This is a genomic window from Anaerococcus sp. HMSC075B03 (genome assembly GCF_001815585.1).
GTDB classification, from domain to species: domain Bacteria; phylum Bacillota; class Clostridia; order Tissierellales; family Peptoniphilaceae; genus Anaerococcus; species Anaerococcus vaginalis.
On record NZ_KV821172.1, the window covers coordinates 1 to 104,454 of the forward strand.

A 104,454-nucleotide genomic window follows, 5' to 3' on the forward strand; every position below is an offset into this window, starting at 1 on the left:
ATGACTTAAAGAATAATTTCCATTTATAGATTTCGTTCCTTCAGGAAATACTAGAGTATTTGTCTTCTCTTTCTTTTCTAAGCCTTTATCACTAAAGGCAATTATATTTCCCTCAGAGGAATACATAAAATCATCTTCCGTCCACTCTACCTTATAATCTGTACTTGCATATACAGGACTTACAGCCAATATATTCACTAAACTTACAAGTAGCATCATCACAGCTAAAATTCCACTGGTTATTTTTTTCATAAATTTTCCTCACTTTCATTTGTATCTTTTCTTTTAAGTTCTTGTCTTTCTCTATTTTCTTCTTCCTTATTTTTTCTAACAATAAATAAAAATTCATCAAGAGATATTTTTCGACTTCGAAATTCCTTGATGACCTCTAAATTTTCTATTTCTTCTTGTTCCTCTACTAATAACTGAAGTTCTATTTCAATTTCTTCTTTTTTCTTTCTTAAATTCTTCTGTTTTTCTATGTTTCTGATTAATTTTTTATTCATAGATTTTTACTCCTTCCCCTTATTTTGGTCTACCAAAGGAATAAAAGTGATTTTTCCAATACCTTGAGTTTATACTGGCATATTGGATAGGATCTCCTGCATGGAGCATCATTCCATTTCCGGCATATATCCCTACGTGAGAAATTGGCGTACCCGAATTATATGTGCCTTTAAAGAAAATAATATCCCCAGGTTTTGCCTCGCTTGGAGATATTGGATTACAATAGTTTTTATAAATAAGCCAAGCTGTAGTTCTTGGCATTCTCTTTACACCAGACTTTGTAAATGACCAACATACAAAACCTGAACAGTCAAAGTTAGATGGTCCACTTGCTCCAAACACATATCTTTTGCCTATATGTTTTTCTGCTTCATTAAATAAGGCTTTGGCAGTAGCTGAATCAAAAGCAAGACCGGGATTTCCAAAGTTTGGATTGTCTATAATCTCTCCCAAGTTCCCATAGCTTGATCCAAAATATCCACTCATATTTCCCTGACTATCAAGTAATGCTAAATAATGAGCCATATTTGTTTCATAGTTTGCAAATTCTTCTCTTGCTATTTCATCAATACTTTTCTTTTTTATAGTTAATGTTAGAATTCTATAGGTATATGGATTTCCTTCACTGTCATATTTTGTAATAGACTTTGAAGTATATTTTTTCTCATACATTTGATTAAATAGTTTTTTTAATTCCTTTTGTATCTCTTCAGCTGACTTAATCTCTCCATATCTTGCTGTTAAATAGCTAAAAAGCTCGTGTAGATCATGACCAACAGAATCTCCTTTTATATGATATTCATCATAATTTGGATAATTTTCTTTAATACTATCTATTTCATCTTGTAATGCATATTCATAACTTGTAAATTCATTATTAATATCCATTAAAACTTCTTCTTTTGATAGATAGCTTGTAGCTATAACATTACTTGTTAATCCTGAAGTAAGACTGCCAACATTGCTAATTCCTTGAAATAGCATAAAAAAAAGTCCTAAAATACAAAGGGCCATTAAAATTTGCTTATATCCTTTGTTTTTTAAAACTTCCAATGTTTTCTTTCCAATATTAGCGAAAGATTTCTTTATTCTATTTACTAAACCTTCCCCGTGTTTCTTCCTAAAATCTCTCTGAAACTTCTTTTTCATAAAAAATCGATTCAATTTATTAGAGTTTTGATAAGCTTTAGTCTTCTTCAATTCTTCAAAATTTCTTTGAAAGAGGAGTTTACTTTCTTTCTTATAAATTTTTCCTTCTAAAGATTTTATTTTTCTTTGAGTTTTTAAAGGTTTTTTTCTTCTAAAATGGCTAATTTCTCTACCTACAACTTCGGTAGTTCTACTAAGCTTATAAGCAGCGTTAACACCTGCATTATCATCTTTCCCACTATATAGATAGTTTGCCGTCATAGCACTCGCAAAAGTAATAGGTTTTTCTAAACCCGCTTTTTTTGACTTTTTCTTATACTTAATTAACTCTTTTTCTTTTTTATTCTTTTTCTCATATAGTTTTGATATTTTATCTTCCTTTTTATAAAACTTATCTTTTTCACTTTTGTTATCTTTTTTAGAATGGAATTTAGTTTTATTTTTTGTATCTACCTTATTTTCTTCAGATACATTTTTAGAATCCTGTACTTCTTTTTTTGTCCTGGTGTATTCTTTCTTTGGATCAAAGTTGCTTTTCTTTATAGTATTATCAAAAGCGTCTTTTATTTGTCTTTTCTTTCCCTTGTTTTTATTAGAAATTCCACTATGATTTAAATCAAGTTCATCTACTTCAAGATTCTCATTTTTTATTACGTTTTTTTCCTGTTTGAAGATTTCTTTTTTCGTGCCTATTTTTTCTTGATTCTTTTTATTTATATTATATTTATCTTTATTTTTTTCAGATTCACTTTTAAATCCTTCAGATAGGCTATCCTGTCTAAATTTCCCACTAGAAACCCTACCTATTAGCATATTTTTTTCTTCTAAATTTCTAACTTTGCCTTTGAAATATTTGCTATTTTGTTTTTTATTAGTATTCAGATCTTGAATTATTTTTTTATCTTCTTCATTTGCCTTATATGATAAGTCTTTTCTTCTAAACTTCCCATTTAAAGATTTTAATTCTGCTTTTTCCCGTTTGTCCTTAAACTGACTTTGAGATTGATAAAGTTTTTTTAAGGTGTTTTTTTGAAAGCTTTCTTTCCCTTTCTCACCAAGAATAAAATAACCATCCCAATTTTTTCTTTGCACATTAGAAGATGGTAAATACTTATAGTCATCCCTTGTATCCCTATAGGATACATTGCTATCACTAAAGTTAATGTCATAGCGATCTATGACACCATCATTATCTGAGTCCTGTGATAATGGATCATATGTTGAACTTATCTCTCTATTAAAATTCTTATCTTCTTTTCTAAATCTCCTTATTTTTTCCTCTGGCACATCATTAAAACTTTCACTCTCAACGTTTTTCTTCCATTTTAAATTACTATTCCCATTGCAATTTTTTTGAGGAGAAATGCTACTTTTTATATTAGAGTTAGTTGAAATTACTCCATCATTAAAATCTTCTTTAAAATTACTTAGCCTATATTCTCTTTCTTGCCCGTGATATTCACCATATCTACTTTCCTCATTTTCTTCCATTTTTCTATGCTGCCGTTGCGAATATTCCGGCTGATATTCATTATGATAGGAGGCTTCTGCAAATTTTTCCTCATGGATTTTTCTTTGTCTTCTTTCTCTATTTGGCTTTTCTTTTTCTTTGAATAAATCCTGACTATTTTCTTGCAAATGATCTGAGTAATATTTAGAGTTTTCAACATTATTGTCTATGTTGTTCCTGCTTTTTACTTTATTAATTTCTTTTTTTGAAAAATCTGATGTTCTCTCTGTACTACTGAATTTTTCATTGCTTTCTTCTTTCTTTTCTGATATAAGTTTGGTCTTTGGTACATCTCTTGGGTTTACTTTCCCTTTCTTTTTCATATATACCTCCTATTTCATATTTTTCTCTATCCTTTCTTTCGCTATTTGACAGTAGTCTTTGTTTATGTCAATTCCAATATATTCTCTGTCCATCCTAATAGCTACCATTCCAACAGTTCCTGAACCCATAAAAGGATCAAGAATTAAGCCTTTTTTAGGACATCCTGCTTTTATACAAAGTTCTACCAGTTTTGGTGGAAATACCGCATAGTGTTTTCCTTTAAACGCACTGGTGTTAATAGTCCAAATATCTCTATTGTTTCTAAACTTAGGGACATTATCTCCTATATATTCTCCATACTCTCTTGCTTTATTTATGCTCTGTCTTTTAGCTCCTGTGCCTTCTTGTAAATACTTGTTATTATTTCCCCTTGCCCTCATATATCTTTTTTTGCTTATTTCTTTTATTGGTTCTTTCATAGCGTCAAAGTTATAGAAATACTTTCTTGCTTTTGATAGTAGGAAGATATGTTCATAAGACCTTGATGGTCTATCCCTACAAGACTCAGGCATGGCATTTTCCTTATGCCAAATAATATCGCTTCTTAAATACCAACCATCCTCTCTTAATTTTAAAGCTAGTTGCCAAGGTATCCCCATTAAGTCTTTTGCCTTGTAGCCACTGAGTTTTTCTGTAATAGACTCTTTTTGACCACTTCTTCCTTCTATGTTTTTAGGATCTTTATATTCTTTTTTGCTTCTTGTACCTGCATAAGAATCTCCAATAACTACCCAAAGTGTTCCTTCTTTTTTTAATACTCTTTTTACTTCTCTAAAGACTTTAATTAATTTATTTAAATATTCCTCCGGACTTTCTTCTCTTCCAATTTGTCCTTCTGCTTTATAATCTCTAAGTCCATAATATGGAGGAGATGTAATACAGCAATCAAATATTTTATCTGGAAATTCCTTTAGAGCAGAAATTGCATCTAAATTAATAATATAGTTAGTTTTTAACTTCTCTCTGTCTATCAATTTCTATCCCTTCCTTTAATTCTTCTGGTTTAGTTGTCATTAACTTATACAATTTTGTATCTTTAGGAAATCTATCTACAAAAGGTACTATTGTGTTTCCATAGAATAGTAATCCCTCTCCCTCATTGGAATTTGTTACGTAGGATAACTGATAAAGAGATATATTTAACTTGTTAGCTAAAATTTCCCTATCACCACTAGCTTGATTAAGCATTAAGATAAAATCTGTATTATCAAATATATTTTCTATTTCGGGACTGGCTAAAAGGTCCTTTACATTTTGTGTTAATCCTGTTGGAATCCCGCCCCATTTTCTAAATCTCTTCCAAATTTCTATGGAATATGAGGCTGTTTGTTCTTCTCTTAAAAGCAAATGGAATTCGTCACAGTAATATCTGGTTTCCTTCTTATTTCTATTAATAGTTACTCTATTCCACACTTGATCTTGAACAATTAACATACCTATTTTTCTAAGTTGCTTTCCTAATTCCTTAATGTCATAACAAAGAATTCTATTTCCTGTATCTACATTAGTCCTATGGTTAAATACATTGAGGCTGCCTTTGACATAAATTTCCATTTCTACCGCTAATTTTTTCCCTACATTTTCTTCTTGTTTTAAAAGTAAATTATATAAATCTTCTAAAATTGGCATATTTTCAGAAATTGGATTGTCGAAGTAATCCTTATATAATATTGGAAGACATCTATCAATTACTGAAGTTTCTTCTGCACTTAACCCTTCCTTTCCTACTACAAGTTCAAACAGTGAAAGAATAAAGTCAGACTTTAAAGATAAGGGATTGTCTTCATCGGCATAGTCTACATTTATATCCAACGGGTTTATATAATCCTTACTTGTTGGCGATATTTTTATAACTTCTCCACCTAGTGCCTTAGTTAAATTTCCATACTCCCCTTCCGGATCACAGATAATGATGTCATCTTGTGTGATTAAAAAAGCATTGGTAATTTCTCTTTTAGCTGAAAAAGATTTACCACTACCCGGTGTTCCAAGTATTAAACCGTTTGGATTCTTTAAAAGCTTTCTATCTGTCATAATGATATTACGACTTAAAGCATTTAATCCGTAATATAAGCTCTCTCCTTCTAAGCACAACTCTTCTGTTGTAAAAGGAATAAAGACTGCTGTAGAGCTGGTTGTAAGTCCTCTTTTTATTTCTATTTCATTTTTTCCAAGTGGCAGGGAAGAAATTAGTCCTTGTTCCTGTCTATAGTTAAGATTTTTCAATACACAATTATGCCTACCTGCTATTGAATTTAGTTGAAAGATTATATTACTCAATTTCTTTCTACTTTTTTCCATATTTGTAAACAAAATAGTTATGACAAACATTCTCTCATTATGATTTTGAAGTTCTACTAATAGTTTCTTAGCATCATTACCGTAGGTAATTAAATCGCTTGGAAGAATATCAATGTCATATCCTGATCTTATAGCCTTCTTATTTTCTTCAATTTTCATTTTATCCAAGTCTGTTATTTTTCTTTTAATCATCTTTATAGCTTCTGTTTGATCAATGGAATTTATATGAAATGTTACAATCATATTTTCTTCAACTCCTAAAAATTCTGATAATAATCTATCTGATAATTCAGGTGCTAGAATTTGTAGAAAGTTTACTTCTCCAAAGTATTCTCCAATTTTAAATTGATTGTTAGATGAAAAGTTAAATGATGCTGGTACTATATAATCCTTAGTAGATAGTCCACTATATTTTAGGTCTTCAAATGAAAAAACAAAATTCTTATTTGGATTTAAGATATCGTGAATAACCTTTAACCTTTCATATCCACTTAATACATAAGCTTTTACTCCCATCTGCTTAAAGTTATTTAATATATCCATTTCCATTCTTTCAAGTCTTGTAGTTGCCTCTTTTAAATCTTGTGCTTGTAAGCTAAAGGTGATATACATATATTTAGTAAGTCCATTATTTCCTTTTTGACTCTGATTTTTTAGCATTTCCCTGTACTCTTTTCGTATTTCATTATATGAATCGTTTCTATCCGGAACATTGATGTTTTTTTCTACTTCTTCATTTTTTCCTATGCGATTAATATATGAAAGTTCTATATCAACACTTGGATCAAAATAGTTTAAAAAACTTGAAAATTCATTAAATATACTTTCCTTATCTTCTTCTGTTGAAAGCTGGTAGTTAATATCTAAAAAACGTATCATTTTATTAAATTTGTTCTTCTCAACTTGGCAAATCCCATTTCTCAACATTCTTAAATAAGGGATTGTTTCCTGAACACTCTTTTTCTTCTTCCCACCAAAAAAGGAAAGCTTCTTTTTGGGCTTTCCTTTTTCTTTAGAAATATTTGCTTTTTTCATCTTTTTTTGACTTATACTAATGCTTTTTAAATCTTCTTTTTGTTTTTTTAAATTTCTTTTTTCTTGATTTAATTTTTTCTGTTGTTTTTTCTGTATTTGATTCATTTACTCCTTTCCTTTCTTTGTTTCTTTATATCATAAATACATTCTGTCTTGTATATCCTTATACTTGTCTGTCTTTTCTTATCTATAATATACTTTAAATATTTTTCAAAATAGATCCCGTCCTTTTCATAAAGAGTTGCAAATATTATAGGAAAAGACACACCTATCATGATTAACATAGATAGGTCATTAGGCAGCACTTTTTTTACCATTAAATATACTGGAAAGCCTATTAGACCTGCAATTGTAAAGCCAATTAATTGTCTTTTTGTTAGATTTAGAGCTACCTTTGTTTTTACTTTTGTTAAGTCCTTTGGGACATTTACATAAGCCATTATTCTAAACCCTCTAAGTAAAAGCCATATATATCTTCTCTGTTCAGATCTTCTAATGATTTTCCCATATTCACTGCTATTTCTAATACTTTTTCATTCGTTTCTTCTCTATTATCTAAAACTTCCGATGTTTTTCTTATAATCATTCTATTTTGTATTTCTCTTGTAATATATCCCCCTATTAAAAGTATTGGGAGTCCTATTGTTCCAAGTGTTTTTAAATTAATTTTTTTGTCCTTTTTTCTTCTAATTTTCATCATCTTCTCCTTTTTTATTAATGAGCATTTAAAATTGATTTTGCAATACTTCCTGATTTCATCATAGTTATCCCAAGTATTAATGTGTATCCTAGTAATTCAAAAATACTTTTGTGTATGTCTGATATATTTAAAGTCTTAACAAGTACGGCATAAATTCCTACGCATATAAGTAGGAATAAACCTTGCAAGCCAAGTGCGAAGAGCCCTCTTATATAGTTTGTTCCAATACTTCCCCATTCTTTATTGCCCATTGTGGCAAAAGGTATGGCGCAAACTGAAGTATAAATATATATTTCTATCATCCTGCCGTATAGAATAACTGTAATTAGTATTGATATCCCTTGAATTATCATCTTTACAATTGATGTCTCTAGTACTATAGTCATTAATTTTCCTATTGACTCTCCTTTTAGGCTATCTACCATATTAGCTATATCACCTGGAGAAACTTTTGCACTAGCATTTGCCACACCTGCTGCCTTTCCTATTAAATTCTGTGCCACATCAAATACTGCCATAGAAAAGTCAAAAGCATGAGATACAAGCCATACTGCTATCCACATTTTTATCATATATTTAAAAAAATCAAAGGTATCTGTGTCATGCATATTATTTTTGTTCATTACCATTTGAATTAATTCAATACATAGTACAGCCGTTATGATAAGACCTGCTATGGGAAGTATAACATTTTCTGAAATAGACTTTATGAAGTGGAAAACCTCCGAGTTCCATCCACTCGGAGTCTTTCCTACCTCATTTGCTATCGTTGATACTTTATCATTTATATCAAGGAGCATTCCGCTTAAATTTTCCTTGATCATATCAATAAGTATCTCCGAAAAAAACTCTTTGATCTTATCTACTATATTAAACATTTTATTTTAACACGTTTGCTAATAGCGGTATTAGTTTTAAACCTATGAGTACAATTCCCCCTCCAGCCATAAGCTGCTTAATACCTTGAGATTTAGCACCAGGGTTGTCATTCCCATAACCTTCCATCAGGTTGATAACACCCCATGCTCCAAGCCCTGCACCAATTGCTGTAACTAATATTTTTAATACATTTACTGCTTGTGTAAAAAATTCCATTTATATTTCCTCCTCTTTTTCTTCTTTTTTAATTTTATTTATGTGCTTTACGATAAAATTTTTAAATGTCTTGTCTTCTTTTTTTGTTTCCTTAAAATATCCAAAAATATGGATGTATTCTCCACTTTTAAATTCCTTCACACTTTTTGCCTTTTCCCCGTAGAGATTACAGTAGATATATTCTTTTTTAACCTTTCCTTCTTCTTTGTTCTTTCTAACTATTGTGAAGTTAGCTACCTCTTTTTCTCCTTCCTTTGTATCTATTTCAGTTGTTTTTATTTCTCCTACTAGATTTCCATTAATATTTAGCATTTCTCTCTCCATTTGTTCTATCTCCTTTATTCCATAAAAAAAGCGATAGTTTTTTCTATCGCTTCTACTTCTTATTGATTAATATTCATTTTTCTCTGTATCTTATTTTTTCGGCTCATCTCGTATATATTTCATTCTTCCTCCTTTGGGCATAAAAAAACACCGAAATGTTTTTTTCGGTGTAGATTTCTCTATTTAATTTTATGGTTTTAGTAATTCTTTCCAGTTTTCTATAAAGCCAACATGTCTTAATTCAATATTTTCATATCTTGCTATTAGTGCTGTTAGATCATGATAAAATTTTTTGTAATTTTCTTCTTCAGAAACTATTTTAAGATTAACTAATGTAGCAAATATTGTATTGTTTGAAATATTATTTTTTAAATATTCTTTATATAGCTTTGGTGATTTTGTAAGCTTTGCTCCATATAGCCTGCCATAATGGGCACATATATTTCTTATATAGGCAAAATTTTCTATCCAAGATTCAAAGTAATGGTAGTCTGTATGAAAGACTTTTGCAATTTTACTTTTATCTTCATTTTTCATATTCTTATACATTTTAGATAAAGTTCCAAAACTTGCTACTTCTATCACTGCATAGAGTGGAATTTCTCCACCTTCATAATTGTCTTTAAAGTTTTTTATAAATGGTGAGCGTCTATTTCTTTTAACTTCCCTTGCTAATTCTTCTAGTACCCTTTCTTGTTCCTTTTGTTTCTCAAAATTATTCATATCTTTATATGAAAAGTTCCCATATCTTAAAGAAAAATAGTTTGTGATAACTGCTCTTAAAGAAACTTCAATATGCTCTATTGTTTCAAATATAAGCTGTCTAAGTTCTCTATCAAATTTATATAAACTTACAATATCTTCAAAACTTATTCCTGATATATATCTTCCATCTTTTTTTAATGTGATACTATAAGCTTTAATCAGCCTGTAATAGGATATTCTTCCAAGAATTTTCTTAGCATAAGTTTTATCTTCTACTAAAAGTCCTAAGTCTATTAAGTTTTTTACTTGATTTTCTATACTAATCGGTTCTTGATGAATTTTTTTCATTTTTTCTCCTAAAATCAAATGACCCGACTTGGTCCGCATTGTTAAGAGGCGTGTCGGGTACTGTTGACATTATTATATGCTATAAAATATTTTTTGTCAAGTAATTTCTTTTAATCTTTCCTAAATATCTATCTTACTTCTAATTTTAAATTTATTCATCTAATATTTCAACTACCATACTCTCTTTTAACTTAACCTCATCTTTTCTCTGCAGGTATTTCTCTATGTCAAATATATTTCTCTTATCATAATCTTCAAGGAACTTATAATTCTTATGTTTGGTTATGTCAAATTTATCTGAAAGAAATGGTCTAACTCCTCTTAATTGGTAGATACATTTCCCACCATCCATTACAGTTATTTCATCTTGACTCATTAATTCTTTTCCAGTTTTTTGATAGTTTAAACCAAAACTCTTTTGATTTGATCTTGTTTCTGATGTGTTATATAGGTCTATGGTTTCTTTGCCTAGGCTTTCAGATAATTCTTTTAATGTTGTTCTTTCTTTGCCTCCTAAAAATAACGTCGAATCACAATTGCCAACTATGGTATCTGCATTATCTTTATAGATACTTTTTAGTTGTGATTGTGCTTGTAATATTATACAAGCTGATATTTCTCTACTTCTAATAGTTGCTATCAGCTTTTCAAATTTAGGAATTAAGCCGATATTTGCGAATTCATCAAGTAGGCATCTCACATGAACAGGAAGTCTTCCGCCATATTCATCATCTGCTTTATCACATAATAGATTAAATAATTGTGAGTACATTATTGATACTACAAAGTTAAATGTATCATCTGTATCCGATATTATTACGAATAAAGCTGTTTTCTTTTCTCCAAGTGTATCAAGCTCCAGTTCATCTTCTTTCATTAAGTCCCTAAGTTCCTGAATATCAAATGGAGCAAGCCTTGCTCCACAGGATATAAGGATTGATTTGGCAGTTTTTCCTGCTGCTAGTTTGTATTTCTTATATTGTTTTACTGCAAAATGATTTGGCTTTTCTTTTTCTAATGCTTCAAACATATAGTCTACTGCATTTTTAAAATTTTCATCTTCTTCTCTTACCTCACTTGCATCTATCATAGCAAGTAAAGTTGTAAAGTTCTGTTCTTCTTTAGGAGCTTCATACCAGATATATCCTATAAGTGCTGTGTAATAGAGTTTTTCAGCTTTCACCCAAAAATCCTCAGTTGATTTTTCTCCTTCTCCCTTAGTATTTGCAATTATTGTTTGTACTAATTTCAAAATATCTTTTTCACTTTTCAAGTATGCAAAGGGATTATATCTCATGGATTTTTTAAAGTTTATTGTGTTTAGTATTTTTATCTCATATCCATTTCTTTCCAACATTTTCCCACATTCCAAGACTAATGTTCCTTTTGGATCGGTTACTACATATGAAGAGTGCATTTGCATGAGATTTGGCTTTACAAAAAACCTTGTTTTACCACTACCAGAACCTCCAATTACCAATACATTTTTATTTCTCGCATATTTTGGATTTTTAGGTCTATTGTTCATGGTAAGTCTTTCAGTTTGAGTTAATAGCACATTGTTTTCAAACTTCTTGTCAATGTATGGCTCAATATCTTTTTCATTTCCCCATCTTGCCGATCCATATTCTCTGCCCTCTCTAAACTTTTTTGCTTTTTTCTTTTTCTGTATAAGGATTAACTTAATAACTACTGATAGAATTAGACCGGGTATCAGATTTTTTATTTTTAATGATGGAATATATTTTAAAGTATCTATTTGACTAAAAGCTACTAGAATTCTATCTATTATATCTCCTCCTACATAAGAGTTGACATGGCTTGCAAAGATATTTCCTATATAAAAAAATAAGAGGTAAGGAAGATTTTCTAATACAAATTTCTTCTTATCTCTTATCTTAAAAACATTTTTTATATCTTTTATTATTTCATTTAGTATTTTCGAATTAATCACTTCCTCTCCATAAAAAAGAGTAGATTTCTCTACCCATTAGTATCTTATTTATCTTTTTTATATATTATTACTGGAACTTGTTTTATTTTTTTACCTATCTTTTTTCTTTCCAAGACAAAAATCATATTCTCATTTCTTTTAAAATATCCTAAATCTCTATGATAGCTTATACCACACTTGCAATGTAATAGACCTATAAACTGTTGCTTCATCTTTGAGTTACATATGGGACATATTCTTTTATTTGTCATTTTAAACCACCATTATACTTATATTTTACTTTCAAAGGTATTTTTTAGTTTTTTCCCTAATGCTTCTGTTCTCATTTTTTATCTATAGATAAGAGAAATTCTTCTACTGGATGATTCCATCTTCTTTTTCATAGTATTCAACAATAAAGCTATTCATGCCTTCTCATCATATATATTATATATCTAAGTGCTTTTATTATAAACTTTGTTCCTGATGCTTATGTTTAACCTTATCTCTGTCAATAGTATCTTTGACTTTATCCTTGAAGTTATTAAGCCTTTCTATTACAGATTTTCTTTTTCTTGACTTATCTTTAGTAAATTTCTGGACTGTCTTTTTAAAAGCTTGTTCCATCACTTTTATATCTTTTGCTTGAAAAAAGATAATGTTGTTTCCATTTTCTAAATCTTTCTTTATGGAAAATTTCACCCCATATCTTTTTAATTCTTTTTTCAATGCTTTTAAGTCTATGTCATTTAATTCTAAGGTTTCTACTTTACCTTTTTTTACAAGATCTTTTACTTTTACTTTTTTAAATTTTTCTAAGGGTCTTGACTGTTCTGTCTGCGCTTTATGTTTATTTATTTCTAATATTTTCTTCATCAAATTTATAACTTGCTTGGCTGTAACTATCCCCGCTTTTTTTACTATGGCTATTGTTCTGCTATTTATATCATCATTTTGCATTCACTCACCTACTTTCATTCTTTTTTTAATATTTCATAGGCTAATTTTGATTTCTCCTTCATTTTTTCTATTCTTCTATTTTCTCCTGTAAATATAATGGGACTGCATATTTCAAGTATCCTTGAGTAAATTCTTTTATCTTTTATAGTTTCAGGATTAGTTAAAGCTGATATATTTAAGTTTGTTGTTATAATTAGAGGTTTCCCACTTCTATATCTACTATCTATTATGTTAAAGATATGCTCAGCTGCAAAATCTGTATCTCTTTCCATTCCAAAATCATCAATAATTAATAGTTTCTTATGATTTAGGTTATCTATATACTTACTCTTATCAATCTCAAAGTTAGTCATATCATTTAAAATTACTGAAAAATTTGTCATTTTGACTGATATTTCTTTTTCTAGTAAAGCATTTGCTATAGCACTTGCAAGATATGTTTTTCCACATCCCACATTCCCTATGAGAATTAATCCTATATTATTTTCATATATTTCATCAAATTTTTCCACATAATTTTTTGCTACTTTTTCATGCTCACTATCTTTGTCCATATTTTTAAAATTCCAATTTAATAAGATAGGATCAGAAAAACACTCTTTTTTTAAGTGTTCAATTTTTAAAAGCCTTTTATTTTCTTTTCTTTTTTCTTCCTCTAATTTTTGTCTTTCTTTTTTACATTGACATAAAATACCAACTTTTTTTATTTCTCCAAAGAAGTCTATTTCTTTTTCAATTGGTGTTTTACATTTTGCACAATATTTTAATCCTGTTTCTTGATCTATATAACTCCTATTTTCTTCATCTTTTGATGGACTATTTGTTTCTGCATTTTTTATTTTCTGTTCTAGGATTTCTTTTATTAATTCCATATGCTCCTCTCCTATCAAGTATTTAAAATTTCTCTCCATATATCCTCATCGTTACTATAGTCATAGTTTTCTCTTTTCTGATCTTCTCTCTTTATGACTTCTATGTTTCTAATATTTTCATCTGCATTGTATAAGAGAGTCAGTAGATAAGCATTAATGTTTCTAATATCCTTTGGAGCATTTTCTCTTAGGTATTTCAAAACATAGTCTATGTGTTTATAGTTAAGACTTAGAAATTTTTCTTTAAAATTTTCATTGGATATATGCCTCCCTCCTATTTTAATGTTTGTAAAGCTAGTTAAGGCTTTTACAAGTACATTTATCATTACATCTACTTGCTTCTTTTCTTCTATTCTTACTTTTTCAAAGATTTCATAAGATATATTCTTTTTTATAGTTTCTTTTAATTCTTCCTCCTCCAAAGTTTTTTTTGATTTTTCTCCTAGCTTTTCTAAGGGGGATATGGGGGTGGTATTATTAAAATCAGTATTATTAGTTTCAGTATTATTAATATTAGTATTATTAGAGTCCTCTTTTGAAACTTCTTGAGGTTTGTTTTCTAAACTTCCTGAAGTTTGTTTTTTAAACTTCTTGAGGTTTGCTTTTGAAACTTCTGTAGTTTTATTATTTTCTGTGTAAATAAAGTTCTTTACATAAAGTAAATTTGGCTTTCCAAGTCCTAACCTCTTTTTTTCTAATAATCCTATTTCTTCAATTTCTTTCATTACTTTGACCGACTTATTTCTCCCCCAGTTTAATACTTCCATAATTTCTTCTATGGTATAGATGATGTATACCTTGTTTTCTTCATCTAACCATTTATTCTTAATTGACAAGCTCATTCTATCGAGTAGAATTCCATAAAGAATTTTTGCTTCTACGGATAGTTTTTTAAAATTTAAGTCAGTAAACAAAGTTTTGGGAATCCTAAAAAATGAATATTGTTCTGCTTCATTGCCATAATAGTATTCAAATTTAACTATTTCTTTCATCATAACCCCCTTTCTTTTCATATAAAAAGAGATAGCTTTGATTTTGCTATCTCTTTTTCATCGTTTTAATCTATTTATTTTTATATTTAAATTACTTTTATTCTTTCATTCACCCCTTCTATCACTTCTATAATAAAATATCCTAGCACTGGCAAACCATAAGGACTAAAAAGATATGCTAGTATAATTGCCTCTATAGCGAGTGCTTTTTCTCCATGATAAACAGATCCCAAAAATCCCATAATAGCAATAAATGAAATCAGTTTGAAAAATATTGTGCTAAGTCCTAATACAAACGTTAAAAATAGAGTGATGATACTTAACGCTATACTAATAGGAAACAATATGATTTTGAAAAAAACTCTAAATATTATCATATTCTCTTCAATCCTTATTACTTATGTTTTCTTTTCTTTTTTGTTAATTTAATAAAAAAGATGACAGATTTAATCCTAAATCACCTTGTTTAAAAGTTTTGTGGAAGCCTTTAAACTTTGATTTTAATGGATTTATTGTATCTGTCATCATTATATCACTGTCCCCAGAGCCATTTTCTCCTTGAATAGTCAAAAAATCGCCTTTATTCAAATCAAAACTAACTTTATTTAAAACTTCATCCTTGCCATAAGAAAAGACTACATCTTTAACTTCTATATCTTTCATTTATTTTAAACTACTTTCCATTATTTCAAAATTTTCTCTTATCAATTCTTGATAAGTTTTTTCATTTTTTAAATCATCATCACTTGCATATTCTATAGTATTTATAGCTTTTGCGTCAAGAGATAATTCATCTGCCAAAGTCTTTACATTTTTATCAGACTCGCCTTTTTCATAAAAAATTGCAGTAATTTTTTCTTTTTTTACATAATCAATCGCATTTTTCATAGTTTTTGCATCAGTTTCACTTGTTGAAGTTATTGATGTAAGCGGAACTTGAATTAAACCATAATCACGAGCAAGATAAGAAAATGCCTCGTGGTCTACTAAGAATTTTTTATTTTCTTTATTTTCTAATTTTTTTTCATATTCTTTATCAATTTCTTCAAGCTCTTTTTTTATTTTTTCAAAATTTTTCTCATAATAATCTTTATTTTCTGGATCAATTTCTGAAAGTTTTTCTGCTATATTTTTTGCTTGAATTATCCCATTTTTTGGAGATAACCAAACGTGAGGATCGTATGTTCCATGATGATGGTGGTGTTCTTCTTCATCTTCATGTTCGTGCTCATCTTTTTCGATATCTTCATCTTCTTTATTATCTTCGTGATTATCTACATCCTCTTTTTCATCTTCATCTAAAGATTCGTGATAATGGGGAGCGTCACAACAAGATTTAGGTCTATCTTCACGTTTTTTATCATGTTCTTTTTCATCTTCATGCGTATTTTCTATCAAATTAATTCCTTTAGAAGTATCAACAATTTCAACTTTTGAAGATTCTGATATTTTTTCTTGCCAAGATTCAAGCCCTGCTCCATTTAAAAATAATACTTTTGCTTTTGACAAATCTGCCATATCTTTTGCAGATGGTTCAAAATCATGAACTTCTGTATTTAAATTTGTAAAAGATTTTACATTAAATTTATCTCCTGCAATTTGTTTTGTTAAATTATAAATTGGATAAAAAGAAGCATAAATTGTTTCTTTATCTTTATTTTCACTTTGACTTGTTTGATTTGAATTATTTGAATTTATATTTGATTTTTCATTATTTTTTGCACATCCTGTAACAAAAATTCCGAAAACCAAAATTATTGCTAAAATTTTCTTTTTCATTTTTCCTCCTTTTATTGCAAATCATTTGCAAAGAATATTATATAGCTGTTTCATTTTTTGTCAATATGGTAATATATTTATAGAGGTGAGATTGTGAAAGCAGAAGATTTACTAAAGCAAAATAAGATTCGTGTTACTGAAAAAAGAAAAATAATTTTAGAAAAGATAATTGAAAATGATGATCCAATTTCTGCAGAAGAAATTTTAGAAAAATTAAAAGAAGAAAATATCAATATGGATCTTTCAACAATTTATAGAAATTTAAATACATTGGAAGAGATAAATCTCCTTTTAAAAAATACAAATACAGATGGCATTTCTTATTTTCAATTAAATTCTAATAATCACAAACATTTTATAAGGTGTATTTCTTGTAATAAAAAATTTATAATAGAAAATTGCCCAATCCATGAAATTGAAGAAGAGATAGAAAAAGATACTGGCTTTGTAATCAAAGGACACAGTTTTGAATTTACAGGAATTTGCCCACAGTGTCAAAAAAATTAAATAAATAAAAAAGTTGATAAAGAAAATTCTTTACCAACTTTTTTTATTTTAAACTCTTTTATTAAATTTTTCTTTATTAAATGCATTTACAGAATTTGCAACTATAATTGTTCCAGATGCATCTCCTGTTGTGTTTATTGCTGTTCTTGCCATATCCAAAATTCTATCTATTCCCATTATCATAGCAATTCCTTCTACTGGAAGTCCAACTGATGACAAGACCATTGATAAAGTAACAAGTCCTACTGATGGAATTCCTGCTGTACCGACTGATGCAATCGTCGCTGTTAATATTACAGTTAAATAATCATTCAACGTTAAATCAATTCCATAAGCATTTGCAATAAATACTACAGCTACTCCTTGCATTATTGCAGTTCCATCCATATTTATTGTCGCTCCCAAAGGAATTGTAAATGAAGAAATTTTTTTATCAACTCCAATATCTTCTAGAGTTTGAATATTTAATGGAACTGTTGCATTTGATGATGCGGTTGAAAATGCAAAAGTCATAACTGGAAAATATTTTTTTAGAAAAGCAAATGGATTTACTCTTACAAAAATCGTCAAAAGCAGCATATAAACTATCAGAAGTTGGAAAGCAAGTCCCAAAATTACAGAAATCATATATGAAAGCATAGACAAAATTACATCGTAACCAAGATTTGAAAATGTTCTTGCTATTAAGAAAAATACTCCTATTGGTGCAAGTTTCATTACAGCCATTGTCATACTCATCATCAAATCATTCATTTCTGTAATTATATTTCCTAAAGTTTCTAACCTATCTTCCATAGATGCAATTAAGAGTCCAACTATAACTGCAAAAATAATTATTTGTAGCATATCGCCTTTTGCCAAAGCTTCAATAGGATTTGTTGGAATCATATTTAAAAGCGTATCTTTCATTGAAGCTTTTTCTCCAGCATCCATATTAAATTCATTTGAACCCAATTTCATATCCATTCCTTTTCCAGGATTTATAATTGACGCCAAAGAAAGAGCAATAATTATTGCAAGGGATGTTGTTAAAAGATAAAATAATACAATTCTTATTCCAACTTTTCCAAGAGTTTTCGTATCTCCCATATTTCTGCAGCCATCAGCGATTGAAAAAAATACCAATGGCACAACTAGCATTTGCATAGCTCTTATAAACATTTGACCTAATAAATAAAAAATTCCATCAATTATAATGTCATCTTTAATATGACCTTTTGGAACAAAATAATGCATTACAATTCCAAGAATCATTCCACAAATTAGGGCAATAAAAATTTTAGAAGTTAAGCCTAATTTTTTATTAGATTTAGCTTTCATAACCATACTCCCTTCTCAGGTAATCTTTTAAGGCATCTTCCCATGTTGAAAAAGTATTTTTGTCCAAAAGATTTAAAAAATAATTATCTATTCCCCTAAAGGCTGGTTCGAAATCGATTCTATCAGAATCTCTAACTTCTTCTACCTTTGCATCAATTTTTGTTACATCAATAATTTTTTGAGCAAAAGCTCTAAAGGAACAAGTCCCCTCACATGAAGCATGATAAATTCCATAAGCATTAGTTCCCATTATTGAAATCAAAAATTTTGAAAGCTCATAGGCTGATGTTGGCGAACCATATCTTGATTTTGGCACTTTAACAATACCATTTTTTGCTTGTTCAATAATTGATTCAACCAAATTATTTTCTTTTGAATAAAGTCTTGAAACCCTAACTATAAAATATCTATCAGCAAAATTTTTTACAAATTCTTCCCCCAAAAATTTACTTTTTCCATAAACTGTATTTGGATTTGCCTTATCAATTTCTTTGTATGGATGAATTGTTTGTCCATCAAAAACATCTGCTGTAGATAACTGAACAAGTTTTGCTCTAACCCTATTTGACGCAATGGCAATATTTTTTGCTCCCAAAGCATTTAACAAATATGCTTTGTCAGGATCATTTTCGCATTTTAATCTATTGGTAATGCCCGAACAATTGATAATTATTTTTGGTCTATTTCTATCTACAAACAAATTTACTTCTTCTTGTTTTGTAATATCAACTTCATCTTTGTCAGTTGCAATTATTTCAGCTTCCAAAGGATCTAAATATCTTACAAGAGTCGAGCCAAGTCTTCCATGAGCTCCTGTAATCCAAATTGTATTAATTCTCATAAATTTTCCTTTCTATATTTTTTTAAAAAAACAATTATATGTTTTATTATAACATATTGCAAATTATTTTTCATTTTTGTTTGTTCTTTATCTTGTACATAAATTAATAAATAAATTAAGCAAATAAAAAAAGCTAGTTAAACTAGCTTTGACTGTTGACAAAGTATACAAATCCTCATGCTAAGAATATCATACGGAAAAAATTGATTTGATTTCAAATTTAAAAATTCGTCAAAAATCGCATTGTTTGAGCGTTAGCGAGTTTGTGATTTTAGAATTTTGAAATTTAGAAATCAACAATTTTTGGAGTCAGATATTCGTGCTTGAGGGTTTGTCTACGCTCTTAGCTAGTTAAACTAGCTAATTTAATCCAATATCTTTTCTATAATATTTATTTTCGTATTTTATTTTTTCGCAATCATCGTAGGCAATTTTTCTTGCAAGTTCTAAAGTTTTTGCTTTTGCGTTTATTGTAAGAACTCGTCCACCATTTGATAAAATTTTTCCATTTTCTAATTTTGTTCCATTGTGAAAAATAATTGAATTTTTTACATCTTCAAGTCCACTTATTTCTTTATTTTTTTCATATTTTAATGGATAACCATCTGAAACAAGAATTAATGATAGGGAATAATCATCTGACCATTTTATATCTTCTTTTTTTAGGCTCTTGTCAAGAGTTTTTTCTATAATTTCTACAAGGTCTGATTCAAGTCTTGGCATTAGGGTTTCTGTTTCTGGATCTCCAAATCTTACGTTAAATTCTAATATTTTTGGTTTATCTTTATCAATCATAAATCCAATAAACAAAATTCCATTGTAAGAAAGTTTTGAATCATCAAGTCCTTTTTCAATTTGCTTTAAAATTATTTCTATATTTTCCCCTGTTTTGTGTGAAAATTTACTTGGAGAATATGTTCCAACTCCTCCAGTATTTGGACCCTTGTTTCCATCATAAATTTGCTTGTGATCTTTGCAAGTTTCTAATGGAAATAATTTATTGTTTGACACCAAACACAAAAGTGAAGCTTCTTCGCCTTTCAAAAATTCTTCGATTACAACAGTTTTTCCCTCATCACCAAATATTTTTTTATTAAAAATATCATCAAGACTTTCTATAGCTTTTTTTTCATCTTCGCAAATTATAACGCCTTTTCCAAGACAAAGTCCATCAGCTTTTATAACTAAAGGATAGGAAAAATCTTTTAGGGAATTTTTGGCAAGATCAAAATTTTCAAAAGATTTATATTTTGCTGTTGGTATCTTATATTTTTCTAGGAAATTTTTGGTAAATTTTTTTGATTTTTCAAATTTTGCACATTCTTTGTTTGGTCCAAAAATTTTAAGATTATTTTTTTCAAATTCATCTACAATTCCCATACACAAAGGATCTTCTGGCCCTACAATTGTAAGATCAATTTTTTCTTTTTTAGAAAAATCAACCAAGGACTTTATATCTGTTGGTTCGATATTTATATTTTTGCAAAAAGAATTAGTTCCCGCATTTCCTTTTGCCATAAATATTTGGTCTACTTTTTTTGATTGTGAAATTTTCCAAGCAAGTGCGTGTTCTCTTCCACCATTTCCAATTATTAAAACTTTCATCAAAAACTCCTATTTTTTTACGAAAACCTTATTATTTTTTATGTAAAATAAATCATCACAAAAATCTTTCACTGATTTTATCAAAATTTCGTGTTCTTTTTCCAAAACATTTTTTGCTATATCATCGATTGTATCTTCTTGGTCAATTTTTACAATTTCTTGATAAATTATTGGCCCATCATCTGCATCTTTTGTAACAAAATGAGTGGTTGCTCCAGTAAATTTCACTCCTTTTTCATAGACTTTTTCATGAACCTTTCTTCCATAAAATCCCATCCCACAAAATGATGGTATAAGGGATGGATGGATATTAATAATTCTTGACTCAAACTTGTCAATTATTTTTTGAGGTAAAATTTTAAGGTAGCCTGCAAGAACAACAAGATCGATTTTTTCTTTTATTAAAGTATCAAGCAAAATATCATTATCTTTGCAAACCAATGTTTTAATTGAGGCATTTTTTGCTCTTGTAAGCCCGTAAGCATTTTCTTTATTTGAAATTACTATAGATATTTTCCCATTAATAATTTTATTTTGACACGAATCAATTATAGCTTGAAGATTTGTTCCTGATCCTGAGATCAAAACTGCAATTTTTTTAGAATTTGAGGTCGATTTTTTCATCATTTTCTATAACCTCTCCAAGGTCTAAAAGCTCATCTTCATCAATTATTTCTTTAACTTTTTCAATATCTTTTTTATCAACTGCAAAAACAAGTCCTACGCCCATGTTGAAGGTTTCGTACATATCTTTTTTGTCAAGCTCTCCCCATTTTTCTAATAGTGAAAATATTTTTGGAAGAGGAATATTTCTCACATCAATTTTTGCACAAAGTCCATCTGGAATCATTCTTGGAATATTTTCATAAAATCCACCACCAGTAATATGGCTTAGGCCATTTATTTCAATTTTTTCAAGAAGGGCTAAAATTTCTTTCACATAAATTTTGGTTGGTTTTAATAATTCTTCTCCAAGACTTGTATCAAGTCCTTCAATTTTTTCATCCAAAGATAATTTTTCTTTTTCTAAAACAATTTTTCTTACAAGAGAATATCCATTTGAATGAATTCCTGAAGATTTTAAACCAAAAATATGATCGCCTTTTTTAATTTTTTCTCCAGTAATTATTTTTTCTTTATCAACTATTCCAACACAAAAACCTGCAAGGTCATAGTCATTTTCCTTATAAAGACCTGGCATTTCTGCAGTTTCTCCGCCAATCAAAGAAGAATTAGCTTGAAGGCAGCCGTCAGCTACTCCTTTTACAATTTTTTCCATTTTTTCTGGAACAAGTTTGCCACATGCTATATAATCTAGAAAAAATAATGGCTTTGCTCCTTGGCAAAGAATATCATTTACGCACATTGCCACGCAATCAATTCCAATTGTATCGTGCTTGTCCATCATTTGTGCAAGCATAACTTTAGTTCCAACTCCATCTGTCCCTGAAACCAAAACCGGATTTTTTATATTTAAATTTTCCAAACTAAATAGACCAGAAAATCCTCCAAGTTTGCTCAAAACATTTTCTGATTGAGTTTTTTCTACTAAATTTTTTATAAGTTCGACTTCTTTTTGACCGTTAGCTACATCAACTCCAGCGTCTTTATAATTTATTGGCATTTTATATCCTTTCTAAAGGGTTATATCCATTAAAACAATTTTCGTAATATGTTTTATTTCCACAAGCTTGTCTTAATCCTTCTAGGGAAATAAATCCCAAAGAATCTGCTCCTATAATTTTTCTAACTTCTTCTACACTTCTGTTGTTACTAATTAAATGATCTTTGTCTGGTACATCAAAGGTAAAAGTTTCTTCTTTTATTACTTGAGGAGATGCAATCCTAATATGGACTTCCTTTGCTCCCGACTCTCTCAATATTTCTATTACTCTTTTTATAGTATTTCCTCTTACAATTGAATCATCCACAAGAACAACTCTTTTTCCTTCAATAAGATGTTTTATTGGATTTAATTTAATTCTTATTCCTTTTTTTCTCATTGAATTTGTTGGAAGAATAAATGTTCTATTTATATATCTATTTCTTACGATTGCTCTTTCGTATTTTATATTAGATGCACGCGAAAATCCAACAGCTGAAATTAATCCACTATCAGGACTTCCAACAACAATATCTGCATCTACAGGGTGTTCTTTGTAAAGAATTTCTCCCATTTTAATTCTTGCATCATAGACGCTAACACCATTTATTGAAGAGTCAGGTCTTGCAGTATAAACAAAATCAAAAATGCAAGGAGAATTAGAAAGCTCTTTTGCAAAATAGGATTCTTCTCCATTATCATCAACTATATAAATTTCTCCTGGTTTTAATTCGTGACAAAGTTGTCCATCAATTGATTCAATCACACAAGATTCGCTTGCAACTATATAAGAATCTTCTTTTTTACCAACGCAAAGATTTTTAATTCCATAAGGATCTCTAATCGCAATCATCCTATTTCCATTTACGAGAATAATAGAATATGCTCCCTTTAAATTGTTTATAAATTGTATAATTTCATCTATATTATTCGAATTTAATTTATTTACAACATCTTCAGGACTTGTTTCATCAAGAAATTTTCCATCAATTGCAATCAAATTTTTAAAATTTGAATTTTCAGGATAAAATAACCATGGCATTGGCATAAGAGATTTATCATCTTCAGCAAACCTATATTTTACATAACCAAGACCAACATTTCCTGCAAGAGTTGAAATATTATCTAGGCTAATATTGTTGGCAATTTCTCCCTTACCTTTAATTTCTGATAATTTTTCATGAGCAAGAAGTGATATTCCCATTGACTCTTGGCCTCTATGTTGGATTGCATAGAGGCCAGAGTATAATTCGGGAAAAACATTTTTATATTTCTTTTTTGAAAATATTCCTACAATTCCACTCATTTATTTGCCTTATATTCATATTCAGAATTATCTATAGTTTCTTTCATTTTTATTCTCATATCCTTTAATTTTTCTCTTAAAGAATCATATTTTATTGCAAGAATTTCTGTAGCCAAAATTGCAGCATTTTCTCCTCCTCCGATTGCAACAGTTGCAACAGGAACGCCACTTGGCATCTCAACTGTAGAAAGTAAAGCTTCAAGTCCACCAAGATGAGATGATTTTGCAGGAATTCCAATTACAGGTCTTATTGTCAAAGCTGCAATTACTCCAGATAAATGAGCAGCCTTTCCAGCAATTCCAATATAAACTTCACTTTCATCTTCGCTTTCTTTTACATATTTTTCTAAACTTTTTAAAGCTCTGTGAGCAGAAATTACTTTGACTTCATAATCAATTCCAAATTCAATTAATTTTGAAACAACCTTATCAGCAATTGGACTATCAGACAAAGATCCCATAATTATAGAAACTTTCATATAAACTCCTTATTAAAGTCCCAAATATTTTGACAATTCCATAGGTTCAATATAAGTTCCATCTTTGTAAGCTCTCATATTTCCACCAGAAACTTCATCAATCAAAACAACTTCTCCGCTTGAAGCAAGTCTTCCCCATTCAAATTTTATATCATACAAATCAAGTCCATATTCAGCCAAAATATCTTTTACAAGTCTTGCAACTTTTTTATTTTCTTCAATTATTTTTTTGTATTCATCATGAGATAAAATATTTAATTCAACCAATCCATCTTCAGTTATAAGTGGATCTTCGCGATCATCATCTTTTAAAGTAATTTCAGAATAAGCATCAAGATCTTGTCCTTCACTTGCATAAAGACCATATCTTCTCATAAAAGATCCAACAGCTTTAAATCTTGTAATAACTTCTAAACCTTTTCCAAAAACTGTACATTTTTCAATTTCCATAAGATTTTTATCAAGGTCCGCTCCAAGATAATGAGTTTTTACACCAGCCTCATTTATTTTTTCAAAGAAAAATTTAGAAACTTTTAGACACTCTTGACCAGCGCCTTCTTTTTCTCCAGCAACTTGATTTCCACCAGTATCAAATACTCCATCAGTACCAGTCATAGTATCCTTAAATAAACAAAAATATTTTCCATCATTTTCAACCAAATTTTTTGTCTTACCTTCGTAGATTGTATGCATTTTTTTCTCCTTAAAAATTTTTACAAAAAATAAGCCCAGAAGGACAGGCTACGAAACCTATCCTCCTGGGCTTTTGTCCCTCTGGTGTAATACTAAAAAATATCCGTACCGCTCGGTCTTGAAAAAAACAGATCCCTAGGTACACTTTCGCCCATTTCAATGAGCCTATTCTTCGTTCAAATTCATAATACCAAGGTAAATTTTAATTGTCAAGAAAGTTTTTTGATAAATTTTAATATTTTTCATTTACGACTTGTAATTCATTATATTTATAATAAGATAATATTAATTATGAATAAAGGAGCAAAAATGTCAAAAATAAAAAATATTATTATAGCAATTCTTTTAGCCGTTTGTTTATTGTTTTCATTCAATTATTTTTCTTCAAAAAATGAAAATAAAATAGACAACAAATTAATAGAAAATAGAATAGAAAATGCAAAAGAGCTAACAAGTTTAAAATATTCCTACACAAATATGGGACAATTTGAAAATTCAAATAAATTTTATGGCTACGATATACCATTTACCCAAAAGAAATTTATAGTTTCTTATGATGGAATGATTTCTTGTGGAGTAGATCTTGAAAAAATGGATGTAAGAGTTTCAGGAAAAACTATAAACATAAAATTACCAAAATCAAAAATTTTATCGCACGAAATTTATGAAGATTCCCTAAAAATTTTCGACCAAAAAACTTCAATTTTTAATCCAATTAAAGTTGAAGACTACAATGACTTTGCCAAAAATCAAAAAAAATCAGTAGAAAAAAGAGCAATAGACAAAGGAATCTTGATAGAAGCCAACAAAAAATGTGAAAAAGCAATAAAAGATATAATCAACATAGACAATAGTCTTGAAGATTATACAATAAATATACAATTTAAATAAGGGTTCGCCCTTATTTTTTTGTGCTATAATATACTTATGAAAGGTGGTAATATGAAAATATATTTAGGTTGTGATTTATTTACAGAAGGACAAAGATGGCAAGCACTAGAAATTCAAAAGGCACTTGAAAATGAATTTTCAGATATAGAAATTTATAATCCCGCACAAAATTTAGAAATAAATGATAAAGATGCAGGCTTTACATCAAATTACGATATACTATTAGCAGACTACGAAAGACTTAAAAATGCAGATATATTAGTAGGATTGATGGACACACAAGATTTAGGCCTTGCAGCAGAGATGGGAATAGCATTTGAAAAAGGTCTTCAAATTTTTCAACTCTACACAGATATAAGACTTGGAGGAAATGACAAAGAAGATAAATTTCCACCAATGAAAAAAGACATATTTCAAAATGATTTTTTATATATAAACAAACTTGTAACAGGACTTTCTTACGTAGATAAAAATGGAAATAAATTCAAAAAACCAAGAATTTATAAGAAAAAAGAAGAATTGATTGAAGATTTAATTACTTATATAAAAGAAAATAAATAAAAAATAGGCTGAAGTAAATTTACTTCAGTCTATTTTTTGGCACGCCAAAGAGGAATTGAACCCCTATCTTAAGCTTCGGACACTTTTGTTTTACCATTAAACTATTGGCGCATGATAGTGATATTGGAAAACTGTATCCTATTTAAAAATCTCAAATCCATAAAGGTATTTCCTAGTCCTGAATCTATATAAATTTGTGAATTTTTATATTTAAATAATCCTTTATCAAATTTTGGAAAATATCCTTCCCCAGGTGCTAGCAAAGCTCCCAAAAATGGAAATCTAACTTGTCCTCCGTGGGTATGACCTGAAAAAATTATATCCATAGTATCGTCTAAATTATCTCTTATGTTTTTAGAAAAATGACTTAATATTATATTTAAATTTTCATCTTTTGTTTGGTAATTTTTTAATGAAAAATTATTATAGCTTACTCCATAAATATAAATATTTTCGTCCCTAATTTTTAAATATTCTCCCTCATTTTTTAAATATTTTATACCAAGTCTTTTGATTTTTTCTATAAATTCATCAAGCATAGGGCCTGCTTCTTCGTGATTTCCTGTTATATAATAGGTTTTTATTTCTAATTTTGAAAGCTTCTCTAGAAAGTCTATTGCCCTATTAAATTTCTTTTCTTCTCCGTAATCGTTTATATCTCCTGTCAAAATTATAAAATCCGGATTAAATTCTAGGATTTTTTCCTTAAAATATTCCATATTTTTTAATTTATTCGAATGAAAATCACTAATTTGTGTTATTTTTATTTTATTTTTTATTTTTTTGCTGTATATATCTTGCTTTACTTCTTTTGCCCACTTGCATTGATAGTAAATGTATGAGAAAAGAAGTAAAATTAGGCAAAATATTATAAAAATCATTATTTTATTCATCTAATTTTTCTATTCTTTCTAGAAAAACTTCTGCAGACATATCTGAGGCTAACAAGTATCCTCTTCTTGGGGAGAATGATTTTTGTGATAAGGCTGGGCCGTCTACTGAAACTGATCTTTTAAATTGACTTGTAATTAGTCTTTTATAAAATGATTTGAGCCATTTTTTTATGGTTTTTTTGTCATAGTCGTCTTTGAAGGCAACTTTTGCTTTTTCATATATTTCTTCTACTGATGAATTTTCCAAAAATTCAAATGTGAAAAAGTCTATTAATTCATAAGGGCCTATTATATCTTCAGTTTTTTGGCTGATTTTTTCTTCATTTTCATTTTTTAGCTCTGGAGAAATTGGAGTTTTTAATATATCGTCCAAAACTTCTTTTAATTTTTGATTTTTTGTATTTTCTACAAGATAGGAAACAATGTATCTTAATTCTGTCTTTGTCAAAGAGGCATTAACTGCATAGGATGACATGTGATCGCCGTTGTAGGTTGCAAAGCCTTGGGAAATTTCTGACTTATCTCCAGTTCCTATTACTAGAGCATTTTCCATATTTCCTATATCAAATAAAATTTGGGTTCTTTCTCTTGCTTGAGCATTTTCGTAGGCTATATCTTGAGTTTTTCCGTCATGACCAATATCTTTTAGATGAATATTTACTGCATCTTTTATTACAATTTCATTTAATTTTATTTCAAAAGCTTCTGCTAGCTTAAAAGCATTTGATTTTGTTCTTTTGCTTGTTCCAAAGGCTGGCATTGTGTATAAAAGAATTTTTTCTTTTGGCAAATTCATCTTTTCGAATGCTTTTACTATAAATAAAAGTGCCATGGTTGAATCAAGTCCACCACTTAGTCCCAAGATAACTTTTTTGCAAGAAATTGCCTCCATTCTTTGAATTAAAGCTCTTGTTACTATATCAAAAGCATCTTCTACATAGATTTTTTTATCATCAAGCAAATAAGGAAATTTATCCCAATATGAAAGACTTGGCTTATTTTTAAAATCAAAAAATTCTTCTATAGTATTTTGACTTATATCAAAATATGAACATAAATCAACAAATTCATCTCTCTTACTTTCTTTAATTTTTCCATTTTCTCCAATAATATTTAAGCCTTCATAAACAAAATCGGTTGAACTTTCTCCAAGTCCTGTGCTTGAATATAGGTAAATTGTATCTTTTGACAAAAATTTAATTTTATCTTCTATATCTTTTTTTGATCCTATATATCTAGTTTTTGCTGATGGATTTAAAATTATATCTATATTATTTTTTGACTTAGAAATTAATGAATCGGGAATATCTTTCTCCTCATTTTCTCCTACGCTTACGGCTATTTTTATATCGTTAATTTCTATATATGATTTATTATATAGATGAACATATTCATCTTTTATCTTAATAAACTCATCTTCTTCTGGAGTGTCAAAAACATATTTTTCGTGGTCTTTAAAATTATCTTTAAAAAATCCTCCAATAATATCGCCTTCTTTTAATAAAAATACCATATCAATTATTTTTCTTCCCTCTTTTACAGGAAGTCCAACAGAAAACAAAGTATCAATATTTTTTGAAAAATTTTTCAAATCAAATAAAGCATCAAGGCATTCTTCCAAAATATCATCATTCGCAAATCCATCATACAAACTTGCTCCAGTAAGACAAAGTTCTGGCAAAAGCAAAATATTTACCAAATCATCATTTGCTTTTTTTATCGTTTCTTTTATCTTTTTCTTGTTGTAAGATATATTTCCAATTTTAATTTTAAAATTTTCTGCTCTTAATTTTAAATTTTTTTTCATATAAACCTCAAATCTTTTTAAACTATAAAATTATTATATAAGATTTACAAAAAAACTGCCACAGTTTCCTGTGACAGTTTTAAATTTAATTTTTATTTTTGATCTTTAGCTTTTTGAACTTCTTCTCTTCTTTTCTTCATTGATTCAAAAATTCCGTCAACTAAAGCATCCATATCTGGTTCTTTTGCAGATTTTAATGATGAAACTATATTTACTTGTTCAGGTAGAACGTCTATTAATTTCATTTCATTATCTAAAAATTCTTCCATTTTATCTGCAGCTGTTGGAGCCCAAGTACCATTGTCCATTAATGATACTGCTCTATTTTGTACGTTAAGTGCTGCCATATCATGGATGAAGTCTTTCATTTTTGGATATATTCCAAGGTTGTATGTTACTGATGCAAGAACGATATTTGAATATTTAAATGCGTCTGCAATTAGGTAAGATACATCTGTGCTTGAAACATCTCTTAGGGAAATATTTGTCATTCCTCTTTCAGCAAGTTTTGATGCTAGAGCTTGAGCTGCATATTCTGTATTTCCATACATTGATGCATAAGCAATTAAAACTCCTTCTTCTTCTGGTTCATAGCTTGACCATTTGTCATATTTATCTAAAATATAGCCAAAGTCTTTTCTCCAAACAAGTCCGTGAAGTGGGCAGATATATTTAATATCAAGTCCTGCTGCTTTTTTAAGAACTGCTTGTACGAATGTACCATATTTACCAACTATATTTGTGAAATATCTTCTTCCTTCATCTAGCCAATCTCTATCCCAATTTACTTCATCGGCAAAAAGTCTTCCGTCATTAGATTTAAATGAACCAAAAGCATCTGCTGAGAATAAAACTTTATCTGTTAAATCATAAGTCATTAAAACTTCTGGCCAGTGAACCATTGGAGCTTCTACGAATGTAAATTCGTGTTTACCAAATGAGATTGAATCTCCTTCTTTTACTTCAATGTATCTATCATCTACGTGATAACCAAATTGTCTCATAAATAATATAGCTTTTTCACTTGCTATAATTTTTACGTTTGGATAGTAATGTAGCATTAATTCGATTGCAGAACAGTGGTCTGGTTCCATGTGTTGAATTAACATATAATCAAGATCACGATCTCCAAGAACTCTAGATACGTTTAGTATATATTCTCTTGTAATAGACCAGTCAACTGAATCTATTAAAACTGTTTTTTCATCCATTAAAAGGTATGAGTTGTATGAAACTCCGTCTATAGGAAAAATATTTTCAAATAGAGCAAGTCTTCTGTCATCTCCACCTACATAAAATAAGTCGTCTGTAACTTTTCTAACTGTATACATATATTCCTCCTACTACTTTCTGTCTTCTGGTACATCCATTTTAATGAATTGATCTTTTGCTTCGCCTGATACTGGTGATACCCAAGAATCTGGCAATTTATCGAATGGTGTTCCTGGTTCAATTCCATTTTCTGGATCTCCAAGTTCAGGATTGTATTCATATCCAGAACCTAAATCTACATAAATTGGATTTGTAGGAGCCATTTTTCTTGGTTTAGATCTTTTTATTTTCTTCATTGGTGGTGCTGGTTTCTTAGCTTCTCCATTATCTAATTCTTTGATTAAAAGTGGAAGAATTACCATAGCATCTCCAACTATACCATAATCACAGTTATTAAATATTGCAGCATTTTTAGAATTGTTAATTGCAACTATTGTTGATGCGTCTTTGATTCCTTTTAAGTGTTGTCCTGCTCCAGATACACCTACACCTATATATAAGTTTCCTTTAAATGTTTGACCACTCATACCAACGTATCTATTGATGTCTACATATTTAAGTGTTTCTGCAACTGGTCTTGATGATGAAATAGATGCTCCTGCTTGGTAAGCTAAATCTTCAATCAATTTCATATTTTTCTTTTCACCTATACCACGACCTGCTACAACTATTCTTTCAGAATCTGCAATTGGTGTGTAAGGATCAATTCCTACAGTAAAATCATATCCGTCTTTCTTAAGTGCTGCTACAAGATTTTTAACTGCTTCTTTAGGATCTCCTTCATAGATTTCTCCCTTTCTAACTCCTGCAATAGGGCCAGATTTTTTATTTGATCCAACAGCTTTAACCTTTGGAGCTCTACCTACTGTATTTGCTCCAACAACAACTCTCATAATTTCATTTGTACCTTCATAGATTTGTGTAATCTTAGAATCTCTGTAGAATCTTTCTACATCGATACCTTTAATAAATCCAGATCCACCGTACAATTGTAATGCTTCTGAAGTTATTTTTTCAGCAAGATCAGATGCAAATTGTTTTGCCATAGCTGCATCTGCTGAATATCTTTCGTGATTTTCTTTTAATTCTGCAGCAGAATAAATCATAAGTCTTGCAGCTTTTAAGTTTGTTGCCATGTCAGCAAGCTTAAATGTATTTGCTTGAAGATGAGCAATTGGCATACCAAATTGTTCTCTTTCTTTAGCATAAGCAAGAGCTGATTCATAAGCACCTTGTCCAATACCTAAAGCTTGAGATGCAATACCAATTCTACCACCGTCAAGAGTTGCCATAGCAATCTTAAATCCTTGACCTTCTTTTCCTAAAAGATTTTCTTTAGGAACTTTTACATTATCAAAATGTAATTCAGCAGTACATGAAGATCTAATACCTAATTTGTCATAGTGATCAGAACATGTAAATCCTTCCATTCCTTTTTCAACTATGAATGCTGAAATACCATGAGTTCCAATTCCTGGAGTTGTTACTGCAAATACTACGTATGTATCTGCTTTTGGTGCGTTAGTAATAAAGATTTTTTTACCATTTAAAATATATCTTTTTCCATCCAAATCTAATTCAGCTGTTGTTTCTGTTCCACCTGCATCAGATCCAGCATTTTCTTCTGTAAGACCAAATGCACCAATTTTTTCACCTTTAGCTAATGGTGTTAAATATTTTTTCTTTTGTTCTTCTGTACCAAAAGCGTAGATAGGCCATGAACCCAAAGATGTATGTGCAGAACAAATAACTCCAACACCACCATCAACTCTTGATAATTCTTCAACTGTGATCGCATAGCTCATTACGTCTAAACCTTGACCACCGTATTTCTTAGGATAAGGAATTCCTAAAAATCCTAATTCTCCCATTTCCTTTACAATTTCGTCAGGAAATTCGTTGTTTTGATCAAGCTCAAAAGCAATTGGTTTTACTTTTTCTTCAGCAAATTCTCTGACTTTTTTACGTAAAGCTTCATGCTCATCTGTTGTTTTAAAAAGCATATATTCCTCCTAAAAAATATAATATCCATTTTTGTTTTACAATATAATTCTATACTGAAAATGTTTTTTTGTCAACACAATTTATTTTTATAAAGATTAAAAATAATGATAAAATTAAATTGCAATATATGAATATGTAAAACATCTACACTTATTATATATCCTAAAATTCTTTATTTAATCAAATTTTTTAAAATTTTTCCAAATATTTTTTTGTAATAAAAATATATATTTAAAAACTTTGCTTATGAAAAAGTTTTCTAGATAAAATATTAAAATTTAAATAACGACAGCTTTGTTTTTTATTTAATTTTATACTTATTAAGGTATAATAGATTTTAAGAAAAATAAAACTTTGGAGGTTATATGCAATTTATAAAAAAAGTTTATGAAAATATTTATTGGGTGGGCGCCAATGATAGGGATTTAAAAAGATTTGAAAATATGTTTACCCTTCCAAACGGCGTAACTTACAATTCATATATTATAAAAGATGAAAAAAATGTTTTGATGGACGGCTCTGATTCTTCTGTAATAAGAACTTATCTTGATAATGTTGAAAAAGCTCTTGACGGAGAAGATTTAGATTATATTATCGTTCAACACATGGAACCTGATCATTGTGGATCAATTGATTTTATTTTGGACAAATATCCAAATTGTAAATTTGTAGGAAATCAAAAAACAATAAAATTTTTCCATCAATTTTATCCAAACGATAAATACAACGAAGATAGATTTTTAGAAATTAAAGATGGCGATGAATTAAATATTGGTAAAAGAAATTTGAAATTTGTTTTTGCTCCAATGGTTCACTGGCCAGAAGTTTTTATGACTTATGAAACAACAGAAGGTTTATTCTTCTCAGCTGATGCTTTTGGTTCATTTGGAGTTTTACAAGGACATATTTCAGCTAAACACTACATTAAAAAAGATTCTTGGCTTGATGAAAATAGAAGATATTATATAAATATAGTTGGAAAACAAGGAAAAATGGTTACAAATCTTCTTAAAAAAGTATCTGATTTTGAAATTAATGGAATTTTACCACTTCACGGACCAATTTATGATGACAAAAAATCTATAGAATTTATTTTAGATAAATATGATAAGTGGGCAAATTTTAAACCAGAAGTTAAGGGTGTAAATATAGTATTTTCTTCAATGTATGGAAACACAGAATTAGCAGCTGATATTTTAGCTTCAAAACTTGATGAACTTGGAGTTGAAAATATAAAATTATATGATGTTTCTGACAATGATTTTTCATATATTATTGCTGATAGCCACAAATATTCAAACCAAGTTTTTGTAGCAATGAATTATAATGCAGGTTTATACCATAAGATGGATGCTCTTTTAAGAGAATTAGTTGGAACAGGCTACCAAAACAGACACATCTCATTCATTCACAATTATTCATGGGGTGGAAAATCTCTTGAACAAGCAAAAGAAATTCTTGAAAAAGGAAAACACGAATACGTTGGAGAAGATTTCATAATAAATTCTTCAATGAAAGATGACCAAGAAAAAACTCTTGAAAATTTAGCTAAGGCTATTAAGGAAGATTTAGATAAGTAAAAAATATTAAAAAGATGCGAAAATTCGCATCTTTTTTTGTACAAAAAAAAGAGCATATTTATATGCTCTTAATTTTTTCAATCTTTTGGTTTATCTTCTTCTGGTATGTTTTTGTTGTCGTATGGGGATTTGTAGATTGATTCTTTGGCAAATTGTTTTACTGCTTTGCCTGTTTTTAATTCTGAAATTAAGGTTCCAGGGCCTCCTACGCATCCTCCTACGCATGCCATTCCTTCTAATAATAGTCCGTCTTTTCTTCCTAGTTTTGCCATTTGGGCAAGTTTTACGCAGTCGGCAAGTCCTTCTGCTTTTTCTACATTAACTTCTAAATCAGGATTTATTTCTGCAATTCTTCTTTTTACAGCTTCAGCTACTCCTCCGCTTACTGCATAATTTCTTCCTGTTTCTGATGCATCTTGCCAATCTTCTTCAATTTTTATTTCTGCAGGGTCTATATCTTTTGCCAAGAACATTCCCATTAGCTCTTCATAAGTTATTACATAATCAATTGTTTCTGCAACTTCTGGTCTTCTTGCTTCGAGTTTTTTGGAAATACATGGCCCAATAAATGCCACTTGTGCTTTTTCGTCCATTTTTTTGATGTGTTTTCCTGAATAAATCATTGGTGTTGATGATTCTGAAATTTTGTCATTTATTTCTGGGAATTTTTTCTTTACCATTAATTTCCAAGAATAACAGCATGATGTTCCCATAAATGGAATTTTTTCTGGCACGCTTTCTACGTATTCGTGAGCTTCATTTAATGTTGTAAGATCTGCTCCAAGTCCTACTTCTATTACATCTCTAAAACCTAATTTTCTGATTGCTTCTTTTATTTGAACAGGAGATGCCATTTGACCAAATTGTCTTACAAATGATGGAGCAACAATTGCGTAAACGTGTTTGTCTGTATTTAATGCTTTTGCCAATTGGTAAATTTCTGTTTTATCTGAAATTGCTCCAAATGGACATGATGTTATACATCTTCCACAAGCTACACATTTGTCATCGTCAATTTCTGCTCTTCCTAATTTATCGCTTTTTATTGCCTTAACTCCACAAGATTCTGCACATGGTCTTTTTGTATGAGCAATAGCATTGTATGGACAAGCTTCTACGCATTTTCCACATTTTATACATTTGTCTTGGTCGATTATTGAACCTTTTGATGTATAGGTAATAGCATTTTTTGGACAAACATTTACGCATGGATGAGCAATACATGCTCTACAAGTATTTGTAACTTCAACCCTATTTTCAGGACATGCTTCGCAAGCTATTTTTATTACTGAAACAAGTGGTGGTTCATATTTTTTTATATCAAAATCTTCGTCATCCAAACCATCAGTAATAGCTCCAGTATTATCGGCTGTTCTTGCGTGAAGACCAACTCCCATTCTTAGTCTTTCGCCCATTACTGCTCTTTCTCTAAAAATATTTTCCCTATAAGATGCTTCTTCTCCTGGAAGTATATCAAATACTTCTGTAGCTATGTCATATATTGGCCTATTTTCAAAAGCAATTTTTGCAATGTGTTCAAAGGCCATTCTTCTAATATTTAATATGTTTATGTATGTTTCTTTCATTATTTATTCTTTCCTTAAATATTTTATTTAAAATTTTCTTCAAAAGCCTTATCTAATATGTACTCCATGATAACTTGTGTTTTTGCATTTGTAAAAATTTTTCCGTCAACAATAACAACCGGGGAATTTTTTTTATTTTTTTTGCAAACATCATTGCAAGTTACCATTTCTATTTCAAGTTCGATTTCTTGTACATCTAAATCGCCCTTATATATTCTGTCGTTAAATTCTTCTACAAAATCTGATAACCTGTTATAAATTATGTCAGATCCTAGCATAGTACATCTTGCGCCTGCACAAACTTGTATTTTCATATCTACTCCTTAAAATTTTAATAATTACTCATAATAATTATATCAAATAAAATTAAAAAATAAAATTACAAAGCTGGAATTGAAATTATAAATTTACTTCCATATCCATATTTGCTTTCTACTTTTATATCGTAATTTAAGTAATCACAAATATGTTTTACGATTGATAAGCCAAGTCCTGTTGATTTTAATGTTCTTGTTCTTTGTTTGTCAGCTACATAAAATCTTTCAAAAATTCTTGGCAAATCTTCTTTTTTTATGCCAATTCCCCTATCTTCAATTATTAAATTTATATTTTTTTTATTTTTTTCACATTTTATTGTAATTTGTCCGTTTGTTTTGTTGTACTTTATTGCATTTTCATAAATATTTGTAACTAAGTCTGTAAAAAGTGATTCGTGAGTTTTTATATTTATATCACAAACTTTGTTTTCGACTTTGATATTTTTCATTTCAGAAATTCTTTTAAATCTATTTATACTTTGATCTACAACATTTTTTATATTTATTATGGTTTTTCCTTCTTGTAAATTTTCTTCATCAAGTTTTGAAAGTTTTAATATATCGTCAATAATATTTAAAAGTCTATTTCCTTCTTCATTTATAATTTGTCCAAATTTTTTTATATCGTCATCTTTTGCAAGGCCTGTGGCTATTAGCTCTGCATAACCATTTATACTTGTTAGAGGAGATTTTAACTCATGACTTACATTTGAGCTAAATTCTCTTCGCATTGCTTCTGCTTTTTTGTTTTTTGAATTGTCAATTACAATTACAATATAAGAAACAATATCTTCATCTATTACAGGATCCAAAAATATTTTTACTGAAATTTCATCAAGATCCAAATCTAAATTTTTTCCTTTTTTTAGAAGTCTTGTTTGTCTTAGGGCAAGTTTAAAGTCTTCATTGTCAATTAAATTATCTAGTTTGTTTTCTCTGTTGATATTTAATAAATTTTTTGCAGCATCGTTAATTATTACAATATTTCCAGCTTTATCGAAATATATAAAGCCTTCTTCCATATTTGATGTTATTTTTTCAATATTGGCTATTCTTGTTTTTAATTTTAAATTTTCATCTTCAATTTTTCCTTTTTCATTTATTAATTTATCCAAATATTTTTTTGGATTGTCTTTTAAATCTTCAAAATCTTTTTTATCATTTATTTCTTCTTTGAATTGATTTATAAGTTTTTCGTATAGGGAATTTGTGAAAAATTTATTTATTATTAAGGCAAAAATTATTGCAAATATTAACATATAAATTCTTTTAAAAAGATACAAAAGAAAAGAAGTATTATAAAATTCTATGGCAAATATTTTGTCATGAGATTTTTTCGCAAAAATTTTTCTTTCATAGCCTAGGTAATTTTTTTTGGATTTTTTTACTATATCAATATCTTCAAACTCATAATTTTTTATTATATTTTTATCTATCCCAGTATTATAGATGACTTTTTCTTTTTCATCTTTTACTAGCAAATCGTATTTGTAGGATTTTTTAAAATTTTTAACTTTATTTCCGTCAATTTCTCCAAAAGCAAAAAAGCTCAAAGAATTTTCTACAAATTCATCTTGAGCTTTTGTTTGTCTTTGGTATGAAAATAAAGAGAAAATTATAAAAATAACAATAATTAGTGAACTTGTTATAATATTAATATTTTTCTCAATTATTTTTTTCATATTTCTCCAAGTTTATATCCTAAATTTCTTACAGTTTTTATGTGAAGTCCTGCAGATTTTAATTTATTTCTAAGACTTGCTATGTGAACGTCAACTGTTCTTGTTTCGCCCTCATAATCATAGCCCCAAATTTTTAGTAGAAAATCTTCTCTTGTTATAACATTACCAATATTTGATAAAAATAACAAGAGCATTTCAAATTCCTTGTAGGTTAAGTCGATTTTTTCTCCATCAATTTTTGCTGTTCTTTTTTTGATATTTACTCTTATGTTTTTATAAGATAAATGCTCGCTATCTTTCTTTTCGCTTCTTCTTAAAACAGCCTTAATTCTTGAAATTAATTCTAAAATAGAAAATGGTTTGGTAATATAATCATCAGCTCCGCTTTCAAGTCCTAAAACTTTATCATATTCATCATTTTTTGCTGTAAGCATTATTATAGGAATATCTGAAAATTCTCTAACTTCTTTCAAAATTTCTATTCCGTCTTTTTCTGGCAACATTATATCCAAAATTAACAAATCTACATTTTCATTTTTCAAAGATTCTACAACATTCAGACCGTCTTCAAAGCCTCTAACTTGATAATTTTTTTCTTTTAAAGCATATAAAACTAAATTTCTTATTGCCTTGTCATCTTCTACAACATAAATCATAATCTCGTTGAATAATCAGCTATTTTTGCTAGCCTATCTCCTACTCTTTCAAAATATTTATAGAAAAGTACTTTTTCAGACAATTCCATAGGTGTTATTTGGTCTGTTTTTGTAAGTTTTACAAGGTAATGAATGCAATCTTCAAATAATTTATTATTAATTTGGTCATCTTCTATTGTTCTTAGGGCAAGCTCATTATCATTGTCTTCGAAACTTTGAATGCTATTAATATTCATATCTTTTTGATTTTTTATAAATTCTTTTACAAATTCTCTTTCTTCATCTCTTAATGGAAATTCCAAAATAATTGCAGCGGCTTGTGCCAAATGATTTGAAATTCTTTTATAGGTTGATGCAAGTTTAATAGACATTTGTAAAAATCTCAAATCTCTTGCAACTGGTTGTTGCAAAGCCAAAAGATCATAGCAAAATCTTTCTATATCTGCGCCATATTGTCTAATATCATGATCAAGGTCAATTATTTCTTCAAGATTATTTTTTTGATTATTTTCAACATATAAAATAAACCTATCGTATGACACTTCGATTAGCTCCGAAACATTTTTTTCCATTTCCCTAATATTATTTAAATCTTCAATATATCTTGTTCTCATATCAACCGAACCTTCCTGTTATATAATCTTCAGTTCTTTTATCTTTTGGATCATTAAATATTTTTTTTGTTTGATCCATTTCAATAACTTCTCCAGTCAAGAAAAATGCCGTTCTATCAGAAATTCTTGCTGCTTGTTGCATATTATGAGTAACTATTACTATAGTATATTTACCCCTTAAATCTTCTAATAATTCTTCAATTGATGCAGTAGAAATTGGATCAAGGGCACTTGTTGGCTCGTCCATCAAAATTATTTCTGGATTTACAGAAAGAGCTCTTGCTATGCAAATTCTTTGTTGTTGTCCACCAGAAAATGATAGAGCATTTCTGTCTAATTTATCTTTTACTTCATCCCATACGCTTGCAGCTTTCAAAGATTTTTCTACTATTGCATCAAGTTCATCTTTATCTTTAATTCCATCAATTTTTGGACCGTAAGTTATATTATCATAAACAGATTTTGAAAAGGGATTGGGTGTTTGAAAAACCATGCCTACATTTCTTCTTAAACTAACAACATCAACATTTTTTTTATTAATATCTTTGCCGTCAATTTCTATTAGCCCTTTTATTTTACAATCATCAACTAAATCGTTCATCCTATTAAAACATTTTAAAGTTGTAGATTTACCACAACCACTTGGTCCAATAAAGGCTGTGATTTCATTTTCTTTTATTTCCATATTAATTTTTTTTAAGGCTTGGAAATCTCCATAAAATAAATCTAAATCTTTTACATTGATTATTGTTTTTTTATTTTCCAAATTATTTTCTTCGTTTTTTCCAAAAAAAGTTTTTATCCTATTCTTATCTTCTGATAAAAACTTATTTAAATTATAATCCTTTGTTTTTTCCATTATTATCTCCTTATTTTACTATTGCTTTTGAAATTTTTGCTGATACAAAATTGAGTAAAATCACAAAAACCAAAAGCAAAACAGCTGTTGCATAAGCTTCTTTTACATGAAAACCTTCAGTCGACAAAACATACATGTGAACTGCCATAGTTCTTGCAGAATCAAAAATTGATGAAGGTGTTTTTGCTACAGTTCCCATTGTATAAATTAGGGCAGCTGATTCTCCTACTATTCTTCCTGTTGATAAAAATATTCCTCCCAAAATTCCATTTATTGCTTCTGGAATTATTATTTTAAAAATTGTTTGAATTTTTGTAGCACCAAGAGCAAGTGATGCGTGAGCTTGGAGAGGATTTACATTTAAAATCGCCTCTTCTGTTGTTCTAATTATAGTTGGAAGAATCATAATTGAAACTGTCAAGCAACCAGCGATTAAGGAATATCCCAAATGAAGGGCATCAACAAAAAATAAATATCCAAACAAACCATAAACGATTGATGGGATTGATGAAAGAATTTCTGTAGCAAATCTTACAGATTTAATTATAAATTTATTTTTTGCATATTGGGACAAATAAATTGCAGTAAAAATTCCTATTGGCAAAGTTACAAGTAGGGTTATCAAAATTGATAAAAATGTTGTAACAAGAGCTGGAATTATAGAAACATTTTGGGATGAATATTTAAATTCAAAAAGTGACGGCGAAATATTTGGAATTCCATTTAATAAAATATATGCAATAACAATTCCACCTGCAGCAAATCCCAAAAGTGATAAGACATAAATTATTATTTTAAAAGATTTTTTCATCTTCTACCTCTACATTCTTGATTGATCTTTATTTCTTATAAAATTAAATATTATATTTATCAAAAGAATAAATACAAATAAAACCATGCCTGTGGCAATGAGGGACTCTCTGTGAAGACCAGATGCATAGCCCATTTCCAAAACTATATTTGTTGTAAGAGTTCTTACTCCATCAAAAAGACTATCAGGCATTCTTGGTTGGTTTCCAATTACCAAATACACTGCCATGGTTTCTCCAATTGACCTACCAATAGCAAGAATTATTGAAGAATAAATTCCGCTTTTTGCATAAGGCACCATGACTTTTCTAATTGTTTCTTCCTTTGTAGCTCCAAGTGCAAGAGAGCCTGTATAAAAAACTTCTGGAACTTGCTCTAAGAAATTTTTCGAAATATTTACCATGGTTGGAAGGATCATAATTGCTAATAAAATTGATGCGGTTAGCATATTCATTCCACCAGTTTTAAAAGTTTTTGAAATAAATGGAACCAAAACCATCATAGCAAAAAATCCATAAATAATTGAAGGAATTGCTGCCATCAAATTTATAAGGCCATTTAAAAAATTGTAAGATTTTTTTGAATAATAAGCCATAAAAATTGATACAGCAAGTCCAAATGGAATTGCAATTATTGCTGATAAAACTGTTACAATAATTGAGCCGACAATCATTGGCCCTATTCCAAAAAATGCTGGTTTTGCGGTTGGCGCCCATTTATTTCCTGTAATAAATTTTATAAGTCCATATTTATTAACAAAATCTATCCCTGACCTAAAAATAAAAAAAGTAATAAGAATTATTAATATAATAGACATAATAGCAGAAATTAAAAATACAATTTCTCCAAATTTTTCCTTAAATGATTTCATTTATTTTAACTCTCCTGTATTTTTTATCTCTCCCTTATAAATATCTCTCAATTGCTCCATTGTCAAATCATTAATTTGAGTGTTATCTTTATTTACAATTATTGCTATGCCATCAATGGCAAAAATTTCTGAAAAAAGATTTTCATCTTGTAATTTATTTGAAACCATAGCAATATCTACAACATTATCTTTCACATTTTTTAAACCTGTCAAAGATTCGTTGGATAAAACTTCTACTTCAACATCCTTATTTAATTTTTCATAATTTTCAGCAAGTTTTTCTACAATTGAACTTAGTGATGATGAGCCTGTAATTGTTAATTTACCCTTGAGATTTTTTGATTTATATTCTTTTTCATTTGTAATAGCAAGAAGTCCTTCATCTTCAATTAAATTTTTTGCACTTTTGCTTTTAACATATTCCAAAAAATCTTTGGATAAGTCTTTGGCTGAATCTTTTTTGTAGACAAGTCCAAATGGTCTTTGCAACTTATATTCGCCACTTTCAATTGTATTTTTATTTGGACTTACTCCATCAATTTTAATAGCTTTAACTGAATCATCCAAAGCAGTTAAAGATACATAAGCTATTGCAGTTTTATCAACTCCAACGGCTTTCAAAACTCCATTTGTTGAATTTATAACCATAGAATTATCTGTTGTCAAATCTTTATAATTTCCATTTTTATCTTCCTTTATCAAACCAACTTGTTCGATAAAACTTTTTCTCGTTCCCGATCCATCTTCCCTACTTGTTACAGTAAGGTCAAAATTTTTGCTCTTATTTACATTTGTTTTTTTACCAGTGCAAGATGTAATTAAAAGCAAAGTAGAAATAAGCCATAATATTTTTTTTGCCATACAATCTCCTTCTCATTTTCTTTACATAATAATATTAAATCCTTGTATTGATTTGATAAATCTTATGTAAAATCTATGTAAAGTTTATAAAAAATTTCAAAAAAATAAGCTCATAGGAATTTTACCTAAGAGCCTATTTAAAATTTTTATTTATTTAGATTAGAGGTATTTTTAAGTTTGCCAGAAAAAATTTCTTTTAACTGTTCTTTTGTTAAATCATTTATTTTAGAATCTTCTTTATTAACAATTACTGCAATTCCATCTTTTGCTAAAACTTCTACTTGAAGTTTATCTTTTTCATCATCTTTTAATTCCCTTGATGCCATAGCAATTTGGCTTACGTCAGAAATTGTTGATTCGATTCCTGAAGATGATCCTGTTGATTGGATTTCTATATTTGCATCTGGGTTTACATCTTTATATTTTTCAACAAGTTTTTCCATTAGAGGAGTAACAGATGTAGAACCTGCAATTGTTAAATCTCCTTTGATTTTTTTGCCTTCATAATCTTTTGCTTCAACTTTTATATATCCTTCTTTTTCAACTATTTCTTGAGCGTCTTTGCTCAAAACAAATGCCAAGAAGTCTTTTGCCAAATCGTCAAGTTTATCTTCTTTGAAAGCAAGGTTGAAAGGTCTTTGTAAAGTATAAGCTCCAGATTCAATATTTTCTTCTGTAGCTTCTGCTCCATCAACTTTTACTTTTTTTACATTATCATTTACACTTCCCAAAGAAACATAACCAATTGCAGACGGATCTTGAGATACAGTTTGCATAACTCCATTTGTAGAATTTTGTACAACAGCTTCATCAGTTGTTAAATCTTTTTTCTCTCCATCTTTTTCTTCTTCAAGACCAACAAGTTCAATAAAAGCTCCCCTTGTTCCTGAACCATCTTCTCTTGATACAACAGTTATATCAAAATCTTCTTCATTAGCTTTAGTATTTTCGCCTTCTTTTTTCTCACTTGCAGTACTTGCATTTTCAGTTGGATTTGATCCGTTTGATCCATCATTAGAATTATCCTTATTTCCACAAGCTGATAAAATCATTGATAAGGAAAGTGCCGCAACTATAATTTTTGAATTTTTAATTTTCATTATTTTCTCCTTTAATATTTGTAACTTCATTATGAATAATAAATCCTTTTTGTTTTGAAATGATTAGGCAAATGTAAAATTTATGTTAATTATTTTAAAATCTTGTAATTAATATAAAAAACTATATAATTTAATAGTAAAAATAGAAAAAGAATTAGGAGAGAATATGCAAGAAATAAAAATACCAGAAAATTATCAAAGCGATAAAAATTTATATAAGACACAAATGCTAATAAAAGAAATAAAAGATTTTTTCCAAATAAATTTATCAAATAATTTGAATTTAAAAAGAGTTTCAGCACCTTTATTTGTAGAAAATTCTACTGGTTTAAATGATAACCTATCTGGTGTTGAAGAACCTGTTAAATTTACACTCCCTGAAGCAAATGATGAAAAAATGGAAATTGTTCACTCACTTGCAAAATGGAAAAGATACGCTCTAAAAGAATATAATTTTGCAATGTATGAGGGACTTTACACAGATATGAACGCAATTAGAAGATGCGAAGTGCCAGATAATACTCACTCATTTTATGTTGACCAATGGGATTGGGAAAAAGTAATTGAGCCTAGCGATAGAAATGTAGATTATTTAAAAGCAACAGTTCTTACAATTTTTAATACCCTAAGAGCCCTAGACGAATATCTTTGTCATCTAATTCCAAAAAGAGTTAAATTATTGCCAAATAATATAAAATTTATGACAAGCCAAGAATTAATAGATGAATTTCCAGAATGTAAAGACAGCAAGGAAAGAGAAAAAGCTGCTTGCAAAAAATATAAGGCAATATTTTTAATGCAAATTGGAAAAGTTTTATCAAATGGGGAAGTTCACGATTTAAGATCTCCAGATTATGACGATTGGAATTTAAATGGAGATATTTTAGTTTACAATCCAGTTTTAGATGACCAATTAGAACTATCATCAATGGGAATAAGAGTTGATGCAAAAACATTAAAAGAACAATTAAAAATTTCTGATTGCGAAGAAAGATTAAATTATAAGTATCACAAATTACTTATAAATAATGAACTTCCTCAAACAATAGGAGGCGGAATCGGTCAATCAAGACTTTGTATGTTCTTTTTACAAAAAGCTCACATTGGAGAAGTTCAAGTATCCTATTGGCCAGATGAAATGAGAGAAGAATTAAAGAAAAATTCAGTTATATTATTATAAATTAAAAAAAGGATTTTTATACCTAAGAGTTTTTGAATAGGTATTCTAATCCTTTTTTATTTTTTACTTATCAAATTCTATAATTTTTCCAATAAACAAGTCCCCATATTGGCTTAATTTTTTTTCGCCTACTCCTTTTATTTTCAAAAAATCTCTTTCATTTTTTGGTTTTAATCTTGCCATATCTATTAAAGATGCGTCAGAGAAAACTATAAAAGGCGGAATATTTCTTTTTTTAGAAATTTCTAGCCTTAATTTTTTCAAATTATTAAATAAATCTATGTCATAATCAAAATTTCCATTAAATTTATCAATTTTTTCTTTTTTATTTCCTTCTTTCAAATCCCTAATATAAACTTTCTTTTTAGAAAATAAAACTTCTTTTGATTTTTCATTTAATTTTAAGATTGGATATTTAAAACCAGAAACTTTTATATAACCATCTGCAATCAAAACTCCTATCAAATCCTTTATATATTTTGTATTATTTTCTTTCATCAAAGCAAAAGTTGATATATTTTTCAAATTTTTTTCTTTGGAATTTTTGTTATTTGACCCTTTCAAACAATCGACAATTGTAGAAATCCCATATCTTTGTCCTAATCTATAAATACAAGATAAAATTTTTTGACTATCAAGGCTTACGTCAATTTTTTCATAATCATCTAAGCAATTTGAACAATTATTACATTTTTCTTTTGCATCTTGACCAAAATATTCCAAAATAAATGCTCTCAAACACTTATTTGTATTTACATAATTTATTATTGTTTGAAGTTTTTCTAGTTTTACTAATTGATAAGCTCTGTTAAGAGATTGGGAAATTAAATATTTATTTATAACTATATCTTGAGTTGAATAAAGTAAAATTGCATCAGATTTTTCGCCATCTCTTCCTGCCCTGCCTGCCTCTTGATAATAAGATTCCATATCCTTTGGCATATTCATGTGAATTACATATCTTACATCAGATTTATCAATTCCCATTCCAAAAGCATTTGTTGCAACAATTATATTTTTTCTATCATAAATAAAATCTTCTTGATTTTTCTTTTTTTCCTTATCGCTTAGTCCCGCATGGTACAAAGTTACATTATAAGATAATTTTTTCAAATATTTATAAGAAGTTTCAACCCTTTTTCTAGTTGAGGCATAAATAATTCCCGATAAATCTTTTTTATCTGATAAATAATTCGAAAGAAATGCCAATTTATCTTTTGGCTTTCTTACTTCAAACAAAAGATTTTCCCTATCAAATCCTGTAACTTTTACAAAAGGATTTGATAATTTTAAATTATTTATTATATCTTCTCTAACTGATTTTGTAGCTGTTGCAGTGAAGGCTGCTATTTGTATTTTTTTATCAAACAAATCATAAATTTGGGGAATTAATTTATATGATGGTCTAAAATCATGTCCCCACTGAGAAATACAATGTGCCTCATCAACTGCTATAAATGAAATATTTAAATCTTTAATAAAATCGATGAAAAATTCGTTTTCTAATCTTTCTGGAGAAATATATAAAATTTTTATTTCATTTCTTTTTATTTTTCTTAATGTTTGTGTATAAGTTTTAATATCTTGGCTTGAATTTATAAATTCTGCCTTAATTCCATTTTCCTTTAAAGAATCTACCTGATCTTTCATTAAAGAAATTAAAGGAGAAATCACAAGGCAAATTCCATCAAGCATTAATGCCGGAAGTTGGTAGCAAATTGATTTGCCACCGCCTGTCGGCAAAACTCCCAAGACGTCATTTCCTTTTAATATATTTTCAACTAATTCATCTTGCCCTTTTCTAAAAGAATCAAAACCAAAATATTTTTTTAAACTTTTTAAAATATCCATATCCTACCTTTTACCTAAAAAAAATAATTAAGCCTAACACTTAATTATTTTCATCTTTATTATTTATATTGTCGTCATTTGAATTTGAAGATTCATTTGAAGATTGTTCATCTGGCCCATCTATAAAATCTTCTTCATTTATTTGTTCTTTTTCATTTTGATTAAACAAAATATCTCCTATGTTTGTTTTAAGATTTAGGATTTTCTTTTTATTTTTTCCAGTTTGGTATCCATCCAAAATATTTCTATAAGAAACATCTCCCAAAACAAAATTTCCTACATTTAATTTGGCATTAATATTAAAAGAATTTATCGGATCTTTAATTTTTATTTTTATATCTCCATTTTCTGTTTCCATTGATTCATTTGCCATAAGCTTGCAATCGGAAACCAAAATATTTCCACTTGTTGTTGTCAAATTAGTATTTTTGATTTCAGATTTTTTTAGCATAATAGAGCCAGTTTTATTTTTAACTGCACCAGAAATTTTTGAATTTTCAAAAGAAATATTTCCGCTTTTTAAATCAAGATCCAAATCTTTACATGAAAGCCCACTTATTTTTATATCCCCAGCACCAACTCTGCCCTTGATACTTTCTAGATATTTATTTTTTGGCAAAAAAATTCTAACAATTTGAATTTTATTTTTCATATAAAGTTCTTTTCCCTTTATATCAGAAGATAATTTTAAATTACCATCTTTATATTTAGTTTTTACTTCATAGGAATAATCATCTTTATAAAGATTTGTATATTCTACGTAAGGGTTTGTAGAAGACTCTTGAATTCTTACATCACAAGTATTCAAATCAAAATCAATTGATTTTAGATCATCAAGGTCAACTCTCATAATCTTTGATGAATTATAAGAATTTTCATTAATTTCTTTTGAAGACTTGCCTTCTTTACTAGCAAAATCTATATTTCTTGACAAAAAGAAAATTAAAGCCAAAACAATAAGGGCAAAAAAGCCTATAGCCATTTGCTTTTTATCAAGTTTAAAGCTATTATTTTTTTTATTTTTACTCATTTAACTCTCCCATAATAATAACTAACTTTTTAAATTGCTATAGTCTATGCTATCAAGATAAAGCCCTCCAGCTTTTAAAGTTGGATTTGCTCTTCTTGTATTATTTTCATTAAAGTAATATTTAAAATCATCAAGGCTAATTTTCCCACGACTTAATTCAATCAAAGAGCCAGCCATAATTCTAACTTGATTGTGAAGAAAACTTTCAGCCTTAAAATATAAATACAATCTATTTTCATTCAAAACAAAGTAGCAATCATCAATTTTTCTTATTGTATTAATTATATCATTTTTTTCACTAAGCATAAAGGCTTTAAAATCATGTTCGCCCTTTAAAATTTCCATCCCTTGTCTAAGTTTATCAAAATCTAGTTTATAAGTTACCTGCTCCATATAATTTCTATAAATTGGATGGAGAATTTTATCAAGCGAAATAACATACTTATAAGTTTTTGTTTTTACTGAAAATCTTGCATGAAAATTTTTATCTACTTTTTTTGATTCAAGAGCTAAAATATCATCAGGTAAATATTTTTTAAGATGAAAATGAAATTTATCAGCCCTAATATTTTTGGCAGTCAAAAAATTTATATACATTTCATTTGCATGAACACCACTATCTGTTCTTCCACTAGCAATAATTCTATTTTCTTCTCCAGTAACTTTCCTAATAGCATCTTCCAACTCTTTTTGTACTGTTCTTTTGTTTTTTTGAATTTGAAATCCTTCAAATAAAGACCCATCATACTGGATCTTTAATAAAATGTTTTGAATTGTCATATAAAAAATTTAATAATAACTATGCTACAAAATAAAATAAATAAAATCAAAACTAAACTATCAGTTTTTGTCATTTTTATTTCATTTAACCTTGTTCTTTCTCTACCAATTCTATAAAGTCTTGCCTCCATCGCTGTTGCAAGATCATCACTTCTTTTAAATGAATTTATAAAAAGAGGAACTAATAAGGGAATCATATTTTTTGCCCTGTTAATAATATTTCCAGACTCAAAATCTGCCCCTCTTGCCATTTGTGCCATTTTTATTCTTTGAGCTTCTTCAAATAAAGTTGGAATAAATCTTAGAGAAATTGAAACCATCATAGCAAGCTCTCCTGCCGGAAAACCAAATTTTTTTAAAGGCCCTAACAATTTTTCCAAACCATCTGTAAGCTCCATTGGAGAAGTTGTAAAAGTTAAAACTGAAGTAGAAACAACTATCATTATAATTCTTACAAACATAAAAATAGTTTTATATAATCCCTCATAAGTTGCCGTTAAGGAAAAAATTGTAAAAAGTGTCCTTCCACTTGTTGTAAATAAATTTATAAGTCCAGTTATTAATAAAATCCATATCAAGGGCTTAACACTTTTTATTAGGGACTTTACAGGAATTTTTCCAATACTTACCATGGCAATTAATAAAATCACAAAAGGAATATATCCTACAAAATTTTCTACAAAAAATATTGTGATTATAAAAAGTAAAGATGCAATTAATTTTACTCTTGGATCAAGTCTATGAATAAATGTATCGTATGGCAAATATTGACCTATAGCTATGTTACTCATTTTTAGCCTCCAAATATTTTTTCAACTCAACTACAGCATCTTCAACCGTATAAATATCATCCCTTACATTTTCGCCTCTTTCTTTTAAGGCTTTCATAAATTTTGTAACTTGAGGAATGTCTAATCCTATCGACAATAAATCTGTTTTTGTAAAGGTGTCATAAGTTGATTTGTCAGAAAATATTTCCCCCTTGTTCATAACAATAACTCTATCAACATATTTTGCCACATCTTCCATTGAATGCGAAACCAAAACAATTGTAAGTTCTGGGTCATTGTTATATAATTTTAAAATTTCTCCAAAAATATTATCTCGTCCCCTTGGATCAAGTCCTGCTGTAAGCTCATCTAAAACTAAAACTTTCGGATTCATAGAAATAATTCCGCAAAGAGCAACTCTTCTTTGTTGACCTCCAGATAATTCAAAGGGAGATTTTTCTGCTATAGTTTCATAATCAAGACCTACTGCTTCCATAGAATTTTTTACTCTTTTTTGAATTTCTTCATCAGAAAGCCCCATATTTTTTGGACCAAAGGCAATATCTTTTGCAACAGTTTCTTCAAACAACTGATTTTCTGGATATTGAAAAACAAGACCAACCTTAAATCTTATATCTCTTCTTGTCTTTTTTTCTTTTGTATTAACTCCATCTACAAAAACATCTCCATTTGTAGGAATCAAAAGTCCATTTAAAAGTTGTACTAAAGTAGATTTTCCAGAACCAGTTTGTCCAATTAAACCAATTATTTCATGTTTATTAATCTCTAAATTTATATTTTTTAGAGCGTAGCTTTTTTCTTCTCTATCTTCATTATAAATATAATCAACATTTTTTAATTCAATTTTCATACTAGCTCCAAAAATTCTTCTATATTTAAAGGCAATTTATCAAAATTATAGCCTTCTTTTTCAAGCTCATAGGCAATTTCTGTAACTTGTGGAACTGTAAGTCCTAAATCTTTCATTTCTTTAACATTTGAAAAAACTTCCCTAGCACTTCCTTCAAGCTCTTTTCTTCCTTTGTTTAAAACAATTATCCTATCAGCAAGAGCTGCCTCTTCCATATAATGAGTAATATGGACAACTGTTTTTTTATATTTTTTATTTAAATCGTGTATTATATTCATAACATCGGCTCTACCTTTTGGATCAAGCATAGCCGTTGGTTCATCAAAAATAATACAATCTGATAACATAGCTATAACTCCAGCTATAGAAACTCTTTGTTTTTGACCGCCTGAAAGCTCTGAAGGAGATTTTTTTATATAATCTTGCATACCTACAAGTTTTATTGCCTCATCTACTCTTTGTCTTAACTCAGGATTTTTAATTTGCAAATTTTCAGGACCAAATGCAACTTCATTTTCTACAGTAGTTGCCACCATTTGATTATCAGGATTTTGAAAAACCATAGAACATTTTTCCCTAATTTCCCAAATTTTTTTATCATCCTTTGTATTCATTCCACAAATTAAAATATCTCCACTTGTAGGAAATATTTGTCCATTCAAAAGCTTTGCCAAAGTTGATTTTCCTGATCCATTATGACCTAAAATAGCTACAAATTCTCCCTTATTAATTGACAAGTCTAAATCATTTAAAGCCGCAGTGTATTCTATATTTTCATTTTCGTCTGAATTATTTTTATAAGAAAAATTTAAATTTTCAATTTTAATCAATTTTTCTTCCTTTCAATACTTTTTTAAACATAAAAAGCGACTATCTAAAAATAGATAGCACTTTTTAAAAATTAATATGACATTGGTGGTGAATAATCTGTTGATGATTCATATATAACTACAGGTGTATTATGCTCAACTAAATTAAATAATTTTTCAGCTTGACTTGGTTGCATATTTAGACAACCATGAGAGCCATTATATAAATAAATATTTCCACCAAAAGAATATCTCCAATTAGCATCATGGAATCCTTCGCCATCCCAGCCTATTGGCATCCAATATTTTACTGGAGTTTTGTAATCACTTCCATCAAAATTTTTTCCCTTTAATGTAGAATTTTTTTCTTTAGAAAGTATAGACCCTACACCTTTATTAGTTAAAGCTCCCTCAGATAATCTTCCTGTAACTATGTCAGTTGACAATAATACTTCTCCATTTTTATAATACCAAAGATGTTGTCTAGATAAATCTACTTCTATATATGTGTCTTTAATATCAGACCCATCCTCATATCTGTTAAGACCTGCTTTTAAATAAACAGGCTCGATTTCTGCTGATTTACCTTTTTCGAAAGCATCTAAAAATGATTTAATTGTTTCTTCTTCATTTAATTTATATCCATAAACTCCTGGATTTACAGTGATTTCTCCAAGATCAGTGGCTTTAAACTTTCTATTTTTGCCGTAAGTATTTGTTTCTTCTGCCATTTTACTTACATATTCTGTAACTTTTTCGTGATTTAAAGTTAATTTTCCATCTTCAAAATCAACCATTTCAGCTAATTTTTCGCCTTCAATTTTATAATCGAATCCATTAATATTAAATTTAAAGCTCAATTTTAATGCTCCGTTTGCTTGGTCTAATGCTTTTTGTAAATTTTCATCTTTTGCATAAACTTTTGGTTGTTCATAAAAAGATTCATCAAGTTCTATATCAGCATTTCTTGTTTTTATTGCTGATACAAGGGCTTCCTTTAATTTATTATATTTTACTTTATTTCCCTTTACTTCTTTTTTAATTTTAAATTCTTTTCCATCAAATTCTAATTTTGCATCTTCTGGTTCTACTATTTTATTCATAAACTTAGAATTTTTTAAAATATCTTCAAGTTTATTTTCATCATAGTTTACTTTATAATCAAATTCAAAACTTTCTTTTGAAAAAAAACTTATAGGCCATTTTAATGGATTTTGGTCAAGGCTTGCTCCTTTTGGGATATTTGCCTTGTAGTCAATATCTTTTGAATTAAAAACTAGCTCTTTATCATCAATTCCTTTTATTTTTATATCAAAATCTCCAACGCTATCTCCAATAACTGATTCTTTTGGAGCAAATGAAACATCTCTACCATTTACATGTGTATTTGGCAAGCTTACAAATGTAAATAAAATAGTACCGATTATATATATTCCTACAACAATACCGCCTATTGTTAAAATAACTTTTTTTGTATTGTTACCTGTTTGTTGATTATCGATAATAAACACCTCCTAAATAACTGTAATTATAGTACCACTTAAAAGTAATTTTATCTATCTTTTTTTGGTTTTTTGCCGAAAAATTGATATAAATCTACTTTTTGTCCTCCGTTATATAATTTTCTTTTTTTGGATAATTTTCTTTTTATATTTTTATCAATATTTTCATCTGATGAAATTATAAACATTGACCAAGTATTTAAATTTTTAAATTTTTCATTTATCATTTTTGAAATTTTTGCCTTATCAAATCTTGATAATCTTTCTCCGTATGGTGGATTTGAAATGAAAATTCCAAAATTATCTTTTAAATTTATTTCTTTAAAATCCTTATTTAAAAAAGTAATATCTTCATAAACTCCTGCATTCAAAGCATTATTTTTTGCAAGCTCAATTGCTTTTTTGGATATATCAGAACCTAGAATATTTATTTTTTTCCTATAATCAATTTTTTCATAAGCTTCTTTTTTTATTTTTTCAAATCTTTTTTTGTCATAAAATTTAAAAGATGTAAAATCAAAATCTCTATCAAGTCCTGGTGCTATATTTCTTTCTTTTCTTGCAGCCTCAATTAAAATAGTACCTGAACCACAAAATCCATCAAACAAAAACCTATCATCTTTATAAAAAGATAAATCAACAAGCCCTGCTGCCAAATTTTCTCTTATAGGGGCTTTTACACTTCCTTGTCTATAACCTCTTTTGTGAAGACCATCTCCTGATGTATCAAGGCAAACTGAAACCTTATCTTTTTCAATCATAATTTCAACTTGAACACGAGAGCCTGATTTTTTGAAAGTTGAAATTTTATATTTTCTTTTTAATGAATCAATTATAGCTTTTTCACTTATTGATTGGATTGATGGAATAGAAAACAATTTTGATTTATAAGTTCTTGCGTTTACAATAAAATTATCATCAATTTTTAAATAATCAAACCAATCTATTTTTTTTATATTTTCAAATAATTCTTCAAAGGTTTTTGCAGTAAAAGATTCAATTTCTAAAAATATCCTATCAGCTTCTCTTAAATTTAAATTTAAATAGCCTATATCATCAAAATTTCCATTTAAAATAATTTTTCCATTTAAAACTTCAAAATTTTTGTAATTTTCTTCTTCTAATTGTCTTTTTATTAAGCTTTCCATACCAAAGCTTGTTGTTATTATTATTTTTTCCATAATATATTTATTATATCAAATTCAAGGGATTTTAAAAACTTTTATAATTTTGTTATTTTTTATCATGGAAGGGTATTAAATAAATGTAGATAAAAATTTAGGAGGATTTTATGTTATTAACACAAACAGTTCAATCAGGCGATTGGAAAAATGAAAAACACGTACCAGAATTAGAATATAAAGAACTTGGCGAAGGAAAATATGAAGTTTCTGCTTTTGTCGGAAAAGAAATTGCTCATCCAAATACTTTAGAGCATCATATTGTTTGGATTAAAGTTTTCTTTGTTCCTGAAGGTGGAAAATTGCCAGTAGAAGTTGCAAATTATAATTTTTCTGCTCACGGCGAAAGCGAAATTTACACTACACCAAAAGCAGTTAGCGAATTTAAATCTGATAAAAAGGGTACATTATTTGCACTAAGCTATTGCAATATTCATGGACTTTGGGAAAATTCTTTAGAAATTAAATAAGATTTTATTAAAAAAGGACTGTTGCTAATGAATAAATCATTTTGCAACAGTCCTTTTTAATTTATAATTTTTAATCAATTGGTAAAAATCCAAAACCAAATAAGCCTGGACCCGTATTTGCTCCAAGGCTTGGGGCTATTTGTGAAGTCAAAAATAAAGTAGATTTTTCTTTAAATACTTTTAATTTTTCTTCTAAAATTTCTGAGCCTTTTTTATAGCCACCGTTTGAAATTATCATATAATATTTGTCAAATTTTCCCAAATATTCGCTTGCAATTTTTTCCATTTCTTTAAGAACTTTTTTCTCGCCTCTGCAAGTTTTTTCTATATGATATTTTCCATCTTCTGGACTACAAACAATTATTGGTTTAATATTTAAAAGCTCTCCCACTTTTCCAAAAGCTTTTGGAACTCTTCCTCCTGCCACTAGATATTTAAAGCTATCGATTGTAAAAAATATTTTTGATTCTTTTTTCTTATCTTCCAACCTATCTACAATTTCTTTAAAATCGTAGCCTTTTTTTATTAAATCTTTTGCATAAATTGCAAGCAAACCTGTGGTTAGGGCAACTGATTTTGAATCTATTACTTCAATTTCTAAATTGTCGTATTCTATTTGTGAGCACAAATTATAAAATCCTGTGAAATTTTTTGAAATAGTTATTATTATTAATTTTTCAAAACCATCATTTTTTATTTCGTCAAGTTTTTCTATCAATTCTCCTGGAGATGGGATTGATGTTTTTGGTAATTTTTCGTGTTTTTTAATCCAATCATAAAACTCATCTGCTTTTAAGTCTACTTGCTCTCTATAAAATTTCCCGTCTAAATTTACATAAAATGGCATCATATAAATGCCAAATTCCTTAGCTTTTTCTAAATCTAAATCTGATCCAGAATCTACTAATACTGCTATTTTTTCCATTTTCTAATCCTTTATATCTACAATAATTTTTTGACCTTTGTCAATAATTGCTCTAAATACAGTTTCTTCTAATTTGATTTCTCTAGCAAATCTTTGGCTTATGCTTTCATGATCTCCACTATGAATTGGAAACATCAATTGGGGCTTTACGGTATCTGCAAATATTTTTGCGCCCTTATAATAATTTTCTCCAAGTCTATAATCAACTGGGAAGAAAGCTATATCTATCGAATCTTTTTTAATTTTTTCTACTTGGTCGATAAAAGCATAATACTCTTTTTTTAGTCTTTTGTCATCATAATCTTCCCAAGCCCAATAATTTAAATCACCCGCATGAAATATTGACAAGGATTCAATATATAAAATTAAAGAAATCCCTTCATCAGTTGAGCCGAAAGTTTTTATAGAAATTTTTCTTCCATTAATATTAATTTCTTTAAATTGATAAGGATCAACAAGATATACATTTTTTGAATTATATAAAGATTTCAATTGGTCCATGCCAAGTTTATTATCCTTTATATAAATAATATTATCGTCGCTTTCTAAATGTCCAATGTCACTTGATAAAATATAAGTATAATTTTTCATATTAGGAATTTTTAAAATTTCTGAAGTATAATGGTCAGAATGTCCATGACTTGCAACAAAAATAACAATTTTGTCTTCAGGAATATTTAAAACTCCCTTATAATAATCAAATATAATAAAATAATCCCCTATTTCTACAGTATAACAGGAATGATAAATATAAGTTATTATAATTTTTTCAATCATCAAAATTCTCCTAATTTCTTATAAAAATAATATACCCAAAATCGCCTTCGATTAATGAATTTTTATATTTTTCTGGTAATATAAAAAAAGAAAGGAGCAAGTATGGGAAAAGTTAAAACAAATGCAATGAGAATTTTGGAAAATAATAAGATAGAATACGAAGAAATAGAATATGATTTGGGCGGAGAATTTAAATCAGCAGTCGATGCTGGCAAAAAATCTCACGTAGATTTGAATATAATGTATAAAACCATAGCTACAATTTCAAAAGAAAATGAAATAATAATCTATTTACTAAGAAGCTATGATTCAATTGATATGAAAAAAGCTGCAAAAGTTGCAGGCGTTAAAAGCATTTCGATCCTTCCAACCAAAAATTTAAAAGCAAAAGTAGGATACCAAAGAGGCGAAACCACTCCCCTTGCAATGAAAAAAGATTATCCAGTTTTTATAGATGATAGCGCAAAAGATTTGGATAAAATGATTGTATCAGGCGGAAAATGTGGGGTAAGTTTAAAATTAAATCCATTTGATTTGGCAAAAGCAGTAAATGGAAAATTTGAAAATATAAGACAATGATAGTTAAAATATTTAAAAATAAAAAAATATATCAATATCACGCAAAAGACGTATTCGAACTTGATAATAAATTAAAAAATAAAGACTTTTCTAAATTAGAAAAAACAAGTGAAGAAGAAAAAATAATTATAAATTTTAAAAATGACAAAGAAAACGAAATTTTAAGACTTTTGGTGATTTTATCTCCAATTTTTATAACAATTTTTGACAATTCCACTTCCCTAGAATTTTTTAAAAAAAATTTAGAAAAATCAAATTTTGAATATGGACTATATCCTAATTTTTTTGAAAATTTTTCTAAAGAAAAATATTTTGAATTTTATAAAAACAACGACAAAATCGAAGATATTATTTTAAAAGAAGATGAAAGCATAGATTTCAAAATTAATTATCTAGAAAATAAATATCTTTTGGCTTTAGTAGCAATGATAGAAGTGATTTTTTCAAAATACAATAGAAAAAATTTGATAAGATATTTTAAAGAAATTCGAGATGACATAGTAATAAATGGAAGAAGATCAATACTAGCAAATGATATTTACGCTTTTTATTTATCAAAATATTTAGTAAATTGGGCACTTGATTTGATGAAAATTGCAAGATACAAAGATAAAAATAGGTATTTATATATAGATGAAATTTATAAATTAACAAATAATTTAAAAAGGCCAATAAAAAAATGCGAGGATTAATAATTAATCATCGCATTTTTTATTTTTACCATTCATCAAAACCAAAGAGCCTGTTAGAACTAAGATAAGTCCTATAAATAATCTTATTGTAAAATTTTCTCCCAAAATTATTACTGATAAAATTGAGCCAAATATTGGGATAAATAATTTGAATACTCCAAATTGATTTGCACTGTGATTTTGCAATACAATGGTCCAAATTGTAAATGAAGTTGCTGTGATAAATGCTCCATAAAAAAGCATTATAAAAGCTTTTAAATTTATAGCAACTGGATTTATATATAAAAATCTGCCAAGTATTATTAAAGGAAATGATCCAAATAAAAGCACCATCCCATTTAATATATATGGATCTGAATTTTTTGAATATTTTCTTAATAAAACTGATGCGAAAGCATTAATAAATGTTGATGTAAAAATAAATCCTTCTCCGCTAATTTTAAAGCCACTTCCCATTTTTTGATTTGAATTTACCAAAATAATTCCTGCTGTTCCAATTATTAAGGCTATAATTGTATTTATTGAAATTTTATCTTCTGGAAGTAGAAAAAGTGAAATTATTACAATCATAAATGAATTTGATGTTTGTATGATTGATGATTTTACTCCGCTTGTATTTGAAAGACCTATATAATAGAAAAAATATTGCAAAAAAGTTTGAAGTATTGCAAGAATTATAACTAATTTTATGTTTACTTTAGAAAATGAAATTTTGTTTTTTCCAAAAATTTTGGCATAAAAAAACGCCAAAATCCCTGCCATAAAAAATCTAATTCCAGCTATATAAACTTTTGCAAAGGTGTCGTATGATTCTACCTGCAAAACTTGATAAGTGGATTTAATAAGGGGGATTGCACTCCCCCATAAAAACATTGCTATTAAAGAAAAAATTACTGCATTTTTTTTATTTTTGAGCATATTTCTCCTATCTTTTTTCTCCAAAATATGACAAAGAATACATTCCTGGTCCAACGTGAGATCCAATCAATGAGCCAATTGGTGCAAGGCTTACTTTTGCTTTTGGAAATTTGCTCTCTACCATCTCTTTTAATTTTATAGCATTTTCGTCAAAATAAGCATAGCCTATAAGAACTTCATTAGAAATTTCTGGTTTCCAATTTTTTTTGAAATTATTGAATAATACTTTTATAGCCCTCTTTGTTCCTCTTTCAAGTTTTAAAACTTCAAGAGAACCATCATCTGTAATGTGAATTACTGGCTTTACTTTCAAAAAATCACCTATATCAGCGCTAGTTTTTGAAATTCTTCCGCCCTTATAAAGATATTTAAGACTTTCAACTCCAAATTGTGAAACCATGTATTTTGAATTTTCTTTTATATAAGATGCAACTTGTTCTATATCTTTTCCTTCTTCTTGCATTTTCACAATAATTTGGCACAAAAGTCCTGCACCTGTTGATGCTTGTTTTATATTATAAATATATATTTTTCTATCTGGATATTTTTTATCTAAAATTTCTTTTGCTTTTTGGGCATTTTCAAAAGTTCCTGACAAGGCCTCACTTAAACCTATATAAAAAATATCTTCTCCATTTTTTAAAACTTCTTCAAAATATTTTTCAAATGAGGCTAAGTTTACTTGGCTTGTTGATACATTTTTATCTTCTAACATAAATTCATAATATTCATTTAGTTTTTCAATATCTGTACCTATAATTTCATAAATTTCATCTTCCATATTTGATTGCATAGGCACTATGGTAATATTCGATGATTTTATGAAATCAACGTTCATATCGCTAGAACCGTCTGTTATTATTCTAAAATTCATAATTCTCCTTATAGATATTCTCTAATCTCTTCAACTTTCACACTAACTTGCTTTCCATCTTCCATATTTTTTACAGAAACCATTTTGTTTTCATATTCTTCTTGTCCAATTATTAAGACTTTTTTTACGCCAATTTTGTCTGCATAATTAATTTTTTTCTTAAATTTTCCATCTTCAAGATATATGTCAACATTTAGACCTTGCTCTTTTAATTTGTTTGCAATATCTATGGCATAAAAATTTAATTTTTCATCCATAGGAATAACAAGACAATCTGTAAATTTAGCTTTATATTTTTCTGCAAGACCAAGCTGTTGGAATTGATAAAATAATCTTGTAAGACCGATAGAAAGTCCAACTCCTGGCAAATTTTGTTTTGAGAAATTTCCTGCAAGATTTTCATATCTTCCACCAGAGCATACACTTCCAATTGATTCATAACCATCCAAAAAAGTTTCATAAACTGTAGATGTATAATAATCAAGACCACGAGTAATTGACAAATCAATAATAATTGAATCATCATTAATTCCAAATTTAATCATATAATCATAAACTTCTTTTAATTCATTTAATCCAATTTTATAATTATCATTTAAATTTAGTGATTCAAGATAAGTCAAAAGTTCTTTGTTTTCTCTTTTATTATTTATAAGCTCCATCAATTTATCTGCTTTTTCTTCTCCACAAATTTCTACCAAAAGCTCTTTTGTATTTTCTTCACCGATTTTTGCTTTTTTATCGATTGTTCTTAAAACTTCTTCCTTATCAGAAATTTCAAGCGATTCAAAAAATCCATTCAATAGCTTTCTATTATTAATATGGAACTTTATTCCATTAAAGTCAAGTTTTTGAAAAATTTCATAAATAACCTTAGGCAAAAGTGCATCATTGTGAATTGACAAAGAATTATTTCCAATAATATCAATATCGCATTGGTAAAATTCCTTGTATCTTCCCTTTTGATTTCTTTCTCCCCTATAAACTTTTGCAATTTGATACCTTTTGAAAGGGAAATTCAAATCAGAGAAATGTTCAGAAACATATCTTGCTAGAGGAACTGTTAAATCAAATCTCAAAGACATATCTTTTTTTGATGAATCAATTCCAAAAATTTGCTTTTCAGTTTCTCCGCCACCTTTGGCAAATAAAATATCATTTTTTTCAATTGCTGGTGTATCAATTGGTAAAAATTGATAAGACAAAAATGTTTCTTCAATGATATTTTTTATATAATCAAATGCTAATTGATCTTCTGGTAATAATTCCATAACACCTGCAATAGTTTGTGGTTTTACTATATTCATTTTAATCTCCTAATCATATCCATATTAAAGATCCAGTATCTACTAAATTAGTGTCTGGATATAATAAATTTAATTTTTCCTTATATACTATATTTTTAATTATATCATACGAATTTAATCTTTCTATATTTCCATTAAATAATATAGTATTTTCATCAATTTTTCCAAAACATCCACCCAAAAATCCTTGATCAAATCCGTCAAGAGGAATTTTTTCTTCTTTTAATAAAGTAACTGGCAAAATATTTTTTAATTTTTTGAAAATTCCCATATCACTTGTCAAAATATTTTCATTAAAAACAAGCATAGAACACCTTGAGTAGCCTTGCTTGATAAATAAATGCTTGATATTTTTTTCTTCAAAAAATAATTTTATATTTTTTTCAGTAAAATCATTGTGGATATAAAAATTTTTAAATTTTACAATATTATAAAGAGCATCATAAGGATAATTTTTTGAAACTTCTTCTCCTTTAATAATATTAATATTTTTTATATTTTTTTTGTAATACTCATAGACATTTTTATCAACTATTAAATTTTTATCATCCACTTTAAATAAAGAAAGATCAGGATGATCTGAAATTCTTTTGTCAAGATTTGGATTATCAATTGTTTTTAAATATTTTATATTTTTAAAATCCAAAAAATCTGTAAATTCTTTTTTTGATTTGTGACTAATAATTAACATATTTCTCCTTAAATTTAGGTACAAAAAAAGTCCTCAACGAGGACAAATTTGGAGGCGCCACCCAGATTTGAACTGGGGATAAAGGTGTTGCAGACCTCTGCCTTACCACTTGGCTATGGCGCCATATTGGAGCGGAAGACGGGATTCGAACCCGCGACCCTCGCCTTGGCAAGGCGATACTCTACCACTGAGCCACTTCCGCAATTATTCTGGTGCCCAGAGGCGGAATCGAACCACCGACACGGGGATTTTCAGTCCCCTGCTCTACCGACTGAGCTATCTGGGCTAAACATTACTTTTATAGTATATGCTAAATTAAAATTCTTGTCAAATTTTTTTAAAATTTCACAAAGAAATAATTCGATTTATATTTTTAAATTTACAAAATCAATTTTATTTGCCCATAAAATTTTTCAAAAAAAAGAGCCTTGCAAAACAAATTATTTTTCATAAATTTGCAAAAGCTCTGGTCATAAGGTTGCGAAATTTCTTATCCCTTATTTATATACCCTAGAAAAAATTTATCTTGTAAAATATTAGTAAAATTCATTTTAATTTTTTTGGGTAAAAATATAATATAAGAAATTAGGAGGTTTTATGAAATTTAAATCAATTCACACATGTATATACACAGATAACGATAAGGAAAGTATAAAATTTTATGAAGATGCATTAAATATGCACATTACTAGAAGAAAAGATTACGATGAAGATGAATTTTCTTTAATTTATATGGCAACAGAAGATGGAGCTTACGAGCTTGAATTAACATTTAATCACGACGGAAGAAAATATGAGCACGGCTCATATTATGGTCACATGGCATTTAAAACAAAAGAATTTGAAAAATCCTATGATCTTCACAAAAAAATGGGAGTAGTAAGTCAAGAAATTGGCGGACTTTCTGACGGTTCTGATAAATTTTATTTTATAAAAGACCCTCAAGGTTTTTCTATTGAAATAATTGAAGAAAAATAATTAAAAAATGGACCGTTTTGGTCCGTTTTATTTGTGATAAGGTTCATTATTTATAATTTTGTAAGCCCTATAAATTTGTTCAATTAAGATTAATCTCATTAATTTATGGGGAAAAGTCATTTTTGAAAATGATAATTTGTAATCAGCCTTTTGGCTTATTTTTTTTGAAAGTCCATTTGACCCACCAATTACAAAAACCAAATCGCATCCCATTCCATAAGTCATTTGCTCTTTAATTAACTTTGAAAAACTTTCTGATGATAGGCTTTTGCCTTCAATTTCTAGGCTTATAATATAGGAATTTTCTTTAATCTTTTTTAAAATCCTATCAGCTTCCCTATCTTTTACAATTTCCAATTCTTTTTCTGATAAATTTTCAGGGGCTTTTTCGTCATTTACTTCAATTATTTTTAATTTTACGTATGGTTTTAATCGTTTTTCGTACTCGCTTATTGCATCTTTAAAATATTTTTCTTTAATTTTTCCCACACTAACTATTGAAATATTCATTTATTAAATCTCGCTTTTATATAATAAATCGGCATATTTTTATTTCTAAATTTTCTTTCATATTCGCTTATATATTTGCTTTTTTCTTCTGAAATATTTTCATCTTTTTCAATTATATCCATAGAAAATTCTTCAAAATATTTAACTGAAGCCTCATATAATTCTTTATTATCTGTCTTTAATTCCAAAATCGCCTTATCTTTTATAATATTTTTGTACCTATTCAAAAATCTTTCATGGCTAAGTCTTCTTTTGTGGTGGCGTCTTTTTGGCCATGGAGTTGAAAAATTCAAATATATTCTTGAAATTTCTTCATTTTCAAAAATTCCTTCCAAATTTTCCGCATCTGCTATAAGCCCTCTAACATTTGTAAGTTCATTTTCTTTTATTTTTCTGCTTGCAACAACAAAGGCATTTGTATTTACTTCAAGTCCTATAAAATTTATATCAGGATTATCCTTAGCAATTTCAATTAAAAAATCTCCCCTGCCAGAGCCAATTTCCAAATATATTTCATTATCATTTCCAAAAATTTCTTTCCATTTCCCCTTGTTTTCTTTTCCATCAAAATAAATCAAAGGATTTTCTTTCATTTCTGGAATAGCATTTTCTTTAAATCTTAATCTCATTTCTCATCCTTTCTATTATTTAATAGTTTACAAAATTTTTGAGATAAAAACAAGAAAAACGCTAAAAGTTCCCTTTTTAATATTTACTTGAAAGTTCTTATATCACTTCTTGTATTACAAAGAAAATATTTATTTAAAAATTCATATTCTTTTTTTAAAATTATGTTTAATTTTATATTAATTGGTTAAAAATTTATTAAGATAATTGTTTAGGAGAATAAAATGATTGATTTAAAAAATAATTTGAAGCTTGCTTTAGTACAGGCAGAACCAATTCTATTTGATAAAAAAGCTTGCATCGACAAGGCCATATCTTTAATAAATGAAACAAAAAAAGAAAATCCAAACCTAATAGTTTTTCCAGAACTTTTTATTCCGGGTTATCCTGTTGGAATGAATTTTGGATTTAGTGTTGGAAAAAGAGATGAAAATGGAAGAGAAGATTGGCTTAGGTATTATAAGGAATCAATTGTTGAAGGTGATGAAGATTTTTTGAAATTAAAAAAATGTGCCATTGATTTAAAATCATATCTTAGCATTGGTTTTTCTGAAAGAGATAAAATAAGTGGTTCTTTGTATAATTCTAATGTGATTTTTGAACCAGATGGTTCATATAAAATTCACAGAAAATTAAAACCCACAGGATCTGAAAGAGTAGTTTGGGCAGATGCTGATAAAAATTATTTTCCTGTTACAAAGAGTCCATGGGGAAATATGGGAAGTTTGATTTGTTGGGAATCTTATATGCCTCTTGCAAGAGTTGCTCTTTATCAAAAAGGAATTACTATTTATATTTCTCCAAACACAAATGACAACTCAGAATGGCAAGATACAATAAAGCACATAGCAATTGAAGGCAAGTGTTATTTTATAAATTCTGATATGATAATAAAAAAATCATCATATCCTAAAAATCTAAAAGAAAACATTTCACATTTACCAGATTTAGTTTGCAAAGGAGGCTCATGTGTAATTGATCCATTCGGACACTATCTTACAAAACCAGTGTGGGATAAAGAAAAAATAATTTATGCAAATATTGATATGGATTTAGTCGTATCTTCAAAAATGGAACACGATCCAATTGGGCATTATGCAAGAAATGATGTTTTAGATTTGAAAATTACTGAAAAATAAATTCAAAAACTAGTTTATTAAAACCGCAAAATATTAACATTTTATACGGAAAATCTCGACAAATAAAATTTATTTAGTTGAGATTTTTTATTTGGATTAAAAAATACATTCACTAGATATTTAATAAAAAAATTTTTCCGAATTGACAACAGTATACTATGTTGTATAATGTATATAGCTTAGGCAGGTATTGTTTAGAAAGGACTTTTTATGAATGAAGATTGGATTTCACAAATAAAACGTGGAACTTTAGAATTTGCAATTCTAATTTTAATTAAGAAAAGGGACAGATATGGATATGATTTAATTCAGACTCTTGAAAAATATCCAATGTTACAAACAAAAGAGAGTACTGTTTACCCCCTTCTTAGAAGACTTTTAAAAAATAATTATTTAGAAGCTTATTGGAAAAATATGGAAGAAGGCACTCCTCCAAGAAAATATTATAAAATTACAGAGCTTGGAAATTTTTATTTAAATGCTTTGAAAAGAGATTGGATGATTCTTGTAAAAAATATTTCAGATCTTAGTGAGGTAGAAAAATGAAAAATAGTAAAATTGATAATAATTTAGAAAAATATTTATCAAAAGTAGACAGAAATTTAAAATATATGTCTATTTCTGAAAAAACTGATATTTTAAGTGAACTTAAAAATTCATTTTATGAAAGGATTAATGATGGGCAAAGTTCTGAGTATATAATTTCTCAAATGGAAAGTCCAAAAGACTTAGCATTTTCTTATATGGGCGATAGTATTGTAAAAAGTAGAGATTTTTCCTTTAAAAATTTAATTATGGCTATAGGATTTTATTCTTACGCTTCATTAGCGTGGATTTGTCTTATACCAACTCTTGCAATACTTTCCATATCTTTTTTCTTTTCTAGTGGAATTAGCACATTTGCAGGTGTAATGGGACTATTTAAAGGAATAATTCACATTAAACCAATCGATGAATTAAAATTTATCTTTTTTGGCTTTGAATTAAAAGGGATTCTCGCTTTAATTGCAGGTCTTATTTTAGCCTTGATATTTTTTATAATTGGAATTTTATTTTGGAAAGCTACAATTGCTACAATTAAATTTTTAAAAAATCAAAAAAGAAAATTAAATAATGGAAATTGATAATCCAAAAAAACTTGCAAAAATTATAAATTTAGCTTATAAAAAATTTTTTAAAAAAACTAGGAATTAGCTTAAAACTAATTCCTAGTTTTTTAAATTCCTAAATATGCACTTCTAACAGCAGGATCATTTTTAAGGTTTTCTGCCTTATCTTCTTTTACAATTTTTCCTGTTTCTATTACATAAGCCCTGTCTGATATATCTAGGGCAAGATTTGCATTTTGTTCTACAAGCAAAATCGTTGAGCCTTCTTCTTTTAAAACTTTTATCGTTTCGAATATTTTTTCTACATAAAGAGGCGAAAGTCCCATTGATGGTTCGTCTAATAAAAGCAATTTTGGATTTGTCATTATAGCTCTTGCCATAGCAAGCATTTGTTGTTCTCCTCCTGACAAAGTTCCTGCTTTTTGATTTCTCCTATCTTTTAAAACTGGAAAAAGCTCATATATTCTCTCAATTTTTTCTTCTCTTTCTTTGTCTTTTAAATTTGTTGCAACTGAACCTAAATTTATATTATCTACAACTGAAAGATTTGAAAAAACTCTCCTTCCTTCTGGAACTTGTGCAATTCCTAGCCTTGTTATTTTGTATGCTTTTTTATTTGTTATATCTTCATCTTCAAAAGTGATTTTTCCGCTTCTTTTTTCAAGCAAAGAAGATATTGCTTGAAGCGTCGTTGTTTTTCCTGCTCCATTTGCTCCAATTAATGAAACTACTTCTTTTTTATTTACTTTTAAAGAAACATCCTTTATAGCGTGGATATTTCCATAATATACATTTAAATTTTCTACATTAAGCATTTTATTCTCCATATCCACTTCCCAAATAGGCGCTTACTACATCATCTTTTTTTACAACTTCTTCTGGTTTTCCTTTTGCTATAACTATTCCGTGATTTAATACGTAGAGTTTTTCGCAAATTCCCAAGACCAATTTCATGTCATGTTCTATCAAAACAATTGATAAATTAAAATTATCTCTTATCATTCTAATTGTATCCATCAATGACTCTGTTTCAATTGCATTCATACCTGCAGCTGGCTCGTCTAATAATAATAATTTTGGATTTGTCGCAAGAGCTCTTGCTATTTCTAATTTTCTTTGGGCTCCATAGGATAAATTTCCTGCGCTATCATTTGCATAAGCTGCAAGTCCCAAAATTTTTAAAATATCCAAGGCTTTTTTTGTTGCTTCTCTTTCTTCTTTCCAATAATTTTTAAGCCTGAGCATTCCGTCAACAATTTTATATCTCATATCTCTGTTCATAGATACTTTTACATTATCTACAACTGATAAGTAATCAAATAATCTTATATTTTGAAAAGTTCTTGCTATTCCTTTTTGACTTAGTTTGTGAACAGGTAAGCCTGTTATATTTTCTCCATCTAAATAAATCGCTCCTTCTGTTGGCTCATAAACTCCACTTAGCATATTAAAAGCTGTAGTTTTTCCTGCTCCATTTGGCCCAATTAAACCAATTAAATCTTTTTCTTTTACATCAAGATTAAATCCATTTACTGCCTTCAATCCTCCAAAGGAGATGGAAATATTATCACATTTTAATACCGATCTTCTTTTATCCATTTTTTACTCCTTCTTTGTTGATTTTTCTTTTAAATTTTGCAATTTGTCTTGAAATAGAAAATTCTTCTCTTCCCATTAAGCCTTGTGGTCTAAATATCATAACAATTACTAAGATTACAGAATAAATTATCATCCTATATTCTGCGAATGCTCTTAACATTTCTGGAACTATGGTTAATGTTATAGTTGAAATTACTGAGCCTGTAAATGAACCCATTCCTCCTAAAACAACCATTACTAAAATATCAAAACTTTTATTATAATTAAATACATCGGCTGCTATTACTCCAGTTGTTTGGGCATATATAGCTCCTGCAACTCCAGCAAAAAGCGCTGATAAAGTAAAGGCAAATATTTTAGATTTTGTTGTATTTATTCCACAGCTTTCAGCGGCAAGCTCATTATCTTTTATTGCCAAAACTGACCTACCAAATCTTGATGTCATAATTGAATACATAAATACAACGCACAAAACTGTAACAAAAAATACTAAAGCAAAAGAATCAACTGTAGGTATTCCTGCCATTCCTTGAGCTCCACCAGTAATAGATAAATTTTCTACAACAACCCTAATTATTTCTCCAAAAGCCAAGGTTACTATAGCAAGATAATCTCCGTTTAACCTCAATACTGGTATTCCTATTGCAAGAGAAAATAGAAATGCAAACAGCCCTCCAATTAATAAGGCTATAAAAAATCCTGGTATTCCTTCTATTATTCCAGTTTTCAAAAAAATTCCTGCGCTATATGCACCTATTGACATAAAACCCGCATGTCCCAAAGTTATTTGTCCCAAATTTCCTACAGTTATATTTAGTGAAATTGAAAGAATTATATTAATGCATAGCAAAAATAAAATTGATTGCCAATAAGAATCGATTATTCCACTTGAAATTAATAATTGAATAATTGCAAATGAAACTAATACAAGGACAAAGCTAACTAGATATGATGTTTTTTTATTTTTATCCATTTTATACTTTCTCCTTTTCCATATTTCCTAAAATTCCAGTTGGTTTTACTATCAAAACTAAAATCAATACCAAAAATACTATTGCATCTGCGTATGAGCTTGAAAGATATGCTCTGGTCATAACTTCTATCATTCCCAAAATAAATCCACCAATTACAGCTCCCGGTATTGAACCAATTCCTCCAACAACTGCTGCTGTAAAAGCTTTTATTCCTAGCATAGAACCTATAAAAGGAGTTATTTGAGGATATGATGAAACATACAATAAAGATGCAACTCCAGCAAGTGCAGAGCCAATTGCGAAAGTCATAGTCATAGTATTATCTACATTTATTCCAACAAGGCTTGACGCCTTATAATCTTCGCTAACTGCAAGCATCATCTTGCCATATTTTGTTTTAGAAATAAAAATTTGCAAAATTATTGTAAGAATAATAGTTAAAACTATTGTAAAAATTGTTTGAAAAGATAATCTTATTCCAAAAATATTTAAGCTAGCTTGATTAAATAAACTTGGAACAGGTCTTGCGTTAGCAGTAAAAACTTTTACAAATAAATTTTCCAAAAATAAAGATACTCCTATAGCAGTAATTAAAATTGAAATTGATGAAGAATTCCTCAAAGGTTTGTAAGCAATTCTTTCTATTACAACTCCCAAAAGTGTACAAGCAATAATCACTGGTATTATCGCTAAATATAATGGTAAACCACTTCTGAAAAGACTTGTTTGAACAACAAAAAATATTGTATAAGCGCCTACCATTATAATATCTCCATGGGCAAAATTTATTAATTTTGCTACGCCATAAACCATTGTGTAACCCAAGGCTATTAAAGCGTATATTGATCCTAATTGTAGACCATTAAAAAGTTGAATTAAAAAATCCATAAAATCTCCTTAAAATTTAAGGGGTTTTGCTAATTCGCAATCCCCCCTTTTTATTAATTTTCATCAGCTGTTACTGTTGAATTAAATTTATATGTTCCATCTTTTATTTCCATCATTGATGCTGATTTGATTGGATTATGATTTTCATTAAATTTAAATTTGCCAGTTATTCCATCAAATTCTATAGCTTTAATTTTTTCTATAATCTTATCACTTTCTTCGCTTTTCGCTTGTTCAATAGCTTGTTTTAATAAATAAATTGTATCGTATGACAAAGCAGAAAAAGCTGAAGGATCTTCTTTATTTTCTTCTTTATATTTTTTTACAAAATCTTTTACTCTTTGGTCATCACTATCTAAAGCAAAGTGATTTGAAAAACATGAGCCTTCTACCAATCCTAATTGAGATTTATCCATTACATTTACAACTCCATCCCAACCATCAGAACCAATAAATTTTGCATCAATTCCAGCATCTCTTGCTTGTGGAGCTATAAGAGCAACTTTTTCGTAATAATCTGGAACTAATAATACATCTGGTTTTGCTTTTGCAATTTTTGTAAGTTGTGCCTTAAAATCATTGTCATTATCTCCATAAGATTCATCAGCAACCAAATCAAGTTTTAATTTTTCTACTTCTTTTTTAAATTCATCAGCAATTCCATTTGAATAATCTGAAGAAGTATTTCTAAGGATAGCTACTTTTTTTGCTTTTTGATTTTCTGCTGCAAATTTTGCCAATAATTTTCCTTGATAAGGATCAGTAAAGCAAGTTCTAAATACATTATCCTTTCCTTCTGTAATATTTCCTTGAGTTCCTGTTGGAGTTATCATAGCAATTCCATCTTTTTTTGCAATTTCAGAAACTGCTAGAGCAGGTTTTGATGTAATAGGCCCTACAATTGCTGTTACTTTTTCTCCTTTTAATTTATTGTATGCAGTTGTTGAATCTGTTATTTCTCCCTTATCATCATAAGAAATCCATTCAATTTTTTTGCCATTAATTCCACCATTTTTATTTATCTCATCAACAGCTAACAAAGCTCCTTTTTCTGATGAATTTCCATAATTTGAAACCGGACCAGTTTGTGGTATTATTGCTCCAATTTTAATTGTGTCAGAATTCTCAGATTTTTTATTTTCTCCATTTTTTGCTTGACATCCTGCAAATGCAAATATTGATGCAAAAGCTAAGGTCATTAATTTTTTTGTTTTTTTCATTTTTTCCTCCAACATATTTTTTTAATAATTAAGTATAAATAAAGATTAAAATTTATAATAATAATTATGGCACAGGATTTGCATCTTGTCAAATATTTTTTGTTTGATTATTTTATTGTCTTTTTTTCAATGTTTATCTTGTAATTATTTTTTGATATTTAAAATGAATATTTATTTATAATTTTATGCTAAGGTATATTTATTATTTATTTAATTTTAAATAATGCTTTATGGTTTATTTATGTGATTTTATTTTAAAATATTTATTTTCCGATAGTTTACAAAGGTTACAATTTCCCACTTTTCTTGATATTTTTTATTTTTTCGCCTATAATAAAATTCATTGGGGGACAAATGAGAAAACAAAAACAAATTGATTCATTCACTTTTTTAAGAGCTATTTTTATTATTGCTATTTCCATATTTCATTCATCAGTGCAATTTCTTCCTGGTGGTTTTATGGCAGTAATTGGCTTTTTTGTAATGAGTGGATTTTTAATGATGAAAAAAATAAATACTATAGAGGATTATGATTTTAATGAATTTAAATTGATTATTAAAAAAAGATTCAAAAAGCTATTGCCAAGTTTATTTTTTGTTATAAGCCTATCTTTGCTTTTTGCATTGATTTTTTCAAGAATAATCTTTCATGATTCTATAAAATCATCTTTACCTACAGCCCTTTCTTTTCAAAATTTATACCAAATTTTTAAGGGTGGTTCATATTTTACAAAAAATGGATATTTTGATATGTTTACACATTTTTGGTATATATCCATGCAAGTCCAATTTATCCTTATTTTCTATTTGGTAAATTATTTTATAAATAAATATAAGGATAAATTTTCTGGTAAGAATATAAAAATTTATATTTTTATTCTTATTTCAGCAATAAGTATTTTGTTGATGATTATTTTTTCTTTTGATAAAAATAATATTTCAAGAATTTATTATGGACCTGACGCTAGAATAAATGCTATTTTTATTGGAGCACTTGCTTATCTTTTGATAGATTATTTTTCAAAAATTTTTGAATTTGCAAAGGAGAAAAATTTTTCTGAAAAATATATTTTGTATGCTCTTTTATTTTTAACTTTGCTTGCTTACTTTTTTGTAAGGGGTGAAAACTTATATACTTACAGAATAATAATGCCAATTTATACTCTTATTCAAGCATTATTAATTGGCGTTTTGTACTCTTATGAAAAGGAAAATAAATTTGTAATAAAGAAAAAAGAAATGGGAATTTTCAAAACTTTCCTTTATTATATAGGTCTTAGATCTTATTACATTTATTTGTGGCAATATATAATAAGCACTTTTCTTTCTTACGCTTTTGCCCACACAAGCAAAAGTAGGATTATAGCTTATATTTTGGAAATATTTATTGTTTTGATTTTATCAGAGCTAACTTACGTTATTTTAAATAGAAAATTTGATTTTAAAAAATATTTTATTGTTACATCTGCTCTTATTTTGGGATTAAATGCTTTGGCATTTTTTATTCCAAATCCTAAGGAAAAAGATATGAAAGAGCTTGAAAAAAGAATAAGTGAAAATCAAGATAAGATAAAGAAAAACAATGAGAAATATTTAAAAGATCAAAAGAAAAAAGAGAATAAAGAAAATTTAGAAAAATCTAAAAATCAGCTTTCAAACGAAAATAAAGAAACAGATCCAAAGCAAAATGAAAGTAACAAAGAAAATGAAAATAAAAATAAAGAAGAAAATAAAGAGCCTGTTTTTGAAAAGAAAGCTTATGATGATTTCAACTTTACTGATAAGGAAAAAGAATTTTTAAAAAATACTTCTATTACTGCTGTTGGCGATTCTGTTTTGATTAATATTGATCCATTTTTAAGAGAATTTAATCCAAATCTTTACCTTGATGGAGAAGTTGGCAGACAAATGACCGATGGTCCAAAAGTATTGCAGGATATAAAAAATAAAAACGGCCTTGGCAATATTGTTCTTGTAAGCCTTGGTTCTAACGGAACTTTAAGCGAGCAAAATATGGTAGATATTTTAAATATTTCTGAAGGAAGAAAAGTTTATTTTGTAAATACTGTAAACAGCCAATCTTGGGAGTCAACTATTAATTCTAAAATCAAAAAATTCTGTGATGAAAACCAAAATGCCTACATGGTTGATTGGTATAAATTTGCAAAAGAAAAAGCAAATTTATTTGCCAAAGATATGGTTCATCCAGAAGTTGAAGGTGCAAAAGCTTATAGAAATCTAATTGAAAGAGAAATAATAAATTCTTTTGTTAAGTAATAATTAAATAATGTATATCCAAAAGCGTAGAAGTCTTAGATGATTTTCTACGCTTTTATTTTTTTGAAAATTTCCATTTTAAAATCTCTATAATTTTTAATCAAAAAATCATTTGAAATATTTTACAAATTAAAATGGACTTTATCAATAGCCTAAGAATATTTTTGTTGTATAATAGCAAATGAGGTGAATTATGATAGATTATTTAAATGAAATAAATTTAGATCAAAATTTAATAGATAAAATTATAGAATTTAGAAATGAAGATATAGATGATGAAGACAAGGATAGGATTGTTAAACCAGAATTTAAATATTATGGAGAGGATGTTTTGAAAAAAGCAATCACTGCTATTCTTTCTGGAAAAAATATTTTACTTTCTGGCCCAAAAGCTACAGGAAAAAATGTTCTTGCTCAAAATCTTTCCTATATTTTTAATCGTCCATCATGGGATATTTCTTTTCACGTAAACACTGATTACAATTCCTTAGTTGGAGCTGATACTTTTAAAGATGGAAAAGTTGTTTTTAGAAAGGGTCCAGTTTATGAATGTGCAAAAAAAGGTGGATTTGGAGTTTTGGATGAAATAAATATGGCAAAAAATGAAGCCATCTCTGTTCTCCACGCAACTTTAGACCACAGACGTGTAATTGATATTCCAGGTTATGACAAAATAAAACTTGACGATAAGACAAGGTTTATTGCAACAATGAATTATGGCTATGTTGGAACAAGAGAAGTAAACGAAGCACTTGCTTCAAGATTTATGGTTATAAATATGCCAAATATTACAAGAGAAAATTTAAAACATCTATTAAAGGATAAATTTCCAAAATTAAAGGAAAAATATATGAATACTTTTATAGATATTTTTGAATCCCTCCAAGAAAAAAGTGAAAATTCAGAAATTTCTACAAAATCAGTAGACCTTAGGGGACTAATTTCTGCAATTGAAACTATGGAGATTGGACTTAATCCATACGATGCAATTGAAATGGGACTAATTAATAAATCTTTTGACGAATTTGAAAGAGAACTTGTAAGAGATAGCGTTGATTCAAAACTTCCAAAAGAAATCAAAGAGAGTGTATTTGATGACTGATACTTTTGAAAAGTTAAGGGCCATGAATGTAATCTGGGATTTTGCGGAGGATTATAAAATTTTTCCCAAGTCCTACTATCCCATGGATAAAAATTACAAAAATATAATTGAAGGATACAAGTTTAAAAATTTTAGGCTTGATTTATTTTCTTCATTTTTTTCTTATTTAAAAAAAGATAACCCATTTTTTGAAGAATTTAAGGCAATCACCCTTCTTTTATTAGAAGATTTATCCTATAGAAAATTAGAAAAAACTAATCTTGTAATAAAAGATTTAAGAAAATCCTACGCCAAAAAAATTCTCGACAAATACCAATACAAAAAAGAAACCGACAATGTTTACGAACAAATTGAAAAAGCCTACTATGGGAAAATTTTTAATAAGCCAATTACAGAAGCAAAACTTGTGAGAGATTTCTATGCTGAACTTTTTTCAATTGATACCTATAAATCTAGCGAAATTATTGAAAATCTAAACGAACTTTTTAAAAAATATTTTCTTTTTGAAAGATTTGACCAATACAACGAACTTTTTGATCAAATGGTAAAAGAAGAAAAACCAAAAAATTTTGACCACGAAGATTTGGAAGATTCCGATATTGAAAAAAATATTGAAGATCAATTTCAAATCCAATCTGCAGAGTTTAATGGTTATATTTATTTTGAAGAAAAAAAAGAAGATATGAACAAGGATATATTTATCTTTGAAAAAACTGATAAGGAAAAAGACAAAAGAGAAGATTCCTTTATTGAAGATTTTTATGGAAAACTTTCTATAAGTAAAAAAAGACAAGAATTATTAGAAAAAGAACTTGCCAAGGGTATCCATAAGTCAAAAAAATTATATTTTACCAAGGGAGAATACACCGATTCTCCAAATGCAAAATTCAATCAGAAAGTCAGAAAAAAACAAAGGGGAAAAACAAAGGAATACATTGAAAATAATCTTTCAATAAACAATAGGGCTGTAAATGAGCTTACAAGAACTATAGAAAATTCTTTAGCAAATCACGAAGAAGATGAGCTTTATAGGAAAAATTATGGACTTCTTGATTCTATTAATGTTTGGAAAGCACCAGTTTTAAATGAATCCAAAGTATTTTTTTCAAATAACAAAGACCCAAAACCAAAATTTCAAATAGATTTATTAATAGACGGATCGGCAAGCCAAATCAAAAGGCAAAATCTTGTAGCAAACCAGGCTTTTATAATTGCAAATGCCATGGACAAGGTAAATATTCCAATAAGAGTTTCTTCATTTTCAACTTTAAGAGATTATACAGTTTTTAATATGTACAGAGATTTTAAAGACAAGGGCAATAATGAAAATATTTATAATTTTTTTGCTTCAGGCGCAAACAGAGATGGCCTTGCCTTTAAAACAATCCACAAATTAATCAATGAAGATAAAAATGAAAGCGTAAGAAAAATTTTAATAATTTTATCAGACGGTCGCCCAAACGATGAGAAACACAATATCAATACAGTAAATGCAAAAATCAAGGACCAATATATAGACAAAAAAGCTGTTGATGATACTGCAAAAGAAATAAGAGCATTAAAAAGCGATGGAATCCAAGTTTTGGGAGTTTTTACTGGAGAAGATGAAGATATAGAAAATGCAAAATTAATATATGGAGCAGATTTTTGTAGGATAAAAAATTTAGACAATTTCTCAAAAATAGTTTCAATTTATATGAAAAATTTAATAGCAAATTAAAATTGGCTGGCAAAAAATTATAAACTATAATAATTTATAATTTTTACCAGCCTTTTAAATTATTTTTTCTTAGAAAATTTATGGTAAAGACGATTTACCATTTTCATAACTTCAGGAATCCTTGCAAATAAAATTGTAAGCGCATAAAATATTGCTGCTATTATTATGGAAATAAACATAGCCAAAAGATATGACATTTTCCCACTCAAATTTCCATAAATAACACTTGCAATTAGTCCCATTAAAATTGATAAAACTGTAATTTTTATCAAAGATTTTAAAGAACTTTTAAAATTAATTCTTCCAAAATTTTTCCTAAATTTTATTAACATCATAATTGCACCAGCCGCAGCAGAAATTGCAGTTGCTAGGGCAAGACCTTGAATGTCAAAAAATTGTATCAATATAAAATTCAATATTACATTTATTATTTGTTGGATAACTACAATTATTACTGGCGATTTTGAATCTCCAACTGCATAAAATCCCTTGTCGATTACATCAGAAAATGATTGAAAAATAACAAATGGCGCATAGGCAATTAGCATTGATGCTGTAACTACTACAGATTTATTATCAAAAGCTCCCCTTTGATAAACCAATTTTATTATTGGCTCTGCCAAAGACATCATTCCAATTGTTGCTGGTATTACCAAAAGCATAGTCAAAACTATAGCTGAATTTATTTGAATTTTCATATTTTCTATATCGCCTTTTTGTCCCAAATGTGAAATGGTAGGAAATATTGAAGTTGTAACTGAAACTGTTATTACTCCTGTAATCAGTGCCAAAAGTGTTTTTGAATATCTCAAAAATGATATTGATGCATTTCCAAAAAAGTATGATGCCATAGAATTATCTACTGTAAGAGCTATTTCTCCTGCAGCTGATGAAACTATAACAGGAATTGCAATCATAATCAAAGATTTAATATATTTATTGTGAATATCTATTTTTTTCTTGTATTTATATCCATGCTCCCTACTTGCCTTAGGAAACATTATATATTGCAAAACATTTCCCAACAAACAACCTATAGCAAGTAGGTAAGGATTTTTGGCAAGTCCACTTATAATTGTAAATGTAATTATAATTATATTCATAATCAAGCCAGTCACAGCTGGAATGAAAAAATTGCCTTTTAAATTTAAATATCCCCTAAAAACAGCTGAGTATAAATATGCAAATATTGCAAACATTATAATTCTTGTAAAAACTATGGCAGTATGTAAAAGTTCGCCCTTTAAATCTGGTGAAAATAATTTACAAAATGCTCCAGCAAAAATAAAACCAAAAATAACAGCTACAAGACCAAATACCATCAAGATATTAAAAATATTTGATGTGAATTCTTCAGCTACCTCTTCGCCCTCTTCATTTTTTGCCTTGGTATAAATTGGAATAAATCCATAGATAATACCAGATGCAACAAAATTTGCTATTACTACAGGAAGCGTATTAGCAACAGCATAAATTGCAACTATATCCCCCGCTCCATAAAAATAAGCCATAACAGATTCTCTCAAAAATCCAAAAACTTTAGAAAGAATTGTTACAAGCATTAACATAAAAGCAGTTTGTCCCATAATTACCTCTCTTTTTTAATTTATAAATTTTATTATATCTGTAAAAAATCTTCTTTCAATGGATAAATTTATCCATAAATAAGTACATTTTCTTAGAAAAATTTTACGATAATTTTATAGACTCTTTATTTTTCTTTTATCTTATTTATTGTTTAAAAAAATTAAAAATAAAAATAAGCACAAGAAATAAAGCTATCACTTGTGCTATAATTTATTATTTTATTTTCAAGTATTCTTCCAAAGAAAGACTATTCTCGTACATAGATTTTGCATTTTCTACACCAACATATCTAAATTCCCAGCACCTTTCTTTTTTGCCAGTAATTTCTTCTTTTTCTTTGGTGTATCTTTGAATAAATCCATATTTATAAGAATTTTCCTTTAGCCACTTATATTCATTTGTATCTTTAAATTTATCTGAATATTTTGTTTGGTCAGTATAAAAATCAAAACTTGTTCCTGTTTGGTGCTCACTTGTATAAGGCATATCAGCATCAGGATTATTTTGATCTACCAATTTTTCTTCACTTTGTCCCATCCTAAAATCAGATGCGATTTTTATATCCAAACCTTCTCTTTGCATATCAATAAGCATAGTATCAAAAGCTTTTTTGCTTGTAGAATCAACGCCAGGATTAAAATCTTTAGGCAAAGGATTTGATTCATTGACAAAAACAACTCCCTTAACTACACTAATATTTTCGCTATCTTTAAGCTTTCCAAGACCATATTTATTTACATAATAAAATTCATCATTAATTTTAATTTTTGAAAAAGAATTTTCTGTACCAAAATATTCTAAGTATTGGTTATTATTAATGCTTACATCAGTTTTTGTAAAATCGCTTGGTTCTTGGTAGCAATATTGACTTTTAAGGGATTTTACATAGGATTTCATAGTATCACTATATCCATCATCATCAATTTTTTCCCCATCACTAATTACTACATTTTCAAAACCAATAGGAGTTGCTACTTGAGTTTTTGCATTTTTTAGTTCTTCTTTAAGCACTTCATTTTCTTGTTTTTTATTAGCTTGGGCATATCTGTTTTCTATTGGTTTTCTAATTTGAAAATCATCACTACTTTTTTTAAAATCTATATTCAAAGCTCCTGTTATCAAAAGAGCACAAATTCCAACTTTTATTAAATTATTTCTTCTTTTTATTTTTCTTTCTTTTACCTTTTTACGTCTTAAATCTCTAATACTTTTGTTTGCCATTTTTAGTTTTCTTCCTTAAATCTATTTCAATATAACTAAATTTACGTCTGTGGGATAGTTTGTAAAATCATATAAATGTATTTCAATCTATAATAAAAGACTTTACAAAACTTTTTAATATTTTCTTAACTCCATTATAACACAAGTATAAAAAAATATGTATAGTATAAATGATTTTTTTTTGTAAAATATTAGAAAAAAATCGCTAAAAATTAATTTTTTTTAATTTTAGCGATTTTTTTAATACATTTTTATAAAATTTTTTATTTTTTTACAAAAGCTTATAAGTTTTTATTATGAATTTTTTAAGCAAATTAATTAACTATAAACTAGCTTTTTGAATTTTAATTTTTTCTCCCATTATTTTATTTGTCATTTTTTGAGAAATTTCATTTACATCTGTCATATATATTTCTATATATTTTTTTTCGGTCTCATCAAATTTTATATTTTTTGCCAAAACCTTAGCAGGGTCAATAATATTTGCTTTGTAGTTTAAATTTTTAAAAATTTCATCTTCTACTATAGGATAGTGAGTACAACCTAAAACTATATTTTCAATTTTTTTCTCATTTGCAAGTTCCAAATAATCTTTTAAAGCCTTATCCACCTCATCTCCACTTACTATTCCTTTTTCTATAAGGGAAACAAGTAATGGACAAGCTTTTTCAAAAACTTTTTTATTAGAATTTTTTTCAATTTTAATTTTATAAGTATGTTGTAAGCACGTTGCCTTTGTAGCCATAACAAAAATATCCCCTTCACATTCTAAGGATTTTTTTATCGCTTGATCTGTAATTGAAATAAATTTTTTATCAAATTCTTTTCTAAGATATTCTATTGCAACAGTAGAAATTGTATTACAAGCTATCACAAAAAAATCAATATCTTTTTTTAATAAAAATTCTACTATTTTTTTTGAAAGCTCAATTATTTCTTCATTTGACTTATCTCCATAAGGAACATTTTTATTATCTCCAAGGTAAAAATAATTTGCCTTGTGCTTTTTAGACAATTCTTTAAGAACAGTAAGTCCTCCAAGTCCTGAATCAAATACACCAATATTAGTCATCTATTAAATTCACCCTTTCAACAAATTTATAATCATTTTTTATTTCATTTAATGCATAATTAATTTTTTCTTCCTCAAAAAATACAGCAAAAATACTTGCTCCACTCCCACTAAGAAGTGCTTTGGCTGCCCCCAGATTTTCAAGTCTATTTTTTATTTTATAAAGATGAGGAAAATTTTCATATACCACATCTTCCATCACATTAGAAAAATATTTTACAATATTTTTATCAGAAGATTTTAAACCTTCAATTATTTTTTCAGTTTCAATATTTCCATAATCTTTTAATCTTTTATATACAAAATTTGAAGAAATACTTGTCCCATCATTTACCAAAAGAATTTTCATATCTAAATTTATATCAAAAGGAGATAAAATTTCTCCGATTCCTTGGGCTCTTGCAGATTTTTTCAAAAAGAAAAATGGAATATCAGCTCCTAAACTTTTCCCAATTTTAAAAATCTCATCATCACACAAATTTAAATTCCAAAGCTCATTTAAAGCCAAAATCATTTCTGCACAATTTGTTGAACCACCAGCAAGACCTGCAGCTATAGGAATATTTTTTTCCAAAAACACATCTACTCCACATGATTTAACTCTATCTTTTAATATAGCCCAAGCCTTGTAAATCAAATTATTTTCAATATTTTCTTTTGATAAAATTTGGCTATTTGTTTTAATTTTAATTTCGTTAGTATTATTTTTTTCAATTTTTAATTTATCAAACAAAGAAATCCTAGTCATAATTGTATCAATTTCATGATAACCATCATCTCTTTTGTACAAAGAATCTAAACTAAGATTAATTTTTCCATAACATTTTCTTTCCATAATTACCTCACTACAATTATACCATAAGGATTTTTTGAAAATAAAATTTAAAAATAAAAAATTTTAATCAAAAAAATAGACCCTGCATTTGCAAAGTCTATTTGTAAATTTAAATTTATTTAGAGTAATCGTAGAATCCTTTACCAGTTTTTCTACCAAGATCTCCTGCTCTTACCATTTGTCTTAATAATGGATTTGGACGATATTTGCTATCACCAAATTCATTGAATAATACTTCCATAATTGCAAGACATGTATCAAGTCCTATAAGGTCAGCTAATGCTAGAGGTCCCATTGGATGGTTTGCTCCAAGTTGCATTCCCTTATCAATATCTTCAACACTTGCAAGTCCATCATATAAAACTCCGATTCCTTCGTTAATCATTGGAATTAAAAGTCTATTTACAACAAATCCTGGACCTTCTTTTACTTCTATTGGTTGTTTTCCAAATTCTTCAGCAAGTTCAAATACTTTTTTGTTTGTTTCATCGCTTGTGTGAAGTCCTCTAATAACTTCTACAAGTTTCATTACTGGAACTGGATTGAAGAAATGCATTCCTATTACATTTTCTGGTCTATTTGTTGAAGCAGCAATATCTGTTATTGAAAGTGAAGATGTATTTGAAGCAAGTATTGCTCCTTCTTTAACAACTGCATCTAATTCTTTGAAAATTTCTTTTTTAAGTTTTGGATTTTCTGTAGCAGCTTCTATAACTATATCACAATCAGATAAGTCTTTTACTTCTGTTGTGTAGGAAATGTTTTTGATTGCTTTTTCTTTAGCATCTTCTTCCATTCTTCCTTTAGAAACTTGTTTAGCATAATCTTTTTCAATTCTAGCTTTTGCATTTTCTAAGAATTCATCTTTAATATCTCTTACTACTACTTCGTGGAATTTTGCAGCTACTTCTACAATTCCTCCACCCATAATTCCTGATCCAATTACACCAATTTTCATATTTACTCCTTTGTGTGTTTTAAAAAAGTTTCGTTTGTTTGTTAAATTAATAACTTATATATATTATAACATTGTTTTCCTAGTTTTTCAAGAAATATTGACTTTTTTTTAACTATTTATTAGATTTTCTCCAAATCCTCATACTCTCAGCTTCTTTAATCAATTCATCTCTAAAATCTGGATGAGCAATTGAAATCAATTTCTCAGTTCTTTCCCACAAAGATTGACCTTTTAAATTAACCATACCATATTCTGTTGCAATATAATGAGTATTTGCTCTACAACCAGTTGGTTGTGTTCCTTCAATCAACCTTGGAACAATATTAGAATGTCTTACACCTTTTTTGTCTACTCTTGATGAGTGTAGGGTTACAAAAGATTTTCCACCTTTTGAATTATAAGCACCTATCATAAAATCTAAAGCTCCACCTGAACCTGAAATATGTTTTGTTCCAGAACTTTCTGCAGAAACTATACCATTCAAATCAACTTCAAGAGCTGAGTTTATTGACATAAAATTATCTAAAGCAGAAATTTGTTCGATACCGTTACAATAATCTACTGGAGCTGCACAAAGTTGTTCATTATTATCTATAAAATCATATAATTCTTTACTACCTGCTGCAAAGGCATAAACTTGTCTACCCTTGTCAATGTTTTTCTTACTTCCATTAATTTTTCCAGCTTTTGTTAATTCAACAAAAGAATCTACATACATTTCTGTATGAACACCCAAATCTTTTAAATCTGAATTTGCTATTTCTTTTCCAATTGCTGTAGGAAGTCCACCAATTCCTATTTGTAAACATGCACCATCAACTAATTCTTCAACTACATATTTAGCAACTTCCTTATCCAAATCACTTGGATTTGCTTTGCCCAAAGCTACCATTTCTGGATTTGAACCTTCGATTATATAATCAACATCTTTAATATTTACAAAATTTTCAAATCCACCAAGTCCTCTTGGTACATTTTTATTTACTTCTATTATTACAATATCAGAATTTTCAATTGCAGCGTAAAGATGAGATGCAGAAATTCCAAAGTTAAAATTACCGTGTTCATCCATAGGTGTTGCTTGTGTTACAAAAACATTTGGTTTTTTTATTGAAGTTCTATAATATTTTGGAAGTTCTGAATATTTTATTGGAGCATAAAAAGCTCTACCTTCTCCAGCTAATTTTCTAATAGCTCCCAATGAATGCCAAGAGTTATAAACAAAATGTTCATTTGTTGGATCTGCATCAAATAATTTGAATTTTTCTAATTCTACTCCTCCTCTGACAACGATGTCATTGAGCTTAGTAATTTCTTTTGCAAATGCTTCATCAAAATCGTGTGGAGAAATTACTCCCCATGAGTAGTCAACATAATCTCCATCTTTAACTAATTTTGCTGCATCTTCAGCACTTATTAGTTTTTCCTTATATAATTTATTATAGTCCACGTTATCCTCCCATTAAATACGCATATTTTTACTTATATATTGGAATAATTTTTAATTATCTCCATAAAAATTTAAGGATGAGACTTCTCTCATCCTTAAATTAATTTGAGATACTAATAATGATATACCCAAATTTTAAAATTTTATTTATCTTAATTTGCTTTTTTATTCTTAATTGCTTCTGTAAGTTTTGGCACTACTTCAAATAAGTCGCCTACTATACCATAATCAGCTCTTCCAAATATTGGAGCATCTGGATCTTTATTTATAGCTATAACTTTATCAGCAGCATTTATACCAGCCAAGTGTTGAATAGCTCCAGAAATTCCTACAGCTATATAAACTCTTGGTCCTACAGTTTTTCCTGATTGTCCTACTTGGTGAGAGTGTGAAATCCATCCAGCATCTACAGCCGCACGGCTTGATCCAACAGTTCCGTCAAGTGCATCAGCTAAATCTTTTATTAATGCAAAGTTTTTAGGATCTCCAAGTCCACGTCCACCAGAAACTATAAATTCAGCTCCTACTAAATCAACTTCATCTCCTTCATCTCTTGGAATGAAATCTAAGATTTTTGTTCTAGCTTCGCCTTCAAATTTGATGTCTTCATCAATTATTTCGATATCATCTTTTGCACCAATTGCTTCTTTTGAGAATACTCCTGGTCTTACAGTTCCCATTTGTGGTCTGTGATCTGGGCAAAGAATCATTGCCATTAAGTTTCCACCAAATGCAGGTCTTGTCCATCTAACTTCTTTTTTCTCAGCGTCAATATCAAGTTCTGTACAATCTGCTGTAAGTCCTGTGTGAAGTCTTGCTGAAACTCTTGGGCCCAAATCTCTTCCTTGATTTGTTGCACCTATCAAAATTATATTTGGACTATATTTTTTAACTAATTGGTCTATTGCATCTGCATAAACTTCTGTATTATATTCTTTGTAAATTTCATTATCAACTGTGATAATTCCATCTACGCCGTATTCTTTTACTTCTTCTTTAGCTTTATCAACATTTGATCCGATAATTATAGCGTAAAGTTTTTCGTCAATAGCATCAGCCATTCTTCTTCCTGGATTCATTAGTTCAAGTCCAACATTTACAGCTGATCCATCTTCTTTTGTTTCTACAATTACCCAAAGATTTTTATTTTCACTCATCTATATCCTCCTAAATAAGTTTCTCATCAGAAAGAGCATTTATTAACTTATCTACAGAAACGCTAGCATCTTCATCGTTGTAGATTTCTCCAGATTTCTTATGTTCAGGTGTATAAGATTTTTTAACTCTTGTTGGTGAACCTTTAAGTCCTATTGCTGTTTCGTCAATATTTTCTTTTAGTTCTTCAAAAGTAATTTGTTCTATTGTAGCTTTTTTAGCTTTCATTTTATTTTTGATTTTTGGATATCTTAATTCTTCATCGCCATATTTTGTAAATGTTATAAGAGCTGGAAGTTTTGCTTGAATATTTAAAGCTCCTCCTTCAACTTCTTTAAGAACTTTGATTCCATCATCATTTAATTCTGCTGTATAAGCATAAGTTACTTGTGGCAAATCTAAATGTTCAGCAATTTCTGGTCCAACTTGTGCTGTATCTCCATCTATAGCTTGAAGACCACAGAAAATCATATCATAATCTCCTTCTCTTTTAGCTACTTCTTTTATAGCTTCTGAGATTATATAACTTGTTGCAAGTGTATCAGAACCACCAAATTTTCTATCAGTAACCAAATAAGCTTTGTCAGCTCCTACTGCTAGAGTATCTCTAAGCATAGATTCAGCTTGAGGTGGTCCCATTGAAATAACTGTGATTTTTACATTTTCTGGATCATTATCTTTTATTCTTAAAGCTTGTTCAAGAGCAAAAGCATCATAAGTATTTAAGATACTAGGAACTCCCTTTCTAATAAGAGTATTAGTTTCAGGATCTATTTTGATTTCATTAGTATCTGGAACTTGCTTTGCACATACAAAAATATTCATTTATTCCTCCTAAATTTATCTTCTTAATTATTATCTTAAAAGAGCTCCTGATACAACCATTAACATTACTTCTGAAGTACCTTCATAAATTTCTGTAATTTTTGCATCTCTCATCATTCTTTCAACGTCATATTCTTTGATATATCCATATCCACCAAGAATTTGAACTGCTCTATCAGCAACGAATGATGCTGTTCTTGAAGCTTTTAATTTTGCCATAGCTGCTGCTACTGAGTAATTTTCTCCAGCATCTTTTAAGCTTGCTGCTTTATAAACTAAATTTCTAGCAGCTTCAATTTCTATAGCCATTTCAGCTAATTTAAATTGTGTATTTTGGAATTTAGCTAAAGGACGTCCGAATTGTTCTCTTTCTTTAGAATATTGAACAGCTTTTTCTAAAGCGCCTTCTGCAATACCAAGAGCTTGAGCTGCAATTCCAATTCTTCCACCATCAAGAGTTGCCATAGCAATCTTAAATCCTTTACCTTCTTCTCCAAGTAAATTTTCTTTTGGTATTCTACAATCTTGGAAAATTAATTCCATAGTTGATGAACCATTGATTCCCATTTTGTTTTCAAGTGTACCAAAGTCAAATCCTTTAGTTCCTTTTTCAACTATGAATGCAGAAATTCCGTGATTTCCTTTTGACTTATCTGTCATGGCAAATACTACATAAATATCAGCATATCCACCATTTGTTATAAAGATTTTTGTACCATTAAGTACATATTCATCTCCATCAAGTTTAGCTGTTGTTTGTTGACCTGAAGCATCAGTTCCTGCATTTGGTTCTGTAAGTCCAAAAGCACCTAATTTTTCTCCGCTTGCAAGTGGTGTTAAATATTTTTTCTTTTGTTCATCATTACCAAATTTATTGATACAATCAGCTGATAATGATGTGTGAGCTGATAAAATCACACCAGTTGATGCACAGTATTTTGACATTTCTTCAACTGCAAGTACGTATGTAAGTGTGTCAGCACCTTGACCGCCAAATTCTTCATCAAATGGAATTCCAAAGAAACCTAATTCTTGCATTTTTGCAACTGTTTCTTCTGGGAACATATGTTCTTCATCTACTTTTTGAGCTAATGGTTTAACTTCACTTTCTGCAAAGCCGTGGAACATCTCTCTCATTTCTTCATAATCTTCTGATAATTTATACATATTTTCTCCTAAATAATTTTCCATATTTATTATTTTTAAATTTTTAAAAATAATATTAAGAAACACTTTTTATCACTTATGTTATTATATTAACAATCGGAACTAGACTTGTCAAGCTTTTTAGCCAATTTTTTATCAAGCTTTTAGCTTTAAGTCCTAAATTTTTTTGGAAAATTTTTTCTAGCTTTATACTTTTATTATATAAATTAAAATTCCCTCTCTTTATCATTTTTTATATAATTAAAATTCTAAAACTCAAAATCAAAAAACAAAACTTAGTCTATTATTATATGGAATTTAAAATTTAATTAAATATTTTTGATAAATTTTATTTCTTTATTTTTTATTTCTTTTATAATATAGTAAAAAGATTTCCCAAAAAAACATTTACCTACATTATAATAATATCACAATCAGTCTATCTGTCAAATCTTTATCAATATATTTACGAATTTTAACTATATATTTTATATTATAAATCAGTTTTTAAATTTTAATAATGAAAAATATTTTTTATGCTTAAATTTAAGATAAAAAAATTACATCTAATACAAATCCATTTTGTTTATTATTAAAAGCTAATATATTTAAATGACTTGATTTTAAAATTTTTCAAATTTAAAAATCAAAATTTTTCACTTTCTATTTTTATTTTAGTCAATTTCTTATTAGCTCTTAGAAAATTTAATTTTTTGAGTTTTTAAGAACTTTAAAATAATTTCTCATTTTAAATTATAAATTTATTTATTGTTGATATTTATATTTAATTAAAGGAAAACTTTTTCATTTGATTTTTTCATGTTATAATTGATACATAATTAACTAAGTTACTTAGTTAAGTATACAATTTCTATTTACATTTAGGAGGGAAAAATGGATTACAACAAAATTAATGACGAAATTATTGAACAAATTAAATCATCAGTAAATGGAAAAGTTTATGTAGGAGAAGAAATTAATGAAGATTTCTTTCACGATGAAATGCCAATTTATGGCGAAGGAATCCCTGATGTTTTGATTGACGCTACTTGCAAGGAAGATGTTTCAAAAATAATGAAAATTTGTAATGAAAATAAAATTCCTGTTATAGCAAGAGGTGCTGGTAGTGGTTTGACTGGCGCTGGTGTTGCTATTAAAAATGGCGTAATGATTAATATGCAATCCATGAACAAAATTTTAGAATTCGATGAAGAAAATTTAGTTGTTAGAGTTGAACCTGGTGTTTTATTAAGTACTTTGGCTCAAACTTGTCTTGATAAGGGATATTTATATCCACCTGATCCAGGCGAAAAAAATGCTACACTTGGCGGAAACGTTTCATTAAATGCAGGAGGAATGCGTGCTGTTAAATATGGCACAACTCGTGATTATGTAAGAAAAATGGAAGTTGTTCTTCCTAGTGGAGAAATTACTACTTTTGGATCTATTGTTTCTAAATCATCTACTGGTTATTCTTTAAAAGATTTGATGGTTGGAAGTGAAGGAACTCTTGGAATTATAACTGAGCTTACTTTAAAAATCGTTCCAAATCCAAAACATACTGTTTCTTTAATTGTCCCTTTTGAAGATTTGGATGATTGTATTTCTACTGTTCCTAAATTATTCCAAAATAATTTAAATCCACAAGCTATTGAGTTTATGGAAAGAGATATAGTTATAGCTAGTGAAAAATACATAGGCAAAGAAACTTTCCCTAAAAATATGGAAGGAATTGATGTTGGAGCTTATTTATTAATTACTTTTGATGGCGATGATGAGGATCTAATCGACAATACTCTTGAGCAAGCTGCTGAAGTTTTGGTTGATAATGGCGCAATTGATGTTTTAGTTGCCGATACTCCAAATTCAATTAGAGATGCTTGGGCTGCAAGAAGTTCTTTCCTTGAAGCTATTGAAACACAAAATAAACTTTTGGATGAGTGCGACGTTGTAGTTCCTGTAACAAAAATTGCTGAATATATTAATTTTGTTAATAAGGAAAGCGAATCTTATATGTTTAATGTTAAATCATTCGGCCATGCTGGAGATGGAAACTTGCATATTTACACCCTATCAAATGAAGAAGACAAACTTGATCAATTTAAAGAAGAAGTTGATAAATTTATGGATGTAATCTATAAAAAAGCTTATGATTTGGGAGGAAAAATTTCTGGAGAGCACGGAATAGGAAACGGAAAGAAAAAATATCTAAAGAGCTTTGAAGGTGACGTAAATATTGAAATAATGAGAGGAATTAAAAAAGCCTTTGACCCAAATATGATTTTAAATCCAGATAAAGTTATTGCCTTATTAGGTGAGTAAATTTAAAGGATTTGATTATGAATTACCTAAAAGAATTTGTAATCCTTTGTGTTTGTTTATTTTTAGGAGCTATTACAAGAAGTATTATAAATTATCCAATACCAGAACCTGTTTATGGAATGATTTATCTTTTTATCGCCCTACAATTTAACATACTCAAAAGTGAAGATATAAAAGAAACTTCTGATGGTATTTTAAAAAATTTAGCTTTTCTTTTTGTACCAGCAGGAGTAGGAATACTTGCTAATGTCGATGTCATTAAAAGAAAAATTTTCCAAATAATTATTTTAGTTATAATTGGAACAATAATTTCAATGGCTCTTACAGGACTTGTAGTGCAATTTTTACAAAGGAGGAAAGATGCTTGATAATCAATATTTTGGCATAGTTTTATCCTTTGCTGCCTACGAAATTGGGAAATGGATAAATAAAAAATTAAAAACTCCTATAGCAAATCCACTTCTTATTGCTATACTTTTGATTATAGGATTTTTATCCATCACAGGAATCAACTACGAATATTACAAAAAAGGTGGAGATTTTATAGCATTTTTTATAGGACCTGCAACAGTTGCAATGGTTTTAGACTTATATGCAAATCTTGACACACTAAAGAAAAATATTTTGCCAATACTTGTTGGAGTTGGATTTGGAACAATATTTTCATTTGTACTTGCCATATTTTTATCAAAAATATTCCAAATCGATAAAAATTTAGTTGCAAGTTTAATTCCACAATCAATAACAACAGCAATAGCAATTTCACTTTCCGGAGAATACCAAGGAATAATTGGACTTACTGCAATTGTCGTTGTAATTAGAGGAGTAAGCGGAGCAGTTTTTGCCCCTATTGTAATGAAAATATTTAGAATAAAAGATCCAGTTGCCCAAGGAGTTGCCATAGGCACATCATCCCACGCAGTTGGAACAAGTCAAGCAAGACTTATGGGAGAAATTCAAGGAGCAATGAGCGGACTATCAATTGCAATTGCAGGAATTACTGCAGTAATAATAATGCCACTTGCTATGAAATTAGTTGAAATAATAATTTAATAGAAAAATAAAATGAGCCTTATTGGCTCATTTTATTTGCTTTTAATATAAGATTTATAGCTTTCTAGCACTTTTTTATAACCATCTTCTTCTAAAATATTTTCTACATATTCTTTTATTTTTGCTGTAGGAATAATTCTCTTGTGGTTTTTTTCTACCTTTTTCATTAAATCATTTTTTAAAATTGATATATCTGATGTATTAAGGTCAATATTTCCATCTCTTGCCGCATTTTTTATTGATCTTAATATCTTGTCAATATCAAATAATTCAATTTTTCCATTTCTTTTTTTAACATATAATTTGTTGTCCAAAAAATTTTCAATTACTTCAATCTTCGCTTTATCCAATTCATCTGCAATTTCTTCTATTGATAGATTTTTTCCTTGATAATAATCAATAATTATTTTTGTAAGATCTGACATATATCCCCCTCTAATTTTTTTCTTTTTATATTCTTACCCTAATTTTTTAGAAAATAAAAGATTGGACAAAATCCAATCTTTTTTATTATTATTTTTTTGTATAGTTTGGAGATTCTCTTGTTATTTGAATATCGTGTGGGTGGTTTTCTACAAGGGTTGCTGGGGAGATTTTTACAAATTTTGATTTTTCTTCTAATTCTTTTAAATTTCCTGCACCAACGTATCCCATTCCTGAACGAAGTCCTCCAAGAAGTTGATAAATTACATCTCCAACATATCCTTTTAAAGCAACTCTTCCTTCAACTCCTTCTGGAACAAATTTTTTGGTATCATTTTGGAAATATCTGTCGCTTGATCCTGATTTCATTGCAGAAAGTGAGCCCATTCCCCTGTATTCTTTGTATTGTTTTCCTTCAAAGACAATTGTTTCTCCTGGAGATTCTTCTGTTCCGGCAAATAATGATCCTGCCATTATTACACTTGCTCCACAAGCAAGAGCTTTTGTAATATCTCCAGAATATTTTATACCACCGTCGGCTATAATTGGAATTTGTGAATCTTTTGCAGCCTTTACACAATCAATTATTGCAGAAATTTGTGGAACTCCAACTCCTGTTACAACTCTTGTTGTACAAATTGAACCAGGTCCTATACCAACTTTTACAGCATCAACTCCTGCTTTTATCAAATCTTTTGTAGCCTCTCCTGTTGCAACATTTCCTGCTATTAATTGAAGATTAGGATATTTTTCTTTGATTTTTTTAATTGCAGTAATTACTCCTTTTGAATGGCCGTGAGCTGTATCGACTGTTACAACGTCAACTTTTGCACGAACCAAGGCGTCAATTCTATCCATCATATCACGAGTAATTCCTACTGCAGCTCCTACCAATAATCTGTCATGCTCATCTCTTGCAGAATCTGGATATTGTCTTGATTTTTCTATATCTTTTATTGTAATTAATCCTTTTAATTTAAAATCATCATCAACTATTGGAAGCTTTTCAACTTTTCCTGATTCCATTTTTTTTACAGCTTCTTCCATAGAAATTCCAACTTGACCAACAATAAGACCATCTTTTGTCATGATGTCGTCAATTTTCACATTTTCATCATTTTGAAATCTCACATCTCTGTTGGTTAAAATTCCCTTTAAGGTCATAGTATCATCAACAATTGGAACACCACTTATTTTATAATTTGCCATTATTTCCAAAGCTTCTTTTAAAATATTTTCAGATTTTAAATAAAATGGATCGGTTATTACTCCGTGTTCACTTCTTTTTACCCTATCAACTTCTTTGGCTTGGTCTTCTATTGACATATTTTTGTGGATTATTCCAATTCCACCTTGCCTTGCCATGGCAATTGCCATTTTTGATTCTGTTACAGTATCCATTGATGCTGACATCAAAGGAATATTTAATTTGATTTTTTTTGTTAGATTTGTTTGTAATGAAACTTCATTTGGTAAAACTTCTGATGGTCCTGGAACCAAAAGTAGGTCATCAAATGTTAATCCTTCTCCTATTATTTGCATAAAGCCTCCTATTTTTTAAAATAATTTATTGCATTTTCAAATATTTTTTGCTCTTTTTTATCGTAAATATTTTTGTATAAATCTGAATCTAATCTTTCAACATGGCCCATTCTACCCAAGATTTTTCCGTCTTTGGATAAAATTCCTTCAATATTATAATCAGAGCCGTTTGGATTTATTTCATATACAGAAAAAATTTGACCGTTTTCTAATAAATCTTTGTATTTTTCTTCATTTACAATAAATCTTCCCTCGCCGTGAGAAATTGGAATTTTATAAGTTACATCCAAATCAAGACCACTTGTCCATGGACTTTGGTTATTTAATACTTTTGTATCAACGATTGTTGAAATGTGCCTATCATTTGTGTTGTAAGTTAATGATGGGTCATCTTCTTCAATTTCTTTGATTTTTCCATAAGGAAGAAGGCCAGTTTTAATCAAAGTTTGAAAACCATTACAAATTCCAATTATTAAGCCATCATTTTCATCAAGCATATATTCAATGGCATCTTTTATTTTTTTATTTCTTATAATATTTGCCAAAAATTTACCAGAACCATCTGGCTCATCTGCCATAGAAAAACCACCAGGAATGGCAAAAATTTGTGAATTTCTGATTGAAGTAGAAAGATTTTCAATAGATTCTTCGATAGCTTTCTTATCTAAATTTCTAAATAAATTTATCTCAACTTCTGCCCCATATTTTTCAAAGACTTTTTTTGTATCCCATTCACAATTTGTTCCTGTTACGGCAAGAATTGAAACTTTGACCTTATCAACTGGTTTTTTTGATTTTAAAGAAACTTCCATATCATTTTGGTCGATTTTTTCATAAGGAATTTCTTCTTTTGGTGCAAAAACTTGATTTAATTCATTTAAATAAGATTTTTCTAATTTTTCCCCATCTAATTTTTCTCCATTTACAATTAAATCATCAGAAAATTCTCCAATTTTTTCAACAAAGTCTAAATCTTTCACATATTCAACCACAAAAGATCCAAACATTGGAGTATATAAATTATCAAAATTTAAAGTAAAATTAGAATTTCCCAAAGCTTGTTCGTAAATATTTGCTAAAATTCCCTTGTTATCAAGGGCAATCGTCGAAATAATTTTTCCATCTCTCATTGCCTTTATTAATTTTCCCAATAAATTTTTGTAATAATCAAGGTCAAGAGTCATATCAGAATTATATTTTGCCCTAACAAGACCAATTTTTCCTTTGCCTTTCAAATCGTTTGATTTTATATTTTCAATATCTTCAGTTGTCGTTGCAAAAGAAATTAAAGTTGGTGGAACATTCAAATCTTCAAAGCTTCCACTCATTGAATCTTTTCCACCTATTGGAGGCATTTTGAAAAAGTTTGTTACTTCAAAGGCTCCCAAAAGTGATTTTAATGGCTTAGACCAAGATTTTTCATTGTCCATTTTTTCGTAAAATTCTTGGAAAGATAATCTTATTTTTTCCAAATCACTTCCAACAGAAACAAGTTTTGCAATTGATTCTATTACTGCGTAATATCCTCCCAAATATTGGCTTTTTTCTGACAAATATGGATCAAATCCGTAGGACATTATTGAAACAGTTTTAGATTTTCCTTCATTTACTGGAATTTTTGCAACCATGGCTTGAGATGGATTTACTTGTTTTTTTCCTCCAATTGGTTGAAGAACTGTATTTTGTCCAATAGTTGAATCGAAAATTTCTATTAGATTTCTTTGGCTAATAACATTTAAGTCTTTTATTTTCTCGTAAAAATATTTTGGATCAGATGATTTTTCTTTCAAATATTTTGGAACTTCTTCGCTTACAAAATTAACTTTTGCATTTCTTTCTGCTCCATTTGTATTTATAAAATCATAGGAAATATCTGCAATTTTTTTATCTTCATAAAACATTCTCATCCTATTTGTGTCAGTAACTGTTCCAACTAGGGCTGTTTCTACATTTTCTTCCCTACAATATTTTTCAAATTCTTCCCTATCATCTTTATCAATTAAAACTGCCATTCTTTCTTGGGATTCTGAAATTGCAATTTCTGATGGTTTTAGACCATCATATTTTAATTTAACTTTGGAAAGGTCTATATCAATTCCATCATAAAGTTCTCCAATTGCAACTGAAACTCCACCAGCCCCAAAATCGTTGCATTTTTTTATAAGTTTTGAAACTTCGCTTCTTCTAAATAATCTTTGAAGTTTTCTTTCTTCTGGGGCGTTTCCTTTTTGAACTTGGGCAGATTCTGTAATTATTGAAGTTAGTTTGTGAGATTTTGATGAACCTGTTGCTCCACCAATTCCATCTCTTCCGGTTCTTCCTCCAATTAATAAAACTATATCATCTTTTTTTGGATTAAGTCTTTTCACATTTTCTTTTGGAGCTGCAGCTATAACTGCCCCACATTCCATTCTTTTTGCCTTGTAGCCTTCGTGGAAAATTTCTTTTACAAATCCTGTTGCAAGACCAATTTGATTTCCGTAGGAAGAATATCCCTTGGCAGCAAGCTTTGAAATTTTTCTTTGGGCAAGTTTTCCTTCCATTGTCTTATCGACATCTTCCAAAATATTTCCAGCACCAGTAATTCTCATAGCTTGGTAAACATAACTTCTTCCTGAAAGTGGATCTCTAATTGCTCCACCAAGACAAGTTGATGCCCCACCAAAAGGCTCGATTTCTGTAGGATGGTTGTGGGTTTCATTTTTAAACATCAAAAGATAATCTTCAAGATTTTCCTTGCCATCTTTTTCTACCCTAACTTTTACATAAACAGAGCAAGCATTTATTTCGCTTGAAACTTCCAAATCATCAAAGTCATTTTTACTTCTCATATATTTTGAAAGAATTGTACCAAAACTCATAAGATTTATTGGCTTTTTAATTTCAAGCTCATCTCTCATTTTTAAATATTTTTCAAAAGAATTTTTAATAGCCTCATCAAGAACAGTTTTTGCCTTTATATCAATATCAAGGCTGGTATTAAAAGTTGTGTGCCTACAATGGTCTGACCAATAAGTATCTAATATTTTTATTTCAGTTTCGTTTGGAGCCCTATTTTCTTTTTTAAAATAATCCCTAACCATTTTCAAATCATTTTCGTCCATGGCAAGATCGTGAGCTTTTAAAAATTTAGAAATTTCCTTATCAGAATAATTTATAAATCCATCATAGATTTCATTATCAAGATTTTTTTCTCTTTTTGTATCCAAACTTTCTGGCATTTCTTTTAAATCAATTTTATGACTATCAACTGGATTTACTAGATAATTTTCAATTTTTTTTAGGTCATTTTCACTTAATTTTGAAAATTCATAGACTGTTGCAGTTTTACAATCTGTTTTTTCATCCAAAATTAAATCTAGGGTATCAAGCACTCCCTTTCTTCTTTGGTCAAATTGACCTGGAAGATATTCAACTGCAAGAGCAGATTCGAATGAATTTTCAAGTTTTTTTGTCTCATCTTTTGCATAAACATAATCAAGATTTCTTTCAGATAAGACATTATTAATTGCCTTATCCAAATTTTCATCGCTTATTTCAAGGTCGTATCTGTTGTAAATATTTAATTTTTCTAATTTTATTTTTAAAAGATTTTCTATTTCTTTTTTTACTTCCTTGGACTTGTAATCGAACCTATCTTTTTTTCTTACATAAATTCTCTTAACTGATTTTTTCATATCATATCCTTAATGTCTAAAGTGTCTGTTGTTGGTAAATACCATGGACATTTTGTATTCGTTACATTTATCAATTGAATCCTTATCTCTAATTGATCCGCCTGGTTGGATGATTGATTTCACTCCGATTTTGTGAGCAAATTCTACACAATCATCAAATGGGAAAAAGGCATCTGATGACATAATTGAATCAGTAAAGTCTACATCTGGATGGTTATTTTTGATTGATTCCAATGCCCAAATTCTTGAAGTTTGTCCACAGCCAACTCCCAAAGTTTTTCCATCTTTAACTATTACAATTGCATTTGATTTGGTATATTTTACAACAGTCATTGCAAATTTTAAATCGTCAATATCTTTTTTATCTGGTTTTACTTCAGTTACAACTTCAAAATCATCTTCTTTTGAATCTGTATCTTGAACTAAAACTTTTCCTTCCAAATATTTAACATCTTCTTCAACCATATCTTTTGATAAGTCAACTTTTATTAGACGAACATTTTTCTTTTTAGATAAAATTTCCAAAGCCTCTTTTGTAAAGTCATTTGCCGCAACAATTTCAAGGAAAATTTCACTCATCATACTTGCAGTTTTTTCATCTACTACACCATTTAAGGCAACAATTCCACCAAAAATTGATAAAGAATCAGCCTCATATGCTTTTTTGTAAGCATCAAAGGCATTTTCTCCAATAGCAGCTCCACAAGGAGATTGGTGTTTTAAAGCTACGCAAGAATTTTCTCCAAGTTCTTTGGCAAGTTCCAAAGCAATATTTAAATCATTATAATTATTAAAACTCATTGCCTTGCCGTGTAAAATTTCTATATCTTTTAAAAGTCCCTTTGCATAAGTATCTTCATAAAGGCTTGCTTTTTGGCTTGGATTTTCTCCATATCTTAAATCCTCAATTTTTCTAAGACCGTAAGTTTTATACTCACTTTCTTTTTTGGTTAAATCTTTGAAAAATCTAGAAATTACACTGTCATAATAAGCTGTAAGAGAATAAGCTTTCATAGCCAAATATCTTCTATATTCCAAATCAACTTGATTATTTTCTAATTTTTCCAAAAATTCATCATAATCACTTGGGTCAGTCAAAACTACACAGTCCTTGTGATTTTTGGCAGCAGATCTAATCAAAGTAGGCCCACCTATGTCAATATTTTCAATAATATTGTCAATATCATTACTCTTTAAGGACTCTTCAAACTTATATAAATTCACAACAACTATATCAATGTCTTTGATATTATTTTCTTCCACAGTTTTTTTGTGATTTTCGTTATCTCTTTTGTAAAGAATTCCACCATGAACATAAGGAGATAAAGTTTTTACCCTACCGTCCAAAATTTCAGGAAAATTTGTTATCTCTTCAATTTCTTTTACATCTACTCCGCTTTCTTTAATTTTTTTATATGTACCGCCAGTAGATACAATTTCCACACCTAATTCACTCAATCCTCTAGCAAGTTTTTCTACATCCTTTTTTTCAGTAACAGATATTAAAGCTCTCATTAATCCCTCCCATAAGCTTTTAGTCTAAATTTAAAGACAAGAAAAGGGAAGCTAACAAAATTAGCTTCCCTGATAAAACATTACTCCATTCATAGACAAATTTGGGCATAAAAATCTAGAGAAAGATCTTAGCCTTTCAATTTTTTTCATAGATAAAATCATAATTGTAAATTTTTCAATTTTAAAAATAAAATCCATGATAAATACCCCCAAATGAATGTAAAATAATCATACCACAATATTTTTAAAAATTAAAGATATATTTTTATTTTTTTAAGAAAATTAATAATTTTTTGCAATCTACATTTTTCTAGCTTTGTATTTGCTTTTGCACTTATCCTCTATCTTCAATAATTTCTATGCAATTTTAGCAATTATTCCCATATTTTCCCTCCTTGAACTTAAATGGCCATTATTGTATAATTATGTCATTAAATGACTTAATTAAATTTTAAGATGCTTAATGTCTTTTGCCAAGACTTTAAATGTCTATCAGTCTTTGAGTGTATATTAAAAGGAGAAATTATGAGTTTTGAATCTAAGTTAAGAAAGCTTCGCGAAAATAAAAATTTAACTCAAGAAGAGCTTGCAAAACTTGTCGGCGTTTCTTTAAAAACTATTTCAAGATATGAAATGGGAGAATCTAAACCGAGATATAGAAAAATTTATGATAAGCTTGCAGAAGTTTTAGGTACTAGCCACGATTATCTTGTAACTGACGAGGAGAATTTTATTCTTGATGCTAGGGAAAAATATGGCTACAAGGGAGCAAAAGATGCAAAGGAAATGGTTGATGGGGTAATTGGTCTTATGGCTGGTGGAGAAATTGATGAGGAAGATAAAAAAGCAATCCTTGATTCTATCCAAGAGGCCTACTATATTGCAAAAAATAAAAATAAAAAATATAATCCTCACAAGGATTAGGTGAAATATGTCTTTTTTATACGATGAAATTTTTGATGATGTAAAAAAATTAATTAAAAAATATGACAGCAGAAATCCAAAAGAAATTTTAATTCAAAGGGGCGTAAATATAATTGCTTTTAAGGAAAATACAAAACTTTTGGGTATGTATAAAATTATCAAAAGAAATTCTTTTGTTTTTTACAATCCCTTTGTTGACAAAAGAATTCAAAATATGGTTTTTGCTCACGAATTGGGCCATGACCTTTATCACAAAGATATGGCAAAAAATGAAAATCTGATTGAGTATGAACTTTTTGATATAAATAGTGAAATGGAATTGTGTGCAAATATTTTTGCAGCTCATCTTCTTTTGGATGAAAAAGAACTGATAAATGATATAAAAGAAGGCTACACTTACAACCAACTAGCCTCTATGTATAATGTGAATGTAAATCTTATGATTTTTAAATTAAATGAGATGCATAGGATGGGCATGAATATAAAAAAAGAAGAAGCTGATCCTAATTTTTTTAAGGATATTGACGGCAAGGATATAAGAAATCATGATATATACTGATGAAATTATAAATAATCCGGTAAAACTTTCCCATTATTTGATAGAAAATAGGATGGAAAATAATATAAGAGCTTGCGATATGACAGCAGGAAATGGTAATGATTCAAAATTCATTTTGGATAAGAAAAATCCCAAAATTTTGTATGCTTTTGATATACAAAAACTTTCAAAAGAAAGATGTGAAAAACTTATAGGTCAAAGGGATAATTTTAAATTTATCCTTGATGATCACAAAAATATTGAAAAATATATAGAAGAAAAAATCGACCTTTTTATTTATAATTTGGGATTTTTGCCAAAAGGAGATAAGTCAATTACAACAAATTATAAGTCTGTGATACAATCTCTAAAATCTTGTTTAAATTTATTAAATGAAAATGGGCTTATTCTTATAACTTTTTATCCAGGTCATGATGAAGGCAAAAATGAGGAAAAATATGTGGGAGAATTTTTAAAAAATCTAGATCAAAAAACATTTCAAGTCATAAAATATAATTTTTATAATCAAATAAACAATCCTCCCTTCCTTATTTCCATAAGAAAAGTGTGAAAGAAATTTTTATTTGTTATAATTAATTAGGAAAGGATAAATTAGATGAAAAAAAGAAGACTTTTTCCCTTTGCTATAATTTCACTCTTACTTATTTTAGCTTTTTTGAATTTTACAAGTCCAAAAAATGCCGAAAAAATAAATCTTCCAAGCTTGGAAGAAAAAAAGATGAGAGATTTGACAAAGGAACAATATATAGAAGATTTTGAATTTGCCTACAATATTTTAGAAACTTATTATCCTTATTTTGACATAAATAAGAAAATTAATAATATTGACTGGTTAGAAAAAAAAGATACTTTCAAAAAATATATAGAAAATTCCAAAAATGATGTGGACTTTGGCTTGAGAATGAATAAAATTTTGTATGAGCTAAATAACGACCACACCCAAATAATTGACCAAAATCAGGCAGTTGAAATGTATATAACCTACTACAAAATGCCAGAAAATGATTGGCGTCATTATATAAGCCATGTTTATGAAAAGGAAAATGTAAGAAGAAGGTACAATTTAGATAATAAAAAAATAAATGATTATTTGAAATACAACCAGTATGAAACAAAAGCTAAAATAAATAAAAATAATAATATTTTAGGAAAGGCAAAAGAAAATTCAAACGAAATTCGTACAGACAATATTGAAGCTAAAGATATAAATGATAAGATAGGATATTTAAAAATTAATTCAATGGTAAATTATGATTATTCAAATTATGACCGAAAAAAATTGAAAGCCTATCTAAAAAAAATAAAAAACAAAAAAGCTCTAGTTATTGATATAAGAGGAAATACTGGTGGCGATTCTAGATATTGGCAAGATTTTCTTCTTCCACAAATTATAGATAAGCCATATTCTACAAGTTATTATTCTTTTATCAAAAAAGGAGATTTAAATAAGAAAGTAATAAACCAAGAAAAATACAAAGAAGGCGTAAGCGAATTTTTAAATGCAAGTAATTTTTCAAATGATACAAAACAGATACTTTCAAAATTTGATTATTACACAAATTATCCTGCAAAAATAATTCCAAGCGAAGATTCCATAAAATTCAAAGGAAACATCTATCTTCTTATAGATTCGTCAGTATTTTCATCAGCAGAAATGCTAGCATCTTTTTGCAAAGAAACAAAACTTGCAACAATTGTAGGAAGCCAAAGCAAGGGAGATGGAATTGGAACTGACCCCTTGCAAATTGATTTGCCAAATTCTGGATATGTATTGAGATTTTCAAAAGAAATCGGAGTGACTGAATCAGGATATATAAACGAAATAGAAAAAACAAATCCTGACATAAATATAGATTCAAATAGATTTGATGAAATAAAAGACCAACCAATAATACAAAAAATTATAGAAATAGAAGGCTAAGGCCTTCTATTTGCTTATATAAAAATATCAAGTATAGTTTCTTCGTTGATAAATTTTTTCCGAAAAAAAGGAGTAGTAATGAGTCTTATTTCAATTTTAATTTTAGCTATCGGACTTAGTATGTACGCTTTTGCAGCAAGCATTTGTCAAGGTCTTCAAATAAAAGAAAATAACATAAAAAATACCCTAAGCATTGGACTTTGTTTTGGAATTTTCCAAGCACTTATGCCAATAATTGGTTATTTTCTAGCATCAAGTTTTGCAAATTCAATCAAAGCAATTGACCATTGGGTTGCCTTTATTTTATTATTTATAATTGGCTTTCAAATGATAAGAGAATCAAAAGATGCAAGTTGCGAAATAAGCCACGGCTTAAGCTTAAAATCTTTATTTTCACTTGGAATCGCAACAAGCATTGATGCAATGGCAGTTGGGGTTTCCTTTGCATTTTTGAATGTAAATATATTTTCTTCAAGCACAATAATAGGAATAACAACCTTTATTCTCTCATCAATAGCCTTTAAAATAGGAAATAAATTGGGCATGAAAAGCAAACAAATTTCAGAGCTTATTGGTGGAGTAATTTTAATTTTATTAGGAACAAAAATTCTAATTGAGCACTTATTTTTACAATAAGTGCTTTTTATTTGCAATTAAAAAAACTTCCAATTTATGGAAGTTTTTCTTCTCATTTTTATATTAAATTTCAAAAATTGGAAGTTTTTCTAAAAATATTATATCATCCCTATTAGCTGCATCTCCTTCTGCAAGAATCGCAAGTTTTTGAACAACCTCTCCTCCTGCTTTTTTCACAAGATTTTCTAAGGCTTTTATAGATTCTCCTGTGGAAATTACATCATCAACTAGGGCTACTTTCTTCCCTTTTATTTTTTCTACATCTTTAAAATCCAAAAATAATTTTTGGGTATTTTTTGTTGTAATTGAATTTACTTCTACACTTACAGGATTTTCCATGTAGGATTTTTGTGATTTTCTTGCAACTACAAATGATTTTTCTCCAATATTTCTTGCAATTTCATGTGCAAGGGCTATACCTTTTGCCTCTGCTGTAAGAATTATATCGCAATCAATTTTTTTACTTAATTCATATCCTGCTTTTGTTGCAAGCTCTGTATCTCCCAATAAAACAAATGATGCAATTTTTAAATTATCTGATATTTGTATTATTGGCAAATTTCTTTCGACTCCACACACATTTAATTTATAATAATCCATAAAATCTCCTATAAAATTATAAATTTAAGAATTACTCCTGCTACAAGTCCCATAAAAGGATCACTTGCTGCAGTTGTTGCCATAGCTATACCTGCAACTAATATTGTATCGCCTCCTGCTGCAAAAGCAAGATTTGCATTTGTTGGAACAGTTACAAGAGCGCCAAGTACAAATAAAAATCCATGGATTGATTCTCCTGGAACATATTTTCCAAGTTTTGGCAAAAATCCCATAAACATTATTACACCAAGAATTGCCATCATCAAAACTCCAGAATTAATTGGATTATCACTTGCCCCTGTTGCAGAAATTATAGCCTCAACTGGTGCTCCACCAAAAAGTGAAGAAACAGAATCAGCAAGACCTGAATAAATTGTCAAATGGTCAATATTTGCAGTTAAATTTCCATCTCCAAGAGATGCTGTAATATTTCCAAAGGCAATATTTGCACCAATTGTAAGGCAAGCAAGAGATAAAGAACCTCTGATAACTTTTTTATTTAAAATAGGTTTTTTAATAGAAAGTTTTCTTTCTTCTTTTTTAATCTCTTTTCCTATTTCCATTTTCATAATATTTGCATAAATTGAAGAAATAACAACAGAAATTATAATAGTGTAAACAAGATTTCTTCCAGAAACAAAATATGTTATAAGGGCTGAAATTATAGAAATTAAACTTACCATTTTTGTTTCAAGTTTTAGTCCATCAATTGCAATTTTTGCAAGAATCAATCCAACTCCTGCCATCATTCCATTTAATACATAAACTCCAGCCAAATCAACAATAAAATTTAAGCTACCAGTAATTCCAAGTATGGACATAATAATTCCTGCCCAAAATACAACCGACAATCTTTCCCTAATATTATCGCCATAAGATCCTGCAAGGGCAATTGTTTCAGCTTGCATAGAAATTGGAATTGGAGATTGCAAAAGCATACAAGCAACTACTCCCACAGCAAAACCAAGCGAAGTTGGAAATGCAGAAAAACCTACCGAAAGTGCCAAAAGTGCTTGGGGAATTCCATTAATTACTACACCCAAGGCTGCCATAATGTCATTAAAAGTCATAAGACCTCCTAAAAATTTATTTTAAAAATCCGAATAAAATTATACCATATTTATAAAATAAAAAAAGGCAGAAATTAATCTGCCTTAAATTTACATTTTTTCAACTTCAGGATAATCAATTCCCTTTGTATCAACTGTAACTTTTTTAATTTTTACATCTTCAAGAGGTCTGTCATTATAATCTGTTTTTACATTTGCAATTTTATCAATTTCTTCTATGCCTTCAATTATTTTTCCAAATCCTGCATAATCTCCGTCAAGATGTGGACTTTTTTTGTGCATTATAAAAAATTGGCTTCCTGCAGAATCTGGCATAAATGATCTTGCCATTGATAAAACTCCTTTATCATGGAGCAAATTATTTTCAAAACCATTTGAAGAAAATTCTCCTTTTATAGCATATCCAGGGCCACCCATTCCACTTCCTTGTGGATCTCCCCCTTGAATCATAAAATCTTTTATAATCCTGTGAAAAATTAGCCCATCATAAAAATTATTTTTTATTAATGAAATAAAATTATTTACAGTATTTGGAGCAATTTCTGGATATAATTCAGCTTTAAAGATTGCACCATTTTCCATTTCAAATGTAACTATTGGATTTTCCATTTATTTCTCCTTTAAAATTATTTTTATTAGAATTTAATTTTCTGTATAAATTCATAATTTATTATACTATTATCCTTGATTTTGCCACAAAATTATTTCGCCTTTTTATTTATAGCATAAAATAAGGTCATTGCAGAAAAAATCAAAGATGAACCCCTAGAGTAGGAAAGATATTTTTCTTCCCAAAAACTTGCATACTTATCTTTGTAAGCCTTTAGCCCTTCAAAAGAATAAAAATGATCGCCCAATTTAAAAATCGTATATACCATTCTCTCTTGCAAAAATGAATGTCTCATAACTCCTACATTTGAAAGTGGGGCCATGCCGAGGTCAAAATATTTGATATTATTTTCTTTCAAATACGTGAAAATATTTATAAACAAATAATCCATCAAGCCATCAACATTTTCTTCATAACGCATAAGGTCAACTGTTGCCCAATTTTCTACATATATTGGCGATAAATTTGCAAAAGCAATTATTTTTTGATTAGGATTTTTTATTACAGCAATATCTCCGTTATTCAAATAATCTTTGTCAAAAAATCCCAAAGAAAATCCCTTTTCTTTGCCTTCTCCAAGCCAAGAATTAGAAATTTCTTGAAGTCTTTTTATAGTTTTTCCATCAAACGGTCCTTGTAAAATTTCAAAACTATATCCATCTCTATCAAGTTTATTTATAGTTTTTCTTAGATTTTTCTTTTTCTTGCCATCAAGATTAAATTCTTCAAGATTTACATTTGCACTTTCGCCAAATTTCATAAAATTGAAACCATATTCATGGACTTTCATTGTTATATCTTTATTTATTTCATAAAAAACAATGTTATAACCTAAATCATCAGTTTCATAAATAAATTTTTCCAAAAGCTCATCAAAATATTTTTCATTTCCAATAGGATCCCCCATGACAATTACCTTATCGCCCACAGTCCTAATTTGAAGACAAGCCAAATCATATTCATCATTTTTTAACCAATAAAGATCCTTATCATCCAAAAAAGAAAGAAAAGCTTCTTTGGAACCGCCCTGATTTTTAAGTAAATTTATATACCTATCATAATCAAATTTTTCCCCAACTTTTAACCTAGCCCCTTGCAAATTCCTAACCAAAAGATAAACGAGAAAATAAATTATTGATATAGTTGCAATTATTGAAATAAAATTATACTCAAAAGGAATCAGAATAAAATCATTAGCCTCACTAATATTCACATCAATGATAGAGCCACGTTTCAAAATTTTCCCTACATAAACTATGAGCATAAAATTTGTCAAAAGCAAATCAATAAACCTATCTTCGCTAGCATAAATAAATTGCTTAGTATAAAGTTCATCTTTTGTAAGTAGATTAATTACAAACATTATAAAAATATAAATAAGAGTAGATAAACTATAATCAGTTATATAAGTATAGCAAAATACAAGAATTAACATTATGGTATTTAAAAGAAAAGATTTTTTCTGTTTTGAAATATAAGCTCTTGCCATAACTATAAATATAAATCCAAAAAGAAGAGATGGAAACTGATAAATAGCTGATGCTCTTATAGGATTTAATTTTGTAAGAATACCTCCACCATAAGCCTTATCTGGCAAGGTTGCAGCCAAAATCATAAAAAGTCCAAAAATATACAACAAAAAAGTATTCAAAACCAAAAGAATATTTTTGAAAAGTCTTTTTATAAAAGCAGATTCCTTAAATTGAAAAGCAATTGTAAAATTTTTAGTAAAAAATACAAAAGCAAGACAAAATGGAACAATATAGTAAAACATTCTATAAAGAAGAATCCAAGCAAGTGCCAATTCTTGATTTATACCCTGACTTTTTAAAGCAAATAAAATTATAAGGTCAAAAGAACCGATGGCACCAGGAATCATAGAAATATATCCTACAATATTTGCCGCAACGACCAAAGTTGATAAGCTTATCAAATCAAATTTGATTCCCATCAAATACCCAATAACCACAAAGGCACTCATAACTCCAAACCACTCAGCAATTGAGATTAAAAATAATTTTATTTGATTTTTTCTAGAAAATTTAATCTTTCCAAAAAAAGACAAAGCCAACACAAAAGGAATATACAAACTTGCACCAACAAGCAAAAGCGTATAACTTTGTAAATTTGGATTTGAGTGAAACATTAAAGAAATTAAGGAAATAATAGAAAAAAATGATAAACCACATGGTAAAAATACCAAAAGTTGTAAAATTTTTTTCACAAGCTTTGTAGCTTCATGTCCCTTACCGTAAAAAGCTGTTCTAAGTCCAATAGAAATAAATCCACCAAGACCCAAAAGATCATTAAAATTATTAATGCAAAATCCAGTTTCTCCTATGTATTTTTTATCATAATTATTTTCAAGCTCTTCATTCAAAATAAAATCATACAAACTTGCTGGAATATTAGCAAAAATTCCATAGATTCCCATAAAAAGTAATGTAATAACCGATAAGCTAGAAAAAATAAATTTTACATCTTCAAGTTTTATTTCTTTGGATATTTTTCTAAATTCTACAATTACAAGAATTAATACAGATATAAAAAATATTTTCTTAAATATTTCCTTAAAATTACTCAATTTTTCTTTCATTTAATTTCCTCATAAAATTTCAATAATAATATTTAAAAAAAGACGGGGACTTCCCCGCCTTTTAATGAAAGTATTTTATTTCAAATTTTTAGCTAAATTAAGCTATAACTTTAGAAACAACTCCTGATGCAACTGTTCTTCCACCTTCTCTTACT

General features: G+C 28.4%; 101 protein-coding genes, 4 tRNA genes and 1 pseudogene. 23 read left to right on the forward strand and 83 right to left on the reverse strand.

What is annotated here, in order from left to right; genetic code table 11:
• The 19 genes and pseudogenes from HMPREF3045_RS02375 to HMPREF3045_RS02465 all read right to left on the reverse strand — a co-directional run.
• Positions 1 to 252, reverse strand: a pseudogene (locus HMPREF3045_RS02375) (copper amine oxidase); the annotation flags it as partial.
• Positions 249 to 506, reverse strand: a complete 258-nt coding sequence (locus HMPREF3045_RS02380; protein WP_001035536.1) for a hypothetical protein — start codon at positions 504 to 506, stop codon at positions 249 to 251. The pseudogene HMPREF3045_RS02375 and the gene HMPREF3045_RS02380, both read right to left, overlap by 4 nt.
• A 19-nt stretch (positions 507 to 525) precedes the next feature.
• Entirely contained in the window at positions 526 to 3,489 is a 2,964-nt protein-coding gene (locus HMPREF3045_RS02385; protein ID WP_070736942.1) for a C40 family peptidase, read from the reverse strand.
• 9 nt (positions 3,490 to 3,498) lie between these two features.
• Positions 3,499 to 4,464, reverse strand: a complete 966-nt coding sequence (locus HMPREF3045_RS02390) for a DNA-methyltransferase (protein ID WP_070736943.1) — start codon at positions 4,462 to 4,464, stop codon at positions 3,499 to 3,501.
• On the reverse strand, positions 4,436 to 6,931 hold the full coding sequence (locus HMPREF3045_RS02395; protein WP_022620875.1) for a VirB4-like conjugal transfer ATPase, CD1110 family: 2,496 nt from the start codon (positions 6,929 to 6,931) through the stop codon (positions 4,436 to 4,438). Before HMPREF3045_RS02395 ends, HMPREF3045_RS02390 begins: the two co-directional genes overlap by 29 nt.
• A complete protein-coding gene (locus HMPREF3045_RS02400) occupies positions 6,928 to 7,266 on the reverse strand; it encodes a PrgI family protein (RefSeq protein ID WP_002838958.1) in 339 nt (112 codons plus the stop codon). The genes HMPREF3045_RS02395 and HMPREF3045_RS02400 overlap by 4 nt, the downstream gene beginning before the upstream one ends.
• Positions 7,266 to 7,523, reverse strand: coding sequence for a hypothetical protein (locus HMPREF3045_RS02405; RefSeq protein WP_019107263.1), 258 nt, complete (start codon positions 7,521 to 7,523; stop codon positions 7,266 to 7,268). The genes HMPREF3045_RS02400 and HMPREF3045_RS02405 overlap by 1 nt, the downstream gene beginning before the upstream one ends.
• Positions 7,524 to 7,540: 17 nt before the next feature.
• A complete protein-coding gene (locus tag HMPREF3045_RS02410) occupies positions 7,541 to 8,404 on the reverse strand; it encodes a VirB6/TrbL-like conjugal transfer protein, CD1112 family (protein ID WP_004838430.1) in 864 nt (287 codons plus the stop codon).
• Between the two features lies 1 nt (position 8,405).
• On the reverse strand, positions 8,406 to 8,621 hold the full coding sequence (locus HMPREF3045_RS02415; RefSeq protein WP_002838961.1) for a Maff2 family mobile element protein: 216 nt from the start codon (positions 8,619 to 8,621) through the stop codon (positions 8,406 to 8,408).
• Positions 8,622 to 8,945: a single-stranded DNA-binding protein gene (locus HMPREF3045_RS02420; RefSeq protein WP_058259929.1), complete on the reverse strand. Its 324-nt coding sequence runs from the start codon at positions 8,943 to 8,945 to the stop codon at positions 8,622 to 8,624. It lies immediately after the preceding gene.
• Positions 8,946 to 9,134: 189 nt separating this feature from the next.
• Entirely contained in the window at positions 9,135 to 9,998 is an 864-nt protein-coding gene (locus HMPREF3045_RS02425; protein ID WP_070736944.1) for an Abi family protein, read from the reverse strand.
• A gap of 151 nt (positions 9,999 to 10,149) precedes the next feature.
• The gene (locus tag HMPREF3045_RS02430; RefSeq protein ID WP_070736945.1) at positions 10,150 to 11,952 is read right to left on the reverse strand and encodes a VirD4-like conjugal transfer protein, CD1115 family; all 1,803 of its coding nucleotides are present in this window, start codon (positions 11,950 to 11,952) and stop codon (positions 10,150 to 10,152) included.
• A 44-nt stretch (positions 11,953 to 11,996) separates the two neighbouring features.
• Positions 11,997 to 12,203, reverse strand: a complete 207-nt coding sequence (locus HMPREF3045_RS02435; protein ID WP_022620867.1) for a hypothetical protein — start codon at positions 12,201 to 12,203, stop codon at positions 11,997 to 11,999.
• A 196-nt stretch (positions 12,204 to 12,399) separates the two neighbouring features.
• Positions 12,400 to 12,891, reverse strand: coding sequence for a PcfB family protein (locus HMPREF3045_RS02440; RefSeq protein ID WP_002838927.1), 492 nt, complete (start codon positions 12,889 to 12,891; stop codon positions 12,400 to 12,402).
• 14 nt (positions 12,892 to 12,905) lie between these two features.
• The gene (locus HMPREF3045_RS02445) at positions 12,906 to 13,763 is read right to left on the reverse strand and encodes an ATP-binding protein (RefSeq protein ID WP_002838954.1); all 858 of its coding nucleotides are present in this window, start codon (positions 13,761 to 13,763) and stop codon (positions 12,906 to 12,908) included.
• A gap of 14 nt (positions 13,764 to 13,777) precedes the next feature.
• Positions 13,778 to 14,755, reverse strand: coding sequence for a replication initiator protein A (locus HMPREF3045_RS02450; protein ID WP_019107278.1), 978 nt, complete (start codon positions 14,753 to 14,755; stop codon positions 13,778 to 13,780).
• A gap of 86 nt (positions 14,756 to 14,841) precedes the next feature.
• Positions 14,842 to 15,132 (reverse strand): CD1845 family protein, encoded by a 291-nt coding sequence (locus HMPREF3045_RS02455; protein ID WP_049555307.1) that lies wholly within the window; start codon positions 15,130 to 15,132, stop codon positions 14,842 to 14,844.
• Positions 15,133 to 15,175: 43 nt separating this feature from the next.
• The gene (locus HMPREF3045_RS02460; RefSeq protein WP_070736946.1) at positions 15,176 to 15,418 is read right to left on the reverse strand and encodes a P-loop NTPase family protein; all 243 of its coding nucleotides are present in this window, start codon (positions 15,416 to 15,418) and stop codon (positions 15,176 to 15,178) included.
• Positions 15,419 to 16,534, reverse strand: coding sequence for a metal ABC transporter substrate-binding protein (locus HMPREF3045_RS02465; RefSeq protein ID WP_070736947.1), 1,116 nt, complete (start codon positions 16,532 to 16,534; stop codon positions 15,419 to 15,421).
• A gap of 93 nt (positions 16,535 to 16,627) precedes the next feature.
• Between HMPREF3045_RS02465 and HMPREF3045_RS02470 the strand changes: the two genes are divergently transcribed.
• Complete coding sequence (locus HMPREF3045_RS02470) at positions 16,628 to 17,041, forward strand: Fur family transcriptional regulator (protein WP_070736948.1); 414 nt, start codon at positions 16,628 to 16,630, stop codon at positions 17,039 to 17,041.
• Between the two features lie 48 nt (positions 17,042 to 17,089).
• Here the strand turns inward: HMPREF3045_RS02470 and HMPREF3045_RS02475 are convergent, their stop codons facing one another.
• The 8 genes from HMPREF3045_RS02475 to HMPREF3045_RS02510 form a co-directional block, all read right to left on the reverse strand.
• Entirely contained in the window at positions 17,090 to 18,361 is a 1,272-nt protein-coding gene (locus tag HMPREF3045_RS02475) for a dicarboxylate/amino acid:cation symporter (protein WP_070737010.1), read from the reverse strand.
• Positions 18,351 to 19,202 (reverse strand): SDR family oxidoreductase, encoded by an 852-nt coding sequence (locus HMPREF3045_RS02480; protein ID WP_070736949.1) that lies wholly within the window; start codon positions 19,200 to 19,202, stop codon positions 18,351 to 18,353. Before HMPREF3045_RS02480 ends, HMPREF3045_RS02475 begins: the two co-directional genes overlap by 11 nt.
• A 360-nt stretch (positions 19,203 to 19,562) precedes the next feature.
• Positions 19,563 to 20,807 (reverse strand): phosphoribosylamine--glycine ligase, encoded by a 1,245-nt coding sequence (purD, locus tag HMPREF3045_RS02485; protein WP_070736950.1) that lies wholly within the window; start codon positions 20,805 to 20,807, stop codon positions 19,563 to 19,565.
• 9 nt (positions 20,808 to 20,816) lie between these two features.
• A complete protein-coding gene (purN, locus tag HMPREF3045_RS02490) occupies positions 20,817 to 21,434 on the reverse strand; it encodes a phosphoribosylglycinamide formyltransferase (RefSeq protein ID WP_070736951.1) in 618 nt (205 codons plus the stop codon).
• Entirely contained in the window at positions 21,406 to 22,431 is a 1,026-nt protein-coding gene (gene purM / locus HMPREF3045_RS02495) for a phosphoribosylformylglycinamidine cyclo-ligase (protein ID WP_070736952.1), read from the reverse strand. The genes purN and purM overlap by 29 nt, the downstream gene beginning before the upstream one ends.
• A gap of 1 nt (position 22,432) precedes the next feature.
• Positions 22,433 to 23,716: an amidophosphoribosyltransferase gene (locus tag HMPREF3045_RS02500; protein WP_070736953.1), complete on the reverse strand. Its 1,284-nt coding sequence runs from the start codon at positions 23,714 to 23,716 to the stop codon at positions 22,433 to 22,435.
• A complete protein-coding gene (gene purE / locus HMPREF3045_RS02505) occupies positions 23,713 to 24,195 on the reverse strand; it encodes a 5-(carboxyamino)imidazole ribonucleotide mutase (protein ID WP_070641347.1) in 483 nt (160 codons plus the stop codon). Before purE ends, HMPREF3045_RS02500 begins: the two co-directional genes overlap by 4 nt.
• A 12-nt stretch (positions 24,196 to 24,207) precedes the next feature.
• Positions 24,208 to 24,888 (reverse strand): phosphoribosylaminoimidazolesuccinocarboxamide synthase, encoded by a 681-nt coding sequence (locus tag HMPREF3045_RS02510; RefSeq protein WP_070641348.1) that lies wholly within the window; start codon positions 24,886 to 24,888, stop codon positions 24,208 to 24,210.
• 309 nt (positions 24,889 to 25,197) lie between these two features.
• Here HMPREF3045_RS02510 and HMPREF3045_RS02515 point away from each other — a divergent pair, with 309 nt between their 5' ends.
• Both HMPREF3045_RS02515 and HMPREF3045_RS02520 read left to right on the forward strand, forming a co-directional pair.
• The gene (locus tag HMPREF3045_RS02515; RefSeq protein WP_373880583.1) at positions 25,198 to 25,779 is read left to right on the forward strand and encodes a DUF4230 domain-containing protein; all 582 of its coding nucleotides are present in this window, start codon (positions 25,198 to 25,200) and stop codon (positions 25,777 to 25,779) included.
• Positions 25,780 to 25,830: 51 nt separating this feature from the next.
• Entirely contained in the window at positions 25,831 to 26,340 is a 510-nt protein-coding gene (locus tag HMPREF3045_RS02520; protein ID WP_070641350.1) for a nucleoside 2-deoxyribosyltransferase, read from the forward strand.
• Positions 26,341 to 26,377: 37 nt separating this feature from the next.
• Here the strand turns inward: HMPREF3045_RS02520 and HMPREF3045_RS02525 are convergent.
• The 5 genes from HMPREF3045_RS02525 to HMPREF3045_RS09070 all read right to left on the reverse strand — a co-directional run bounded on the left by HMPREF3045_RS02525 (position 26,378) and on the right by HMPREF3045_RS09070 (position 32,315).
• Positions 26,378 to 26,451 (reverse strand) — tRNA-Arg (locus HMPREF3045_RS02525).
• Positions 26,442 to 27,233 carry a metallophosphoesterase gene (locus HMPREF3045_RS02530; protein WP_070641351.1) on the reverse strand — a complete coding sequence of 264 codons (792 nt, stop codon included), beginning with the start codon at positions 27,231 to 27,233 and terminating at the stop codon, positions 26,442 to 26,444. The genes HMPREF3045_RS02525 and HMPREF3045_RS02530 overlap by 10 nt, the downstream gene beginning before the upstream one ends.
• Positions 27,226 to 29,040 (reverse strand): NAD(+) synthase, encoded by a 1,815-nt coding sequence (gene nadE, locus HMPREF3045_RS02535; protein ID WP_070736954.1) that lies wholly within the window; start codon positions 29,038 to 29,040, stop codon positions 27,226 to 27,228. Before nadE ends, HMPREF3045_RS02530 begins: the two co-directional genes overlap by 8 nt.
• Before the next feature lie 92 nt (positions 29,041 to 29,132).
• On the reverse strand, positions 29,133 to 30,371 hold the full coding sequence (locus HMPREF3045_RS02540) for an FprA family A-type flavoprotein (protein WP_070607843.1): 1,239 nt from the start codon (positions 30,369 to 30,371) through the stop codon (positions 29,133 to 29,135).
• Between the two features lie 12 nt (positions 30,372 to 30,383).
• Complete coding sequence (locus tag HMPREF3045_RS09070) at positions 30,384 to 32,315, reverse strand: acyl-CoA dehydrogenase family protein (protein WP_083316574.1); 1,932 nt, start codon at positions 32,313 to 32,315, stop codon at positions 30,384 to 30,386.
• 366 nt (positions 32,316 to 32,681) lie between these two features.
• Between HMPREF3045_RS09070 and HMPREF3045_RS02550 the strand changes: the two genes are divergently transcribed.
• Complete coding sequence (locus HMPREF3045_RS02550) at positions 32,682 to 33,896, forward strand: FprA family A-type flavoprotein (RefSeq protein ID WP_070736955.1); 1,215 nt, start codon at positions 32,682 to 32,684, stop codon at positions 33,894 to 33,896.
• A 77-nt stretch (positions 33,897 to 33,973) separates the two neighbouring features.
• Here the strand turns inward: HMPREF3045_RS02550 and HMPREF3045_RS02555 are convergent, their stop codons facing one another.
• From HMPREF3045_RS02555 to HMPREF3045_RS02600, 10 genes are all read right to left on the reverse strand, one after another.
• Positions 33,974 to 35,482: a 4Fe-4S dicluster domain-containing protein gene (locus HMPREF3045_RS02555; protein ID WP_019118085.1), complete on the reverse strand. Its 1,509-nt coding sequence runs from the start codon at positions 35,480 to 35,482 to the stop codon at positions 33,974 to 33,976.
• A gap of 23 nt (positions 35,483 to 35,505) precedes the next feature.
• On the reverse strand, positions 35,506 to 35,796 hold the full coding sequence (locus HMPREF3045_RS02560) for a (2Fe-2S) ferredoxin domain-containing protein (RefSeq protein ID WP_004838280.1): 291 nt from the start codon (positions 35,794 to 35,796) through the stop codon (positions 35,506 to 35,508).
• Between the two features lie 65 nt (positions 35,797 to 35,861).
• Positions 35,862 to 37,481 carry a sensor histidine kinase gene (locus tag HMPREF3045_RS02565; protein ID WP_070736956.1) on the reverse strand — a complete coding sequence of 540 codons (1,620 nt, stop codon included), beginning with the start codon at positions 37,479 to 37,481 and terminating at the stop codon, positions 35,862 to 35,864.
• Positions 37,478 to 38,137 carry a response regulator transcription factor gene (locus tag HMPREF3045_RS02570; RefSeq protein WP_019118086.1) on the reverse strand — a complete coding sequence of 220 codons (660 nt, stop codon included), beginning with the start codon at positions 38,135 to 38,137 and terminating at the stop codon, positions 37,478 to 37,480. The genes HMPREF3045_RS02565 and HMPREF3045_RS02570 overlap by 4 nt, the downstream gene beginning before the upstream one ends.
• Positions 38,134 to 38,751, reverse strand: coding sequence for a phosphate signaling complex PhoU family protein (locus HMPREF3045_RS02575; RefSeq protein WP_004838275.1), 618 nt, complete (start codon positions 38,749 to 38,751; stop codon positions 38,134 to 38,136). Before HMPREF3045_RS02575 ends, HMPREF3045_RS02570 begins: the two co-directional genes overlap by 4 nt.
• Position 38,752: 1 nt before the next feature.
• Positions 38,753 to 39,610, reverse strand: a complete 858-nt coding sequence (pstB, locus tag HMPREF3045_RS02580; RefSeq protein WP_070736957.1) for a phosphate ABC transporter ATP-binding protein PstB — start codon at positions 39,608 to 39,610, stop codon at positions 38,753 to 38,755.
• Between the two features lie 10 nt (positions 39,611 to 39,620).
• A complete protein-coding gene (pstA, locus tag HMPREF3045_RS02585) occupies positions 39,621 to 40,421 on the reverse strand; it encodes a phosphate ABC transporter permease PstA (RefSeq protein ID WP_070607858.1) in 801 nt (266 codons plus the stop codon).
• A 9-nt stretch (positions 40,422 to 40,430) separates the two neighbouring features.
• A complete protein-coding gene (pstC, locus tag HMPREF3045_RS02590) occupies positions 40,431 to 41,291 on the reverse strand; it encodes a phosphate ABC transporter permease subunit PstC (RefSeq protein ID WP_070736958.1) in 861 nt (286 codons plus the stop codon).
• Positions 41,292 to 42,152 (reverse strand): substrate-binding domain-containing protein, encoded by an 861-nt coding sequence (locus tag HMPREF3045_RS02595; RefSeq protein WP_070736959.1) that lies wholly within the window; start codon positions 42,150 to 42,152, stop codon positions 41,292 to 41,294.
• Positions 42,153 to 42,298: 146 nt separating this feature from the next.
• Positions 42,299 to 43,252, reverse strand: a complete 954-nt coding sequence (locus HMPREF3045_RS02600) for a substrate-binding domain-containing protein (protein WP_070736960.1) — start codon at positions 43,250 to 43,252, stop codon at positions 42,299 to 42,301.
• Positions 43,253 to 43,418: 166 nt separating this feature from the next.
• On the opposite strand from HMPREF3045_RS02600, the gene asnA reads away from it, so the two are divergent.
• A complete protein-coding gene (asnA, locus tag HMPREF3045_RS02605) occupies positions 43,419 to 44,432 on the forward strand; it encodes an aspartate--ammonia ligase (protein WP_070736961.1) in 1,014 nt (337 codons plus the stop codon).
• Positions 44,433 to 44,495: 63 nt separating this feature from the next.
• Here asnA and recQ read toward each other — a convergent pair whose 3' ends face one another.
• From recQ to HMPREF3045_RS02645, 8 genes are all read right to left on the reverse strand, one after another.
• Positions 44,496 to 46,283, reverse strand: a complete 1,788-nt coding sequence (gene recQ / locus HMPREF3045_RS02610; RefSeq protein WP_070736962.1) for a DNA helicase RecQ — start codon at positions 46,281 to 46,283, stop codon at positions 44,496 to 44,498.
• 40 nt (positions 46,284 to 46,323) lie between these two features.
• Positions 46,324 to 47,313, reverse strand: a complete 990-nt coding sequence (locus tag HMPREF3045_RS02615) for a DUF4097 family beta strand repeat-containing protein (protein ID WP_070736963.1) — start codon at positions 47,311 to 47,313, stop codon at positions 46,324 to 46,326.
• A gap of 21 nt (positions 47,314 to 47,334) precedes the next feature.
• A complete protein-coding gene (gene truA, locus HMPREF3045_RS02620; protein ID WP_019118097.1) occupies positions 47,335 to 48,093 on the reverse strand; it encodes a tRNA pseudouridine(38-40) synthase TruA in 759 nt (252 codons plus the stop codon).
• Positions 48,090 to 48,884: an energy-coupling factor transporter transmembrane component T family protein gene (locus HMPREF3045_RS02625; RefSeq protein ID WP_070736964.1), complete on the reverse strand. Its 795-nt coding sequence runs from the start codon at positions 48,882 to 48,884 to the stop codon at positions 48,090 to 48,092. The genes truA and HMPREF3045_RS02625 overlap by 4 nt, the downstream gene beginning before the upstream one ends.
• Entirely contained in the window at positions 48,877 to 49,734 is an 858-nt protein-coding gene (locus HMPREF3045_RS02630) for an energy-coupling factor transporter ATPase (protein ID WP_070736965.1), read from the reverse strand. Before HMPREF3045_RS02630 ends, HMPREF3045_RS02625 begins: the two co-directional genes overlap by 8 nt.
• Positions 49,731 to 50,564 (reverse strand): energy-coupling factor transporter ATPase, encoded by an 834-nt coding sequence (locus tag HMPREF3045_RS02635; RefSeq protein ID WP_070736966.1) that lies wholly within the window; start codon positions 50,562 to 50,564, stop codon positions 49,731 to 49,733. Before HMPREF3045_RS02635 ends, HMPREF3045_RS02630 begins: the two co-directional genes overlap by 4 nt.
• Positions 50,565 to 50,635: 71 nt before the next feature.
• Positions 50,636 to 52,054, reverse strand: coding sequence for a L,D-transpeptidase family protein (locus HMPREF3045_RS02640; protein ID WP_070736967.1), 1,419 nt, complete (start codon positions 52,052 to 52,054; stop codon positions 50,636 to 50,638).
• Positions 52,055 to 52,095: 41 nt separating this feature from the next.
• Positions 52,096 to 53,226, reverse strand: a complete 1,131-nt coding sequence (locus HMPREF3045_RS02645; RefSeq protein WP_070736968.1) for a THUMP domain-containing class I SAM-dependent RNA methyltransferase — start codon at positions 53,224 to 53,226, stop codon at positions 52,096 to 52,098.
• A 110-nt stretch (positions 53,227 to 53,336) separates the two neighbouring features.
• Here HMPREF3045_RS02645 and HMPREF3045_RS02650 point away from each other — a divergent pair, with 110 nt between their 5' ends.
• Positions 53,337 to 53,696 (forward strand): desulfoferrodoxin family protein, encoded by a 360-nt coding sequence (locus HMPREF3045_RS02650; RefSeq protein WP_070736969.1) that lies wholly within the window; start codon positions 53,337 to 53,339, stop codon positions 53,694 to 53,696.
• A 70-nt stretch (positions 53,697 to 53,766) separates the two neighbouring features.
• On the opposite strand, the gene HMPREF3045_RS02655 is transcribed toward HMPREF3045_RS02650, so the two are convergent.
• Together HMPREF3045_RS02655 and HMPREF3045_RS02660 are read right to left on the reverse strand one after the other, a co-directional pair.
• Entirely contained in the window at positions 53,767 to 54,621 is an 855-nt protein-coding gene (locus tag HMPREF3045_RS02655) for a DegV family protein (protein WP_070736970.1), read from the reverse strand.
• A gap of 3 nt (positions 54,622 to 54,624) precedes the next feature.
• Positions 54,625 to 55,398, reverse strand: coding sequence for an MBL fold metallo-hydrolase (locus HMPREF3045_RS02660; RefSeq protein ID WP_070736971.1), 774 nt, complete (start codon positions 55,396 to 55,398; stop codon positions 54,625 to 54,627).
• A 102-nt stretch (positions 55,399 to 55,500) separates the two neighbouring features.
• Between HMPREF3045_RS02660 and HMPREF3045_RS02665 the strand changes: the two genes are divergently transcribed.
• On the forward strand, positions 55,501 to 55,977 hold the full coding sequence (locus HMPREF3045_RS02665) for a YbaK/EbsC family protein (RefSeq protein WP_004838245.1): 477 nt from the start codon (positions 55,501 to 55,503) through the stop codon (positions 55,975 to 55,977).
• Complete coding sequence (locus tag HMPREF3045_RS02670; protein ID WP_070736972.1) at positions 55,974 to 56,669, forward strand: hypothetical protein; 696 nt, start codon at positions 55,974 to 55,976, stop codon at positions 56,667 to 56,669. Before HMPREF3045_RS02665 ends, HMPREF3045_RS02670 begins: the two co-directional genes overlap by 4 nt.
• A 3-nt stretch (positions 56,670 to 56,672) precedes the next feature.
• Here the strand turns inward: HMPREF3045_RS02670 and HMPREF3045_RS02675 are convergent, their stop codons facing one another.
• The 7 genes from HMPREF3045_RS02675 to HMPREF3045_RS02705 form a co-directional block, all read right to left on the reverse strand.
• On the reverse strand, positions 56,673 to 57,587 hold the full coding sequence (locus HMPREF3045_RS02675) for a DMT family transporter (RefSeq protein WP_070736973.1): 915 nt from the start codon (positions 57,585 to 57,587) through the stop codon (positions 56,673 to 56,675).
• 7 nt (positions 57,588 to 57,594) lie between these two features.
• Entirely contained in the window at positions 57,595 to 58,461 is an 867-nt protein-coding gene (locus HMPREF3045_RS02680; RefSeq protein WP_070641373.1) for a DegV family protein, read from the reverse strand.
• Positions 58,462 to 58,469: 8 nt separating this feature from the next.
• Positions 58,470 to 59,768 carry a histidine--tRNA ligase gene (gene hisS / locus HMPREF3045_RS02685; RefSeq protein WP_070736974.1) on the reverse strand — a complete coding sequence of 433 codons (1,299 nt, stop codon included), beginning with the start codon at positions 59,766 to 59,768 and terminating at the stop codon, positions 58,470 to 58,472.
• A 13-nt stretch (positions 59,769 to 59,781) separates the two neighbouring features.
• Positions 59,782 to 60,459 (reverse strand): DUF6873 family GME fold protein, encoded by a 678-nt coding sequence (locus HMPREF3045_RS02690; protein ID WP_070736975.1) that lies wholly within the window; start codon positions 60,457 to 60,459, stop codon positions 59,782 to 59,784.
• Between the two features lie 49 nt (positions 60,460 to 60,508).
• Positions 60,509 to 60,582: transfer RNA gene (locus HMPREF3045_RS02695), tRNA-Cys, on the reverse strand.
• 4 nt (positions 60,583 to 60,586) lie between these two features.
• Positions 60,587 to 60,661: transfer RNA gene (locus HMPREF3045_RS02700), tRNA-Gly, on the reverse strand.
• Between the two features lie 8 nt (positions 60,662 to 60,669).
• Positions 60,670 to 60,745: transfer RNA gene (locus HMPREF3045_RS02705), tRNA-Phe, on the reverse strand.
• A gap of 311 nt (positions 60,746 to 61,056) precedes the next feature.
• Between HMPREF3045_RS02705 and HMPREF3045_RS02710 the strand changes: the two genes are divergently transcribed.
• Positions 61,057 to 61,437 (forward strand): VOC family protein, encoded by a 381-nt coding sequence (locus HMPREF3045_RS02710; protein WP_004838221.1) that lies wholly within the window; start codon positions 61,057 to 61,059, stop codon positions 61,435 to 61,437.
• Between the two features lie 27 nt (positions 61,438 to 61,464).
• Here HMPREF3045_RS02710 and rlmH read toward each other — a convergent pair whose 3' ends face one another.
• Both rlmH and trmB read right to left on the reverse strand, forming a co-directional pair.
• Entirely contained in the window at positions 61,465 to 61,947 is a 483-nt protein-coding gene (gene rlmH, locus HMPREF3045_RS02715; protein ID WP_070736976.1) for a 23S rRNA (pseudouridine(1915)-N(3))-methyltransferase RlmH, read from the reverse strand.
• A complete protein-coding gene (gene trmB / locus HMPREF3045_RS02720) occupies positions 61,944 to 62,576 on the reverse strand; it encodes a tRNA (guanosine(46)-N7)-methyltransferase TrmB (RefSeq protein WP_070736977.1) in 633 nt (210 codons plus the stop codon). Before trmB ends, rlmH begins: the two co-directional genes overlap by 4 nt.
• A gap of 222 nt (positions 62,577 to 62,798) precedes the next feature.
• Between trmB and HMPREF3045_RS02725 the strand changes: the two genes are divergently transcribed.
• The 3 genes from HMPREF3045_RS02725 (at position 62,799) to HMPREF3045_RS02735 (ending at position 64,837) form a co-directional block, all read left to right on the forward strand.
• On the forward strand, positions 62,799 to 63,713 hold the full coding sequence (locus HMPREF3045_RS02725) for a carbon-nitrogen hydrolase family protein (protein ID WP_070736978.1): 915 nt from the start codon (positions 62,799 to 62,801) through the stop codon (positions 63,711 to 63,713).
• A 210-nt stretch (positions 63,714 to 63,923) separates the two neighbouring features.
• Positions 63,924 to 64,259, forward strand: a complete 336-nt coding sequence (locus HMPREF3045_RS02730) for a PadR family transcriptional regulator (RefSeq protein WP_070736979.1) — start codon at positions 63,924 to 63,926, stop codon at positions 64,257 to 64,259.
• Positions 64,256 to 64,837, forward strand: a complete 582-nt coding sequence (locus tag HMPREF3045_RS02735) for an HAAS signaling domain-containing protein (protein WP_070736980.1) — start codon at positions 64,256 to 64,258, stop codon at positions 64,835 to 64,837. The genes HMPREF3045_RS02730 and HMPREF3045_RS02735 overlap by 4 nt, the downstream gene beginning before the upstream one ends.
• Before the next feature lie 92 nt (positions 64,838 to 64,929).
• On the opposite strand, the gene HMPREF3045_RS02740 is transcribed toward HMPREF3045_RS02735, so the two are convergent.
• The 5 genes from HMPREF3045_RS02740 to HMPREF3045_RS02760 are packed head-to-tail and all read right to left on the reverse strand — an operon-like array spanning position 64,930 to position 69,503.
• Positions 64,930 to 65,637, reverse strand: coding sequence for an ABC transporter ATP-binding protein (locus HMPREF3045_RS02740; RefSeq protein WP_070736981.1), 708 nt, complete (start codon positions 65,635 to 65,637; stop codon positions 64,930 to 64,932).
• A gap of 1 nt (position 65,638) precedes the next feature.
• On the reverse strand, positions 65,639 to 66,421 hold the full coding sequence (locus tag HMPREF3045_RS02745) for an ABC transporter ATP-binding protein (protein ID WP_070736982.1): 783 nt from the start codon (positions 66,419 to 66,421) through the stop codon (positions 65,639 to 65,641).
• Positions 66,414 to 67,394, reverse strand: a complete 981-nt coding sequence (locus HMPREF3045_RS02750; protein WP_070736983.1) for a branched-chain amino acid ABC transporter permease — start codon at positions 67,392 to 67,394, stop codon at positions 66,414 to 66,416. Before HMPREF3045_RS02750 ends, HMPREF3045_RS02745 begins: the two co-directional genes overlap by 8 nt.
• 1 nt (position 67,395) lies before the next feature.
• On the reverse strand, positions 67,396 to 68,283 hold the full coding sequence (locus HMPREF3045_RS02755; RefSeq protein WP_070736984.1) for a branched-chain amino acid ABC transporter permease: 888 nt from the start codon (positions 68,281 to 68,283) through the stop codon (positions 67,396 to 67,398).
• A 53-nt stretch (positions 68,284 to 68,336) separates the two neighbouring features.
• Positions 68,337 to 69,503 (reverse strand): ABC transporter substrate-binding protein, encoded by a 1,167-nt coding sequence (locus HMPREF3045_RS02760; RefSeq protein WP_039920357.1) that lies wholly within the window; start codon positions 69,501 to 69,503, stop codon positions 68,337 to 68,339.
• A gap of 354 nt (positions 69,504 to 69,857) precedes the next feature.
• On the opposite strand from HMPREF3045_RS02760, the gene HMPREF3045_RS02765 reads away from it, so the two are divergent.
• From HMPREF3045_RS02765 to HMPREF3045_RS02775, 3 genes are all read left to right on the forward strand, one after another.
• A complete protein-coding gene (locus HMPREF3045_RS02765) occupies positions 69,858 to 71,780 on the forward strand; it encodes an acyltransferase family protein (RefSeq protein WP_070736985.1) in 1,923 nt (640 codons plus the stop codon).
• A gap of 193 nt (positions 71,781 to 71,973) precedes the next feature.
• Positions 71,974 to 72,882, forward strand: coding sequence for an AAA family ATPase (locus tag HMPREF3045_RS02770; protein ID WP_070736986.1), 909 nt, complete (start codon positions 71,974 to 71,976; stop codon positions 72,880 to 72,882).
• The gene (locus tag HMPREF3045_RS02775) at positions 72,875 to 74,602 is read left to right on the forward strand and encodes a vWA domain-containing protein (protein ID WP_070736987.1); all 1,728 of its coding nucleotides are present in this window, start codon (positions 72,875 to 72,877) and stop codon (positions 74,600 to 74,602) included. Before HMPREF3045_RS02770 ends, HMPREF3045_RS02775 begins: the two co-directional genes overlap by 8 nt.
• Before the next feature lie 59 nt (positions 74,603 to 74,661).
• On the opposite strand, the gene murJ is transcribed toward HMPREF3045_RS02775, so the two are convergent.
• From murJ to HMPREF3045_RS02820, 9 genes are all read right to left on the reverse strand, one after another.
• Positions 74,662 to 76,188 (reverse strand): murein biosynthesis integral membrane protein MurJ, encoded by a 1,527-nt coding sequence (gene murJ / locus HMPREF3045_RS02780; protein WP_070736988.1) that lies wholly within the window; start codon positions 76,186 to 76,188, stop codon positions 74,662 to 74,664.
• A 214-nt stretch (positions 76,189 to 76,402) separates the two neighbouring features.
• Positions 76,403 to 77,410: a M15 family metallopeptidase gene (locus tag HMPREF3045_RS02785; RefSeq protein WP_070736989.1), complete on the reverse strand. Its 1,008-nt coding sequence runs from the start codon at positions 77,408 to 77,410 to the stop codon at positions 76,403 to 76,405.
• A gap of 322 nt (positions 77,411 to 77,732) precedes the next feature.
• Positions 77,733 to 78,482 carry a glutamate racemase gene (gene murI, locus HMPREF3045_RS02790; RefSeq protein ID WP_070736990.1) on the reverse strand — a complete coding sequence of 250 codons (750 nt, stop codon included), beginning with the start codon at positions 78,480 to 78,482 and terminating at the stop codon, positions 77,733 to 77,735.
• Positions 78,475 to 79,317 carry a 4-(cytidine 5'-diphospho)-2-C-methyl-D-erythritol kinase gene (gene ispE, locus HMPREF3045_RS02795; RefSeq protein WP_070736991.1) on the reverse strand — a complete coding sequence of 281 codons (843 nt, stop codon included), beginning with the start codon at positions 79,315 to 79,317 and terminating at the stop codon, positions 78,475 to 78,477. Before ispE ends, murI begins: the two co-directional genes overlap by 8 nt.
• Positions 79,318 to 79,432: 115 nt before the next feature.
• Positions 79,433 to 80,275 (reverse strand): 3-hydroxybutyryl-CoA dehydrogenase, encoded by an 843-nt coding sequence (locus HMPREF3045_RS02800; protein ID WP_070736992.1) that lies wholly within the window; start codon positions 80,273 to 80,275, stop codon positions 79,433 to 79,435.
• A gap of 112 nt (positions 80,276 to 80,387) precedes the next feature.
• The gene (locus HMPREF3045_RS02805) at positions 80,388 to 81,725 is read right to left on the reverse strand and encodes an acetyl-CoA hydrolase/transferase C-terminal domain-containing protein (protein WP_070736993.1); all 1,338 of its coding nucleotides are present in this window, start codon (positions 81,723 to 81,725) and stop codon (positions 80,388 to 80,390) included.
• 152 nt (positions 81,726 to 81,877) lie between these two features.
• Positions 81,878 to 82,882: an electron transfer flavoprotein subunit alpha/FixB family protein gene (locus HMPREF3045_RS02810; RefSeq protein WP_070641393.1), complete on the reverse strand. Its 1,005-nt coding sequence runs from the start codon at positions 82,880 to 82,882 to the stop codon at positions 81,878 to 81,880.
• A 10-nt stretch (positions 82,883 to 82,892) separates the two neighbouring features.
• The gene (locus tag HMPREF3045_RS02815) at positions 82,893 to 83,705 is read right to left on the reverse strand and encodes an electron transfer flavoprotein subunit beta/FixA family protein (RefSeq protein WP_070736994.1); all 813 of its coding nucleotides are present in this window, start codon (positions 83,703 to 83,705) and stop codon (positions 82,893 to 82,895) included.
• Positions 83,706 to 83,735: 30 nt separating this feature from the next.
• The gene (locus HMPREF3045_RS02820; protein ID WP_070607931.1) at positions 83,736 to 84,872 is read right to left on the reverse strand and encodes an acyl-CoA dehydrogenase; all 1,137 of its coding nucleotides are present in this window, start codon (positions 84,870 to 84,872) and stop codon (positions 83,736 to 83,738) included.
• A gap of 873 nt (positions 84,873 to 85,745) precedes the next feature.
• Here HMPREF3045_RS02820 and HMPREF3045_RS02825 point away from each other — a divergent pair.
• Genes HMPREF3045_RS02825 through HMPREF3045_RS02835 form a run of 3 tightly spaced genes read left to right on the forward strand, consistent with a single transcriptional unit; the run spans position 85,746 to position 88,226 of the window.
• Positions 85,746 to 87,173: an FAD-binding oxidoreductase gene (locus tag HMPREF3045_RS02825; protein WP_070736995.1), complete on the forward strand. Its 1,428-nt coding sequence runs from the start codon at positions 85,746 to 85,748 to the stop codon at positions 87,171 to 87,173.
• 17 nt (positions 87,174 to 87,190) lie between these two features.
• Positions 87,191 to 87,541, forward strand: coding sequence for a CidA/LrgA family protein (locus HMPREF3045_RS02830; RefSeq protein ID WP_070736996.1), 351 nt, complete (start codon positions 87,191 to 87,193; stop codon positions 87,539 to 87,541).
• Positions 87,534 to 88,226 carry an LrgB family protein gene (locus HMPREF3045_RS02835; protein WP_070736997.1) on the forward strand — a complete coding sequence of 231 codons (693 nt, stop codon included), beginning with the start codon at positions 87,534 to 87,536 and terminating at the stop codon, positions 88,224 to 88,226. Before HMPREF3045_RS02830 ends, HMPREF3045_RS02835 begins: the two co-directional genes overlap by 8 nt.
• Positions 88,227 to 88,258: 32 nt before the next feature.
• On the opposite strand, the gene HMPREF3045_RS02840 is transcribed toward HMPREF3045_RS02835, so the two are convergent.
• The 4 genes from HMPREF3045_RS02840 to purH all read right to left on the reverse strand — a co-directional run bounded on the left by HMPREF3045_RS02840 (position 88,259) and on the right by purH (position 95,383).
• A complete protein-coding gene (locus HMPREF3045_RS02840; protein ID WP_070736998.1) occupies positions 88,259 to 88,651 on the reverse strand; it encodes an ATP cone domain-containing protein in 393 nt (130 codons plus the stop codon).
• 88 nt (positions 88,652 to 88,739) lie between these two features.
• Positions 88,740 to 90,191 carry an IMP dehydrogenase gene (guaB, locus tag HMPREF3045_RS02845; RefSeq protein ID WP_070736999.1) on the reverse strand — a complete coding sequence of 484 codons (1,452 nt, stop codon included), beginning with the start codon at positions 90,189 to 90,191 and terminating at the stop codon, positions 88,740 to 88,742.
• 8 nt (positions 90,192 to 90,199) lie between these two features.
• Positions 90,200 to 93,868, reverse strand: a complete 3,669-nt coding sequence (locus HMPREF3045_RS02850; protein ID WP_070737000.1) for a phosphoribosylformylglycinamidine synthase — start codon at positions 93,866 to 93,868, stop codon at positions 90,200 to 90,202.
• Between the two features lie 9 nt (positions 93,869 to 93,877).
• Positions 93,878 to 95,383 carry a bifunctional phosphoribosylaminoimidazolecarboxamide formyltransferase/IMP cyclohydrolase gene (gene purH / locus HMPREF3045_RS02855; protein WP_070737001.1) on the reverse strand — a complete coding sequence of 502 codons (1,506 nt, stop codon included), beginning with the start codon at positions 95,381 to 95,383 and terminating at the stop codon, positions 93,878 to 93,880.
• Between the two features lie 525 nt (positions 95,384 to 95,908).
• Between purH and HMPREF3045_RS02860 the strand changes: the two genes are divergently transcribed.
• The 5 genes from HMPREF3045_RS02860 (at position 95,909) to HMPREF3045_RS02880 (ending at position 99,423) form a co-directional block, all read left to right on the forward strand.
• Positions 95,909 to 96,307 (forward strand): helix-turn-helix domain-containing protein, encoded by a 399-nt coding sequence (locus HMPREF3045_RS02860; protein ID WP_070737002.1) that lies wholly within the window; start codon positions 95,909 to 95,911, stop codon positions 96,305 to 96,307.
• 7 nt (positions 96,308 to 96,314) lie between these two features.
• Complete coding sequence (locus HMPREF3045_RS02865; protein ID WP_070737003.1) at positions 96,315 to 96,866, forward strand: ImmA/IrrE family metallo-endopeptidase; 552 nt, start codon at positions 96,315 to 96,317, stop codon at positions 96,864 to 96,866.
• A complete protein-coding gene (locus tag HMPREF3045_RS02870; protein ID WP_070737004.1) occupies positions 96,853 to 97,416 on the forward strand; it encodes a tRNA 5-(aminomethyl)-2-thiouridylate-methyltransferase MnmM in 564 nt (187 codons plus the stop codon). Before HMPREF3045_RS02865 ends, HMPREF3045_RS02870 begins: the two co-directional genes overlap by 14 nt.
• Before the next feature lie 45 nt (positions 97,417 to 97,461).
• Positions 97,462 to 98,787 carry a S41 family peptidase gene (locus HMPREF3045_RS02875; RefSeq protein WP_070737005.1) on the forward strand — a complete coding sequence of 442 codons (1,326 nt, stop codon included), beginning with the start codon at positions 97,462 to 97,464 and terminating at the stop codon, positions 98,785 to 98,787.
• 78 nt (positions 98,788 to 98,865) lie between these two features.
• Entirely contained in the window at positions 98,866 to 99,423 is a 558-nt protein-coding gene (locus HMPREF3045_RS02880) for a manganese efflux pump MntP (RefSeq protein ID WP_070737006.1), read from the forward strand.
• Positions 99,424 to 99,486: 63 nt separating this feature from the next.
• On the opposite strand, the gene HMPREF3045_RS02885 is transcribed toward HMPREF3045_RS02880, so the two are convergent.
• From HMPREF3045_RS02885 to mprF, 4 genes are all read right to left on the reverse strand, one after another.
• Positions 99,487 to 100,023, reverse strand: a complete 537-nt coding sequence (locus tag HMPREF3045_RS02885) for a phosphoribosyltransferase family protein (protein WP_004838171.1) — start codon at positions 100,021 to 100,023, stop codon at positions 99,487 to 99,489.
• 8 nt (positions 100,024 to 100,031) lie between these two features.
• Complete coding sequence (locus tag HMPREF3045_RS02890; RefSeq protein ID WP_070737007.1) at positions 100,032 to 101,093, reverse strand: guanine permease; 1,062 nt, start codon at positions 101,091 to 101,093, stop codon at positions 100,032 to 100,034.
• Positions 101,094 to 101,183: 90 nt separating this feature from the next.
• Positions 101,184 to 101,702 (reverse strand): peptidylprolyl isomerase, encoded by a 519-nt coding sequence (locus HMPREF3045_RS02895; protein ID WP_070737008.1) that lies wholly within the window; start codon positions 101,700 to 101,702, stop codon positions 101,184 to 101,186.
• A 92-nt stretch (positions 101,703 to 101,794) separates the two neighbouring features.
• Positions 101,795 to 104,299 (reverse strand): bifunctional lysylphosphatidylglycerol flippase/synthetase MprF, encoded by a 2,505-nt coding sequence (gene mprF / locus HMPREF3045_RS02900; protein ID WP_070737009.1) that lies wholly within the window; start codon positions 104,297 to 104,299, stop codon positions 101,795 to 101,797.
• Between the last annotated feature and the right edge of the window lie 155 nt (positions 104,300 to 104,454).

Bases quoted from the DNA above. Each gene is read 5' to 3' on its own strand.
- HMPREF3045_RS02380 (WP_001035536.1), bottom strand. From the start codon at position 506: ATGAATAAAAAATTAATCAGAAACATAGAAAAACAGAAGAATTTAAGA.
- HMPREF3045_RS02385 (WP_070736942.1), bottom strand. From the start codon at position 3,489: ATGAAAAAGAAAGGGAAAGTAAACCCAAGAGATGTACCAAAGACCAAA.
- HMPREF3045_RS02395 (WP_022620875.1), bottom strand. From the start codon at position 6,931: ATGAATCAAATACAGAAAAAACAACAGAAAAAATTAAATCAAGAAAAA.
- HMPREF3045_RS02400 (WP_002838958.1), bottom strand. From the start codon at position 7,266: ATGGCTTATGTAAATGTCCCAAAGGACTTAACAAAAGTAAAAACAAAG.
- HMPREF3045_RS02405 (WP_019107263.1), bottom strand. From the start codon at position 7,523: ATGAAAATTAGAAGAAAAAAGGACAAAAAAATTAATTTAAAAACACTT.
- HMPREF3045_RS02410 (WP_004838430.1), bottom strand. From the start codon at position 8,404: ATGTTTAATATAGTAGATAAGATCAAAGAGTTTTTTTCGGAGATACTT.
- HMPREF3045_RS02415 (WP_002838961.1), bottom strand. From the start codon at position 8,621: ATGGAATTTTTTACACAAGCAGTAAATGTATTAAAAATATTAGTTACA.
- HMPREF3045_RS02420 (WP_058259929.1), bottom strand. From the start codon at position 8,945: ATGGAGAGAGAAATGCTAAATATTAATGGAAATCTAGTAGGAGAAATA.
- HMPREF3045_RS02425 (WP_070736944.1), bottom strand. From the start codon at position 9,998: ATGAAAAAAATTCATCAAGAACCGATTAGTATAGAAAATCAAGTAAAA.
- HMPREF3045_RS02435 (WP_022620867.1), bottom strand. From the start codon at position 12,203: ATGACAAATAAAAGAATATGTCCCATATGTAACTCAAAGATGAAGCAA.
- HMPREF3045_RS02440 (WP_002838927.1), bottom strand. From the start codon at position 12,891: ATGCAAAATGATGATATAAATAGCAGAACAATAGCCATAGTAAAAAAA.
- HMPREF3045_RS02445 (WP_002838954.1), bottom strand. From the start codon at position 13,763: ATGGAATTAATAAAAGAAATCCTAGAACAGAAAATAAAAAATGCAGAA.
- HMPREF3045_RS02450 (WP_019107278.1), bottom strand. From the start codon at position 14,755: ATGAAAGAAATAGTTAAATTTGAATACTATTATGGCAATGAAGCAGAA.
- HMPREF3045_RS02455 (WP_049555307.1), bottom strand. From the start codon at position 15,132: ATGATAATATTTAGAGTTTTTTTCAAAATCATATTGTTTCCTATTAGT.
- HMPREF3045_RS02460 (WP_070736946.1), bottom strand. From the start codon at position 15,418: ATGAAAGATATAGAAGTTAAAGATGTAGTCTTTTCTTATGGCAAGGAT.
- HMPREF3045_RS02465 (WP_070736947.1), bottom strand. From the start codon at position 16,534: ATGAAAAAGAAAATTTTAGCAATAATTTTGGTTTTCGGAATTTTTGTT.
- HMPREF3045_RS02475 (WP_070737010.1), bottom strand. From the start codon at position 18,361: ATGAAAGCTAAATCTAATAAAAAATTAGGCTTAACTTCTAAAATTTTT.
- HMPREF3045_RS02480 (WP_070736949.1), bottom strand. From the start codon at position 19,202: ATGAGAATTAATACAATTTGGATTACAGGAGCTCATGGAAGACTTGGC.
- purD (WP_070736950.1), bottom strand. From the start codon at position 20,807: ATGAAAGTTTTAATAATTGGAAATGGTGGAAGAGAACACGCACTTGCT.
- purN (WP_070736951.1), bottom strand. From the start codon at position 21,434: ATGATGAAAAAATCGACCTCAAATTCTAAAAAAATTGCAGTTTTGATC.
- purM (WP_070736952.1), bottom strand. From the start codon at position 22,431: ATGCCAATAAATTATAAAGACGCTGGAGTTGATGTAGCTAACGGTCAA.
- HMPREF3045_RS02500 (WP_070736953.1), bottom strand. From the start codon at position 23,716: ATGAGTGGAATTGTAGGAATATTTTCAAAAAAGAAATATAAAAATGTT.
- purE (WP_070641347.1), bottom strand. From the start codon at position 24,195: ATGAAAGTTTCTATAATTATGGGATCTTTGTCTGATAGTCCAATTGCT.
- HMPREF3045_RS02510 (WP_070641348.1), bottom strand. From the start codon at position 24,888: ATGCATACAATCTACGAAGGTAAGACAAAAAATTTGGTTGAAAATGAT.
- HMPREF3045_RS02515 (WP_373880583.1), top strand. From the start codon at position 25,198: ATGTCAAAAATAAAAAATATTATTATAGCAATTCTTTTAGCCGTTTGT.
- HMPREF3045_RS02520 (WP_070641350.1), top strand. From the start codon at position 25,831: ATGAAAATATATTTAGGTTGTGATTTATTTACAGAAGGACAAAGATGG.
- HMPREF3045_RS02530 (WP_070641351.1), bottom strand. From the start codon at position 27,233: ATGAATAAAATAATGATTTTTATAATATTTTGCCTAATTTTACTTCTT.
- nadE (WP_070736954.1), bottom strand. From the start codon at position 29,040: ATGAAAAAAAATTTAAAATTAAGAGCAGAAAATTTTAAAATTAAAATT.
- HMPREF3045_RS02540 (WP_070607843.1), bottom strand. From the start codon at position 30,371: ATGTATACAGTTAGAAAAGTTACAGACGACTTATTTTATGTAGGTGGA.
- HMPREF3045_RS09070 (WP_083316574.1), bottom strand. From the start codon at position 32,315: ATGCTTTTTAAAACAACAGATGAGCATGAAGCTTTACGTAAAAAAGTC.
- HMPREF3045_RS02550 (WP_070736955.1), top strand. From the start codon at position 32,682: ATGCAATTTATAAAAAAAGTTTATGAAAATATTTATTGGGTGGGCGCC.
- HMPREF3045_RS02555 (WP_019118085.1), bottom strand. From the start codon at position 35,482: ATGAAAGAAACATACATAAACATATTAAATATTAGAAGAATGGCCTTT.
- HMPREF3045_RS02560 (WP_004838280.1), bottom strand. From the start codon at position 35,796: ATGAAAATACAAGTTTGTGCAGGCGCAAGATGTACTATGCTAGGATCT.
- HMPREF3045_RS02565 (WP_070736956.1), bottom strand. From the start codon at position 37,481: ATGAAAAAAATAATTGAGAAAAATATTAATATTATAACAAGTTCACTA.
- HMPREF3045_RS02570 (WP_019118086.1), bottom strand. From the start codon at position 38,137: ATGATTTATGTTGTAGAAGATGACAAGGCAATAAGAAATTTAGTTTTA.
- HMPREF3045_RS02575 (WP_004838275.1), bottom strand. From the start codon at position 38,751: ATGAGAACAAGATATATTGAAGATTTAAATAATATTAGGGAAATGGAA.
- pstB (WP_070736957.1), bottom strand. From the start codon at position 39,610: ATGGAAAAAACAAAGGATTATAATTTAAATAAGTTTTTATCAGAAGAT.
- pstA (WP_070607858.1), bottom strand. From the start codon at position 40,421: ATGAAAAAATCTTTTAAAATAATAATTTATGTCTTATCACTTTTGGGA.
- pstC (WP_070736958.1), bottom strand. From the start codon at position 41,291: ATGAAATCATTTAAGGAAAAATTTGGAGAAATTGTATTTTTAATTTCT.
- HMPREF3045_RS02595 (WP_070736959.1), bottom strand. From the start codon at position 42,152: ATGGCAAAAAAAATATTATGGCTTATTTCTACTTTGCTTTTAATTACA.
- HMPREF3045_RS02600 (WP_070736960.1), bottom strand. From the start codon at position 43,252: ATGAAAATTAAAAATTCAAAAATTATAGTTGCGGCACTTTCCTTATCA.
- asnA (WP_070736961.1), top strand. From the start codon at position 43,419: ATGCAAGAAATAAAAATACCAGAAAATTATCAAAGCGATAAAAATTTA.
- recQ (WP_070736962.1), bottom strand. From the start codon at position 46,283: ATGGATATTTTAAAAAGTTTAAAAAAATATTTTGGTTTTGATTCTTTT.
- HMPREF3045_RS02615 (WP_070736963.1), bottom strand. From the start codon at position 47,313: ATGAGTAAAAATAAAAAAAATAATAGCTTTAAACTTGATAAAAAGCAA.
- truA (WP_019118097.1), bottom strand. From the start codon at position 48,093: ATGACAATTCAAAACATTTTATTAAAGATCCAGTATGATGGGTCTTTA.
- HMPREF3045_RS02625 (WP_070736964.1), bottom strand. From the start codon at position 48,884: ATGAGTAACATAGCTATAGGTCAATATTTGCCATACGATACATTTATT.
- HMPREF3045_RS02630 (WP_070736965.1), bottom strand. From the start codon at position 49,734: ATGAAAATTGAATTAAAAAATGTTGATTATATTTATAATGAAGATAGA.
- HMPREF3045_RS02645 (WP_070736968.1), bottom strand. From the start codon at position 53,226: ATGGAAAAAATAATAATAACAACAAGCTTTGGTATGGAAAGCTTAATA.
- HMPREF3045_RS02650 (WP_070736969.1), top strand. From the start codon at position 53,337: ATGTTATTAACACAAACAGTTCAATCAGGCGATTGGAAAAATGAAAAA.
- HMPREF3045_RS02655 (WP_070736970.1), bottom strand. From the start codon at position 54,621: ATGGAAAAAATAGCAGTATTAGTAGATTCTGGATCAGATTTAGATTTA.
- HMPREF3045_RS02660 (WP_070736971.1), bottom strand. From the start codon at position 55,398: ATGATTGAAAAAATTATAATAACTTATATTTATCATTCCTGTTATACT.
- HMPREF3045_RS02665 (WP_004838245.1), top strand. From the start codon at position 55,501: ATGGGAAAAGTTAAAACAAATGCAATGAGAATTTTGGAAAATAATAAG.
- HMPREF3045_RS02670 (WP_070736972.1), top strand. From the start codon at position 55,974: ATGATAGTTAAAATATTTAAAAATAAAAAAATATATCAATATCACGCA.
- HMPREF3045_RS02675 (WP_070736973.1), bottom strand. From the start codon at position 57,587: ATGCTCAAAAATAAAAAAAATGCAGTAATTTTTTCTTTAATAGCAATG.
- HMPREF3045_RS02680 (WP_070641373.1), bottom strand. From the start codon at position 58,461: ATGAATTTTAGAATAATAACAGACGGTTCTAGCGATATGAACGTTGAT.
- hisS (WP_070736974.1), bottom strand. From the start codon at position 59,768: ATGAATATAGTAAAACCACAAACTATTGCAGGTGTTATGGAATTATTA.
- HMPREF3045_RS02690 (WP_070736975.1), bottom strand. From the start codon at position 60,459: ATGTTAATTATTAGTCACAAATCAAAAAAAGAATTTACAGATTTTTTG.
- HMPREF3045_RS02710 (WP_004838221.1), top strand. From the start codon at position 61,057: ATGAAATTTAAATCAATTCACACATGTATATACACAGATAACGATAAG.
- rlmH (WP_070736976.1), bottom strand. From the start codon at position 61,947: ATGAATATTTCAATAGTTAGTGTGGGAAAAATTAAAGAAAAATATTTT.
- trmB (WP_070736977.1), bottom strand. From the start codon at position 62,576: ATGAGATTAAGATTTAAAGAAAATGCTATTCCAGAAATGAAAGAAAAT.
- HMPREF3045_RS02725 (WP_070736978.1), top strand. From the start codon at position 62,799: ATGATTGATTTAAAAAATAATTTGAAGCTTGCTTTAGTACAGGCAGAA.
- HMPREF3045_RS02730 (WP_070736979.1), top strand. From the start codon at position 63,924: ATGAATGAAGATTGGATTTCACAAATAAAACGTGGAACTTTAGAATTT.
- HMPREF3045_RS02735 (WP_070736980.1), top strand. From the start codon at position 64,256: ATGAAAAATAGTAAAATTGATAATAATTTAGAAAAATATTTATCAAAA.
- HMPREF3045_RS02740 (WP_070736981.1), bottom strand. From the start codon at position 65,637: ATGCTTAATGTAGAAAATTTAAATGTATATTATGGAAATATCCACGCT.
- HMPREF3045_RS02745 (WP_070736982.1), bottom strand. From the start codon at position 66,421: ATGGATAAAAGAAGATCGGTATTAAAATGTGATAATATTTCCATCTCC.
- HMPREF3045_RS02750 (WP_070736983.1), bottom strand. From the start codon at position 67,394: ATGGATAAAAATAAAAAAACATCATATCTAGTTAGCTTTGTCCTTGTA.
- HMPREF3045_RS02755 (WP_070736984.1), bottom strand. From the start codon at position 68,283: ATGGATTTTTTAATTCAACTTTTTAATGGTCTACAATTAGGATCAATA.
- HMPREF3045_RS02760 (WP_039920357.1), bottom strand. From the start codon at position 69,503: ATGAAAAAAACAAAAAAATTAATGACCTTAGCTTTTGCATCAATATTT.
- HMPREF3045_RS02765 (WP_070736985.1), top strand. From the start codon at position 69,858: ATGAGAAAACAAAAACAAATTGATTCATTCACTTTTTTAAGAGCTATT.
- HMPREF3045_RS02770 (WP_070736986.1), top strand. From the start codon at position 71,974: ATGATAGATTATTTAAATGAAATAAATTTAGATCAAAATTTAATAGAT.
- HMPREF3045_RS02775 (WP_070736987.1), top strand. From the start codon at position 72,875: ATGACTGATACTTTTGAAAAGTTAAGGGCCATGAATGTAATCTGGGAT.
- murJ (WP_070736988.1), bottom strand. From the start codon at position 76,188: ATGGGACAAACTGCTTTTATGTTAATGCTTGTAACAATTCTTTCTAAA.
- HMPREF3045_RS02785 (WP_070736989.1), bottom strand. From the start codon at position 77,410: ATGGCAAACAAAAGTATTAGAGATTTAAGACGTAAAAAGGTAAAAGAA.
- murI (WP_070736990.1), bottom strand. From the start codon at position 78,482: ATGACTAATATTGGTGTATTTGATTCAGGACTTGGAGGACTTACTGTT.
- ispE (WP_070736991.1), bottom strand. From the start codon at position 79,317: ATGGAAAGAAAATGTTATGGAAAAATTAATCTTAGTTTAGATTCTTTG.
- HMPREF3045_RS02800 (WP_070736992.1), bottom strand. From the start codon at position 80,275: ATGAAAATTGGTGTAATTGGATCAGGAATTATGGGTGGAGGAATTGTA.
- HMPREF3045_RS02810 (WP_070641393.1), bottom strand. From the start codon at position 82,882: ATGAGTGAAAATAAAAATCTTTGGGTAATTGTAGAAACAAAAGAAGAT.
- HMPREF3045_RS02815 (WP_070736994.1), bottom strand. From the start codon at position 83,705: ATGAATATTTTTGTATGTGCAAAGCAAGTTCCAGATACTAATGAAATC.
- HMPREF3045_RS02820 (WP_070607931.1), bottom strand. From the start codon at position 84,872: ATGTATAAATTATCAGAAGATTATGAAGAAATGAGAGAGATGTTCCAC.
- HMPREF3045_RS02825 (WP_070736995.1), top strand. From the start codon at position 85,746: ATGGATTACAACAAAATTAATGACGAAATTATTGAACAAATTAAATCA.
- HMPREF3045_RS02830 (WP_070736996.1), top strand. From the start codon at position 87,191: ATGAATTACCTAAAAGAATTTGTAATCCTTTGTGTTTGTTTATTTTTA.
- HMPREF3045_RS02835 (WP_070736997.1), top strand. From the start codon at position 87,534: ATGCTTGATAATCAATATTTTGGCATAGTTTTATCCTTTGCTGCCTAC.
- HMPREF3045_RS02840 (WP_070736998.1), bottom strand. From the start codon at position 88,651: ATGTCAGATCTTACAAAAATAATTATTGATTATTATCAAGGAAAAAAT.
- guaB (WP_070736999.1), bottom strand. From the start codon at position 90,191: ATGCAAATAATAGGAGAAGGATTAACATTTGATGACCTACTTTTGGTT.
- HMPREF3045_RS02850 (WP_070737000.1), bottom strand. From the start codon at position 93,868: ATGAAAAAATCAGTTAAGAGAATTTATGTAAGAAAAAAAGATAGGTTC.
- purH (WP_070737001.1), bottom strand. From the start codon at position 95,383: ATGAGAGCTTTAATATCTGTTACTGAAAAAAAGGATGTAGAAAAACTT.
- HMPREF3045_RS02860 (WP_070737002.1), top strand. From the start codon at position 95,909: ATGAGTTTTGAATCTAAGTTAAGAAAGCTTCGCGAAAATAAAAATTTA.
- HMPREF3045_RS02865 (WP_070737003.1), top strand. From the start codon at position 96,315: ATGTCTTTTTTATACGATGAAATTTTTGATGATGTAAAAAAATTAATT.
- HMPREF3045_RS02870 (WP_070737004.1), top strand. From the start codon at position 96,853: ATGATATATACTGATGAAATTATAAATAATCCGGTAAAACTTTCCCAT.
- HMPREF3045_RS02875 (WP_070737005.1), top strand. From the start codon at position 97,462: ATGAAAAAAAGAAGACTTTTTCCCTTTGCTATAATTTCACTCTTACTT.
- HMPREF3045_RS02880 (WP_070737006.1), top strand. From the start codon at position 98,866: ATGAGTCTTATTTCAATTTTAATTTTAGCTATCGGACTTAGTATGTAC.
- HMPREF3045_RS02885 (WP_004838171.1), bottom strand. From the start codon at position 100,023: ATGGATTATTATAAATTAAATGTGTGTGGAGTCGAAAGAAATTTGCCA.
- HMPREF3045_RS02890 (WP_070737007.1), bottom strand. From the start codon at position 101,093: ATGACTTTTAATGACATTATGGCAGCCTTGGGTGTAGTAATTAATGGA.
- HMPREF3045_RS02895 (WP_070737008.1), bottom strand. From the start codon at position 101,702: ATGGAAAATCCAATAGTTACATTTGAAATGGAAAATGGTGCAATCTTT.
- mprF (WP_070737009.1), bottom strand. From the start codon at position 104,299: ATGAAAGAAAAATTGAGTAATTTTAAGGAAATATTTAAGAAAATATTT.